The organism is Pseudomonas sp. G11 (assembly GCF_029457515.1).
In the GTDB taxonomy this organism is placed as follows: Bacteria; Pseudomonadota; Gammaproteobacteria; order Pseudomonadales; family Pseudomonadaceae; genus Aquipseudomonas; species Aquipseudomonas gorinensis.
The window spans coordinates 6,584,509-6,698,625 of sequence record NZ_CP120377.1; the positions used below are offsets into that span (position 1 = coordinate 6,584,509).

At 59.7% G+C, this 114,117-nt stretch carries 112 protein-coding genes and 1 tRNA gene (1 of these 113 only partly in view); 47 read left to right on the plus strand and 66 right to left on the minus strand.

Annotated elements, in window-relative coordinates:
• Window positions 1–133: 133 nt before the first annotated feature.
• Window positions 134–418 (minus strand): DUF3509 domain-containing protein, encoded by a 285-nt coding sequence (locus P2T68_RS30330; RefSeq protein WP_041161012.1) that lies wholly within the window; start codon window positions 416–418, stop codon window positions 134–136.
• Window positions 419–728: 310 nt separating this feature from the next.
• On the opposite strand from P2T68_RS30330, the gene P2T68_RS30335 reads away from it, so the two are divergent.
• Entirely contained in the window at window positions 729–950 is a 222-nt protein-coding gene (locus P2T68_RS30335) for a hypothetical protein (RefSeq protein ID WP_024077231.1), read from the plus strand.
• Between the two features lie 81 nt (window positions 951–1,031).
• On the opposite strand, the gene thrC is transcribed toward P2T68_RS30335, so the two are convergent.
• From thrC to ffh, 9 genes are all read right to left on the minus strand, one after another.
• Entirely contained in the window at window positions 1,032–2,441 is a 1,410-nt protein-coding gene (gene thrC / locus P2T68_RS30340) for a threonine synthase (protein ID WP_024077232.1), read from the minus strand.
• A gap of 67 nt (window positions 2,442–2,508) precedes the next feature.
• Window positions 2,509–3,813: a homoserine dehydrogenase gene (locus tag P2T68_RS30345; protein WP_277378684.1), complete on the minus strand. Its 1,305-nt coding sequence runs from the start codon at window positions 3,811–3,813 to the stop codon at window positions 2,509–2,511.
• A gap of 129 nt (window positions 3,814–3,942) precedes the next feature.
• Window positions 3,943–4,674 carry a thioredoxin fold domain-containing protein gene (locus P2T68_RS30350; protein ID WP_024077234.1) on the minus strand — a complete coding sequence of 244 codons (732 nt, stop codon included), beginning with the start codon at window positions 4,672–4,674 and terminating at the stop codon, window positions 3,943–3,945.
• 157 nt (window positions 4,675–4,831) lie between these two features.
• Window positions 4,832–5,728, minus strand: a complete 897-nt coding sequence (gene xerD, locus P2T68_RS30355) for a site-specific tyrosine recombinase XerD (protein WP_017846134.1) — start codon at window positions 5,726–5,728, stop codon at window positions 4,832–4,834.
• Between the two features lie 219 nt (window positions 5,729–5,947).
• Window positions 5,948–6,298, minus strand: coding sequence for a 50S ribosomal protein L19 (gene rplS / locus P2T68_RS30360; RefSeq protein ID WP_003175895.1), 351 nt, complete (start codon window positions 6,296–6,298; stop codon window positions 5,948–5,950).
• 45 nt (window positions 6,299–6,343) lie between these two features.
• Complete coding sequence (gene trmD, locus P2T68_RS30365; RefSeq protein WP_024077235.1) at window positions 6,344–7,117, minus strand: tRNA (guanosine(37)-N1)-methyltransferase TrmD; 774 nt, start codon at window positions 7,115–7,117, stop codon at window positions 6,344–6,346.
• Window positions 7,099–7,635: a ribosome maturation factor RimM gene (gene rimM / locus P2T68_RS30370; protein WP_277378685.1), complete on the minus strand. Its 537-nt coding sequence runs from the start codon at window positions 7,633–7,635 to the stop codon at window positions 7,099–7,101. Before rimM ends, trmD begins: the two co-directional genes overlap by 19 nt.
• 5 nt (window positions 7,636–7,640) lie before the next feature.
• Window positions 7,641–7,892 (minus strand): 30S ribosomal protein S16, encoded by a 252-nt coding sequence (rpsP, locus tag P2T68_RS30375; protein WP_003175899.1) that lies wholly within the window; start codon window positions 7,890–7,892, stop codon window positions 7,641–7,643.
• A 251-nt stretch (window positions 7,893–8,143) separates the two neighbouring features.
• The gene (gene ffh, locus P2T68_RS30380) at window positions 8,144–9,520 is read right to left on the minus strand and encodes a signal recognition particle protein (RefSeq protein WP_024077237.1); all 1,377 of its coding nucleotides are present in this window, start codon (window positions 9,518–9,520) and stop codon (window positions 8,144–8,146) included.
• A 243-nt stretch (window positions 9,521–9,763) separates the two neighbouring features.
• Between ffh and ccsA the strand changes: the two genes are divergently transcribed.
• From ccsA to P2T68_RS30395, 3 genes are all read left to right on the plus strand, one after another.
• Window positions 9,764–10,567 (plus strand): cytochrome c biogenesis protein CcsA, encoded by an 804-nt coding sequence (gene ccsA, locus P2T68_RS30385; protein WP_172831359.1) that lies wholly within the window; start codon window positions 9,764–9,766, stop codon window positions 10,565–10,567.
• 12 nt (window positions 10,568–10,579) lie between these two features.
• Window positions 10,580–11,818 (plus strand): transporter associated domain-containing protein, encoded by a 1,239-nt coding sequence (locus tag P2T68_RS30390; protein WP_102625004.1) that lies wholly within the window; start codon window positions 10,580–10,582, stop codon window positions 11,816–11,818.
• Window positions 11,819–12,115: 297 nt separating this feature from the next.
• The gene (locus tag P2T68_RS30395; RefSeq protein WP_024077240.1) at window positions 12,116–13,426 is read left to right on the plus strand and encodes an MFS transporter; all 1,311 of its coding nucleotides are present in this window, start codon (window positions 12,116–12,118) and stop codon (window positions 13,424–13,426) included.
• Window positions 13,427–13,538: 112 nt separating this feature from the next.
• On the opposite strand, the gene purT is transcribed toward P2T68_RS30395, so the two are convergent.
• The 5 genes from purT to P2T68_RS30420 all read right to left on the minus strand — a co-directional run bounded on the left by purT (window position 13,539) and on the right by P2T68_RS30420 (window position 16,797).
• Entirely contained in the window at window positions 13,539–14,720 is a 1,182-nt protein-coding gene (purT, locus tag P2T68_RS30400) for a formate-dependent phosphoribosylglycinamide formyltransferase (protein ID WP_277378686.1), read from the minus strand.
• Between the two features lie 69 nt (window positions 14,721–14,789).
• Complete coding sequence (locus P2T68_RS30405; protein WP_024077242.1) at window positions 14,790–15,257, minus strand: VUT family protein; 468 nt, start codon at window positions 15,255–15,257, stop codon at window positions 14,790–14,792.
• A gap of 164 nt (window positions 15,258–15,421) precedes the next feature.
• Window positions 15,422–15,637, minus strand: a complete 216-nt coding sequence (locus tag P2T68_RS30410; RefSeq protein WP_024077243.1) for a DUF1289 domain-containing protein — start codon at window positions 15,635–15,637, stop codon at window positions 15,422–15,424.
• Window positions 15,634–16,158, minus strand: a complete 525-nt coding sequence (locus tag P2T68_RS30415) for a gamma carbonic anhydrase family protein (protein WP_024077244.1) — start codon at window positions 16,156–16,158, stop codon at window positions 15,634–15,636. The genes P2T68_RS30410 and P2T68_RS30415 overlap by 4 nt, the downstream gene beginning before the upstream one ends.
• Before the next feature lie 36 nt (window positions 16,159–16,194).
• On the minus strand, window positions 16,195–16,797 hold the full coding sequence (locus P2T68_RS30420) for a CoA pyrophosphatase (protein WP_024077245.1): 603 nt from the start codon (window positions 16,795–16,797) through the stop codon (window positions 16,195–16,197).
• 146 nt (window positions 16,798–16,943) lie between these two features.
• On the opposite strand from P2T68_RS30420, the gene P2T68_RS30425 reads away from it, so the two are divergent.
• From P2T68_RS30425 to nagE, 7 genes are all read left to right on the plus strand, one after another.
• Complete coding sequence (locus P2T68_RS30425) at window positions 16,944–17,492, plus strand: NUDIX hydrolase (protein ID WP_024077246.1); 549 nt, start codon at window positions 16,944–16,946, stop codon at window positions 17,490–17,492.
• A gap of 37 nt (window positions 17,493–17,529) precedes the next feature.
• Complete coding sequence (locus tag P2T68_RS30430) at window positions 17,530–18,033, plus strand: L,D-transpeptidase family protein (protein WP_024077247.1); 504 nt, start codon at window positions 17,530–17,532, stop codon at window positions 18,031–18,033.
• 261 nt (window positions 18,034–18,294) lie between these two features.
• Window positions 18,295–19,026, plus strand: coding sequence for a GntR family transcriptional regulator (locus P2T68_RS30435; RefSeq protein ID WP_069076900.1), 732 nt, complete (start codon window positions 18,295–18,297; stop codon window positions 19,024–19,026).
• 51 nt (window positions 19,027–19,077) lie between these two features.
• On the plus strand, window positions 19,078–20,184 hold the full coding sequence (nagA, locus tag P2T68_RS30440) for an N-acetylglucosamine-6-phosphate deacetylase (RefSeq protein ID WP_069076899.1): 1,107 nt from the start codon (window positions 19,078–19,080) through the stop codon (window positions 20,182–20,184).
• Window positions 20,177–21,187, plus strand: a complete 1,011-nt coding sequence (locus tag P2T68_RS30445) for an SIS domain-containing protein (protein WP_277379781.1) — start codon at window positions 20,177–20,179, stop codon at window positions 21,185–21,187. The genes nagA and P2T68_RS30445 overlap by 8 nt, the downstream gene beginning before the upstream one ends.
• Window positions 21,188–21,223: 36 nt before the next feature.
• The gene (ptsP, locus tag P2T68_RS30450; RefSeq protein ID WP_150055214.1) at window positions 21,224–23,734 is read left to right on the plus strand and encodes a phosphoenolpyruvate--protein phosphotransferase; all 2,511 of its coding nucleotides are present in this window, start codon (window positions 21,224–21,226) and stop codon (window positions 23,732–23,734) included.
• A 26-nt stretch (window positions 23,735–23,760) separates the two neighbouring features.
• A complete protein-coding gene (gene nagE, locus P2T68_RS30455; RefSeq protein WP_277378688.1) occupies window positions 23,761–25,467 on the plus strand; it encodes an N-acetylglucosamine-specific PTS transporter subunit IIBC in 1,707 nt (568 codons plus the stop codon).
• A 412-nt stretch (window positions 25,468–25,879) separates the two neighbouring features.
• Here nagE and P2T68_RS30460 read toward each other — a convergent pair whose 3' ends face one another.
• Both P2T68_RS30460 and purL read right to left on the minus strand, forming a co-directional pair.
• Window positions 25,880–26,191, minus strand: coding sequence for an NGG1p interacting factor NIF3 (locus tag P2T68_RS30460; RefSeq protein WP_277378689.1), 312 nt, complete (start codon window positions 26,189–26,191; stop codon window positions 25,880–25,882).
• A gap of 4 nt (window positions 26,192–26,195) precedes the next feature.
• Entirely contained in the window at window positions 26,196–30,092 is a 3,897-nt protein-coding gene (purL, locus tag P2T68_RS30465; RefSeq protein ID WP_024077254.1) for a phosphoribosylformylglycinamidine synthase, read from the minus strand.
• A gap of 287 nt (window positions 30,093–30,379) precedes the next feature.
• On the opposite strand from purL, the gene mltF reads away from it, so the two are divergent.
• Window positions 30,380–31,840, plus strand: a complete 1,461-nt coding sequence (gene mltF, locus P2T68_RS30470) for a membrane-bound lytic murein transglycosylase MltF (protein WP_069076947.1) — start codon at window positions 30,380–30,382, stop codon at window positions 31,838–31,840.
• Window positions 31,841–31,955: 115 nt separating this feature from the next.
• Here the strand turns inward: mltF and P2T68_RS30475 are convergent, their stop codons facing one another.
• From P2T68_RS30475 to treP, 5 genes are all read right to left on the minus strand, one after another.
• Window positions 31,956–32,243, minus strand: coding sequence for a PTS transporter subunit EIIB (locus P2T68_RS30475; protein ID WP_168232516.1), 288 nt, complete (start codon window positions 32,241–32,243; stop codon window positions 31,956–31,958).
• A 2-nt stretch (window positions 32,244–32,245) separates the two neighbouring features.
• Entirely contained in the window at window positions 32,246–34,762 is a 2,517-nt protein-coding gene (gene ptsP / locus P2T68_RS30480; RefSeq protein ID WP_277378690.1) for a phosphoenolpyruvate--protein phosphotransferase, read from the minus strand.
• A 147-nt stretch (window positions 34,763–34,909) separates the two neighbouring features.
• A complete protein-coding gene (locus tag P2T68_RS30485) occupies window positions 34,910–36,130 on the minus strand; it encodes a carbohydrate porin (protein ID WP_277378691.1) in 1,221 nt (406 codons plus the stop codon).
• 70 nt (window positions 36,131–36,200) lie between these two features.
• Window positions 36,201–37,847: an alpha,alpha-phosphotrehalase gene (gene treC, locus P2T68_RS30490; protein WP_150055376.1), complete on the minus strand. Its 1,647-nt coding sequence runs from the start codon at window positions 37,845–37,847 to the stop codon at window positions 36,201–36,203.
• 107 nt (window positions 37,848–37,954) lie between these two features.
• Window positions 37,955–39,397, minus strand: coding sequence for a PTS system trehalose-specific EIIBC component (treP, locus tag P2T68_RS30495; protein ID WP_024077260.1), 1,443 nt, complete (start codon window positions 39,395–39,397; stop codon window positions 37,955–37,957).
• Between the two features lie 238 nt (window positions 39,398–39,635).
• On the opposite strand from treP, the gene treR reads away from it, so the two are divergent.
• Together treR and P2T68_RS30505 are read left to right on the plus strand one after the other, a co-directional pair.
• On the plus strand, window positions 39,636–40,340 hold the full coding sequence (gene treR, locus P2T68_RS30500; RefSeq protein WP_024077261.1) for a trehalose operon repressor: 705 nt from the start codon (window positions 39,636–39,638) through the stop codon (window positions 40,338–40,340).
• A gap of 446 nt (window positions 40,341–40,786) precedes the next feature.
• The gene (locus tag P2T68_RS30505; protein WP_277378692.1) at window positions 40,787–42,091 is read left to right on the plus strand and encodes a hypothetical protein; all 1,305 of its coding nucleotides are present in this window, start codon (window positions 40,787–40,789) and stop codon (window positions 42,089–42,091) included.
• A 380-nt stretch (window positions 42,092–42,471) separates the two neighbouring features.
• Here the strand turns inward: P2T68_RS30505 and P2T68_RS30510 are convergent, their stop codons facing one another.
• Both P2T68_RS30510 and P2T68_RS30515 read right to left on the minus strand, forming a co-directional pair.
• On the minus strand, window positions 42,472–43,104 hold the full coding sequence (locus P2T68_RS30510) for an NAD(P)H-dependent oxidoreductase (RefSeq protein ID WP_102624580.1): 633 nt from the start codon (window positions 43,102–43,104) through the stop codon (window positions 42,472–42,474).
• A gap of 81 nt (window positions 43,105–43,185) precedes the next feature.
• Window positions 43,186–44,166, minus strand: coding sequence for a sterol desaturase family protein (locus P2T68_RS30515; protein ID WP_024077264.1), 981 nt, complete (start codon window positions 44,164–44,166; stop codon window positions 43,186–43,188).
• A 956-nt stretch (window positions 44,167–45,122) separates the two neighbouring features.
• Between P2T68_RS30515 and P2T68_RS30520 the strand changes: the two genes are divergently transcribed.
• On the plus strand, window positions 45,123–46,721 hold the full coding sequence (locus P2T68_RS30520; protein ID WP_024077265.1) for a VPA1262 family N-terminal domain-containing protein: 1,599 nt from the start codon (window positions 45,123–45,125) through the stop codon (window positions 46,719–46,721).
• Window positions 46,703–47,338: a hypothetical protein gene (locus tag P2T68_RS30525; protein WP_277378693.1), complete on the plus strand. Its 636-nt coding sequence runs from the start codon at window positions 46,703–46,705 to the stop codon at window positions 47,336–47,338. The genes P2T68_RS30520 and P2T68_RS30525 overlap by 19 nt, the downstream gene beginning before the upstream one ends.
• Here P2T68_RS30525 and istB read toward each other — a convergent pair.
• Both istB and istA read right to left on the minus strand, forming a co-directional pair.
• Window positions 47,335–48,090, minus strand: a complete 756-nt coding sequence (gene istB / locus P2T68_RS30530) for an IS21-like element ISPsy14 family helper ATPase IstB (RefSeq protein ID WP_057711072.1) — start codon at window positions 48,088–48,090, stop codon at window positions 47,335–47,337. The genes P2T68_RS30525 and istB overlap by 4 nt on opposite strands.
• A 19-nt stretch (window positions 48,091–48,109) precedes the next feature.
• Window positions 48,110–49,624: an IS21 family transposase gene (gene istA / locus P2T68_RS30535; RefSeq protein ID WP_102617438.1), complete on the minus strand. Its 1,515-nt coding sequence runs from the start codon at window positions 49,622–49,624 to the stop codon at window positions 48,110–48,112.
• Window positions 49,625–49,764: 140 nt separating this feature from the next.
• On the opposite strand from istA, the gene P2T68_RS30540 reads away from it, so the two are divergent.
• The 5 genes from P2T68_RS30540 (at window position 49,765) to P2T68_RS30560 (ending at window position 52,887) form a co-directional block, all read left to right on the plus strand.
• A complete protein-coding gene (locus P2T68_RS30540; protein ID WP_277378694.1) occupies window positions 49,765–50,760 on the plus strand; it encodes a hypothetical protein in 996 nt (331 codons plus the stop codon).
• A gap of 542 nt (window positions 50,761–51,302) precedes the next feature.
• Entirely contained in the window at window positions 51,303–51,614 is a 312-nt protein-coding gene (locus tag P2T68_RS30545) for a hypothetical protein (protein ID WP_024077267.1), read from the plus strand.
• Between the two features lie 40 nt (window positions 51,615–51,654).
• Window positions 51,655–51,966: a hypothetical protein gene (locus tag P2T68_RS30550; RefSeq protein WP_024077268.1), complete on the plus strand. Its 312-nt coding sequence runs from the start codon at window positions 51,655–51,657 to the stop codon at window positions 51,964–51,966.
• A gap of 24 nt (window positions 51,967–51,990) precedes the next feature.
• A complete protein-coding gene (locus P2T68_RS30555) occupies window positions 51,991–52,317 on the plus strand; it encodes a hypothetical protein (RefSeq protein ID WP_024077269.1) in 327 nt (108 codons plus the stop codon).
• Between the two features lie 24 nt (window positions 52,318–52,341).
• Complete coding sequence (locus tag P2T68_RS30560; RefSeq protein WP_024077270.1) at window positions 52,342–52,887, plus strand: hypothetical protein; 546 nt, start codon at window positions 52,342–52,344, stop codon at window positions 52,885–52,887.
• A gap of 93 nt (window positions 52,888–52,980) precedes the next feature.
• On the opposite strand, the gene P2T68_RS30565 is transcribed toward P2T68_RS30560, so the two are convergent.
• The 6 genes from P2T68_RS30565 to P2T68_RS30590 all read right to left on the minus strand — a co-directional run bounded on the left by P2T68_RS30565 (window position 52,981) and on the right by P2T68_RS30590 (window position 60,479).
• Window positions 52,981–53,532, minus strand: a complete 552-nt coding sequence (locus P2T68_RS30565) for a hypothetical protein (RefSeq protein ID WP_041161015.1) — start codon at window positions 53,530–53,532, stop codon at window positions 52,981–52,983.
• A gap of 730 nt (window positions 53,533–54,262) precedes the next feature.
• Window positions 54,263–55,483, minus strand: coding sequence for a site-specific integrase (locus P2T68_RS30570; protein WP_102624578.1), 1,221 nt, complete (start codon window positions 55,481–55,483; stop codon window positions 54,263–54,265).
• 308 nt (window positions 55,484–55,791) lie between these two features.
• Window positions 55,792–57,369: a glutamine-hydrolyzing GMP synthase gene (gene guaA, locus P2T68_RS30575; RefSeq protein WP_024077274.1), complete on the minus strand. Its 1,578-nt coding sequence runs from the start codon at window positions 57,367–57,369 to the stop codon at window positions 55,792–55,794.
• Between the two features lie 82 nt (window positions 57,370–57,451).
• Window positions 57,452–58,921 carry an IMP dehydrogenase gene (gene guaB, locus P2T68_RS30580; RefSeq protein WP_102624577.1) on the minus strand — a complete coding sequence of 490 codons (1,470 nt, stop codon included), beginning with the start codon at window positions 58,919–58,921 and terminating at the stop codon, window positions 57,452–57,454.
• A gap of 104 nt (window positions 58,922–59,025) precedes the next feature.
• The gene (locus P2T68_RS30585; RefSeq protein ID WP_024077275.1) at window positions 59,026–59,574 is read right to left on the minus strand and encodes a hypothetical protein; all 549 of its coding nucleotides are present in this window, start codon (window positions 59,572–59,574) and stop codon (window positions 59,026–59,028) included.
• A gap of 137 nt (window positions 59,575–59,711) precedes the next feature.
• Window positions 59,712–60,479, minus strand: coding sequence for a sulfite exporter TauE/SafE family protein (locus P2T68_RS30590; RefSeq protein ID WP_024077276.1), 768 nt, complete (start codon window positions 60,477–60,479; stop codon window positions 59,712–59,714).
• A 99-nt stretch (window positions 60,480–60,578) separates the two neighbouring features.
• On the opposite strand from P2T68_RS30590, the gene P2T68_RS30595 reads away from it, so the two are divergent.
• From P2T68_RS30595 to leuA, 4 genes are all read left to right on the plus strand, one after another.
• Entirely contained in the window at window positions 60,579–61,469 is an 891-nt protein-coding gene (locus P2T68_RS30595; protein ID WP_277378695.1) for a LysR family transcriptional regulator, read from the plus strand.
• A 10-nt stretch (window positions 61,470–61,479) separates the two neighbouring features.
• Window positions 61,480–62,859, plus strand: a complete 1,380-nt coding sequence (gene xseA / locus P2T68_RS30600; RefSeq protein ID WP_069076966.1) for an exodeoxyribonuclease VII large subunit — start codon at window positions 61,480–61,482, stop codon at window positions 62,857–62,859.
• A 3-nt stretch (window positions 62,860–62,862) separates the two neighbouring features.
• The gene (locus tag P2T68_RS30605; protein WP_277378697.1) at window positions 62,863–63,684 is read left to right on the plus strand and encodes a M23 family metallopeptidase; all 822 of its coding nucleotides are present in this window, start codon (window positions 62,863–62,865) and stop codon (window positions 63,682–63,684) included.
• A gap of 324 nt (window positions 63,685–64,008) precedes the next feature.
• Complete coding sequence (gene leuA, locus P2T68_RS30610; protein WP_024077281.1) at window positions 64,009–65,688, plus strand: 2-isopropylmalate synthase; 1,680 nt, start codon at window positions 64,009–64,011, stop codon at window positions 65,686–65,688.
• Between the two features lie 170 nt (window positions 65,689–65,858).
• Here the strand turns inward: leuA and P2T68_RS30615 are convergent, their stop codons facing one another.
• The 21 genes from P2T68_RS30615 to trmJ all read right to left on the minus strand — a co-directional run bounded on the left by P2T68_RS30615 (window position 65,859) and on the right by trmJ (window position 84,825).
• Entirely contained in the window at window positions 65,859–66,650 is a 792-nt protein-coding gene (locus tag P2T68_RS30615) for an amidohydrolase (protein WP_277378698.1), read from the minus strand.
• On the minus strand, window positions 66,638–67,786 hold the full coding sequence (locus P2T68_RS30620; RefSeq protein WP_024077283.1) for a pyridoxal phosphate-dependent aminotransferase: 1,149 nt from the start codon (window positions 67,784–67,786) through the stop codon (window positions 66,638–66,640). Before P2T68_RS30620 ends, P2T68_RS30615 begins: the two co-directional genes overlap by 13 nt.
• A 115-nt stretch (window positions 67,787–67,901) precedes the next feature.
• Window positions 67,902–69,371 carry a ribosome biogenesis GTPase Der gene (der, locus tag P2T68_RS30625; protein ID WP_041161016.1) on the minus strand — a complete coding sequence of 490 codons (1,470 nt, stop codon included), beginning with the start codon at window positions 69,369–69,371 and terminating at the stop codon, window positions 67,902–67,904.
• Window positions 69,372–69,631: 260 nt separating this feature from the next.
• A complete protein-coding gene (gene bamB, locus P2T68_RS30630) occupies window positions 69,632–70,783 on the minus strand; it encodes an outer membrane protein assembly factor BamB (protein ID WP_168232512.1) in 1,152 nt (383 codons plus the stop codon).
• Window positions 70,776–71,417 carry a tetratricopeptide repeat protein gene (locus P2T68_RS30635; RefSeq protein ID WP_024077287.1) on the minus strand — a complete coding sequence of 214 codons (642 nt, stop codon included), beginning with the start codon at window positions 71,415–71,417 and terminating at the stop codon, window positions 70,776–70,778. The genes bamB and P2T68_RS30635 overlap by 8 nt, the downstream gene beginning before the upstream one ends.
• 41 nt (window positions 71,418–71,458) lie before the next feature.
• Entirely contained in the window at window positions 71,459–72,748 is a 1,290-nt protein-coding gene (gene hisS, locus P2T68_RS30640; protein ID WP_024077288.1) for a histidine--tRNA ligase, read from the minus strand.
• Window positions 72,749–72,771: 23 nt separating this feature from the next.
• Complete coding sequence (ispG, locus tag P2T68_RS30645) at window positions 72,772–73,881, minus strand: flavodoxin-dependent (E)-4-hydroxy-3-methylbut-2-enyl-diphosphate synthase (RefSeq protein ID WP_024077289.1); 1,110 nt, start codon at window positions 73,879–73,881, stop codon at window positions 72,772–72,774.
• A 2-nt stretch (window positions 73,882–73,883) separates the two neighbouring features.
• Complete coding sequence (locus P2T68_RS30650; RefSeq protein WP_024077290.1) at window positions 73,884–74,906, minus strand: RodZ family helix-turn-helix domain-containing protein; 1,023 nt, start codon at window positions 74,904–74,906, stop codon at window positions 73,884–73,886.
• Window positions 74,906–75,664: a type IV pilus biogenesis/stability protein PilW gene (pilW, locus tag P2T68_RS30655; RefSeq protein WP_024077291.1), complete on the minus strand. Its 759-nt coding sequence runs from the start codon at window positions 75,662–75,664 to the stop codon at window positions 74,906–74,908. Before pilW ends, P2T68_RS30650 begins: the two co-directional genes overlap by 1 nt.
• Before the next feature lie 12 nt (window positions 75,665–75,676).
• Window positions 75,677–76,825: a 23S rRNA (adenine(2503)-C(2))-methyltransferase RlmN gene (gene rlmN, locus P2T68_RS30660; RefSeq protein ID WP_102624575.1), complete on the minus strand. Its 1,149-nt coding sequence runs from the start codon at window positions 76,823–76,825 to the stop codon at window positions 75,677–75,679.
• Between the two features lie 28 nt (window positions 76,826–76,853).
• Entirely contained in the window at window positions 76,854–77,279 is a 426-nt protein-coding gene (gene ndk / locus P2T68_RS30665; RefSeq protein WP_017846179.1) for a nucleoside-diphosphate kinase, read from the minus strand.
• A gap of 91 nt (window positions 77,280–77,370) precedes the next feature.
• Entirely contained in the window at window positions 77,371–77,571 is a 201-nt protein-coding gene (gene iscX / locus P2T68_RS30670) for a Fe-S cluster assembly protein IscX (RefSeq protein WP_017846180.1), read from the minus strand.
• A 14-nt stretch (window positions 77,572–77,585) separates the two neighbouring features.
• Window positions 77,586–77,927, minus strand: coding sequence for an ISC system 2Fe-2S type ferredoxin (gene fdx / locus P2T68_RS30675; RefSeq protein ID WP_003175958.1), 342 nt, complete (start codon window positions 77,925–77,927; stop codon window positions 77,586–77,588).
• Between the two features lie 3 nt (window positions 77,928–77,930).
• Window positions 77,931–79,793 carry a Fe-S protein assembly chaperone HscA gene (gene hscA, locus P2T68_RS30680; protein WP_024077293.1) on the minus strand — a complete coding sequence of 621 codons (1,863 nt, stop codon included), beginning with the start codon at window positions 79,791–79,793 and terminating at the stop codon, window positions 77,931–77,933.
• A gap of 51 nt (window positions 79,794–79,844) precedes the next feature.
• Window positions 79,845–80,366, minus strand: coding sequence for a co-chaperone HscB (hscB, locus tag P2T68_RS30685; protein WP_024077294.1), 522 nt, complete (start codon window positions 80,364–80,366; stop codon window positions 79,845–79,847).
• A gap of 8 nt (window positions 80,367–80,374) precedes the next feature.
• The gene (gene iscA, locus P2T68_RS30690) at window positions 80,375–80,698 is read right to left on the minus strand and encodes an iron-sulfur cluster assembly protein IscA (RefSeq protein WP_024077295.1); all 324 of its coding nucleotides are present in this window, start codon (window positions 80,696–80,698) and stop codon (window positions 80,375–80,377) included.
• 28 nt (window positions 80,699–80,726) lie between these two features.
• Window positions 80,727–81,113 carry a Fe-S cluster assembly scaffold IscU gene (gene iscU, locus P2T68_RS30695; protein WP_003209682.1) on the minus strand — a complete coding sequence of 129 codons (387 nt, stop codon included), beginning with the start codon at window positions 81,111–81,113 and terminating at the stop codon, window positions 80,727–80,729.
• Between the two features lie 99 nt (window positions 81,114–81,212).
• A complete protein-coding gene (locus P2T68_RS30700) occupies window positions 81,213–82,427 on the minus strand; it encodes an IscS subfamily cysteine desulfurase (protein ID WP_024077296.1) in 1,215 nt (404 codons plus the stop codon).
• A gap of 50 nt (window positions 82,428–82,477) precedes the next feature.
• Entirely contained in the window at window positions 82,478–82,969 is a 492-nt protein-coding gene (gene iscR / locus P2T68_RS30705) for a Fe-S cluster assembly transcriptional regulator IscR (protein ID WP_003238451.1), read from the minus strand.
• Window positions 82,970–83,269: 300 nt separating this feature from the next.
• Window positions 83,270–84,052: a serine O-acetyltransferase gene (gene cysE, locus P2T68_RS30710; RefSeq protein ID WP_024077298.1), complete on the minus strand. Its 783-nt coding sequence runs from the start codon at window positions 84,050–84,052 to the stop codon at window positions 83,270–83,272.
• A 2-nt stretch (window positions 84,053–84,054) separates the two neighbouring features.
• Window positions 84,055–84,825, minus strand: a complete 771-nt coding sequence (trmJ, locus tag P2T68_RS30715; protein ID WP_069076970.1) for a tRNA (cytosine(32)/uridine(32)-2'-O)-methyltransferase TrmJ — start codon at window positions 84,823–84,825, stop codon at window positions 84,055–84,057.
• Between the two features lie 145 nt (window positions 84,826–84,970).
• On the opposite strand from trmJ, the gene suhB reads away from it, so the two are divergent.
• Window positions 84,971–85,786, plus strand: coding sequence for an inositol-phosphate phosphatase (gene suhB / locus P2T68_RS30720; protein WP_003175971.1), 816 nt, complete (start codon window positions 84,971–84,973; stop codon window positions 85,784–85,786).
• A gap of 128 nt (window positions 85,787–85,914) precedes the next feature.
• Here the strand turns inward: suhB and P2T68_RS30725 are convergent, their stop codons facing one another.
• The 6 genes from P2T68_RS30725 to queA all read right to left on the minus strand — a co-directional run bounded on the left by P2T68_RS30725 (window position 85,915) and on the right by queA (window position 91,989).
• Complete coding sequence (locus tag P2T68_RS30725; RefSeq protein WP_024077300.1) at window positions 85,915–86,457, minus strand: glycine zipper 2TM domain-containing protein; 543 nt, start codon at window positions 86,455–86,457, stop codon at window positions 85,915–85,917.
• 124 nt (window positions 86,458–86,581) lie between these two features.
• A complete protein-coding gene (gene secF / locus P2T68_RS30730; RefSeq protein ID WP_024077301.1) occupies window positions 86,582–87,496 on the minus strand; it encodes a protein translocase subunit SecF in 915 nt (304 codons plus the stop codon).
• 9 nt (window positions 87,497–87,505) lie between these two features.
• Window positions 87,506–89,374, minus strand: a complete 1,869-nt coding sequence (gene secD / locus P2T68_RS30735; RefSeq protein ID WP_041161017.1) for a protein translocase subunit SecD — start codon at window positions 89,372–89,374, stop codon at window positions 87,506–87,508.
• A gap of 62 nt (window positions 89,375–89,436) precedes the next feature.
• Window positions 89,437–89,775 carry a preprotein translocase subunit YajC gene (gene yajC, locus P2T68_RS30740; protein WP_003175975.1) on the minus strand — a complete coding sequence of 113 codons (339 nt, stop codon included), beginning with the start codon at window positions 89,773–89,775 and terminating at the stop codon, window positions 89,437–89,439.
• A gap of 43 nt (window positions 89,776–89,818) precedes the next feature.
• The gene (gene tgt, locus P2T68_RS30745) at window positions 89,819–90,934 is read right to left on the minus strand and encodes a tRNA guanosine(34) transglycosylase Tgt (RefSeq protein WP_003238437.1); all 1,116 of its coding nucleotides are present in this window, start codon (window positions 90,932–90,934) and stop codon (window positions 89,819–89,821) included.
• Between the two features lie 5 nt (window positions 90,935–90,939).
• On the minus strand, window positions 90,940–91,989 hold the full coding sequence (gene queA, locus P2T68_RS30750) for a tRNA preQ1(34) S-adenosylmethionine ribosyltransferase-isomerase QueA (protein ID WP_277378702.1): 1,050 nt from the start codon (window positions 91,987–91,989) through the stop codon (window positions 90,940–90,942).
• A 108-nt stretch (window positions 91,990–92,097) separates the two neighbouring features.
• On the opposite strand from queA, the gene P2T68_RS30755 reads away from it, so the two are divergent.
• The 4 genes from P2T68_RS30755 to P2T68_RS30770 all read left to right on the plus strand — a co-directional run bounded on the left by P2T68_RS30755 (window position 92,098) and on the right by P2T68_RS30770 (window position 94,597).
• Window positions 92,098–92,182, plus strand: a tRNA-Leu gene (locus tag P2T68_RS30755).
• Between the two features lie 250 nt (window positions 92,183–92,432).
• The gene (locus P2T68_RS30760) at window positions 92,433–93,560 is read left to right on the plus strand and encodes an AAA family ATPase (RefSeq protein WP_024077305.1); all 1,128 of its coding nucleotides are present in this window, start codon (window positions 92,433–92,435) and stop codon (window positions 93,558–93,560) included.
• A complete protein-coding gene (locus P2T68_RS30765) occupies window positions 93,557–94,231 on the plus strand; it encodes a DUF4276 family protein (RefSeq protein WP_024077306.1) in 675 nt (224 codons plus the stop codon). Before P2T68_RS30760 ends, P2T68_RS30765 begins: the two co-directional genes overlap by 4 nt.
• A gap of 36 nt (window positions 94,232–94,267) precedes the next feature.
• Window positions 94,268–94,597 (plus strand): hypothetical protein, encoded by a 330-nt coding sequence (locus tag P2T68_RS30770; RefSeq protein ID WP_102624133.1) that lies wholly within the window; start codon window positions 94,268–94,270, stop codon window positions 94,595–94,597.
• An 8-nt stretch (window positions 94,598–94,605) separates the two neighbouring features.
• On the opposite strand, the gene P2T68_RS30775 is transcribed toward P2T68_RS30770, so the two are convergent.
• Window positions 94,606–95,241: a LysE family translocator gene (locus P2T68_RS30775; RefSeq protein WP_277378703.1), complete on the minus strand. Its 636-nt coding sequence runs from the start codon at window positions 95,239–95,241 to the stop codon at window positions 94,606–94,608.
• Between the two features lie 156 nt (window positions 95,242–95,397).
• On the opposite strand from P2T68_RS30775, the gene P2T68_RS30780 reads away from it, so the two are divergent.
• Entirely contained in the window at window positions 95,398–95,769 is a 372-nt protein-coding gene (locus tag P2T68_RS30780; protein ID WP_024077309.1) for a PH domain-containing protein, read from the plus strand.
• Between the two features lie 80 nt (window positions 95,770–95,849).
• Here P2T68_RS30780 and P2T68_RS30785 read toward each other — a convergent pair whose 3' ends face one another.
• The gene (locus P2T68_RS30785; RefSeq protein WP_024077310.1) at window positions 95,850–96,368 is read right to left on the minus strand and encodes a hypothetical protein; all 519 of its coding nucleotides are present in this window, start codon (window positions 96,366–96,368) and stop codon (window positions 95,850–95,852) included.
• 244 nt (window positions 96,369–96,612) lie between these two features.
• Between P2T68_RS30785 and P2T68_RS30790 the strand changes: the two genes are divergently transcribed.
• The 4 genes from P2T68_RS30790 to P2T68_RS30805 are packed head-to-tail and all read left to right on the plus strand — an operon-like array spanning window position 96,613 to window position 97,970.
• On the plus strand, window positions 96,613–96,897 hold the full coding sequence (locus P2T68_RS30790) for a hypothetical protein (protein ID WP_069076973.1): 285 nt from the start codon (window positions 96,613–96,615) through the stop codon (window positions 96,895–96,897).
• Window positions 96,898–96,935: 38 nt separating this feature from the next.
• Window positions 96,936–97,091 carry a colicin E3/pyocin S6 family cytotoxin gene (locus P2T68_RS30795; RefSeq protein ID WP_237141799.1) on the plus strand — a complete coding sequence of 52 codons (156 nt, stop codon included), beginning with the start codon at window positions 96,936–96,938 and terminating at the stop codon, window positions 97,089–97,091.
• Between the two features lie 14 nt (window positions 97,092–97,105).
• Window positions 97,106–97,393, plus strand: coding sequence for a colicin E3-like toxin immunity protein (locus P2T68_RS30800; RefSeq protein ID WP_069076974.1), 288 nt, complete (start codon window positions 97,106–97,108; stop codon window positions 97,391–97,393).
• A 4-nt stretch (window positions 97,394–97,397) separates the two neighbouring features.
• Complete coding sequence (locus P2T68_RS30805; protein WP_346772492.1) at window positions 97,398–97,970, plus strand: hypothetical protein; 573 nt, start codon at window positions 97,398–97,400, stop codon at window positions 97,968–97,970.
• Here the strand turns inward: P2T68_RS30805 and P2T68_RS30810 are convergent.
• The 3 genes from P2T68_RS30810 to P2T68_RS30820 form a co-directional block, all read right to left on the minus strand.
• Entirely contained in the window at window positions 97,909–98,481 is a 573-nt protein-coding gene (locus P2T68_RS30810; RefSeq protein ID WP_024077314.1) for a hypothetical protein, read from the minus strand. The two genes, P2T68_RS30805 and P2T68_RS30810, sit on opposite strands and share 62 nt — an antisense overlap.
• 199 nt (window positions 98,482–98,680) lie before the next feature.
• On the minus strand, window positions 98,681–100,033 hold the full coding sequence (locus P2T68_RS30815; RefSeq protein WP_277378704.1) for a sensor histidine kinase: 1,353 nt from the start codon (window positions 100,031–100,033) through the stop codon (window positions 98,681–98,683).
• The gene (locus tag P2T68_RS30820; protein WP_024077316.1) at window positions 100,030–100,692 is read right to left on the minus strand and encodes a response regulator; all 663 of its coding nucleotides are present in this window, start codon (window positions 100,690–100,692) and stop codon (window positions 100,030–100,032) included. Before P2T68_RS30820 ends, P2T68_RS30815 begins: the two co-directional genes overlap by 4 nt.
• Window positions 100,693–100,839: 147 nt before the next feature.
• On the opposite strand from P2T68_RS30820, the gene P2T68_RS30825 reads away from it, so the two are divergent.
• The 5 genes from P2T68_RS30825 (at window position 100,840) to P2T68_RS30845 (ending at window position 105,642) form a co-directional block, all read left to right on the plus strand.
• Window positions 100,840–101,106 (plus strand): PepSY domain-containing protein, encoded by a 267-nt coding sequence (locus P2T68_RS30825; protein WP_041161018.1) that lies wholly within the window; start codon window positions 100,840–100,842, stop codon window positions 101,104–101,106.
• Window positions 101,106–101,651, plus strand: coding sequence for a cytochrome b/b6 domain-containing protein (locus P2T68_RS30830; RefSeq protein WP_168232508.1), 546 nt, complete (start codon window positions 101,106–101,108; stop codon window positions 101,649–101,651). Before P2T68_RS30825 ends, P2T68_RS30830 begins: the two co-directional genes overlap by 1 nt.
• A 22-nt stretch (window positions 101,652–101,673) precedes the next feature.
• Window positions 101,674–102,942, plus strand: a complete 1,269-nt coding sequence (locus P2T68_RS30835; RefSeq protein WP_277378706.1) for a sialidase family protein — start codon at window positions 101,674–101,676, stop codon at window positions 102,940–102,942.
• Window positions 102,942–103,553 carry a hypothetical protein gene (locus tag P2T68_RS30840; RefSeq protein WP_277378707.1) on the plus strand — a complete coding sequence of 204 codons (612 nt, stop codon included), beginning with the start codon at window positions 102,942–102,944 and terminating at the stop codon, window positions 103,551–103,553. Before P2T68_RS30835 ends, P2T68_RS30840 begins: the two co-directional genes overlap by 1 nt.
• Window positions 103,554–103,620: 67 nt before the next feature.
• Window positions 103,621–105,642, plus strand: a complete 2,022-nt coding sequence (locus tag P2T68_RS30845; RefSeq protein ID WP_277378709.1) for an alkaline phosphatase family protein — start codon at window positions 103,621–103,623, stop codon at window positions 105,640–105,642.
• Here P2T68_RS30845 and P2T68_RS30850 read toward each other — a convergent pair whose 3' ends face one another.
• Complete coding sequence (locus P2T68_RS30850; RefSeq protein ID WP_024077322.1) at window positions 105,643–106,017, minus strand: cytochrome c family protein; 375 nt, start codon at window positions 106,015–106,017, stop codon at window positions 105,643–105,645. It lies immediately after the preceding gene.
• Between the two features lie 43 nt (window positions 106,018–106,060).
• Window positions 106,061–106,603: a demethoxyubiquinone hydroxylase family protein gene (locus P2T68_RS30855; protein ID WP_256581228.1), complete on the minus strand. Its 543-nt coding sequence runs from the start codon at window positions 106,601–106,603 to the stop codon at window positions 106,061–106,063.
• 211 nt (window positions 106,604–106,814) lie between these two features.
• Between P2T68_RS30855 and P2T68_RS30860 the strand changes: the two genes are divergently transcribed.
• The 7 genes from P2T68_RS30860 to P2T68_RS30890 form a co-directional block, all read left to right on the plus strand.
• Window positions 106,815–107,195: a response regulator gene (locus P2T68_RS30860; RefSeq protein ID WP_024077325.1), complete on the plus strand. Its 381-nt coding sequence runs from the start codon at window positions 106,815–106,817 to the stop codon at window positions 107,193–107,195.
• Between the two features lie 195 nt (window positions 107,196–107,390).
• Window positions 107,391–108,005: a biliverdin-producing heme oxygenase gene (locus P2T68_RS30865; RefSeq protein WP_024077326.1), complete on the plus strand. Its 615-nt coding sequence runs from the start codon at window positions 107,391–107,393 to the stop codon at window positions 108,003–108,005.
• Window positions 108,002–110,245, plus strand: coding sequence for an ATP-binding protein (locus P2T68_RS30870; protein ID WP_024077327.1), 2,244 nt, complete (start codon window positions 108,002–108,004; stop codon window positions 110,243–110,245). The genes P2T68_RS30865 and P2T68_RS30870 overlap by 4 nt, the downstream gene beginning before the upstream one ends.
• A gap of 193 nt (window positions 110,246–110,438) precedes the next feature.
• Window positions 110,439–110,642 carry a hypothetical protein gene (locus P2T68_RS30875; protein WP_146015748.1) on the plus strand — a complete coding sequence of 68 codons (204 nt, stop codon included), beginning with the start codon at window positions 110,439–110,441 and terminating at the stop codon, window positions 110,640–110,642.
• Window positions 110,643–110,762: 120 nt separating this feature from the next.
• Window positions 110,763–112,658, plus strand: a complete 1,896-nt coding sequence (locus P2T68_RS30880) for an alkaline phosphatase D family protein (RefSeq protein WP_277378710.1) — start codon at window positions 110,763–110,765, stop codon at window positions 112,656–112,658.
• A 138-nt stretch (window positions 112,659–112,796) separates the two neighbouring features.
• The gene (locus P2T68_RS30885) at window positions 112,797–113,810 is read left to right on the plus strand and encodes a GGDEF domain-containing protein (RefSeq protein WP_277378711.1); all 1,014 of its coding nucleotides are present in this window, start codon (window positions 112,797–112,799) and stop codon (window positions 113,808–113,810) included.
• A 217-nt stretch (window positions 113,811–114,027) separates the two neighbouring features.
• Window positions 114,028–114,117, plus strand: partial view of an aspartate aminotransferase family protein gene (locus tag P2T68_RS30890; protein WP_024077330.1) — the start only. Its footprint extends 1,161 nt past the window's final position; only the first 90 of its 1,251 coding nucleotides appear in the window; it begins with the start codon at window positions 114,028–114,030; the stop codon falls past the right edge of the window.

Genomic DNA, 114,117 nt, shown 5'->3' on the forward strand with positions numbered 1-114,117 from the left:
CAACTCGGGGTTAAACGTGGCCTACAAAAAGACCAGTACAACAAGACACAAACACCGGAGCACAATGTTTGCTCTTACTGTTACGAAATCTGACTCGTCATAGCGTAGGAAGGTTCCGAAGAAAAATAATTCTTCATGCCAACACCCCACTACGGGTCTGGGCGGCGTTACGCAGGGCCGCGATCACCGACGGTTCAAGACGCCCCTCTGCGATTTTGAGATCGCGCAGCAGGCAATCCACCACATCCACCAGAGCGCGCTTGTCAGTCAGTTGCGCACGGTCGACTTCACGTTCGACCACGATGGCGCCAGCAGGATTCTTCACGGTCACCAGGCACTCGCCCTGCGCACCAGAGGCGGTCAGCGTAACCTGATAAGGGCTCAGTGCTTCTTCGAGCAATAGGCTGATACTTTCCATCTCGATCACCACTCAATAGTTCGGGAACAATCGGTTCAACGGGAGCTGCATCTATCCTAAGTGACTGGATGTAACGTAGGAAAGTTCGCTTTTTCGTCGTTATGGGGGTTTCGGGGAGTGACTAGAACCAGCATGCGCTTGCAACATGACAACCAAAAAACGGCGCACATGACTGCTTACGCAATGGGCGGCTGTTTTGGGGTTTCCGACGGCTGTGACCGGAGGTGAATCCTATCTCGGTGAGCGCTGGTCACGCTGTCACGCAGGTAAAGCGCATGTCAAAAGGCCCTTATTCCGAAGGATAAATACGATGGCAGAACAAAATGAACAACAGACAGCGACAGACAGGATGCACGCCGAGGTATCCCGTATTTTTGCTGAGATAGCACGCATGAATGCAGAGCAAAACAAACTCCACGCAGAATCCCTGAAGATAACCTGTGAGACGTTCTGGTACCCGGTGGCTATCGCGACCGGCTTCTATGCCGCTGTCGGCACAGTCATAGTCGTCGCCCAGAAACTATTCTCGTAACACTTGAGCGGGCCGGCCAGAAACGAAAAACGCCGCTGACCCAAGGAAGGGAAAGCGGCGTTTTTGTCTTCGTGATTTGTATTACAAAGGCTTGCCACGATTACCATGCTGGCTGACAAACGCCTGCATCGCCTTCAAATCATTCGGCAGCACTGTGCAACGCTCTTCACGCTCGAACAGGTCGGCCAGATGCTCCGGCAGTTCCAAAGCCTTGCCAACGCCCGCCTTTTCCACCGCTTCCGGGAATTTGACCGGGTGGGCGGTGCCCAGGATCACCATCGGGATATCCAGGCTGCGACGGCATTCACGCGCAGCCTTTACACCGATGGCGGTGTGCGGGTCCAGCAGTTCGCCGGTCTGGGCATAGACTTCAGCGATGGTTTCGCAGGTCTGTGCATCGTCCACCGCAAGGGAGTCGAACAGCTTGCGGGTTTCGGTCCAGCGCTCTTGATCGACGCTGAAACCACCACCGCTCTTGAAGCTGTTCATCAACTCAGCCAGCGCAGCCCCGTTACGGCCGTGCATATCGAACAGCAGGCGTTCGAAGTTCGACGACACCATGATGTCCATCGACGGCGACAGGGTGGCGTGCAGGGTTTCCTTGACGTACTGGTTGCCGCTCATGAAGCGGTGCAGGATGTCGTTGCGGTTGGTGGCGACGATCAACTGGTTGATCGGCAGGCCCATGTTGCGCGCGAGGTAGCCGGCGAAGATATCGCCGAAGTTGCCGGTCGGCACCGAGAACGACACCGAACGCGCCGGGCCACCCAGCTGCAGGGCGGCGTGGAAGTAGTAGACGATCTGGGCCATGATCCGCGCCCAGTTGATCGAGTTCACTGCCACCAGGCGCGTGCCCTTGAGGAAGCTCTGGTCAGCGAAGCTGTTCTTGACCATTTCCTGGCAGTCATCAAAGTTGCCTTCGATGGCGATGTTGTGGATGTTCTCACCGAAGATGGTGGTCATCTGCCGACGCTGCACCTCCGACACACGCTTGTGCGGGTGCAGGATAAAGATATCGACGTTTTCGCAGTGTTTGCAGCCTTCAATGGCCGCCGAACCGGTGTCACCGGAAGTAGCGCCGATGATCACCACGCGCTCGCCGCGCTTTTCCAGCACGTAGTCCAACAGGCGACCCAGCAGTTGCAGGGCAAAGTCCTTGAACGCCAGGGTCGGGCCGTGGAACAGCTCAAGCACCCACTCGTTGCCATTCAGTTGGCGCAGCGGGGCGATGGCGCTGTGGGAAAACACGCCGTATGTCTCTTCCAGGATCTTTTTGAAATCCGCATCCGGGATGCTGCCGGTAACGAACGGGCGCATCACCCGGAATGCCAGTTCGTGGTACGGCAGGCCGGCCCAGGAAGCAATTTCTTCCTGGGTGAAGCGTGGCAGGTTCTCCGGCACGTACAGGCCGCCGTCGGTGGCAAGGCCTGCCAGCAAAACGTCTTCGAAATTCAGGGCCGGTGCCTGGCCGCGGGTGCTGATGTAACGCATGACTGGCTCCTCTAAAACATTCTCGAACAGGGGCCGCCGCACACACGGGGCCCCTGGAACAAATCGGTTAGTTCAAGTGTTCGACGCGAATCCGCACCACCGGGCCCACGACGCCCTGCAAGGCCTCCAGAGCGGTGATGGCATCGTTGATGCGCTGCTCAAGCACGCGGTGGGTCAACAGGATCATAGGCACCTGGCCGTTCTGTTCCTCGACTTCCTTCTGCATGATCGACTCGATGTTGATGCCGCGCTCCGACAGGATGCTGGCGACCTGGGCCAACACGCCCGGATGGTCCTTGGCCTGGATGCGCAGGTAGTAGGCGCTTTCGCATGCCTCGATCGGCAGGATCGGGTGGGCCGACAGCGAATCGGGCTGGAAGGCCAGGTGCGGCACACGGTTTTCCGGATCGCTGGTCATGGCGCGAACCACGTCCACCAGGTCGGCGATCACCGACGAAGCGGTCGGCTCCATGCCGGCGCCGGCGCCGTAGAACAAGGTGGAACCGGCGGCATCACCGTTGACCATCACGGCGTTCATCACACCGTTGACGTTGGCGATCAGGCGATCGGCCGGGATCAGCGTCGGGTGTACACGCAACTCGATACCGGCCGGTGTGCTGCGCGCCACGCCCAGGTGCTTGATACGGTAGCCCAGGGCTTCGGCGTAGTTCACGTCGGCCGTGGTCAGCTGGGTGATGCCTTCGGTGTAGGCCTTGTCGAATTGCAGCGGGACACCAAAGGCGATGGACGCCAGGATGGTCAACTTGTGCGCCGCGTCGATGCCCTCGACGTCGAAGGTCGGGTCGGCTTCGGCGTAGCCCAGGGCCTGGGCTTCAGCCAGCACGTCTTCGAAGGTACGACCCTTCTCGCGCATTTCGGTGAGGATGAAGTTACCGGTGCCGTTGATGATGCCGGCTACCCAGTTGATACGGTTGGCGGACAAGCCTTCACGAATGGCCTTGATCACCGGAATACCGCCGGCCACTGCGGCTTCGAACGCGACAATCACGCCCTTCTCGCGGGCCTTGGCGAAGATCTCGTTGCCGTGCACGGCGATCAGCGCCTTGTTGGCGGTGACCACGTGCTTGCCGTTCTCGATAGCCTTGAGCACCAGCTCGCGGGCCACGGTGTAGCCGCCGACCAGCTCGATGACGATATCGATTTCAGGGTTGGTGGCCACGGCGAAGACATCGTTGGTAATCGCAATACCGGTCGTTTGGAACTGAGGCTTTGGCGAACGCGTGGCAATTTGCGCCACTTCAATCCCACGCCCTGCACGGCGGGAAATTTCTTCAGCATTACGCTGAAGTACGTTGAAGGTACCGCCACCGACGGTCCCTAACCCACAGATGCCTACTTTGACCGGTTTCACTGAAGAACTCCCCATGAAACGGCCGACGCTAGGTCGGCCGTGGAAAACAGCCGCACAACTGCGGCTTTCAATTGATGACCCGCTGATCGTTCAACGGGCCATGATCGTCAAAGGTTCGACGATACTGGTTTACTTGGCACTCAGTGCCAGTTTGGCAACTTGCGGTGCCGGCTGGTAGCCCGGAATCACTTGACCGTCAGCCAAAACGATGGCCGGTGTACCGTTCACGCCAATGGATTGGCCGAGGGCGAATTGCTTGGAAACCGGGTTGGCGCATTTGTCCGCCTTGATTTCCTTGCCATCAACCATCTTGTCCATGGCCGCTTTCTTGTCGGCTGAACACCAGACGGCTTGTAACTGCTCGTCACCCGGCGAACCCAGGCCCTGGCGCGGGAACGCAACGTAGCGCACTTCCACACCCAGCTTGTTCAGCGCAGGCACTTCGGCGTGCAGCTTGTGGCAATAAGGGCAGGTGGTATCGGTAAACACGGTGATGTGGGTCTTGGTCTCGCCGATGGCTGGGTAAACCACGGTTTCAGCCACCGGAATCCCGTTGATCAGCTTGGATACACCCAGGCGCTCGGCTTTCTCGGTCAGGTTGACCGGCTTGCCATCCTTGAGCTGGAACAGGTAGCCCTGGACGATGTACTGGCCATCGGCACTGGCGTACAGCACACGGCTGCCCTTGAGCTTGACTTCGTACAGGCCGGCCATCGGGCTGGCGCTGATGCTTTCGATCGGCGTATCGAGCTGCAAGTTGGCCAGGCTCTTGCGAATGGTCTGCTCGGCAGCGTCATCGGCGACGACAAACGTGGAAACCAACGCAATGGCTGCGGCGGCAATAATCTGGGTCAAGCGCATGGGAACTCCTGAAGGCAGATGCAGGGACGGTGGGCAAGCACACCGATCTAAAAACACGGGCCTGCAAACACAGGTCTGGGCCGTCCCCTTTGCTAACCGGCAAAGCCTACCACAGTTGGGCCGCAGGGCAGCCCGTGGCCTGATAAATTGGCGGTTTTCAACCACGCGGATGGTGCTTGGCGTGCATATCCTGCAAACGTGCCCGCGCCACATGGGTATAGATCTGGGTTGTGGATAAGTCACTGTGCCCGAGCAGCATTTGCACCACGCGCAAATCCGCACCGTGGTTGAGCAAATGGGTGGCGAACGCATGGCGCAAGGTATGTGGCGACAAGGACTTACCGATGCCCGCCACCTTGGCCTGGTGCTTGATGCGGTGCCAGAAGGTCTGGCGGGTCATCTGTTCGCCGCGCTGGCTGGGGAACAGCACATCGCTGGGGCGCCCACCGAGCAGTTCGCCACGGGCATCGCGCATGTAGCGTTCAACCCACACAATTGCCTCCTCCCCCATCGGCACCAACCGTTCCTTGCTGCCCTTGCCCATCACCCGCAGCACGCCCTGGCGCAGGTTGACCTGCTCCAGGGTCAGGCTGATCAGCTCGGTCACCCGCAGGCCGCAGGCGTACAGCACCTCGAGCATGGCGCGGTCGCGCTGGCCGATGGCCTCGCTCAGGTCGGGCGCGGCGAGCAAGGCATCCACGTCGGCTTCAGACAGGGATTTGGGCAAAGGCCTACCGAGTTGTGGCATATCCACCTGCAACGTCGGGTCGAGGGCAATGAGCTTTTCCCGCAGCAAGTAGCGATAAAAACCACGCACACCGGAAAGGAAACGCGCAGTCGAACGGGGCTTGTAGTTCTGCTCCAGACGCCAGGCCAGATGGTCAAGGATCAGCTCGCGGCCAGCATTGATCAGCTCGAGGTTTTTTTCCTGCAACCAGCCGTTGAACAGCGCCAGGTCGCTGCGATAAGCCTGACGGGTGTTGTCCGAAAGGCCTTTCTCCAACCAGAGGGCGTCGAGGAAGCGGTCGATCAAGGGGTGGTCGATGGCAGGCATGGTGACTCAGGCAGGTGAAGGTGATGTCGGGTAGATCCTATCGCGCGCAAGCCCACTCCCACAGTTTTTTGTGTCTTACTCGATTGCGCGAACCGCAGCGATCAACTGTGGGGTCAGGCTTGCTCGCGATAGCCGCCACGTAGTCCCGGATTTTTCAACAAATTCCAGGCACAAAAAAGCAGCCCGTAGGCTGCTTTTTTCTGCATCGGGAAGCTGGACTTAAGCCAGTTTTTCCTTGATGCGAGCTGCTTTACCGGACAGGTCACGCAGGTAGTACAGCTTGGCTTTACGTACGTCACCGCGACGCTTAACGGCCATGCTGTCGATTTGCGGGCTGTAGGTCTGGAAAGTACGCTCTACGCCAACACCGTTGGAGATTTTACGAACAGTGAAAGCACTGTTCACACCACGGTTACGCTTGGCGATTACCACGCCTTCGAACGCTTGCAGACGCGAACGGTCGCCTTCCTTCACTTTCACCTGAACGACAATGGTGTCGCCTGGGGCAAAGGTAGGGATCTCTTTGGTCATCTGCTCTGCTTCGAGTGCAAGGATGATTTTGTTAGTCATGCTGTGCTCCTAAGGTAAGTCGTCGGACCTACCATCGATACGTTGTTAACTATCGTCCCGCGCGAGGATGTATTCCTCGAGCAGCTTCTTCTCTTCTCCAGAAAGCGAGCGGCTTTCCAGAAGATCGGCGCGTCGTTCATAGGTCCGACCAAGGGACTGCTGTAAACGCCAACGCCGGATGTGTGCGTGATTGCCACTTAGCAATACGTCGGGAACACGCTGATCCGCATACACCTCCGGACGGGTGTAGTGCGGGCAATCCAGCAAACCATCCGTGAAGGAATCTTCCTCCGCAGAGTCCGCATGCCCTAAAGCTCCAGGCAGCAGTCGTGTAACCGCATCTATCAGGACCATCGCCGGCAGCTCACCGCCAGACAGGACATAGTCCCCAATCGACCACTCTTCATCGACATGAGCTTCAATAAAACGCTCGTCAATGCCTTCATAGCGACCGGCAATCAGGATCAGTGCTTCCTCATTCGCCAGTTCGCGTACCGCCGCCTGTTTCAGCTGACGGCCTTGAGGGGACAGGTAAATCACCTTCGCCTTCTCCCCGGCGGCGGCCTTGGCCTGAACCAACGCGTCTTCCAGGGGCTTGATCTTCATCACCATGCCCGGGCCACCGCCAAATGGGCGATCGTCCACAGTGTGATGTCGATCCGTCGTGTAGTCTCGCGGGTTCCAACAGGTCAGCTGCAACAGCCCCTGTTTCACCGCCCGACTGGTGATGCCGTACTCGCTGATGGCGGAGAACATCTCGGGAAACAAACTGATCACTTCAATGCGCAAATTAGCCACGCTTAGAAGTCCGCGTCCCATTCCACCTTCATCTCGCCCGCTACCAGGTCGACAGCCAACACGCATTGCTCGGTATAGGGCAACAGGCGTTCGCGATCATCCAGGCTACCAGCGCAAGGCTTGACCACCATTACATCATTAGCGCCGGTTTCCAGAAGATGATCGATTTTCCCGAACAATTGCCCGAGTTGATCGATAACCTTCAGACCTTCCAGCTGGTACCAGTAGTACTCGCCATCGGTCAATTCAGGGAACAGGTTGCGCGGCACGCAGATCTCATAACCAGCCAGAAGACGAGCTTCTTCACGATCATCAAGACCCTTGAGCTTTGCGACCAGGAACTTATCGCTCCCGCGTCCACTGACCAGCTCGACCTGTTTCACACTACCTTCGCGCTTGAGCGTCCAGATCTTGTACTGCAACAGGTTTTCAGTCGGATCAGTAAAGGAATACACCTTCACTTCGCCGCGAACGCCATGAACAGAATAAATCTTGCCGATAACGATCAAATCATCAGCAACAGCTGGCGTCGCGTTCATATTGCTCAGGCTGCGGCCTTAGCCGAGTCCTTCAACAACTTGGCAACACGCTCGGAAGGCTGTGCACCAACGCTCAGCCAGTAGGCTACGCGCTCTTGGTTCACGGACAGACGAACTTCTTGACCACGAGCAACAGGGTTGAAGAAACCAACCTGTTCCTTGTGCGAACCGTCGCGCGGGTTGCGGCTGTCGGTTACGGTCAAGTGGTAAAACGGGCGCTTTTTGGAGCCGCCAAGGGCAAGACGGATTGTTAGCATGTGAACATCGTTCCTGTAGTCGGTGCTGCAAATCTAAATGCACAGCGGGCATAGGTGCCCGAAAGGCCGCATATTCTAAGGAATATCCGGACTTTTGCAAATGTCTTTTTCTGGCGCCTATCAGCGTGCCATTCAGATCTGCTATAGAGCCGTCGGTTAAAACGGCGAGTCAGCGCCCGCCAATCGCGGGTTTGCTGGAGATCCCACGTCCCTGTGGGTCGGAGCAGGAGCTGGGCTCCCGCTCGAAATCTTTACATCTTGGGCATGCCGCCGCCGGGCAACATACCGCCCATGCCGCGCATCATCTTGGCCATTCCGCCCTTGGCGGAGAACTTCTTCATCATCTTCTGCATCTGCTTGTGCTGCTTGATCAAGCGACCGATGTCCTGCACCTGGGTGCCGGAACCCATGGCGATCCGACGCTTGCGCGAACCGCTGATCAGCTCAGGGTCGCGGCGCTCGGCCGGGGTCATGGAGTTGATGATGGCTTCCATCTGCTTGAACTGCTTCTCTGCCGCACCCTGGGCGTTGCCCATTTGCGCCAGGTTCACACCGCCGATATTCGGCAGCTTGTCCATCAAGCCGCCGAGGCCGCCCATGTTCTTCATCTGCTGCAGCTGGTCGCGGAAGTCTTCGAGGTCGAAGCCCTTGCCCTTCTTCAGCTTCTTGGCCAGTTTATCGGCCTTGTCTTTATCGAGGGTCGCTTCGGCCTGTTCAATCAGGCTGAGCACGTCGCCCATGCCGAGGATACGCGAAGCGATCCGCTCAGGGTGAAACGGCTCGAGCGCGTCGCTCTTCTCGCCCATACCGATGAACTTGATCGGCTTGCCGGTGATTGCGCGTACCGACAGCGCGGCACCACCACGGGCATCGCCGTCGACCTTGGTCAGGATCACGCCGGTCAGCGGCAGTGCATCACCAAAGGCCTTGGCGGTGTTGGCCGCATCCTGGCCGGTCATGGCGTCGACCACGAACAGGGTCTCGACCGGGTTGATCGCGGCATGCAGCGCCTTGATCTCGCCCATCATCTCTTCATCGATGTGCAGGCGACCAGCGGTATCGACGATGACCACGTCGATGAATTTCAGTCTTGCTTCTTTAATAGCCGCATTGGCGATGTCGACCGGCTTCTGGCTCAGGTCGGACGGGAAGAACGTCACGCCCACTTCGCCCGCGAGCATTTCCAACTGCTTGATGGCCGCCGGACGATAGACGTCAGCCGACACCACCATCACGGATTTCTTCTTGCGCTCTTTAAGGAAGCGCGCCAGCTTGCCGGCGGTGGTGGTCTTGCCCGCACCTTGCAGACCGGCCATCAACACGACGGCCGGTGGCACGGCGCTGAGGTTCAGGTCTTCATTGGCCGCGCCCATCAGGCTTTCGAGCTCGGCCTGGACGATCTTCACAAAGGCCTGGCCCGGCGTCAGGCTGCGGGACACTTCGGTGCCGACCGCACGCTCCTTGACCGAGTTGACGAAGTCCTTGACCACAGGCAAGGCGACGTCGGCTTCCAGCAACGCCATGCGCACTTCGCGCAGGGTGTCTTTAATATTGTCCTCGGTCAGCTTGGCCTTGCCGGTAACGTGGCGCAGCGTCTGCGAGAGACGGTCAGTCAAGTTTTCAAACATGCGCGATCCTTTCAGGCCCTATTCATCGAAATGCATTGGTAGACCGAGGTAATGACGGCCCAGGCTGTGGTAAATCGCTATTAAAAACAGCGCTCGGCGAGCCTGCGGCGTGGGCAGGTCGCGGATTATAGCGAAGACTGCGCCTGTGCACACCCGCTGTCTGGCCTTGGAGTCTTTCGTGGAACGCAGGGGTATGCCAAACTCAGCGCCTTTCGGGCTTGCCTAACAGGATTTATGCTCCCTTTGTCACCCAGTTTGCTACCCAGTCTCGCCGCCGCCTTCTTATATGCCGCTGCGACCCTCTATCAGGGCACCCGCCTGGCCAAATGCGCCAAGGCCGACAAGCGCCTGTTGTCCGGCCTTGGCGCCCTCGCCTTGGTGGCACACGCCGCGAGCCTGTTCACCCACCTGATGACGCCGGTCGGCCTGGGCCTGGACTTTTTCAGCGCCGCCAGCCTGATTGCCGCTGCCGTGATCGCCTTGACGCTGATCGCCTGCGCACGTATCCCGGTGGAAAACCTGCTGGTGCTGTTGTTCCCCCTGGGCCTGCTGACGGTGTTATTGGCGCAGTTCGCCCCCACCGGCACGGTGCAGGTGATCGATGAAGAGCCAGGGATCCTCGCGCATATCCTGTTGTCGATCCTCGCCTACGGCATGTTCACCATCGCGGTGTTCCAGGCTTTGCTCCTGCTGCTGCAGGACCACCAGCTCAAGCACAAGCACCCCTTGGGGCTGATCAAGAACTTCCCGCCGCTGCAAACCATGGAAAGCCTGCTGTTCGGTTTCCTGTGGGCCGGCTGGACCCTGCTCTCGCTGTCATTGATCTCTGGCTGGCTGTTCGTCGAAAACCTGTTTGCCCAGCACCTGGTACACAAGACCCTGCTGGCTTGCCTGGCCTGGGTAGTGTTCAGCGTGCTGCTGTGGGGCCGCAACCGCCTCGGCTGGCGCGGGCACAAGGCGATCCGTTGGACCCTGGCCGGTTTCTGCCTGCTGATGCTGGCCTATTTCGGCAGCAAGCTGGTCCGCGAATACATCCTGCATATCTGACGGGCAGCGATCATGGACAACTTGCCCCTGGGGCCGATGCTCGCGGTAATCGCCCTGCTGGTGTTATGGGCGGCGCTGTTTACCGCCATTGAAGCCGCACAGCAACACTTGCTGGCCCTGCGCCCCGGCACGCGCCAGGGTGACAAGGCCGCTGCCCGCCTGGGTTTTCCCCGCCACAGCCTGATCCTGTGCAACAGCCTGTGCCGCGCAGCAGTAGTGGTTCTGTGCACGCTGCTGGCGATGTATGCCTGGGCGCAAAACGGTCCCTGGCTCGGCTGGCTGATTTCCTGTGCCGTGCTGCTGATATTGGCCGACTACCTGCCCCGCGCGCTGGCCACCCGCCATCCGCAAGCAGTGCTGGGCTTCGGCAACACACTGCTGGGCGTGCCACTGAAAATCGTCTATCCCTTCGCCTGGCTGCTCAACGGCATCAGCCTGCTATTGCTGCGCCCCTTTGCGCGCAAGCCCGGCATCGTGAAGAAAAGCGACGAACCACTGCCCGACCATGATGACGAACCCGAGGCCGAGACCGAAGGCAACCGCACCCCAGGCCTGCCCGGCATCCACGCGCTGGACAACATCACGGTCAACGACATCCTGGTGCCGCGCAGCGAAGTGGAAGGCATCAACCTGGATGACTCGCTTGAAGCGATCATCGAGCAATTGCGCAACTCCCAACGCACCCGGCTGCCAGTGTTCCACAGCGATATCAACCAGGTCCAAGCCGTGCTCAACACCCGGCTGATCCAGCACCTGCTGCCGGATGCCAGCCTGACCAAGGAAGCCTTGCTTGCCGCCTGCTACGAACCCTACTTCGTCCCGGAAAGCACGCCGCTGCAACTGCAACTGCTGAACTTCCACAAGCAGCAACGGCGCTTGGGCATGGTGGTGGACGAGTACGGCGAAGTGCTGGGCATCGTCACCCTGGAAGATATCCTCGAAGAAATTGTCGGCGAATTCGAAAGCGAACACAGTGTGGACAACCCGCATATCGAAGCGCAGGCGGATGGCCGCTATATCATCGACGGCGCCGCATCGATCCGCGAACTGAACAAGAGCCTGGCTTGGCACCTGCCCAGCGACGGCCCCAAGACCCTCAATGGCCTGGTGACTGAAGCACTGGAAACCATTCCAGATTGTGCCGTATGCCTGAAGATCGGCCGCTATCGCCTGGAAATCCTTGAGACCGAGGATAACCGGGTGAGCAAGGTGCTGATCTGGCACACCAGCCGCGTACCCGTCGCCGCATAGCGTCCTGACTCAAGGCATTCGAATGTGGGAGCCCCCCCTCCCACAATCGATCTGCCGCGATTGGCAGATCGCGCGCCCCCTTGTTGTATCGCCGGCCCCATTCCTATAATCCCTGCGGCTTACCCAAGCCCCGCCCGACCGCGTGCTATCCGCACTGAGCGCGTCCGGCACCGCTGCATCGTGTCTGACCGGTGTTTGCTCCCATCCCGAGCCGCTCCGCGCACTACCCTGATCCAAGGGGGTTCGACCCAATAATAATCCGCGTCCAAACGCGCAACGACCGTCAGGGATACCTCCATGAGCACCACCTATAACGAGGCCGCAACCGCCGCCCCGACCAACTCGACCGCCCGCGTTGCCACCGCCAGCATCGTCGGCACCGCCATCGAGTTCTACGATTTCTATATCTATGCCACCGCGGCGGCACTGGTGATCGGCCCGGTCTTCTTCCCGCAGTCGTCCGGTACCGCGCAGATGCTGGCGTCGTTCCTGACCTTCGGTATCGCGTTTATCGCCCGCCCGCTGGGTTCGGCGCTGTTCGGCCACTTTGGTGACCGTATCGGCCGCAAATCGACCCTGGTGGCCTCGCTGCTGCTGATGGGGGTGTGCACCACGCTGATCGGTTTGCTGCCGGGCTATGACAGCATTGGCGCCTGGGCGCCGATCCTGCTGTGCGTGCTGCGTTTCGGCCAAGGCCTGGGCCTTGGCGGGGAATGGGGTGGCGCCGCATTGCTGGCCACCGAGAACGCGCCCAAGGGCAAGCGCGCCTGGTTCGGCATGTTCCCGCAACTGGGCCCATCGATCGGATTCCTGGCGGCCAACGGCTTATTCCTGATCCTGGCCATGAACCTGAACGACGAGCAGTTCCGCAGCTGGGGCTGGCGTATCCCGTTCATCCTCAGCGCAGCCCTGGTGATGGTCGGCCTGTATGCACGGCTGAAACTGCACGAAACCCCAGTGTTCGCCAATGCCGTGTCCAAGCAGGCGCCGGTGAAGGTGCCGTTGGTGGAGCTGTTCAGCCAGCATTGGCTGCCCGTCCTGCTGGGCGCCGCGTCGATGGTGGTGTGCTATGCACTGTTCTATATCACCACCGCGTTCTCCCTGAGCTATGGCGTTTCGACGCTGGGCTACAGCCGCGAAACGTTCCTTGGGTTGCTGTGCTTCGCGGTGCTGTTCATGGGGCTGGCGACACCGCTGGCGGCGCTGGCCAGTGATCGATTCGGGCGCAAGCCGGTGCTGATCGTCGGCGCGATCCTGGCGATTCTGTCGGGCTTCACCATGGAACCGTTGTTGACCCACGGTTCGACCTGGGCCGTGGCGCTGTTCCTGGCGTTGGAGTTGTTCCTGATGGGGGTGACCTTCGCCCCAATGGGCGCGCTGCTGCCGGAATTGTTCCCGACCCGCGTGCGTTATACCGGGGCTTCGGCAGCGTATAACCTGGGCGGGATCGTCGGCGCATCGGCGGCACCGTTCTTCGCGACCAAGCTGGTGGCGATGGGTGGGCTGAGTTATGTCGGCGGGTATGTGTCGGCGGCAGCGTTGCTCAGCTTGATTGCGGTGCTGTGCCTGAAAGAGACGCGCAATAACGATCTGAATCGCGTCGTCTGATAGATCGCTATCGGGGGCAAGTCGAATCGTCGCACCGCCCCTCCCACATTTTGACCGCATTCCTACAGATTAAACGCGGTTAAGTGTGGGAGGGGCCTTGCCCCCGATGCTTTTAGAGCTCTACAACAACCGCTTGGGAAGCACGGGTCGCCTTGGCCCGAGCCGCTTCAATCGACTCATCCCGCGCCAGCGCCACGCCCATGCGGCGCTGGCCATTCACTTCTGGCTTACCAAACAGACGCAACGCCGTGTCCGGCTCGCTCAAGGCGGCGCCGAGGTTGGCGAATGCGGTCTGGGTCGACTGCCCTTCCACCAGGATCACCGCCGACGCCGAAGGGCCGAACTGGCGAATCAATGGCATCGGCAGGCCCAGGATGGCGCGGGCGTGCAGTGCGAATTGCGACAGGTCCTGGGAAATCAGGGTCACCAGGCCGGTATCGTGCGGGCGCGGCGACACTTCGCTGAACCATACCTGATCACCCTTGATGAACAGCTCCACGCCAAACAGGCCACGGCCACCCAGGGCGTCGGTTACGGCCTTGGCTACGCGCTCGGACTCCGCCAGGGCGATCGGGCTCATGGCCTGAGGCTGCCAGGATTCCTGATAGTCGCCTTTCTCCTGACGGTGGCCGACCGGCGCGCAGAAAGTGGTGCCGCCGATATGACGCACGGTCAGCAGGGTGATTTCGTAGTCGAAGTCGATAAAGCCTTCAATGATCACCCGGCCTTTACCGGCACGCCCGCCTTCCTGGGCGTAGTCCCAGGCTTTCTGCACGTCGTCGCTGCTGCGCAGCAGGCTCTGGCCCTTGCCCGAGGAACTCATCACCGGCTTGACCACGCACGGGAAGCCCAGGTCCTGCACAGCCTTGCTGTAGGCTTCGAAGGTGTCGGCGAAGTGGTACGGCGAGGTCGGCAGGTCCAGCTCTTCGGCGGCCAGGCGACGGATGCCTTCGCGGTTCATGGTCAGCGACGTGGCGCGCGCGGTCGGGATCACGGTGAAGCCTTCGGCCTCCAGCTCCACCAGGGTGGCGGTGGCGATGGCTTCGATTTCCGGCACGATGAAGTGCGGTTTTTCCGCCTCGATCACTGCACGCAGGGCGGCGCCGTCGAGCATGTTGATCACATGGCTACGGTGGGCAACCTGCATGGCCGGCGCGTTGGCGTAGCGATCCACGGCAATCACTTCAACGCCCAGGCGTTGCAGTTCGATTACCACTTCCTTGCCCAGCTCACCGCAGCCACACAGCAAAACGCGGGTCGCGGTTGGCGACAATGGAGTTCCGATTCGGGTCATCTCAGGTCCTCAGGGGAGCGGATCATGGGGAGAAAGGCCGGCATTTTACATGAACTGTAAAAATTGGCCTCAGTTGGCGACGGCGCGCTTGCGCAGACGCCAGGCCATGATCAGCCACACCACGGTGACCCCAGCGAATTTCGACGCCAGGGCGGTGCCCACCACCGCTGGGGTCAGAGCGCCGATCAAGCCGAAAAAGATAAAGGTATCGAGGGGAATGCTCAGCGCCGAGCTGATCCACAGGCGGTCATGGAGCGGGCGCCTGGTGATGCTGAACACCAGCCAGTCGATGCACTCGGACACCGCGAACGCCGTGGCACTGGCCAGGGCGATGGACGGATCGGAGGTGATATAAGACAGCACCAGCGCCGCCAGCATGGCGAGGATCGCGCCATGACCGAAGCGGGTTTGCACCATGTCGCGCAGGATAAACACCAGGCCGCCCCAGGCAGACCAGATCACATCCAGATGCGGCGCGGTGGAGAAGGCAAAGTTGATCAGCACGACGCTGCTGATGTAGGCGATCAGGAAGAGCATGGGGCGAGGGACCTGTGAACAAGGGGCACAGGGTACTTCACATTTTGAAATATGTCGTCTGGGAGGGCCTCATCGGGGGCAAGCCCCCTCCCACATTTTGACCGCATTTCTACAGATTAAACGCGGTTAAGTGTGGGAGGGGGCTTGCCCCCGATGGCGACCCATCAGGCGCCGGATTTACCAGAAGCCATAAACACCAACCCAGCCGCCACCGCCCGCTCATGGCACAACCCCAGCACCACCCGCCGCTCGGCATTGTCCATGCGACTCCAACGCGTAATTTCATCCACCGTGCGCTGGCAACCGGTGCAGAGATCGTCATCGTCCAATGCGCAAATGCTCACGCACGGCGAGGCGACAGGGCGTTCTGCCGGGTTCATTCTGCCTGCTCGACCAGATCCCGCGCATAACGCTGGGCGTTATGCACATAGTGCGCAGCGCTGGCTTCGAGCATCTTCTTCTGAGCCTCGGTCAACTCACGCACCACTTTGCCCGGCGAGCCCATCACCAGCGAGCCATCGGGAATTTCCTTGCCTTCGCCGATCAGCGAGTTGGCGCCAATGATGCAGTGCTTGCCGATCTTCGCGCCGTTGAGGATCACCGCGTTGATGCCGATCAGGCTGTAGTCGTCGACCGTGCAGCCATGCAGCATGGCGTTATGGCCGATGGTCACACCGGTGCCAAGAGTCAGCGGGTAGCCCATGTCGGTGTGCATCACGCTGCCGTCCTGCACGTTGCTGTTCTTACCGATCAGGATCAGCTCGTTGTCGCCGCGCAACACCGCGTTGAACCAGACGTTGGCGCCCTCCTCCAGCCTGACCTTGCCCACCAGCGTGGCATTGGGAGCCACCCAGCTGTGTGGATGCGTCTCGACGCGGGCGTCGCCCAAGCGGTATTTCATGGTTTTTCCTCACGGCTTGCCATTGGAGACGATGGCTTAAGTATTGATGAAGCTCTTGGGTGGGTGATGCAGGCTGATATTGGCATCGTCATAAAGCAGGTTGATCAGCTCGACAATCATAATGGCCGTAAGCCCCCAGATCTTGTATTCGCCAAACCGGTAGCTCGGCACATACCAACTGCGCCCTTGGTAGTCGATGCGGTGCGTATGCTCGCGAGGGTCCTGGCGGAAAAAATCGAGCGGCACACTGAAGACAGCGGCGATTTCGGCGTCGTTGGCCAGGTATTCGACGTAATCGGGGATCACGCCCACATACGGGGTGACGCGAATGCCATGCAGGGAAATCAGTGGGCTCAAGGGGCCGATCACCTCGACCAGGCCAGGCGGCAGGCCGATTTCTTCTTCGGCCTCGCGCAAGGCGGTAAAGATCAGGTCCGGGTCTTCCGGATCGCGGCGCCCGCCAGGAAACGCGACTTCGCCGCCATGGGTCGACAGGCCGCTGGCGCGCAGGGTCAGGATCAGCTCAGGTTCGTCACTGCGAGTAATCGGCACCAGCACGGCGGCCTCGGGGAAACGCCCGTCGGTTTCCAGCGTATGCGGCGTGTGATTGCTTACCCGGCGAAGTAGCTCGTCCAGCATGAGTCATCTCGATCTGTTGGCTACCTTGCATCATGCACCAAAGCTGCCGGGCGCCCAACCCCAAAACCTGAGGGCTGTCGCGAAACGACAACTTGCAGGGCCCTGCCGCCCACGCCAAGATAGACGCACTTTCCAGGAACCCCAGCATGAACTTCTGCAGCCAGTGCGGTAAACCGGTCACCCAACGCATTCCCGAAGGCGACGCACGCCTGCGCTTTGTGTGTGATCACTGTCAGACCATTCACTACCAGAACCCTAATATCGTTGCCGGTACCGTGCCGGTGTGGGGTGAGCAAGTGCTGCTGTGCCGCCGTGCCATCGAGCCACGCCTGGGCTACTGGACCTTGCCTGCGGGCTTCATGGAGAACGGCGAGACCGTGGAACAGGCCGCCATGCGCGAAACCATGGAAGAAGCCTGTGCCCGCGTGCGCAACCTGAGCATCTATACGTTGATCGATGTACCGCACATCAGCCAGGTGCATGTGTTCTATCGCGCCGAGCTGATGGACCTGGACTTTGCCGCCGGCCCCGAGAGCCTGGAAGTCAAACTGTTCAACGAAGCCGATATCCCGTGGTCCGAGCTGGCGTTCCGTACCGTCGGGCGGACCCTGGAGTATTTCTTTGCCGACCGTCGGCAGCAATCATTCCCGGTGCGCAGCGAAGCCATACCGCCGCTGTCCAAGCCCGCCCAATAACAATCCTGCCGATCGTCGCCAAAGGGAAGTCGTTTTAATGCGTTGGTTGTTTGCTTTGCTCTGCCTGTCGTTCGCCACGTTGTCGCCGGCTTCCACCCTGGAAACCCTGGGCGGCAAAACGGTCGAGAAAATCCTGGTCCTCAAGTCCGCCCATCAGTTGCAATTGATCAATGACGGCAAGCCCCTCAAGACCTATCGCATTTCCCTGGGTAAAAACCCCAAGGGGCCCAAGCTGTTCGAGGGCGACCGTCGCACACCGGAAGGCCTCTACTGGATTGACTGGCGCAAGACCAGCGACAGCTACTACCTGTCGATGCACATCTCCTACCCCAATATCAGTGATTCTGCGCGCGCCCGCCGCGAGGGCGTGAAGCCCGGCAGCATGATCATGATCCACGGCACGCCCGACAGCGAAGACTACCCGGAGCAGTTGTTCCACACCCTGGACTGGACCGACGGCTGTATCGGCATGCGTAACGTCGATATGCGTGAAGTCTGGAACCTGGTCAAGGACGGCACCCTGATCGAGATCCGGCCGTAGCCTTCGACCGTTGGTAGATTAATTAAAAAAATTTCCTGCCCTCGGCAGCGCCTGCCGGTGAATACCAGTTCACCCCGCGGGCTGCGCAGCTCTGCGCGTCCAAAAGACCTCTCTAATACCACTTGATACCACGCACCATTAGCATGCCCTGAAACCAGTGCCCGCACTGTTTTGGCAGCATTGACATGGTATTTAAGTGGTATTAATTTCCGGCCATTACCGGGCGACAACACTCCAATAACCGCATCGGAAACCTTAACGATGAACCCCATCCTGACGCTGCGCCCCGACGGCAAACAATCCACGCCGCTGTACCTGCAATTGGCCCGCAACCTGGAAGCGGCGATCCATGCCGGCCAGTGGAAATCCGAACAGGCGCTGCCATCGGAACGCGCCCTCAGCGATCAATTGAGCATTTCCCGGGTCACCGCCCGCAAGGCACTGGAAGTGTTGTTTGCCCAAGGCCTGATCCGCCGCAGCCAGGGCTCTGGCACCTTCATCACGCCTCGCCTGGAGCAACCGCTGTCGCGCCTGTCGGGCTTCAGCGAGATGCTGCGGCTCAAGGGCTTCGTACCCAGTTCGCAGTGGCTGGAACGCGAAATCACCCCGCCGACCCACGAAGAGCTGATCCGCCTGGGCCTGTCACCGACTGACAAAGTGGCGCGGCTCAAGCGCCTGCGTAAGGCTGATGACACGGTAATGGCAATCGAAATGACCGCCATGCCCGCCTCGGTGCTGCCGCACCCACAAGCCATCGGTAACTCGCTGTACGAATACCTCGAAGGCATCGGCAAACCCATCGTGCGCGCCTTGCAGCATATCCAGGCGATCAATGCCTCGGACGAATTCGCCACGCTGGTCGGCATTGCACCAGGCACCGCCATGCTGCTGATGACCCGTGTCGGCTACACCGCCGACAACACGCCGATTGAAATCACCGACACCTACTGCCGCAACGACTACTACGACTTTGTCGCCGAGCTTCGACGTTAGAAAGCCGCGTCGATATGACTTTGCCGCGAATGCGGCCTTAGAGAACTGCCCATGTCCGAAGACAACATCCTGACGCCCCACGGCTGGATTCGCGGCCGCGTGGTCCATGAACACGGCAAGGTCGTCGCCATTGAAGGCGCACCTTGCGACCCGGCCGACAACGACCTGCCCTACCTGCTGCCAGGCTTTATTGACCTGCACGTCCATGGCGGCGGCGGCAAAGACATCATGGAAGGCATTGACGCGTTCGAGACCATCACCGGCACCCATGTGCGCTTTGGCACCACCTCGCTGCTGGCCACCACCATGACCGCGCCGGTCGAGGAAATTTCCCGCGTGCTGGGCGATATCGGTACCTATAGCGAAAACCGTCCAACCGGCACCGCCCGCGTATTGGGTGTGCACCTGGAAGGTCCTTACATCAACCCAGGCAAACTCGGCGCGCAACCCAACTTCGCCCACACCGCGCTGATGGCGGAAGTGGAAGCCTACCTGCGCCTGGCGCCGATCCGCGTGATCACCATCGCCCCGGAAATCGCCGGGCATGACAGTCTGATCCGCGCCCTCAGTGCACGTGGTGTGCGCATGCAGATCGGCCACACCCTGGGCAGCTATGAAGAAGGCGTCGCCGCCCTCGCCGCTGGCGCTACCAGCTTCACCCACCTGTACAACGCCATGAGCCCGCTGCATCACCGCGAGCCTGGCATCGTGGGGGCCGCGCTGGCCCACGCACAGTACGCCGAACTGATCCCGGACTTGCTGCACGTCCACCCTGGCGCCATGCGCGTGGCCCTGCGTTCGATCCCGTGCCTGTATTGCGTCACCGACTCCACCGCCGCCGCCGGCATGCCGGACGGCGAATACAAGCTGGGCAGCCACACCGTGACCAAATGCCTGGGCGGCGTGCGCCTGGCCGACGGCACCCTCGCCGGCAGCACCCTGACCATGGACCAGGCGCTTCGCAACCTGGTGAAAATCGGCCTGCCCATCAGCGAAGCCTCACAACGCCTGTCGCAATTTCCCGCGGACTACCTCGGCCTGGAAGAACGCGGGCGCCTACAACCCGGCAGCTTTGCCGACTGCGTGCGCCTGGACCGTTCCCTGCACCTCACCGACGTCATGGTCGAAGGAGAAGCCATTGTCTTCCAAAATGCTTGAAGAGGCCTTGGCCTCCTGTGACGCCGTCGCGGCGCAGTTGCAACGTCTGAACCCGCGGCTGGAAGAGGTCGCCGGCCGCCTGCGCCGCCAGCCGACGCAAGTGGCGATGACCATCGCCCGTGGCAGTTCGGACCACGCCGCCAGCTACTTCGCCTACCTGGCCATGCAGCACGTGGGCATTCCGGTGGCGTCGTTGCCGATGTCGGTGGTGACCTTGCTGCAAGCGCCCTTGAAGGTCAGCGGCCAGGTGGCTTTCGGCTTTTCCCAGTCCGGCCAGAGCCCGGACCTGGTCGATAGCCTGCGCCTGCTGCGCAAACGCGGCGCCTTGAGCATTTCGCTGGTCAACGCCGAAGACTCGCCGCTGCAAGCCGCTTGCGAATTCCACCTGCCGCTGTGCGCCGGGCCGGAACAAAGCGTGGCCGCGACCAAAAGCTTTATCGCTACCCTCAGCGCCAGCGCGCAGTTGATCGGCCACTGGAACCAGGAAGCGGATTTGTTGCAAGCCTGCCACGCGCTGCCCGATCACCTGCGCGAAGCCGCCAGGCAGGATTGGACGAAAGCCATCGACGCCCTGCGCGGCTGCCAGCAATTGATGGTGATCGGCCGTGGCGCCGGGTTTGCCATCGCCCAGGAAGCCGCGCTCAAGCTCAAGGAAACCTCGGCGATCCAGGCCGAAGCCTTCAGCAGCGCCGAAGTGCGCCACGGGCCGATGGCCTTGATTGACGAAAACTACCCGCTGCTGGTGTTCGCTCCCCGCGGCGCCGAACAACCGGGATTGCTGAGCCTGGCCGCCGACATGCGCCAACGCGGCGCCCGCGTATTGTTGGCCGCGCCGGACGATATCGCCGAACGCGACCTGACCTTGAGCCGCGCCGAACACCCGAGCCTGGACCCGATTCTGGCCATCCAGAGTTTCTATGTGATGGCCGCCGGCCTGGCGGTCGCCCGTGGAATGGACCCCGACCAGCCGCGCCACCTGAGCAAAGTGACCCGCACTCACTGAGTCGATTGCTGCGTTTTCCTGATGAGTACCGTGCCCATGTCCAACAACAATAATCAACTGACCCTCAGCGCCCCGTTAAGCGGGCCGGTGCTGCCCCTGGGCAACGTTCCCGACGAAGTCTTCGCCAGTGGCGCAATGGGCGACGGTATTGCCATCGACCCCCTGAATGACTGCCTGCATGCGCCGTGTGACGGGGTGATCATCCATGTCGCCCGCACCGGCCACGCGCTGACGATTCGCACGGACAACGGCGCCGAGTTGCTGCTGCATGTGGGTATCGACACGGTGGAGCTCAATGGCGAAGGCTTCGCGCTGCTGGTCAAGGAAGGCGCCCGTGTCAGCCAGGGGCAGGCGTTGGTGCAGTTTGACCTGGACCGGATTGCGCGCCAGTGCAAAAGCCTGGTCAGCCTGATCATTCTGACCAATAGCGATCGCTTCGCGCTGACACCGCTGGCACTCAATACAGTCAAGGTCGGTGAACCGCTGCTGCGGGTGAGCCTGCGCTCAACGGCCTCGACGCAGACGGCTGTGGATAACTCGGCCGCAGAAGCCAGCGCCAACGTGCGCATCACCCACCGCGGCGGTTTGCATGCGCGCCCAGCGGCGTTGATTCGCAAGACCGCCCAGGGGTTCAGCAGCCAGGCGCAGTTGCATTTCGCCGGCAAGTCGGCGGCGTGCGACAGCCTGATTGGCTTGATGGGGTTGGGCATAGGCGAAGGCGACGAGGTTCGCGTCAGCTGTCGTGGCAAGGATTGCGAGGCGGCGTTGCAGGCATTGGTCGCCGCACTGTCAGTCGCCATCAGCGCAGAACCTCACGCGCCGGTAACCGCCGCTCCACGTCGTGCGAATACTGAAACCGGTGTACTGCAAGGGGTGTGCGCAGCACCGGGCCTGGTGTGCGGGCCACTGTTCCGGTTGACCGGCATCGAGTTGCCGGCCGATACCGGTAACCACCGCGCCGACGAACAACTGCAACGGCTGGATGCGGCCCTTGAGCACGTGCGCGGTGATATCCGCCAGACCCTGGCCCACGCCCGCCAGCGCAAAAATGCCGAAGAAGAAGACATCTTCGCCGCCCACCTCGCCTTACTGGAGGATCCGGCCCTGCTGGACGCCGCCACCCGCGCGATCGAACACGGCAGCGCCGCCACCCACGCCTGGCGCGATGCAATCCAGGCGCAATGCGCGGTCTTGCTGGCCCTGGGCAAGCCGCTGTTTGCCGAACGCGCCAATGACCTGCGCGACCTGCAACAACGGGTGCTGCGGGCGCTGTTGGGTGAAGCCTGGCATTTCGAATTGCCCCCTGGCGCCATTGTCAGCGCCCATGAACTGACCCCTTCAGACCTGCTGCAATTGAGTGCACAACAGGCGGCGGGCATCTGCATGGCCGAGGGTGGCGCCACCTCCCACGTCGCGATCCTGGCCCGGGGCAAAGGCTTGCCGTGCGTGGTGGCATTGGGCGCCGACGTACTCGATGTGCCACAAGGCCAACGGGTGGTGCTGGACGCGGCCAACGGTCGCCTGGAACTGGCCCCCAGCGAGGCGCGCCATGCCCAGGTGCATCAGCTGCGTGACGCACAGCAACAGCGGCGCCAGCAGCAACAGGCCCAGGCCCGATTGCCAGCACGCACTCGCGATGGGGTGGGCATCGAAGTCGCCGCCAATGTCGCCTCCAGCGCCGAAGCCCAGGTGGCGTTTGAAAACGGCGCCGATGGCGTCGGCCTGTTGCGTACCGAATTCCTCTTCGTCGACCGCCGCACTGCGCCGGACGAACAGGAACAGCGCCAGGCCTACCAGGCCGTGCTGGATGCCATGGGCGACAAGTCGGTGATCATCCGCACTATCGACGTGGGCGGCGACAAGCAGCTCGACTATCTGCCACTGCCGGTGGAGGCCAACCCCGTGCTCGGCCTGCGCGGCATTCGCCTGGCCCAGGTGCGCCCCGAGGTACTCGACCAGCAACTGCGTGCCCTGCTGCAAGTCAGCCCGCTGGCGCGCTGCCGCATCCTGCTGCCAATGGTCAGCGAAGTCGACGAACTGCTGCACATCCGCCAACGCCTGGATGAACTGTGTATGGCACTGGAGCTGACCCAACGCCCGGAACTGGGGGTGATGATCGAAGTGCCCGCCGCCGCGCTGATGGCCGAACAACTGGCCAAGCATGCGGACTTCTTGTCCATCGGCACCAATGACCTGTCCCAGTACACCCTGGCCATGGACCGCGACCACGCAGGTTTAGCTGCGCGGGTGGATGCTCTGCACCCGGCGCTGCTGCGGCTGATCGCGCAGACTTGCGCGGGCGCGGCCCAGCATGGGCGTTGGGTCGGCGTGTGCGGCGCCCTGGCGTCCGACCCCTTGGCGACTCCCGTACTGGTTGGCCTGGGGGTCAGCGAACTGTCCGTGAGCCCGCCGCAAATCGGAGAAATCAAGGACCGCGTCCGTCACTTGGACGCGGCGCAATGCCGGCAACTGAGCCAAGGGCTGCTCGACCTGAGCAGTGCCAAGGCCGTTCGCCAAGCCTGTCAACACCACTGGCCGCTGAGCTGAAAACAACAAGAACAGGGAGACACGCCATGTACCAATACTTTATCGAAGGCCTGCAACGGCTCGGCCGCGCGCTGATGCTGCCGATCGCGATTCTGCCGATCGCCGGCCTCTTGCTGCGCCTGGGTGACACCGACCTGCTCAACATCGCGGTGATGCACGATGCCGGGCAAGCGATCTTCGCCAACCTGGCGCTGATCTTCGCCATCGGTATCGCCGTGGGTTTTGCCCGCGACAATAACGGCACCGCCGGGCTGGCCGGCGCGATTGGTTACCTGGTCATGGTCTCTACCCTCAAGGTGATGGACTCGACCATCAACATGGGCATGCTCGCCGGTATCGCCAGCGGCCTGACGGCGGGCGGGTTGTATAACCGCTTCAAGGACATCAAGCTCCCGGAGTACCTGGCCTTCTTTGGCGGGCGACGCTTTGTGCCGATTGTCACGGGCTTCAGCGCAGTCGGCCTGGGCGTGATCTTCGGCCTGATCTGGCCGCCGATCCAGCACGGTATCAACAGCTTCGGCGTGCTGCTGATGGAAAGCGGTAGCCTGGGCGCGTTCGTGTTCGGCGTATTCAACCGCCTGCTGATCGTCACCGGCCTGCACCACATCCTCAACAACATGGCCTGGTTCGTATTTGGCACCTTTACCGACCCCGTGACCGGCGCGGTTGTCACCGGCGACCTCACGCGCTATTTCGCCGGCGACCCCAAAGGCGGCCAGTTCATGACCGGCATGTTCCCGGTGATGCTGTTCGGCCTTCCGGCTGCGTGCCTGGCGATGTACCGCAATGCGTTGCCGGAGCGGCGCAAGGTGATGGGCGGGATTTTCCTGTCGATGGCGCTGACTTCGTTTCTGACCGGTGTCACCGAGCCGATTGAATTTGCGTTCATGTTCCTCGCACCGTTCCTGTACCTGATTCACGCAGTGCTTACCGGCCTGTCGATGGCCGTGACCAACATGCTGGATATCCACCTGGGCTTTACCTTCTCCGGTGGGTTTATCGACATGGTGCTGGGTTGGGGCAAGTCCACCCATGGCTGGTTGGTGTTCCCGGTTGGGTTGGCCTATGCGGTGATCTACTACAGCGTGTTCAACTACTGCATTCGTCGGTTCAACCTGAAGACGCCAGGGCGTGAAGATATTCAGGTCGTACAAACCGAAGCGATGACAGATAACCAGCGGGCCACCGCTTATATCCAGGCCCTGGGTGGTGCAGAGAATTTGCTAAGCGTCGGCGCCTGCACCACGCGCCTGCGCCTGGATATGGTGGATCGCAACAAGGTCGTGGATGCGCAACTCAAAGCTCTGGGCGCCATGGCTGTGGTTCGGCCCGGAAATGGCGGGAGCTTGCAGGTGGTAGTCGGGCCGATGGCCGATAGCATTGCCGATGAGATTCGCTTGGCGATGCCGGCGTTTGTTGCTGCAAGTCCAGCGAGCGTTGCGCCTGTGGATAAGCCGGCTGCGGTGAATGTGGAGGAAACCGAGAAATGGCTGACAGCCTTGGGTGGCCGAGGGAATGTGCGTCAGCTGGAAGCGGTGGCGATGACCCGGTTGCGGGTGGAACTGGGGGATGATTCGGTATTGTCCGAAACCCAGCTAGTGGCGCTTGGGTGCCAAGGCATTACTCAACTCGACAGTGGTGTTTGGCACTTGCTGATTGGTGACAAAGCCTCGGGTTTGGGTGAGGCGTTGGAGCGGTTGGTCAGCGGTCGGCAGATTGGGGCGGGGGCCTAGTTGATCTTTGCCTGTATGGGCCTCATCGCAGCATGGGTATCTACACAACTTAGGCTCAACGCTGCCCCCCGGCAGACAGGGCTGTTGTGGCGAGCGGGCTTGCCCCGCGTTGGGCTGCGAAGCAGCCCCACTAAGATCACCGCGCTGTTTCAGATAGACCGCGGACTGAGGTTTTAGGGCTGCTGCGCAGCCCAACGCGGGGCAAGCCCGCTCGCCACAGGGAGAGTTCTCAAGGTCTGAAAGTTGCGTAGATACCCATGCTCATCGCAGGCAAGCCAGCTCCCACAGTTTGAATGTATTCGCAGATCAACAATGTGGGAGCCGGGCTTGCCCGCGATAGGGCCTGTTCAGGCAACAAAAAACCCGCTGACCAAACTGGCCCAGCGGGTTTCTTGTTTTTACAGCCGGCGAATCAAAAATCCGCCAACTGCCACACCTCATACGCCGGTGTTTCATACGGATGGCTGAGCTTCAACGCCGCCACAGCAGCCACGATCGACTCATCGGCCACCACCAGCTCAACTTTCCACTCTTCAACCACTTCAACCTGGCCCACCTGCCCGATAAACGGCTGGCTGCCGTCCAACGCACGGAATTGGCCCTGGCCCAGCACTTGCCAGGCGCAGCTGTCGTAGCCGCCGATGCGCCCGCCACCGGCTGCGAAGACGGCGGTCTTCACCGTCTCCACATGGCTGTCGGGCACAAAGAAGCTGAGCTTGTACACCGCCTTAGTTCACCCACACGCGAGCGTTGCGGAACATGCGCATCCAGGCGCCGTCTTCGTTCCACTCTTCCGGGCGCCACGAGTTCTGCACCGCGCGGAATACACGCTCCGGGTGCGGCATCATGATGGTGACGCGGCCGTCGCGGCTGGTGAGGCCGGTGATCCCGCGCGGCGAGCCGTTCGGGTTGGCCGGGTAGTTTTCGGTGACCTTGCCGTGGTTGTCGACGAAACGCATGGCCACGCAACCGGACAGGTCGGCTTCCAGCAGGGCTTCTTCGCTTTCGAACTCGGCATGGCCTTCACCGTGGGCGATGGCGATCGGCATGCGCGAACCAGCCATGCCTTGCAGGAAGATCGAGTTGGACTCCTGCACCTGCACCATGGCAACACGGGCTTCGAACTGCTCGGAACGGTTACGCACAAAGTGCGGCCAGAACTCGCTGCCCGGGATCAGCTCATGCAGGTTGGACATCATCTGGCAACCGTTGCACACACCCAGCGTGAAGCTGTCGTTGCGCTCGAAGAAGCCTTGGAACGCGTCGCGGGCACGGCTGTTGAACAAGGCCGATTTGGCCCAGCCTTCACCGGCACCCAGGACGTCGCCGTAGGAGAAGCCACCGCAGGCCACCAGGCCCTTGAACTCGTTGAGGTCAACGCGACCGGCGAGGATATCGCTCATGTGCACGTCGATCGCGTTGAAGCCGGCGCGGTCGAACGCGGCCGCCATTTCGACCTGGCCGTTGACGCCCTGCTCACGCAGTACGGCGACTTGTGGACGAATGCCTTTCTTGATGTACGGCGCGGCGATGTCCTGGTTGACGTCGAAGCTGAGCTTGGTGCTCAGGCCCGGATTGTCTTCTTCCAGGATGAGGTCGAACTCCTGCTCGGCGCAGTCGGCGTTGTCGCGCAGGCGCTGGATCTGGTAGCTGGTTTCCGCCCACTGGCGTTGCAGCAGACGGCGCTGGCCTTCGAAAACGGTGTCGCCATTGAAGACAATGTCGATCTGGCCGTTGTTGATCGGCTGGCCGATCACTGCCACGCAATCGCCCAGGCCGGCGGCGCTGAACTGTGCAAGTACGTCCGGGGTCGCGTCCTGGCGCACTTGGATCACGGCGCCCAGCTCTTCGTTGAACAGGATGCCGTTGATTTCAGAAGCATCCTCGGCAACGCTGTCGAGCACCAGGTTCAAGCCGCAGTGACCGGCAAACGCCATCTCTACAACGCTGGTCAGCAGGCCACCGTCGGAACGGTCGTGGTAGGCCAGCAGGTGGCCGTCGGCGTTGAGCCCCTGGATCACGGCGAAGAAGGCCTTGAGGTCTTCGGCATCATCGACGTCCGGCGCGTGCTTGCCGAGCTTGCCATGGGTTTGCGCGAGGATCGAGGCGCCCATGCGGTTCTGGCCACGGCCCAGGTCGATCAGGATCAGGTCGGTGGTGCCCTTGTCCATGCGCAGTTGCGGGGTCAGGGTCTGGCGGATGTCGGTGACCGGTGCGAAACCGGTGACGATCAGCGACAGCGGCGAAGTGACGCTCTTGTCGGTGCCGTCTTCGTTCCAACGGGTGGCCATGGACATGGAGTCCTTGCCCACCGGAATGGTGATCCCCAGTTCCGGGCACAGCTCCATGCCGACCGCCTTGACGGTGTCGTACAGGCGCGCGTCTTCACCGGGGTGGCCGGCAGCGGACATCCAGTTGGCCGACAACTTGATGTCGGACAGTTTGCCGATGCGCGACGCCGCGATGTTGGTGAGGGTTTCACCAATGGCCATGCGTCCCGACGCCGGAGCATCCAGCAGGGCCAGCGGCGTGCGCTCGCCCATGGCCATGGCTTCACCGGTGTAGACGTCGAAGCTGGTGGCGGTGACGGCAACGTCAGCCACCGGCACTTGCCATGGGCCGACCATCTGGTCACGGGCCACCAGGCCAGTGATGGTGCGGTCGCCAATGGTGATCAGGAAGCTTTTGCTCGCCACGGCCGGGTGGTGCAGCACGCGCTCGATGCTGTCGGCCAGGTCCAGCGTGCTCGGGTCGAAATCATCGCCCAGCTCGGCTTCACGTACGGCCGAACGGTGCATGCGCGGGGCCTTGCCCAGCAGCACTTCGAGCGGCATGTCCACCGGGCTGTTGCCGAAGTGGCTGTCGGTGACCGTCAGTTGCGGCTCGGCAGTGGCTTCGCCGACCACGGCAAACGGGCAACGCTCGCGTTCGCAGATGGCCTGGAAGCGCGCAAAGTCTTCAGGGCCGACGGCCAGTACGTAGCGCTCCTGGGACTCGTTGCTCCAGATTTCGTGCGGGGCCATGCCCGGCTCGTCGTTTGGAATGTTGCGCAGTTCGAAACGGCCGCCGCGGTCGCCATCGTTGACCAGTTCCGGGAAGGCGTTGGACAAGCCACCGGCGCCGACGTCGTGGATGAAGCTGATCGGGTTCTTGTCACCCAACTGCCAGCAACGGTCGATGACTTCCTGGCAGCGACGCTCCATCTCTGGGTTTTCGCGCTGTACGGAAGCGAAGTCGAGGTCCGCCGAGCTGGTGCCGGTGGCCATGGAGGAGGCAGCACCGCCACCCAGGCCGATCAGCATCGCCGGGCCGCCGAGGACGATCAGCTTGGAACCGACCAGGATCTCGCCTTTCTTGACGTGTTCTTCACGGATGTTGCCCATGCCGCCGGCCAACATGATCGGCTTGTGGTAGCCGCGCACTTCATCGCCACGCGGGGTGGTGATGGATTGCTCGAAGGTCCGGAAGTAGCCGGTCAGTGCCGGGCGCCCGAATTCGTTGTTGAACGCGGCGCCGCCCAGCGGGCCTTCGATCATGATGTCCAGCGCGGTAACGATGCGCTCCGGCTTGCCGTATGGCACTTCCCACGGCTGTTCGAAGCCCGGGATCTGCAGGTTGGACACGGTAAAGCCGGTGAGGCCGGCCTTTGGCTTGGCGCCACGACCGGTGGCGCCTTCGTCGCGGATCTCGCCACCGGAACCGGTGGCTGCGCCCGGGAACGGGGCAATCGCGGTCGGGTGGTTGTGGGTCTCGACTTTCATCAGGATGTGCACCGGCTCCTGCACCGCGCCGTACTGGCGGGTCTCGGGGTCCGGGAAGAAACGGCCGGCGACGCTGCCGACGATGACCGAGGCGTTGTCCTTATAAGCCGACAGAACGCCTTCGCTGTGCATCACGTAGGTGTTCTTGATCATGCCGAACAGGCTTTTTTCCTGGCTTTCGCCGTCGATGTCCCAACTGGCGTTGAAGATCTTGTGACGGCAGTGCTCGGAGTTGGCCTGGGCGAACATCATCAGTTCGATGTCGTGCGGGTTGCGCTTCAAGCCGTTGAAAGCGTTGACCAGATAGTCGATCTCGTCTTCGGCCAGGGCCAGGCCCAGTTCGGTGTTGGCCTTCTCGAGGGCGGCGCGACCGCCGCCAAGCACGTCAATCGCGGTCAGCGGCTTGGGCTCGGCGTGGCTGAACAGGCCGGCAGCCTGTTCCAGCTGGCTGACGATGATCTGGGTCATGCGGTCGTGCAGGCTGCTGGCGATAAGCTCGGCTTCGGTCTCGCTGAACTGCCCGGCGACATAGAAGGCAATCCCGCGTTCCAGGCGCTGGATGCTCGTAAGGCCGCAGTTGCGGGCGATATCACTGGCCTTGCTCGACCAGGGCGAGATGGTGCCGAACCGTGGCAGAACCAGGAACAAGCGGCCGGTCGGCTCTTGAACGGGAACGCTTGGGCCGTACTTCAGAAGGCGTGCCAGCACCTGCTGTTCGTCGGCGGTCAAGACGCCGGTAACGTCGGCGAAGTGAGCAAATTCAGCATACAGGCCTGTAACAGCTGGAACCTTCTGGCTCAGTTGCTCAAGGAGTTTGCTGTGGCGAAAGGCAGAAAGGGCAGGAGCGCCGCGCAGGATCAACATCTTCGGGACAGCCTCGGGAAGGGGGTGTGCTTTGAGGCCGTGCATTCTAGCGTAAACCGCCGCCAACGGCACCCGAAACGCTACTGGTGGCTGCTGCCGAACGTCAGTTGGCACCGATTGCACGCTATCCGCGCGCTATCCGTGGCATTCCGCGCAGTTATTTTAACCGTCACAATCACTCGCCAAGCCACGTTTCTGCGGGTTGCAGCACAGTTTTGCCGGCGCTAGCAGACAAGTCCCACGCTGTCGAGATATGGCGCCGTGGGCCGTTTGCGTATACTGCGCAGATGTTCTCCCCTACTGCTTTGCGCCCGCGGTGCGCCAAATGGCTCATCGCAACCGGACTCTTCCTGATGCTCAGCGCCTGTGTTGATAAACCCAGCACGCTCGAGCGAATCAAGGAGGATGGCGTATTGCGGGTGATTACCCGAAACAGCCCGGCCACGTATTTCCAGGACCGCAACGGTGAAACCGGTTTCGAATACGAACTGGTCAAGCGTTTTGCCGACGACCTGGGGGTGAAGCTGGAAATCGAAACCGCTGACAACCTCGACGACCTGTTCGGCCAGCTGGGTAAACCCAACGGCCCGGTCCTGGCTGCCGCCGGCCTGGTCAGCAGCGAGCAGCGCCTGAAGCAGGTACGCTTTTCCCACCCGTACCTGGAAGTGACCCCGCAGATCATCTATCGCAACGGCCAATCGCGCCCCACCAACGCGGCGGACCTGGTGGGCAAGAAGATCATGGTGCTCAAGGGCAGCACCCACGCCGAACAACTGGCGGAGCTGAAAAAACAGAATCCTGCCATCGAATACGAAGAGTCCGACGCCGTTGAAGTAGTCGACCTGTTGCGCATGGTCGACGAAGGCCAGATCGACCTGACCCTGGTGGACTCCAACGAAGTGGCGATGAACCAGGTGTACTTCCCCAACGTGCGCGTGGCGTTCGACCTCGGCGATGCCAGCCACCAGAGCTGGGCCGTGGCCGCCGGCGAAGACAACAGCCTGCTCAACGAGGTCAACAGCTACCTGGACAAGGTCGGCAAGAACGGCACCTTGCAGCGCCTCAAAGATCGCTACTACGGGCACGTCGATGTGCTCGGCTACATGGGCGCCTATACGTTTGCCCAGCACTTGCAGCAGCGCTTGCCCAAGTACGAGAAACACTTCAAGGCCTACGCCAAGGAAGAAAAGGTCGACTGGCGCCTGTTGGCGGCCATCGGCTATCAGGAGTCACTCTGGCAACCGGCGGTCACCTCCAAGACCGGCGTGCGCGGGCTGATGATGCTGACCCAGAACACCGCCCAGGCCATGGGCGTGTCCAACCGCCTGGACGCCAAGCAAAGCATCATGGGCGGCGCCAAGTACCTGGCCAAGATCAAGGATGAGCTTGACGATGATATCGCCGAGCCGGACCGTACCTGGTTTGCCCTGGCCGCTTACAACGTGGGCACCGGGCATCTGGACGACGCGCGCAAGCTGGCGCAGAAGGACGGCCTGAACCCGAACAAGTGGCTGGACGTGAAGAAGATGCTGCCGCGCCTGTCGCAGAAGCAGTGGTACAGCAAGACCCGCTACGGCTATGCCCGTGGCGGCGAGCCGGTGCACTTCGTGGCGAACATCCGGCGCTACTACGACATCCTCACCTGGGTAACTCAGCCACAGCTGGAAGGTAATCAGGTGGTCGAAGGCAACCTGCATGTACCTGGGGTGAACAAGACCAAGCCGCCGGAAGAGAACCCGCAGCTGTAAACCCGACCATCCAGCCCCCCAACCCCATGTGGGAGGGAGCTTGCTCCCGATGAGGCTGGATCAGCCACAGACAAACTGACCGCCCCCTGCTACCGGCACTCCCACCGCTCGTTCGCTACTGGCCCTGGAGGCCGGTGAGCAGATGCACCGTGCCTCCTGCCAACACCATCACGCCAGGCACTCCAGCCGCCTTTAACGCCGCCACATCCACCCGCGCCGCGTCCTGCAGTTGCACGCGCACCCGCGTCAACGCCACGCGCTGTTGCGACTTGAGATTATCCGCACCACCGAGCGCATCCAGCACATCGGCCGACAGCAGACTCGGTGTCGACGGCGCTGCCGTCTCGACAATCAAATCCGGGGTCAGGGCTTTCCAGAACGCCCGCTGCAATTTCTCGAACATGCTCAGTGCTCCACGACAGGTGAGGTTTCAACGGTGGCCGCGTGATACAGGCGCAAGGCCTCGCGCACTTGGGCGGCTTCTTCCAGGCCCAGTACCTGGCGGGCGATGATCTGGCAGTCCGCCAGGTCCAGCTCGCGTACGGTGGCCTTGATGGTCGGGATCAGCGGCACGCTGACAGACAACTCATCCACCCCCAGCCCGATCAATACCGGCACGGCCAAGGCTTCGGACGCCAACGCCCCGCACACGCCCACCCATTTGCCGTGGGCATGGGCGGCCTTGACGGTGGTCGCGATCAGGCGCAGCACCGCCGGGTGAAAGCTGTCGGCCTGGCCGGCCAGCCGCGGGTGGTCGCGGTCCATGGCCAGGGTGTATTGGGTCAGGTCATTGGTGCCGATCGAAAAGAAATCCACATGGGGCGCAAACACATCCGCCATCAACGCCGCAGACGGCACCTCGATCATGATGCCCAGCTTCGGTAGCTCGGTGAGCCCCAGGGCCAGCGCTTCTTCTTCGAGCATCTTGCGCGCCAGGTGCAACTCGGAGAGCAGGCTGACCATCGGCAGCATGATATGCAGGCGTGCAAAACCGGCACTGGCGAGGATCGCACGGAACTGTTCGCGCAGCAGCTCGGGACGCTCCAGGCACAGGCGAATACCGCGCAACCCGAGGAACGGGTTGGTTTCGGCGTCCATCGGCACATAAGCCAAGGGTTTGTCGCCACCGACGTCCAAGGTGCGCACCACCAGGTTGCGCTCGGCGCCCAGGGCACGGGCGATGGCCGTGTAGGTGGCTGCTTGTTCGTCAGGGCCCGGCGCACGGTTGCGGTCCAGGTAGAGGAACTCCGAACGCAACAGGCCGACGCCTTCGCCGCCAAGGGTCAGGGATTGCTCCACTTCCTGCAACGAGGCCACGTTGGCGGTGACTTCGACGTGATGACCGTCTCGGGTGGTGGCGGGCAAAGACGCCTGCGCCACATCGCGTTGATGGCGAAGCACCTGCTGCTTGCGGGCGGCTTCCAATTGTTCGATTTCGGCCAGGTCCGGGTCCAAGTGCAGTTCGCCTTTGTCGGCGTCGAGCAACACCTGCTTGCCGTTGGCCAACCCCAGTACCTGGGCCGAAACACCGCAAATGGCCGGCAGGCCAAGGGCGCGGGCGAGGATCGCGACGTGGCTGGTCGCGCCTCCGCCGACGGTGACAAAACCCAGCACTTTGCGTGTATCCAGGCTGGCAGTCTGCGAAGGGGTCAATTGCTCAGCGATCAGGATTGCGCGCTCCGGCAAGTCCCAGGCGTTGTCCTGAATGCCCAGGATCAGTTTCAGCACGCGCTGGCCAACATCCGCCAGATCTGCCGCACGCTCGGCGATCAGCGCATTGCCCAGCCCCTGAAATAGCTTGACGGTCGCCAGCGTGGCACTGTTCCAGGCAAAGGCGGCGCTTTTGCCTTCAGCCAGCAGGCTGTGGGCTTGCTCCAGCAAGGTCGGGTCTTCGAGCAGTTCCTGATGGGCGCGGAAAATCTCTGCCTGGGCGCTGCCGGCGGCCTTATCCCGAAAAGCCTGCAATGCCTCGGTGGCAGCCAGCAGGCCACGCGCCAAAGCGGCACGTTCAGTGGCTTCACCCATACCTTGTTCAGGGATGCTCAGCTCAGGCTCAGTCACTTGAACGACCTGACCAAACGCCGAACCCGGCGATGCGCACACGCCTCGCAGCAAGGTCGCCGAGGGTGGCGTAACGACCGCTTCAGCCACGCTCGCCACCCCCTCGCCACAGCCTTCAGACAACAAGGCCACCAGCGCAGTGATCGCCACTTCGGCATCCTCACCCGCCGCACTCACCTGCAAGGTGTCGCCGTGCACGGTTTGCAACGCCATGATCGCCACCAGCGATTTGGCGTTGGCGCTCTGGGTTTGCTTGTGCAGATAGATGCTTGCGTTGAAACCTTTCGCCGCCTGGGCGAACACCGCCGCCGGGCGGGCGTGCAAACCATTGGCATTGGGCAAGGTCAACGGCTTGGAGAACAGCGCATCGCCCTCCTCTTCGTCCACTGCGTCAACGGCTTCACCTGGGGATAACTGCAACAGCGGTCGGCCGACCTCCACAAGATCGGTTGCCAACACGCTAAACGGCTCGCCACTGACCACCAGCATCAAGGTCAGCAGGCTACGGGCGTTGAGCGCCACGTAGTCGGCATCGAATTCGATCAGCGGTTGCCCGGCCTCCACCCGCTGGCCTTCCTCGACCAATCGGGTAAATCCCTTGCCTGCCAGGTTCACGGTGTCCAGGCCGATGTGCATCAGCACCTGCACGCCATTGTCATCGGTGATGCTGACCGCATGCCCACTGTCCTGGATATTGCTGATCACCCCGGCCAGTGGCGCGCAGAGGGTCTGCGAGGTGGGGTCGATACACAGGCCGTCGCCAATCAGGCGGCTGGAGAATACAGGGTCGGGCACCTTATCCAGCGCCAGCAGCACACCCGACACGGGCGCCAGCAATTCCAGGGGTTGAGTTGCGGTCATGACTTCACCTGCTGTTTTGTTCTGTAGATATCCGTGTGGGCGGGGGCTTGTTCCCGATGACGGTGTACCAGCCAATAAATGCCTATCTGAAACACCGCTATCGGGGGCAAGCCCCCTCCCACATTTAGTCCCTGTGCACCCGAAGGCTCATTTCCACCAGTATTCGACTTGCACGCCGACGTTCGAGCCATGCCGCGCAGTGCCGTAGGCGCCGGTGTCGGACAACGCCGAACCCGCCGCCAGCTCATTCGCCGCACGCTTGGCCGCTTCGTTCCAACTGGCATAGGTGTAATACAAACGCACCTCCGGCCGCGCCCAAAAATCCGGGCCTTTGGGCGACCAGGTCGGGGCGAAGGTGAACTTGCTCAGCTTGCGCGTGCCACCACTGGCATCGACCTGATCATGACCGAGTTCGGTGACCAGCTTGAACTGCTCGCTGATCGCATAGGCCGGGCGCACGCCGACGGACATCCAGGTCTGGTCCTGGCTGCCGGGGCGGATATCTTTCTGGTACACCGCCTCGATCTGCCCGCCGAAACGCGGGGTCACCTGCCAGTCGAAAAACTCGACGGCGCGATAGCTTTTGCTGCTGTTGTCCAAGCGGGTATTGCCGGTGTAGCCCAGGCCGGTGCCAGGACCTTCGCCGTACTGCAGGGCGAATTTGTTCTTGCCGCCCAGGAAAGCCTTTTGTACGTGCTGCGCCGTGATCGCCCAACCGCTGTTGGTATCGCGCCCGCCGGCCTTTTCGATGTAGCTCAAGCCCAGCTCCAGCTCGCCACCGGGGTTGGTCTTGAAGCCCGCAATGTTGAAATCGTGACGGGTGGCGTATTCCTTCTGGTACAGGTTGTCCTTGCGCGAAAGGGCGTAGCTGTATTTCAAGTCGCCAATCAGCACGTCCTCGATACCGCCGCCCGTGGCGCTCTGGTTCCAGTAGTAGAAGTCGGAGATATGGATGTCATTACGTTTGTAGTAACGCCGCCCGGCCCACAGCGACCCGCCGTTGAGACTGGGCAGGTTCGACAATTGCGCATACATCTGCGGCATGCGCGCCGAGCCGTTGTTTTCACCCTGGAATTTAAGGGCGCGGTCGTATTGGTTGTACAGGGAGGCCATGGCGTCGACGCTGAGCACCGAACCATCGTCGAGGGTCAGCAGGTCCTGGCGCAATTCCAGTTCGGCGTACTGCTCGCATTCGTTGCCCAAGCGGTATTTGGTTTGCGCGCCCGGCAGTTGGAAACACTGCTGCTTGCCACTGCCGGTTGAAGTGCCCACGCCACTGCGCAGGTAACCGGCAAATTCCAGGGCCTGCGCGCCGAATGGCAGGCTCAGGCACGATGCTACTAGGCCCAGCTTTATTGTTGTTTTCATGAAGCGCTCCGATATTTTTATTATGTTTTTAACGCGTCCCCGCGCTCCCACACGGGGTTTACAACGGGTCTCAGTCCTTGAGGTGCAGCACAAAGGATTCGTAGGGGCGCAGCACGACTGTGCGGGTACGCATCGGGCAATCGGGGTAGTTGCTGATCAGCAGGCGTTGCTCGGTGCCCCCACTGATCACGTTGCCGGGCAGTTGGATCTCGCACGGCTGGCCGTAGAAGTTGTTCAGCACCAGCAACCGCTCGCCATGACCTTCGCGCAGGTATGCCCAGACCTGAAGGTGGTCTTGCAGCAACGGGCGGTAAACGCCCTCCTGAATCAGCGGTTCATGGCGACGCAAGGCGATCAGCGCGCGGTAGTGATGCAGCACCGAGTCCGGGTCATCCAGTTGCTGCTCGACATTGATCTGCGCCGCATTGGCCGGGATACCGATCCACGGCTCGCCCGTGCTGAAACCGGCATTCGCCTGGTTGTTCCACTGCATGGGCGTGCGCCCGTTATCGCGGGACTTCTGCATGATCGCCGCCATGCTCGACGCCTCGGACTCCCCCGCATCGCGCTTGAGGCGGAAGATGTTCAGGGTCTCGACGTCACGGTATTGCTCGATCTTGTCGAACCCCGGGTTGGTCATGCCCAGCTCTTCGCCCTGGTACACAAAGGGCGTGCCCTGGAGGAAGTGCAACGCCGTGGCGAGCATCTTGGCCGAGACCACCCGGTGTTCGCCGTCATCGCCAAATCGCGAGACCACTCGAGGCTGGTCGTGGTTACACCAGAACAGTGCGTTCCAGCCGCCACCCGCCTGCATGCCGAGTTGCCAATCAGAGAGGATCTGCTTGAGCTGCAGGAAATCAAAGTCGGCGCGCACCCACTTCTGCAAGTTCGGGTAATCGACTTTCAGGTGATGAAAGTTGAAGGTCATCGACAGCTCTTTGGACTCCGGCCGCGAATAGCGGATGCAGTGTTCCAGGCTGGTGGACGACATCTCGCCGACGTTGATCAGGTCATGGCCCTCGAAGACTTCGCGGTGCATTTCCTGCAGGTATGCATGCACGTTCGGGCCGTCGGTGTAGAAGCGACGGCCATCGCTGTTGTCTTCGGGGAAATCGGCGGGCTTGGAGATCAGGTTGATCACGTCCAGGCGGAAACCGCCCACACCCTTGTCGCGCCAGAAGCGCATCAGCTTGAATACCTCGGCGCGCACCTTGGGGTTGTCCCAGTTGAGGTCGGCCTGGGTGTGATCGAACAGGTGCAGGAAGTACTGGCCGGTTTGCGCTTCGTATTCCCAGGCTGAGCCACCGAACTTGGATTCCCAGTTGTTCGGCTGGTCGCGCCAGATATAGAAGTCACGGTACGGGTTGTCGAGGCTGCTGCGTGCCTGCTGGAACCACTCATGCTCGATGGAGGTGTGATTGACCACGATGTCGAGCATCAGCTTGATGCCGCGCTGGGCCGCTTCGCTGATCAACAGGTCGCAGTCGGCCATGGTCCCGTAGCTGGGATCGATGGCGTAGTAGTCGCTGATGTCGTAGCCGTTGTCGCGCTGCGGTGAACGCAGGAACGGGGTGATCCACAGGCAGTCGACCCCCAGCCACTTGAGGTAATCGAGTTTATCCACGATACCCAGCAGGTCACCGGTGGCGTTACCCGCGTGGCTGTGGAAGCTTTTGGGGTAGATCTGGTAGATCACCGAGTGTTGCCAGTCTTGCATGGTGGGTTCCTTCAGTAGAGTTTTTTGCAGGCCTCTCGGGCCTCATCGGGGGGCAAGCCCGCTCCCACATTCAAAATGTGGAGGGGCTTGCCCCCGATAGCGGTAGATCAGGCAACCCTGTATCCAGGCCGCACGATCTTCATGCTCAACGCGCAGGTCAAAACAAACGGCACGACCATCGCGATGACCATCCCGATCACAAACATCGGAATGGCGCTCGGCACGATCGAGATAAACCCAGGCAGGCCGCCGACCCCAATGGCCGAGGCCTGGACCTTGTTCAACGACAGGAAGATGCTGCCCAGCGCCGAACCCAGCAGCGCGGCATAAAACGGGAATTTGAAGCGCAGGTTCACGCCGAACATCGCGGGCTCTGTAATGCCGAAGTAGGCGGAAACCGCTGAGGTCGAGGCCATGCTTTTGTCCCGCGCATTACGGGTCATGTAGAACACCGCGAGCGCGGCGCTGCCCTGGGCCAGGTTGGACATGACGATCATCGGCCAGATAAAGGTGCCGCCCTGGGTGGAGATCAATTGCAGGTCCACGGCGAGGAACATATGGTGCATGCCGGTGATCACCAGCGGTGCATACAGCAGGCCGAAAATCGCCCCGCCCAGCATCGGCGCCAGGTCAAAGAGGGTGACCACGCCTTCGGTAATCAGAATGCCCAGGTGACGGGTGACCGGGCCAATGATTGCCAGGGCCAGCACACCAGTAACGACGATGGTGGTGATCGGTACGACGAGCAGTTGAATCGCATTCGGCACCCGCGCCCGCAGCCATTTCTCGATGACGCTCATCACATAGGCCGCCATCAGGATAGGCAGGATCTGCCCCTGGTAACCCACTTTCTCGATCTTGAACCAACCGAAAATATCGAAGTACGGCAGGCTCTGGCCATCCAGCCCGGCGACCGCCTTGCCGTAGTTCCAGGCGTTGAGCAGGTCCGGGTGCACCAGCATCAGGCCGAGCACGATGCCGAGGATTTCACTGCCGCCAAAGCGCTTGGCCGCCGACCAGCCCACCAGCGCCGGCAAGAACACGAACGAGGTGTTGGCCATCAGGTTGATCAGGCTCCACAGGCCATCCAGGTTCGGATAGGCCTCCAGCAGCGTCTTGCCCTCGATGAACATGCCCTTGGCGCCCATCAGGTTGTTCACGCCCATCAACAGGCCGGCAATGATCAGCGCAGGCAGGATCGGCATGAACACATCGGAGAACACCCGCACCAGGCGCTGCATGGCATTGGTCTTGTCGGCGCCCTTTTTCTTGACGTCGGCGATGGTGGCGGCGGCGAGGCCGGTCTGTTCCCGCAGCGCGGCGTAGACTTTTTCCACTTCGCCGGGGCCGATCACCACCTGGAACAGGCCCCCGGTGAAAAACGAGCCCTTGACGAGGTCAACCTGGTTCAAGGCGCTGCTCTTGACCCGGCTCGGGTCCTTGAGCGCCAGGCGCAGGCGAGTCACGCAGTGGGCAGCTTGCTCAAGGTTGTCGCTGCCCCCGAGGTTCTCGAGAATCTCGCGGGCAATGTTCGAATAGTCGTGGCTCATGCTTGGTTTCCACTTTGATTTTTTTATTTGGGGGCAGTCATTGGCAGCACGCCGAGAGCAAACGTACTCGTACAGACGAGTTAAAGCAACAACTCGTCTGTACGAGTTACATTTTGTTTGTTTTTTTATGGGCTCTACACCGTCACGCGCCACAGATATCCAAGGGCCCAATGGACAAACACCCCCCTTGCCACTAAGGTTCCTGCCTTGAACGCAAACCCGGCACAGAGCCATCCCCATGAGCAAATACAACCAGATCTATACCGATCTGCTTGCCAACATCACCACTGAACGCCTGCAACGTGGCACCCGTCTTCCCTCCGAAACCGAATTGATGGATGCCTACCAGGCCAGCCGTGGCACCGTGCGTCGGGCCATCGAGCAGTTGCAGGAGCGTGGGTTCGCGCAAAAAATCCACGGCAAGGGCACTTTCGTGTTGTCGCCCAACCCCATCGAGTTCCAATTGGGTGGCATCGTCAGCTTCCACGAAACCCACGCCGACCTGGGCGACGACGTACGCACCGAAGTGGTCGAGTTCACCCAGTTCCCACTGGAAGGCTCATTGCAACAACACATCGAAGCCGAACCCGGCACCCTGATCACGCGGATCAAGCGCGTCCGGCGCATCGGCGGCAAACGGGTGATCCTCGACATCAACCACTTTGTCGCCGACCTGATTCCCGGCCTGGACCGCGACATCGCCGAGCAGTCGATCTACGCGTTCATCGAGCAGACGCTGCAGCTGCAGATCAGCTATGCGCAACGCACCATCGAAGCCCTGCCCCGCAGCAAAGACGACCAGGCGCACCTCGACCTCGACGGCCAGAGCCATGTGATCGTGGTGAGTAACCAGACGTTTTTGCAGGATGGGCGCCAGTTCGAGTACACCGAATCGCGGCATACGCTGGATAAGTTTTACTTTTCGGATATTGCCCGACGGTAAACAAATACCAGAAACACAAAACCCCGGACATGGCCGGGGTTTTGTTATTCAGCGCTCACCTGCTGCCGCAGCGTCACTTCCACTCCAATTATGAACTATGAAATAAAATATATAAAAATCATATAGTTATATGATCAAGTACGAATGACGCCTTGAAAAGTGCCATTTCTATCAGGAAGGCCGCTGCAAGCCACCCCACCGTTGATATGATCCTTGACAAGTCCTGAGGTGTGCCGTTGCAGATTACCCGTCGACGACAAATCGGTATGGACAGCAGGGCCTCTGGATCGGCCAAGTCGTTTCCCGAGGCTCGTGGCTACGTGCCAATTTGGGATACGGATGCGGACGACCTGCCGCCTATGCTTAAGTCGAACTCATCGCCCCTGAGGACGACCATAGAGCACTCGCCTTGTCTTCAATGGCGACGAGCGCAGTAAGGATGTGAAATGGATAAGTCGCAGGAAGTTGACGAGGTAACCCGGCTCACAGCGCACGCGCACAGAGTCTTACAGAGTGGTGCGCTCGGTAAATCGCAACAGATCATTCGTCTTTTCGAGTTTCTCTTCGAACGATCACTGACGGCGACCGCAACGAAAGAAATCGAGATTGCACTAGTCGTGTTTGGTAGACCCGCCAGCGTGGATCTCGCGGCTGATGCAACGGTTCGAGTGCATATTCATCGGCTGCGAAAAAAACTCGATGCGGCGCCAGCCGATGAGCGTGGCGAGCGGCTTATCCTTCCGCGTGGCGAATATCGTCTGGTCGTCGCTGTTCCCGATGAGCAAGACAAATACTCCGGCCATGTGCACCGACGTTTCCTTGATTGGCGGTATTTTGCCGTCGCGGCGCTTTTCCTCACGCTCAACGCAATATGCTGGCTCTGGTTGGCAGGGAAATCACCCAGTGATACGCGTATCGAGAGCATTCTCTGGAGTGGTATCACGAAGAATCTGGCTCCGCTATTAATCGTTTCCGGTGATTTTTATGTATTCGGTGAACAGGGCGCTGACGGTTCTATCCTTCGTATGGTCGCTGATTCCACCATCGCTTCCAGCGAGGATCTGAATAACTACAAACAACAGATGCCTGTGCCCGGCCAAAGGTATATCGATATGAATGCCCATCACTTGCCGAGTGGGCTCGCATCAGCCCTGGTTTCGGTGATGCCAATCATGGTCGCAACCAGGCCTGGAAATTCAAGCCTGATCAAGGATGTGACCACATCACGTTTCACCAATGAAATGCTGAGCGATCACGATATTGTCTATGTTGGTTTACTCGACACGCTCGGCGATCTGCAGGAGCCGTTTTTTGATCTTTCCGGGTTTTCGCTGTCGGCCAGCGGCGATACCCTTGTGGATCGAGCGAGCGGGGATAAATTTCAATCTGATTGGGCCGAACCGTCCACTGAAAGAATCATGCGTCGTGACTATGCGTACCTTGCTCGCTTTCCGGGACCAGCAGGAAATCACATCGTCGTCGTTGCCGGCATCATGGATCCCGCACTGATTGAAGCAGCGAAAATTGCATCGGACAGTGCCGAGCTGAGTCGCTTGAAGACCGTGCTAGGGAATAGCGACGCCTTCGAAGCGATGTATGAGGTGCGCACATTTGGTCCGTCGAGTGTATCGGCAGAGTTGCTGATCGCACGCCCACTTGACGTCGGTCAGATGTGGCGTACGAGGCAGGCGTCGCCTCCCAGTGGCAAGGCCATGCCAAGCCCTGGCAAGCCAGACGAGGCAGCTCAATAGAAGCTGAGCGCCAGACTCTTTTACGAACCTGTCCCTATCCCGGACAGGGCTGCCAACCGCACGCGGTTAGCTCCTTCTGGAGCGAAGAGCCAGGCTAAAGGTTCCTGAGATGGGGCAAGGCAATATCGCCCGTCGTCTCGTAGCGAAGCCATTGCTCGTTCCGAGACGGGCTGGGCACCGTGCCATACGTGCGTGGCCTGACGTGGGCATCCGCTTCGCCTGGTGCCGACGTCTCCCATCAGGGTGTGCGGGAATGCTTTGCGCAAAAAGCACATGGCCTGCATGGGGTCTCGGCAACGGCGCCTGAACCGGCATGCAGGCACATTTAATCTGCCCTGTTGATTACAACCTGTGTCGCTGGAAATTTCTCAGGGGTAGACCTACGCAATCTCCACGAACATATGCGCCTTGTCGCGCCGGACCTTTTCGAGTTTCACCAGCCAATCGCTTTCAGTATCCCGGTAGCCCAGGGCCAAAAGAACGGAACTGTTCAACCCCTGTTCGGGAAGCTTCAGAAGCGCATTCACTGCCTGGTTGTCGAATCCTTCCATGGGCGTGGCATCTACGCCCAGTTCAGCTGCCGCTACCAACGCGAATCCCAAGGCGATGTAGCACTGTTTGGACGCGTGGAAATACTGCTGCTCCTTGCTCATGCTGCCGAAAGAATCGAGCAGCGATAGCCGGTAATCATCGGTGACACTGGCAGGCAGGTGACGTATTTTGTTGCTGTATTCAAAAAACCCATTGATCCGCTCAGGTGTGTATTCATCCCAGGCAGCAAAAATCAACAAGTGGGACGCTGTGGAAATTTGCTGTTGGTTGGCGCAGATCGGCTGCAATTGCGCCTTCAACTCGCGGTTAGTGATGATTAACACCTTGAAAGGCTGCAGGCCCGAACTGCTGGGGGCCAGGCGTATGGCTTCCAGGATCGGATCAATTTTTTCTTGCGCGACCTTGTCGCCGTTGTAGCTTTTGGTTGCATAGCGCCAATGAAGCGTGTCTTTCAATGCCATGATGATTCCCTTGACGGAATTGAGCCAGCGATTGCCTGGCGTGCTTTACGCTCTAGATACTTGCCCAGTGCTCCGTACCCCTCACGGATTCGGGCTCTGCCCGTCCTTCAAGTGACGCCAGAGGGTTTTGAAAGGATCGATATAGAACCCCCTCAGGGTGTTGTGCGGATTGTTGGCACCATATTCTTCGTCGTTGCATCCCCAACGCCAGCTCTCGCCCTTCTTGGGCAAGTAGAGTGTTCCGAACATCCAGTCCCAGAGCGTCAGTACGACTGCGTTGTTCTTGTCCCAGTGATGGGGCTCCATACTGTGGTGAAGGTTGTGCATGACAGGGGCCAAAACGATCCGGTTCATCCACCCGTAGGAGATCGGCAAATGGACGTGAGAAAACACATCGATAACGAAGAAGCAGATGTAGGCCGTTGTGGTGACGGCAACCACCATGCCTGGGTGGATTTGACTCCCCGTTGCATAAAGCACCACCCCCGTAAAGGCCCCGCCGACCACCGCCGGGATAATATTGAGGCCAAAGAACTCGATGGGGTGCTGGCGGAATAGCGTCCAGGGCGTCAGTGTCTCAGCGGTATGGTGAGGCTTGTGCAGATGCCACATCAGTGCATTGGTATGGCACCAACGATGTATCCAATACCCCACGAAGTCGACACTGAGGAAATAAGTCAGGAACTGAACGGAGACGATCAGCCAGGTTGACGTCATCAAGGGGGCGCGGACGCCGAATTCAGCGGTGAAATAAGCGCCTACATTGTCAGCAATGGCGATGCCATTGACGGCGAAGACGCCGACCAGGGGAAAACCGAGCATCAGCAGGATGATACCGTTCCACATATCCACGCGAGATGAGGGGTTGTCATATTGCTCTTTGGGAAAGGCTGCATTGGTTAGAGAACGGAGGGTCAGGGGGCTCTGCCACTTTTGCGAGATGATGAACATCACCGCGAGGACTGAGACAAACAGAGGAAGGCCCCAGGCCCACAGACTTATTATTTCCAGTGTCGGTTCATAGAACGCGACAATTGAGTCCCAGATCTCATACATCGTCATCGTAAGTACCTCGCCATTTATTCTTTTGTTTTTGTTTTGAGGCCATGGATAGCCTCGCGCTGTCTTTCCGTGCAGGCCCGGTCGGGAGTCTTATTTCAACGGGCTATATGGATACTGCCCATGACAGACTGCCCAAGATAAGTTGGGTAACGGTTAATTAACGGTACGTAACAGGTTATTTTCAGAGAGGTTTTCTCTAAAAACATCATTTGAATCAGACAGATAGTCTTAGGGGCATGCTGACGGAGCCGTTCCCTATTCGCCGAGCGTGTCAGCCGCCCGAGGTCCGTCCAGGCACCCTCTGGTTCGAGGGGCAAGGATTGGGGGCGCCGCCTGATGGATAGAGCGGAGGCTTTCCTATTTCAACACCACCAGAACATATGACTGGAAACCACTGAAGCACACCGCGCGAGTGGTTTTTATCAAAGCCTCGGCTGGTAGCCCGTGGAGAATCTACCGGAAGGTGATATTCGCTTTGGAAAGTACCGGAATAATCATTAAAAGAAGTATCGACCGGACACTTACGCTTATTCGGCGTCAGCTTAATCACGCAAGATGCGTTCGGCGGGCAAGAGACTACAGAATCCGGCAAATGCAACAATCAAGTATTGCCACTTGAAGCGGACGCTATAAAAAGAACATTCGGAGATTAACAGTGTGATCGAGCGGATATTGAAATCCCGCGCCAAGGCGCGGGATTTCGGGGAACGGCATCATCAAGAGCGCGTGGGGATCACTCCCACTCTATTATCGATAATAAATAAATACCCTTATAAATCAATCGTTAATCGCTACGATTAAAATCTATGCCACATTTAATACCATGCCAAGAAAACCTGATTTTATAAGTTCTGTTTAGGGCGTAACTGGGCCAAAACCCTACTCGTCATAAAGCAAGGCGCCTGATACTCGAATTGGACATAATTAGAATTTGTGAGCCACCGGGAGCTACCTTCATGAACCGATATGAGCCAGCCGAGCCTCGCTCCCCGCTGCCAGAGCTGACCCAGCTTCTCACGCCCGGCACATTGGGGTTTTATACTCATGTCGAATGTACAGAGCTGTTCGCCAGCCGGCCCGATCATGAGGACATCATCAATATCTTCACGCTCCTGATTGCCGAGGAGCAACCTGATCTCGAGCCAGCGGCTGCCTACTTTCTGACGCCGAAACCCATTCGAATCAAATCGCTCAATGGCTGGAGTTTTGGCCTCCGCCGTTACACTGCACTGATCGACACCCTCATTCCGGCTCTCACAGCTTTGGAGGCGGGGGAGGGATGGAGACTCTCGGGCGATGAACTCGGATTTGGCGAGCTTTTGCCGATGCCCGCACAGTTTGTGCCGCCAGATAATGGTGCGCAGGTCCCATGGAACAAACTCCTCAAAAACAACTTCTGGACTGGTTCGCATCTGCTTGAATGGGCCGATCATGGCAAAGAAGCACTGAAGCCGTTCTTCGCAGATCCTCGCCGCTTGCAAGAGCTATCAGTGCAGGTCGAAAAACACATCCCACTCCAACTGGCCACAATGTCAGATCGGCTCGGCAACCTGACAGTCCAACTTCCGGTCACTGTGCTAATGGCGAAATTTCAGCAGCTCCAAGACGGGAATTTTCAGGTCGAACACGCCTGGCATCCTAAAGCCACTCCACGCTCCTTGATAGCTGTCTGCGAATTGGAGCATGACGAAATCCTCACAGGCTTTGCTTCAGCAAGGCTACAGGAAAGGGTAACCCCACTTCCTATGCGTGCTGGCAGAGGACTATATCGGGGCTTCATCTGGGCCGAACAGAGCAGCACGCTCCTCGTCGCCTCCGGACCAGGTTCTTTTATCTCAACCATCTCATTCAATATGCGCTCTCTCGATCCGGAGCCACGCACTTTTTCGGTCAAAAATCCGGATGGCAGTAGTGACCTTCGGCGAGTAGGTATGACTTCGTTCTCCACTCATAGCCTCATCGGTGATCCTCAGCCAGACGACAACGGGGGATGGACAGCGAAGCGAATGTACACCGAGCAAGCCAACAAGCTCGCTGCCGAGCGCCGTTTTGTTCAGTATCGACCAACCCAAGACGATGGAACCGCAGTCCGCCGAAAGGCACTGGATGACATTCGAGCACTGATCGTTGCTTACAGCGAAAAAGGTGCCTGGCTATGGGATCCATATCTGTCAGCCAAAGACCTACTCGAAACGCTATTTTACTGCCCCTACCATGGAGTGGACCTCCGCGGTCTGACAACTGCCAAAGCTGGCTCCACCGACGAAATCCGCCAAACACTGAATGAATGTCAAAGCAACTGGCGGGGCCTGAAACTTGAACTTCGAGTACAGAAGGGCATGACAGGATGGGACTTCCACGATAGGTTCCTGATCTTTCCATCTGGCCCAGATGGGGCAATGGCTTGGTCGCTCGGCACCTCGGTAAACTCCGTGGGCTCGGCGCACCACATCCTTCAGAAGGTCGACAATGCTCAGCTTGTGGTGGATGCCTTCACCGACCTTTGGGAGCTACTCGGCGGACAGGATCACCTTGTATGGAAAAGGCCGCAATGAAGCTTTCGGATGTTATTGTCGCGGCGATGGCGAAAGCCACGCAATTTGGGCCGATTGAAGTCCCAGATGCGCTTGTTACGGTAATCGAAGCGCAATCCGATCCTCTTCAAGCTATTTCCGAGTGGGACGCCAGTAACGACATATTTGAAGCGATCCGGTCTCAATTTGCTTTCGTAGATTTGCTCCGACGTGGCGCACCCGCCAGCGGTGAGGATTTCGACAGGCTCACCGGGCTGTTCCGATGGATTATTCAAGCAGGCGCCGATTGGAGCATCAGCGCTGATCCGCGCCGTACCCGACTAGTCGCCCTATTCGTCGTAGGACAATTCACAACGATGGGGGCAAGTTTCTGGGCTATCGTGCCAAATGATTTCAGGCCTAACGATGAATTGCTCTCTGCGCTCGAAAGCATGATCGCAGGTATAACAATGAGTTTCACGACTCGTGGTTTATCCGCGCCTATCTGGGAGTCAGAGGCCGTAGAACGGTTTGAAAAGGCTGATGCTGAATGCGCATTCCACGCCATCCGGCCACCCAGCCCACCAACATCCGGCCACCTATTCCACGCTCATCCGGCCGGGCAGTCGGAGCGCAGCGACGCAGGTTTGCATTGTTAGTCTGAAGTCTCTGTCGCCGTCAATTTCGTTGCGCGCCTGCGCATCGATTCGCCCTTCAGTTCGATCCGATAAGCGTTATGTACCAGCCGGTCGAGGATCGCATCGCCCAAGGTCGGATCGCCGATCAGTGCGTGCCATTTGTCCACCGGCATCTGGCTAGTCACCAGCGTCGAGCGGTTGCCGTAGCGGTCGTCCAGCAGTTCAAGCATGTCGCGCCGCTGAGCAGCGGTAAACGGCGCCAAGCCCCAGTCATCCAGGATCAGCAGGTCGGTCTTGGCGTAGCCGGCCATTAGCTTGGCGAAGCGGCCGTCGCCGTGTGCCAGGCCCAGTTCTTCCATCAAGCGCGGCAGGCGCAGATAGCGCACGCTGTAACCGTCGCGGCAAGCTTTATGAGCCAGCGCGCAGGCGAGCCAGGTTTTGCCTACGCCCGTCGGCCCGCCGATGATCAGGTTCAGGCCATCGCGCAGCCACTGACCGCTACCCAGTTGCAGGATCAGCGCCTTGTCCAGGCCACGAGGGCTGCGGTAATCGATGTCTTCCAGGCAGGCGTTATGGCGCAGTCGTGCGGCTTTGAGGCGAGTCGTCAGGCGGGCGTCTTCGCGCTCGGTCAGCTCGCGGTCGACCATCAGGCCGAGGCGTTCGTCGAAGCTGAGATCGTTGATGTCGGGCGTTGCGTGTTGTTCGCCAAGCGCCTTGATCATGCCGTGCAGGCGTAGGATTTGCAGCTTGTCGAGGGTCGGGTTAGGCAGCATGTTCGTGCTCCTTTTTCAGTCAGTGGTAGTAGCCAGGGCCGCGCAGATTGATATGTTCATCGGGCAGTAACGGCAGGTTTTGCTGGGCAAGAGGTAGCCGTTCCAGGCCTTGGCGCAGGATCGATTCGAGGCTCTTGTAACTGCATGCGCCTAGGGCCAGCGCACGTTGGCAAGCGGCTTCCAGCCGCTCTTCGCCGTGCTGTTTGCTCAAGCGCAGGATGCCCAGGCAGGCGCGGAAGCCATGCTGCGGATGGATTCGGCGTTCGAGGATGTAGGCGATGACACCGGCCGTATTCGGGCCCGTCTGCTCAGCCCAGCGGATCAGCCGCTGGGGCGTCCACTCGGCGTGTTCGCGGTGACTTTTGGGCATGTGCTCGGTGTGGGTAGTGTGGCGGCCTTTGTGCGGCGAGCGCAGATGGCTGGCCACGCGCTGGTTGGCGTGGAAGCACTCGACGGTCTGCGCGGTCAGGCGTACTTCGAGTTGGTGTTTCACCAGTTGGTACGGCACGGAGTAAAAATGGCCGTCGACTTCGACGTGGTAGTCGATGTGGACTCGCACCTTTTTCCATTCGGCGTAGACATATGGATGTTCTGGTAGCGGTTGCAGCGCGGGTTGGTCGATGGTCTCGAAGGCCGAGCGGCGTGAGCCGGGCAGTTTCTTGAAGGGCTTCTGATTGAGGCGATCCAGCAGCAACGCGATGGCTGTGTTGAGTTCGCCCAAGGAGAAGAACTGGCGGTTGCGCAGCACCGCCAGTATCCACCGCTCGACGACCTGTACGCCGACTTCAACCTTGGCTTTGTCCCTGGGTTTACGCGAGCGCGCGGGCAGCACGGCTACGCCGTAATGCTCGGCGAGATCGCGGTAACTGGGGTTGATATCCGGCTCGTAGCGATGCGCCTTGGTCACGCCACTGCGCAGATTGTCGGGCACCAGGATCTGTGCGGTGCCGCCGAAAAAAGCAAAACAGCGGGCGTGCGAGCCCAGCCAGTCGGGCAGTTTCTGCGACCAGGTCGCCTCGGCGAAGGTGTAGCTGGAGGCGCCGAGGACGGCGACGAATATCTGGGCCTGGCGGATCTCTCCGGTTCGCCGGTCGATGATCGGCACGGTCTGACCCGCGTAATCGACGAACAGCTTTTCGCCGGCGCGATGTTCCTGGCGCATGACCACGTCGACCTTGGCGGCCCAGAGCCGGTAGTGCTCGCAGAACCAGCTGTACTGGAAGCCTTGCGGGTGCGCCAGTCGATATTCTTGCCAAAGCAGGGCCAGGGTTACGCCGGGGCGGCGCAACTCTGCGTGGACATGAGTCCAGTCCGGCATCGGACGTTGATCGCTGGGGACGTCGGGTGGTGGCGGAAAAAGACGCTGCTGCAACTGCGCCTCGCTCGCCGCACACGGCCAAGTCAGCCCGCTGGCAGCAAAGCGATTGAGGTACTCACCGATAGTTGCGCGACCCACCTGCAAGCTGACAGCGATCTGGCGAGCAGATAGGCCGACCTCAAACTTGAGACGTAGCACTTCCTTAATTTTACGCATGGATAACCGCTCCACGACGACCTCTCTGCTTCGATAAAAGAGGTCGATGGTAGTGAATTAATCCTGCGTTGCTGCCTGCCTTGTGGGTGGCCGGATGGCCGTGGAATGGGTGGCCGGATCATCGTGGAATCAGTGGCCGGATGTTCATGGAATGGGTGGCCGGATGCCCGTGGAATCCGCATGCTGAAAGCGATTGGATCGGAATCGAACTAGGCTGGCGCATGATAGAAGGCGGATTTTTTCCGGGCACTGCCATAGTTCAAGCTGCCCAATGTCTCGACAGATTTGCCCCCCAGCGTTTGATCGTGGCCGTCTCGGGGCTAAGGCAGACGGCATCTATCATGAGTGTCGTGCTATCGCTCAACGCCAACGCGGCACTACGTCTCGGCTCTGGATCGTCCAGCCCTCATGTCCAGTTCGCGACAACTTATATATCTGTGTCAAACATGGCTAACAGGGAGCCACTTGGTGAAACTTGCGAGAAATTTTTGATCCAGATACTGGAACGTGTGTCGAAAGATGCGCCGCGTTGGGCTGCCTGGATGCGCGTGTTCAACTTGTTCCCTTCGCGATTTCCAGAATTACAGACTTGTCTCGGATGCGTTCTTGCTGGTGCGAACGACACTGCCCTTGAAGCCTATGTTGATGCGGTAAGCCTGCACTGGTCTGGTCAACAAACTCGATTTTCAGTTGCGAATTGTCTCCGAGCATTCAGGGACATGGCCGAAGTCAAGAAGCGGAAGACTATGTGGAATTTCGCTTATCAGCGTTGGACGTCTTGGGGGTTCGGTCTGCACGGGAGTACTGAGAACCTTATTAAGATTTCTCGCTGTGAGTTGGATTACGCTTTAGTAGGTTATGCCGTCGAATGCCTCGACGATGCCCAGCGACAGCACATGTTAGCCTCACTGACCACGAAACTTCAGACCGTGGAAAACAATTGGCACCCCGGGATCATAGACTGTCTCTCTGAGTGGTACGCAGTGCTATCGGAGATGCAGCCTCTTTTCTTGGCAATGAGTGTCGCAGGTACAGAAGCCGATTGGATCGATAAAGAACCCACAATGCGATTACCATTTGATCCAGATAAAGAAGCCTATGTAACCCTCAAGTACGGCAGACCTCAAATCGCCTAAGCCGCACTGATGAATGACTCAGAGCTTACGAAATTGTTAGCACAAACCAAGACCCAAAACCCCCGGCACATGGCCGGGGTTTTGTTATTCAGCACTCACCTGCTAACGCAGGCTCACTCGAACATAAACAATCATAAAAAACCAATATAAATCATAGTTTTATTTTGATCGTTTCTGCTGATACCACGAAAAACACCATAAACGAAAACCTGTTTTCACAAGCATTGCATCATTCATGCGATGTCATGATCGGCTGGGGAATTGACCCGCCTGCCAATACCGCACTGATCCTATATTGACTCAAGATCCAATACCGGAAAGTACTCGCAGACCAGGAGTTACGGTCAGCGAAATGTTGGTAAATGGACCAATACTTCATAAGCTGAAACACGCTCGCCTATGGGAATGACTGAACGTGCTGGACGGCAATCAAACATTGCATAACCGCTATGAGGATGCCGGGGCCGCTTGCAAACCCTTCTAGAGCGACTCACCCTACGGCGTCTCACACTTATCCGAGTCAACCCATAAGGAAGAACGCCATGTTCACGAGGAGCCTGTTGCTGAGTTTTTGCGCTGTGTTACTGGTTGGCTGCACGGGAAGGGGCTTTCAACCGCCGGCTCCGGATTACACAAAATGGTACAAGGAGGGCGTATCGCAGACCGGGATCGTTGCTGCGATGCGTGCGTGCGGATATACCAATGTTGATGGCGCAGGAGACAGGTCGCCAATCGATGTGAGGTTAATGAATTTCTATTGCATGAAAGACGCAGGCTACAAACGCAAAGATAACGTGGACATGTGCAAGCTCGGTCGTATTGGTGAGTCTGCGGTGTGTGACGGGCGCCGGTAATCGGGCACAGTCCGGGGCGCTCATGGACATGGAGAATGTGATGTTGCTGACTCGAAATCAGTGGTTGGGCCTGAGCCTTCTGGTAGTAGTTGGGGGCTGTACCCCTTTTCAACCGCCGCCAGGGGACTACACCCAATGGAAAAAGAAGGGCGTCTCCCAGCAGGGCGTCGATGACGCAATGCGGGCTTGCGGGTATACCAATCTTGATGGCGTTGGCGACAAGTCGCCGATTGATGTGGTGCTGACGCGCTTCTACTGCATGAAGGATGCGGGTTTTATCCGCACGGACGATCTGGACCTGTGCAAGCTAGGCCGCATTGGCGAATCGCCGGTGTGCGACGGCCGCCGTTAACCCATCACCAAAAGGACACAGGGAATGAACAATCTACGCAACGGACTGTATGGTGCCGCATTGGCCCTGGCGGCAACAGCGCTGGGCGGTTGCGCCTCCTCGGCCGCGATCACCGGCGAGCCTGGGGTAAACATGGGCGACAGCTATCAGAAGGTGCTCGAGGTGGTCAGCCGCAACAATACCGTGACCAAACAGGTCGATGGCCAAGGCTTCCGGGCGGAGGGTTACTCAGCGATGTTCAAGGATTGTCGCGTCAAATACTTCCTGTTCCAGGACGCCGATGGTTTGCAGCGCGTGAGCTATGAGCCGGCGCCACATCTGTCGGTCAACCAGAACTGCCGCCAGCCTTAACTTCCCCCTACGAGTCGATGCCTGATGAGACTGTTGCCTGTAATCCCCGCCGTGCTGCTGCTAGCGCTGGGCGGCTGCGGCCAAGTGGCGAACGTGCGTTCGCTGTCCACCGGCTACGTGCCCCCGCAGGGCGGCGAGACCGCGCGTATCCGCCTGCTCACCGACGGCCTGGTGCGCGCCGTGCCGGGGCGTGATTGCCTCGACTGGAACGTGCCCGGCGCGGGGGTGATGGCGTCGGCGAAACCCGGCTTCCCCGACCATAACGGCGAAAACCTCGGCATTCCCGGACCGATCTTTTCGTGGGCCGGTGCGGTCTCGTCGGAGCTGGTGGTGCCGGCGAACAAGCCGATCGCGTTCCATTACCTGGGGCGCCTGCAATATTCCCGGCAGTGTGCCAAGACCATGACCTTCGTGCCTCGGCCTGGCGTGGACTACATGGTGCAGGCCACCATGTCGGCGGACTGTTCGTTCCAGCTGGATGAATTGGAGGCGGGCGGCAAGCAGTGGGCAATGGTCCAACCGCAGCCAGCGGGGAAGGTGTCGATGTGCAACGCGATTGATAACTTCTAGCCGAAATCTACGCGGGTTAGCTTCACCAGATCCACCAGTTCCTGGAGCTGTGCCTGCATTTCTTCGTAGATGGCCATCGTCTTTTCAGTGGATTCAGTCGTGTTCTTTAGACCTGATCAAGGCTGCCAAATTTGGCATGACATTGGCATCAAGGTGGTCCTGCATTCGCTGGCTCAGATGGTGCTCGTTGGGAAGATCAATGTCCTCTTGACTCGCCCATTTCCGCAAAACGCCCAGCAATACCATGCTGACGGTATGACCATCTTCCATGTACTGGAGCAGGAAGGCCTTTAGCCTCCCCCGTCCTTCATCGGTATGCAGGTCAAAACCGCCGGGCACATCATGTAGCCGATGTGCGATCACGTTGCGATACTGGAGGAAGCGATCCAACTTGTCGTCGAAGGTGGGATGCAGATCAACCCGCTTCCGCAGTGCTTTAAGCAGTTGTCCCAGAGTGGCTTTTGAATGTCGCTCAAGCAGGATCTGAAGCTGTTCCACTGTTTGCAGTGGCTCGCCGTGCAAAGGAAACGTTAGGCAATTGCACAATAGGTGCTCAACACTCTGCCCCGCGATCACCGCAAGGCCCAATGTCTTCAACACATCGTCCTGTACAGGATTGTAGCCAGTTTGCGCTTTATCTTTCATGAACATGTCATTCCTTGATGTGCTGGAGGCGAAAAGTGGAATCGTTCTACAGCCAAAACCCGCGTTGTTTATATTTCATGGTCATCAGTTCCTAGATCAAATCATCATCGGCTGAGAGGGAAACTCCACCAAGGCATCCATCGCGTGGAAAAGACATGCTCCATAGATGAAATGGAGTAGCCCAGACTCCTGTCCAGCTCTAATGACTACACCGACAAACAGGTGAGGGTCTCCAGATACGAAGACGGGAGATCCGCTCAATCCATCGATATCACGTCGAGCGTCGAATGCTCGTTTCTACCTGGGCGTGCCAGGGCGAGTTGATGTGGCCTTCGGCTTTACCGAGCCATCCCGAAGGCGCATCGAGACCGAGCAAACTTTACTGTGAGGCTCACAACCCACGGCGTAGCGATGAAGCTCGGCGCGCTTATCAGCGCGACCGGAGGTATGCACTGGAGTATGAGGATTTAATCGCAAAAATCTGGTCCCAAGGAGCTGCTGTTTTCCCGAGGTGGGATATAGAGACATGGGCTGAGGTCAGGAAAACGGCCTATAGCCAGCTCCAGATACTCAAGTCACCAACAAGCTCGGTGGATGAGTTGCTGAATCAAGGCATTACCAACCAGGCTGAAATTGCCCGCCAACTTGGCGTATCACGCCAAGCAGTATCTGCGGCCATCAGACGACGAGCTCGAAAGCAGTAATCATCATAAGATCGAAAATGTTAACTTCACTCTTTGCCGACGTTGCTTCGACGTGGCCGACTAAGTGTCCACTCGTCAATCATATCCGCCCAATCCTGCAACATCGCCCGACGCTGATCGCGGTATTCAGCCTTGTTGTAAACGGCCCTTACGCCCTTCTGCTCATGCGCAAGGCACTTCTCAATCCAATCTGAGTTGTAACCAGCCTCATGCAGCAGCGTGCTCGCTGTGCGCCTCAAATCATGCGGTCCGAACTTGCTCAGCGACTGCCCTTCTTTTTGCGCAAGCCGGTAAGTCAGCGTCAACACCTGATTGATCGTCGCGGTGCTCATTGGCAAATCAGAATCGTACCGGGAGGGAAAGACGTAGTCTGAACCGCCAGCAAACGTCTTCAATGCAATGAAGAAATCCAAAGCCTGCTGAGATAAGAACACCAAATGAGGATTGCGGCGCTTCATCCGCTCTTTCGGAATGGTCCACAGGGCTTCGCTGAAATTGATCTCGTTCCAGGTAGCGTTGGTCAACTCACTTTTGCGGACCATGGTCAGCAACAACAGCTTAGCGGCCACCCTCACGGAGGAGGCGGTACCGATGCGGTCCAGGTACTGATACATCAACGCGATTTCGTCAGGTCCTAAAGCGCGGTCACGTGGCTCGAATTTAGCGATGCTTGCAGGACGTACCAGATCAGCCGGATTCTCGACCTTCTGACCGCGTTCAATCGCCCATCGGAACACCTGCATCACAATCTCGCGGGAGTGCACGGCCGTGGCTGGAGCTCCTCGCTCCACGATTGCATCAGTCAGCGCTCGCAGATCCTCATGATTGATTTCCACCAGTTTCTGATTACCGAAGTGCGGCTTTAGCTCGCGCTCGTAAACAGATCGGCGCATGTCACGGGTCGAGTCAGCCATCTGATACCCACGCAGCCATTTCTCAGCCCACGCATCAAACGTCTCTGCCCCTTTGGTGCGTGCCTTGGCACGGGCTTTCTCTTTGGCAGGTGACTTACCCGCCGAAACCATCTTTTTAGCCTCTCCCAGGCGCTCTCTGGCTTCAGCAAGTGTGATGCCACCCACACCATAGCGACCGAAAGTGATGGTCTCCTGACGGCCGTTGATGGAGTAGTTGTAGCGAAATGAGATGGAACCGGCAGCAGTGACGGCCACGTACAGTCCGTCGCGGTCGTTCACTTTGTAAAGTTTTTCTTTCGGTTTGAGGTTACGCAGCTTGGTATCGGTCAACATGGCAGTTATGGATTCCATGGAAAAAATACCATGCTCAGAAAATCACTCATGCACCACGTTAAAACCCAATGAAACCGGGCGAATGATGAGATTTGATACCATGCCCTTCCCTAACAAGGCGACATGGTATCGTGCGCTAAGCATGGCATTTGGCTCAGTCAATGCCCCGTACCATGCCACATAAACACGGTGCTTGGCGATGCACAGAGCTGCCAGAATTTTCCAGACCCAAAAAGCCAAAAGCCCGCAATTACGCGGGCTCTAGGGCATTTCTTGCTAGTGGATGCCCGGCAATGCCGGACGTCCCATCATTCCCACTCAATCGTCGCCGGCGGCTTGCTCGACACGTCATACGTCACGCGCGAGATGCCTTCGATCTCATTGATGATACGGCCGCTGACAGTTTCCAGCAGTTCGTACGGCAGGTGTGCCCAACGGGCGGTCATGAAGTCGATGGTTTCCACGGCACGCAGGGCCACGACCCATGCGTAACGACGGCCGTCGCCGACCACGCCAACCGATTTCACCGGCTGGAACACCACGAACGCCTGGCTGACCTTGTGGTACCAGTCGGCCTTGCGCAGTTCTTCGATGAAGATGTGGTCGGCGCGACGCAGCAGGTCGGCGTATTCCTTCTTCACTTCACCGAGGATCCGCACGCCCAGGCCCGGGCCTGGGAATGGGTGGCGGTAGACCATGTCGTACGGCAGGCCCAGTTCCAGGCCGAGGCGGCGGACTTCGTCCTTGAACAGTTCACGCAGCGGTTCTACCAGCTTGAGGTTCATTTCCTCAGGCAGGCCACCCACGTTGTGGTGGGACTTGATCACGTGGGCCTTGCCGCTCTTGGCGCCGGCCGATTCGATCACGTCGGGGTAGATGGTGCCCTGGGCGAGGTACTTGATGTTGTCCAGTTTGTTGGACTGGGCATCGAATACGTCGATGAAGGTGCGACCGATGATCTTGCGCTTCTTCTCCGGGTCGGACTCGCCGGCCAGGTTGTTCAAGAATTGATCTTCAGCGTTGGCGCGGATCACCTTGACGCCCATGTTCTCAGCGAACATGGCCATCACTTGCTCACCTTCGTGCAGGCGCAGCAGGCCGTTGTCGACAAACACGCAGGTCAGTTGGTCACCGATGGCCTTGTGCAGCAACGCGGCAACCACGGAAGAGTCAACGCCGCCGGACAAGCCCAGCAGGACGTTGTCGGTGCCGACCTGGGCGCGCACCTGGGCGATGGCGTCTTCAGCGATTTTCGACGGTGTCCACAGGGCTTCACACTCGCAGATGTCGAGGATGAAGCGCGACAGGATGCGGCCGCCTTGCTTGGTGTGGGTCACTTCCGGGTGGAACTGCACGCCGTAGTAACGACGCTCGTCACTGAACATGCCAGCGATCGGGCAACTTGGGGTGCTCGCCAGGATGTGGAAGTCCTGCGGCATCTTGGTGACCTTGTCACCGTGGCTCATCCATACGTCGAGGCCGAACAGGCCGTCGGCGTCGATGTGGTCTTCAATGCCGTCCAGCAGTCGGCTCTTGCCGACCACGTCGACACGGGCGTAACCGAACTCACGCAACTCGGAACCTTCAACCTTGCCACCCAGTTGCTCGGCCATGGTCTGCATGCCATAGCAGATACCGAACACGGGCACGCCCAGGTCGAATACGGCTTGTGGGCAGCGCGGGCTGTTGGCTTCGTGCACGGACTCGGGGCCACCGGCGAGGATGACGCCTTTCGGTGCGAATTCGCGAATCGCTTCGTCATCCATGTCGAACGGATGCAGCTCACAGTACACACCGATTTCACGCACGCGGCGGGCGATCAGTTGGGTGTACTGGGAACCGAAATCGAGGATCAGGATACGGTGGGCGTGAATGTCGAGGGCCATGAGATCAGTCTCGTCTAATGAATCAGAAACAACTCGGGGCTGAATAAGACAGCCCCGGTTACTTAACTATTTGCTGGAAGCATCAACCTACGCGGTAGTTTGGCGCTTCCTTGGTGATCTGCACGTCGTGGACGTGGGATTCGGCCATGCCGGCACCGGTGATCCGCACGAACTCAGGCTTGGTGCGCATTTCTTCGATGTTGGCGCTACCGGTGTAGCCCATCGAGGAGCGCAGGCCGCCCATCAGTTGATGGATGATGGCGCTCAGGGTGCCCTTGTAGGGAACACGGCCTTCGATGCCTTCCGGTACAAGCTTCTCGGCGCCTGCCGAGGAATCCTGGAAGTAACGATCGGAAGAACCTTGCGCCTGGGACATGGCGCCCAGCGAACCCATGCCACGGTAAGCCTTGTACGAACGGCCCTGGAACAGTTCGATCTCACCTGGCGCTTCTTCGGTACCGGCGAACATCGAGCCCATCATCACGCAGGAAGCACCGGCAACGATGGCCTTGGACAGGTCACCGGAGAAACGGATGCCGCCGTCGGCGATCAATGGAACGCCAGTACCTTCAAGGGCTGCAGCGACGTTGGCGATGGCGCTGATTTGCGGCACGCCCACACCGGCGACGATACGCGTGGTGCAGATCGAACCAGGGCCGATACCGACCTTGACGGCATCCGCGCCCGCTTCGGCCAAGGCCTTGGCGGCAGCGCCGGTGGCGATGTTGCCGCCGATCACCTGCACTTCAGGGAAGTTCTGCTTGACCCAACGAACGCGGTCGATCACGCCTTTGGAGTGACCGTGGGCAGTGTCGACCACCACCACGTCAACACCGGCCGCAACCAGGGCCGCTACACGGTCGCCGGTGTCTTTACCGGTACCGACCGCAGCGCCAACGCGCAGGCGACCTTGGTCGTCCTTGCTGGCCAGCGGGTAAGCCTTGGCTTTTTCGATGTCGTTGACGGTCATCATGCCTTTGAGGGCGAATTTGTCGTCGACAATCAGCACGCGCTCGATGCGGTGCTTGTGCAGCAGTTCGCGCACATCGTTCTTGTCGGCGCCTTCCTTGACCGTGACCAGGCGCTCTTTGGGCGTCATCACTTCGCGGACGGTGACTTCAAGACGGTTCTCGAAACGCACGTCACGGGAGGTGACGATGCCGACCAGGTCGCCATCATGCAGCACCGGAACGCCGGAGATGTTGTGCAGGCGGGTCAGTTCGAACAGGTCGCGCACGGTGGCGTCGGCTTCGATGGTGATTGGATCTTTCACCACACCGGCTTCGTAACGCTTGACCTTGCGCACTTCGGCAGCTTGCTGCTCGATGGTCATGTTCTTGTGGATGATGCCGATGCCGCCTTCCTGAGCCATGGCAATGGCCAGACGGGCTTCGGTGACGGTGTCCATGGCAGCGGAAACCAGGGGAATATTCAGCTCGATGCCACGGGTTAGGCGGGTCTTGAGACTGACTTCGTTAGGAAGTACCTCGGAATAACCGGGCACTAGGAGAATGTCGTCGAATGTCAGAGCTTCTTGGCTGATACGCAGCATCGCGGGGGCTCCCGAGCGGGAAAATGGAAGCGCGCCATTATACTCAGACACCCCCCAGGTCTCAATGTAAAACTCTGACATATTTGGGAATAGTGATAGAAGGGCTATAACTCGACTTTGACCCAACTCATCTTCTGATCCAACCAGTCGGCGAACTCATCGATAAAGCTCTGCTTGAACCCCGCCTCCGCCCAGTTGTTGAAGATGAACCCGAGGTTGGAAAACCCACATTCCTGGAGGAATAAAAAGCCATTGATGTCATCTTCATGCCCACACAACGGACAGGTGAAGTTGTCGGTGTGGCCAGGCATCCAGTCTTCCAGGCTTTCGAAGAGCGCCTCGCCGACTTCCTTGAGGCATTCCGGGCAGCCGGCCTCTTCGAGAAAACCCTTGGCGGGGGTATAGATGCAGCGCTTATAGATGATTTCCAACCCATTGACCGGCTCGTTGAACGGCAGCGCCTCGGGATGCAACACCACCGCGCGGGCGCCGTCGGCCAAGGCATAGGCCATGCGGTTGCCGGTGCGCCCGCAAGTGGTCAGCTCTTCCTTGACGATGTTCTTGCGCACCAGCCAGCGCACGATCGCCCGTGCGCGCGGTTCGTGGACCGGCAAGGTGGAGATTTTCGGGACAAGGATGCTTTGGGAGTTCATGAGAGTCCTGCGGTGTGGCTTCTGGCCTCATCGCGGGCAAGCCCGGCTCCCACATTGGAATGCACTCAACTGTGGGAGCCGGGCTTGCCCGCGATGACGCCCGGGAGGACGGCAGCTTAATCCCTGAAGAAATCAGGTCAAGTACTCAAATACCGTCCGATCAAAGCAATCCCACTGGCCAGCACCAGCCAGGTCACCAACCGCACAAACGCCTCGCGCGACATACGCATCGTCAGCCGACGCCCGCACCACAGCCCCAGGACCATCGCCGGCAGCAGGCACAACGCCAACATCAACAGCGGCAAGTCGGCGTACACCCCAGCAATCAGGAACAGGCTCAGGCGCACCACCGTGCTGCAACTGATCAGCGCACTCTGAGTGGCACGGGCCGCGTCCTTGGGTAAACGACTGTTCAGGTAGATCGCATATAAAAAGCCGCCACTGCCGAACAGCGCGCCAAACAGACCGCCGACCGTGCCCATGGGTATCGACCACCCCGCCGCCAGCTGCGCCGGCCGGGCTTTCACCGCCAAGCTGTAGATTGCGTAGGCGCTGATAAACAGCCCCATCAACAGCAACAACAGATCGGAATGCAGGTTGAGCAAAAACACCACGCCCAGGGTGCAGCCAATCGCCATGCACGGCAGCAGTCGCAATAACTCCGGCTTGTTCACCTCACGTCGCGATTGCAGGAGGTTGCCGAACGCCGCGACAAAATCCAGTAGCACCAGCAACGGAATGATCTTCGACAGTGGCATAAACACAATCAGGATCGGCCCCGCCACCAGTGCCGTACCGAAGCCGGCAATGCCAAACACGATATAGGCCACCGCGGTACCCAGGCCGATCACCAGCCAATCAACGCCGCCAAACGACCACTGACTCATCAGCTCAATCGGGCCCATGGGTTATTCCTTGAAAGAGATGGCTATCACTTTAGCCATCCGCGAGGGTTGCGACTAATATCTTCAAAGCCACTCACCCATCTCGAAAAGGCATGACATGTGATTTCCACTCGCCAACTGCGCTACTTCGTCGAGATCGCCGACAGCGGCAGTTTCAGCGCCGCCGCCGAGCGCCTGTTCATCGCGCAATCGGCCCTGAGCAGGCAGATCAAGGCACTGGAAACCCAGCTGCAAACCCCACTGTTCGAACGCACTGCGCGCCAGCCCAAGCTGACGGCCGCAGGCGAAGCCTTTTACCCACGGGCACGCAACCTGCTGGGCGAACTGCACAAGGCCAGTAACCTGGCGACCCAGGTCGGTAACGGCCAGCTCGGCACCCTGCGCCTGAGCCATTCGAGCACCGTGCCGATGAACGGTGCGCTGTTGCAAGGCATCAGCACCTGGCTGGAACGCTGCCCTGGCGTGTCGATGGATATCGCCAAACTGTCCTCCGAAGCGCAGCTGGAGGACATCGCCGACGGTCGCCTGGACGTCGGCCTGTTGCGCTTGCCGGTATTGCGCCAACGTGAAGGGGTGCGCGTCGTGCCTTTATATACCGAGCGATTGCTCCTGGCGGTACCGCCGAATCACCCATTGGCGCGCAATGACGAGGCTGTCAACCTGGCCCAGCTCAAGGATGAGGCGTTTATCTCGATCCCCCACCCCCAGCGCGGCGGCCTGAGTTATCTGTCCGCCGAGCTGTGCATGCGCGCCGGATTTTTCCCCAAGGCCGCGCGGGTGATGTCGCGCAAAACCACGCAGTTGCAGTTGATCCAGGCCGGCTTCGGGATTGCCCTGCTACCAGAGTCCATGCAAGACATCGCCCCGGCCAGTCTGCACTTTTTACCCATGGCCGACCCGGACTGCCTGAGTACCGTGGCGCTGGCCTGCCCCCAGGCGCCGAGCGCGCTGGTGGAGCAATTCTGTCAAACCTTGCACGAATGCCTATAAACTGCCGCCCATGATTAAAGATCCCTTTGCCCGTCTGGGCCTGGACCGCGAAGTCCTGACTGTCAGCCAACTCAACGGCCGCGCGCGGGTGTTGCTGGAAGACGTGTTCACCAATATCTGGGTCGAAGGCGAAATCTCCAACCTCGCCCGTCCGGCCTCCGGCCATGTGTATTTCACCCTCAAGGACAGCGGCGCCCAGGTGCGTTGCGCATTGTTTCGCAACAATGCCGCACGGGTGCGCCAGGCGTTAAAAGACGGCTTGGCGGTCAAGGTGCGCGGCAAGGTCTCGTTGTTCGAGGGCCGTGGCGATTACCAGCTGATCCTCGACACGGTGGAGCCGGCGGGTGACGGCGCGCTGCGCCTGGCCTTCGATGCCTTGAAGGAGAAACTCAGCGCCGAAGGTCTGTTCAGTGCCGAGCGCAAGGTGCCGCTGCCGGCCCATCCACGGCGCATCGGCATTATCAGCTCGCCCACCGGCGCGGTGATCCGCGACATCATCAGCGTGTTCCGCCGCCGTGCACCGCAGGTGCAATTGACGCTGATCCCCACGGCCGTGCAGGGCCGTGAAGCCATCCCGCAAATTGTGCGGGCATTGAAGCTGGCTGACGCGCGCGGCTTCGACGCGCTGATCCTGGCCCGTGGGGGTGGTTCGCTGGAAGACCTCTGGTGCTTCAACGAAGAGGCCGTGGCGCGGGCGGTTGATGCCTGCGTGACGCCGATCGTCAGCGCCGTCGGCCACGAGACCGACGTCTCCATCAGTGACTTCGTGGCTGACGTCCGCGCGCCCACGCCTTCCGCCGCAGCCGAACTGCTCGCGCCTGACGCCAGCAACCTGGTCCGCCAGGTCGAAAGCCTGCATCGTCGCCTGGTGATGCTGATGCGCAACCGGCTGACCCACGACCGCCTGCGCCTGGAAGGCATGGCCCGTCGCCTGCGCCACCCCGGCGAGCGTCTACGCCAGCAGGCACAGCGCCTGGATGACCTGGACATGCGCCTGCGCCGCGCCTTCGAACGCAGCCTCAATACCCGTCGCGAACGTTTGATCCGCCTGGAAACCCGTCTCGCCGGCCAACACCCTGGCCGCCAATTGGCCCTGCTGCGCCAGCGCCTGGACAGCCTCGCCGAACGCCTGCCCCGCGCCATGCGCGAGGGGCTCAAGGCGCGCCGCCTGCAACTGCAAAGCCAGGTGCAGACGCTGCATGTGGTCAGCCCCCTGGCGACCCTGGGCCGTGGCTACAGCATCCTGCTGGACGAGCGCGGCCAGGCCATCCGCAACGCGGCACAAACCCAAACAGGCCAGCGCCTGACCGCACGCCTCGGTGAAGGCCAATTGCAAGTGCGGGTGGAAGACAACCACCTGACGCCCGTTACCCTTTCGCTTCTGGATTGATCGATGCCACGTCTATTTAGCCTGTTGATGCTGCTGTGCCTCACCGTTAACGCCCAAGCCGACAGCTATATCACCCGAACCCTGAACAAACCGGTGCCGGGCGGGGTTGCCGTGGTCGAGCTCGGCCCTTCAGCCACCGTGCCGAAAGCCACGTACCAGGGCAAACCGGTACTGGTCGTGAAGGAGCAGGACAACTGGCTGGCGATTGTCGGCATTCCGCTGACGGTCAAGCCGGGCAATGAACGCATCAGCAGTGGCGGGCGCAACCTGCCGTTTATCGTCGGCTACAAGCAGTACCCGGAACAGCGCATTACCTTGAAGAACAAAAGCCAGGTCAACCCCGACCCGGTGCAGCTCAAGCGCATCGAAGCCGAACTCGCCGTGCAACTCAAGGCCTACCGCAGTTTCAGCCCGACCCTGCCGAGCAACCTGGTGCTGGACAAACCGGTGAACGGCCCGCTGTCGAGTAAATTCGGGGTGCGCCGCTTCTTCAATGGTGAAGAGCGCAATCCCCATTCCGGCCTGGACTTTGCCGTACCGGCCGGCACGCCAATCAAGACACCGGCGAACGGCAAGGTGATTCTGGTCGGCAACTACTTCTTCAACGGCAACACCGTGTTCGTCGACCACGGCCAGGGCTTTATCAGCATGTTCTGCCATATGTCGAAGATCGACGTGAAGGTGGGCCAGCAACTGCTACGCGGCGCAGTGGTGGGCAAGGTGGGCTCGACGGGCCGTGCGACCGGGCCGCATATGCATTGGAATGTCAGCCTCAACGATGCCAGGGTCGATCCGGCGATCTTTATCGGCGCCTTCCAGCCCTGAATGGCTCAATTGCGCGCCCGATAATCGGCGCGCAATTAAAAATAGGCCAAGGACAGATTCCAACCATAAAATCTCGTTTCACCCGCCAATAGAAGAACTTCTCTCAATTTTTATCGACTGCTTGCCATCTTTCACCCCTGAGGTTAGGGTTGGGCTTATGAAAACCTCTCACACCCTCATTCAGCTCCGCCAGCACCGCAGCCTGTGCCTCGTCAGCGCACGACTGCCAGGCTGAATCGATCTGCCTCGTCTTTTAGCTTTATCCCCAAAAACAGTTCTACGGCAGGCCGCCTTTTCTCGGCCCCTACAACAAAGGATTTCCCGATGAGCATGCTCAAAGACCCGTCTTCGAAGTACCGCGCGTTTCCGACCATCGATATTCCGGACCGCACCTGGCCATCGAAAACCATCACCACCGCGCCGATCTGGTGCAGTTCCGACCTGCGCGATGGCAACCAGTCGCTGATCGAACCGATGGACGCGGTGAAGAAGCTGCGCTTCTGGAAGACCCTGGTCGCTGTCGGCGTGAAGGAAATCGAAGCCTCGTTCCCGGCCGCATCGCAAACCGACTTCGACTTCGTGCGCACCCTGATCGAAGACAACCACATCCCCGAGGACACCACCATCCAGGTGCTGACCCAGGGCCGTGAAGACTTGATCGCACGCACCTTCGAATCCCTGCGCGGCGCCAAGAAAGCCATCGTGCACTTGTACAACGCCACGTCGCCGTCGTTCCGCCGCATCGTGTTCAACCAGGACAAGGACGGCATCAAGGCCATCGCCGTCAACGCAGCCAAGCTGTTCGTCAAATACGCCGCCCAGCAGCCGGAAACCCAGTGGACCTTCGAATACTCCCCGGAGACCTTCAGCGCCACTGAGCTGGAGTTCGCCAAGGAAGTCTGCGATGCCGTGATCGAGGTGTGGAACCCAACGCCCGAGCACAAGATGATCCTCAACCTGCCAGCCACTGTGGAATGCGCCACGCCGAACATCTATGCCGACCAGATCGAGTGGTTCGGTCGCCATATCAACCGTCGTGACAGCGTGATCATCAGCCTGCACACCCACAACGACCGTGGTACCGGCGTCGCCGCCACCGAGCTGGGCCTGATGGCCGGCGCCGACCGCGTCGAAGGCTGCCTGTTTGGCAACGGCGAACGTACCGGTAACGTCGACCTGGTTACCGTGGCACTGAACCTGTACACCCAGGGCGTCAATCCTGAGCTGGACTTCTCCGACATCGACGGCGTGCGCAAAGTCGTCGAAGAGTGCAACCAGATCCAGGTACACCCACGTCACCCGTATGTGGGCGACCTGGTGCATACCGCGTTCTCCGGCTCTCACCAGGATGCAATCCGCAAGGGCTTCGCCCAGCAGAAACCCGACGCATTGTGGGAAGTGCCGTACTTGCCGATCGACCCGGCCGACATCGGCCGCAGCTACGAGGCAGTGATCCGGGTGAACAGCCAGTCGGGCAAAGGCGGCATCGCCTACCTGCTGGAGCAGGAATACGACATCAGCCTGCCACGTCGCATGCAGATCGAATTCAGCCAGGTGGTACAGGCCGAAACCGACCGCGTGGGCCTGGAAATGACCGCACCGCAGATCTACGCCTTGCTGCAGCGCGAATACCTGCAAGCCAACACCCCGTATGCGCTGGTCAGCCATCGCCTGCAGGAAGAGAACGGCAACAGCACCGTGGAAGTGGAAGTCTCGGGCAAAGGCCAGGGCGAAACCAACCTGCGTTGGCAGGGCAAGGGCTACGGCACCCTGGAAGCACTGGTCGCCGCCCTGCCGATCAAGGTGGAGATCATGGACTACAACGAACACGCGATCGGTGCAGGCACCAATGCCAAGGCAGCGGCCTACATTGAATTGCGCGTGAACGGTGAGCGTCCAGTGCATGGCGTGGGCATTGATGAAAACATCACCACCGCCAGCTTCAAGGCCGTGTTCAGCGCGCTGAACCGCTCGTTGAGCCAGCTGGAAGCGAAAGCGGCGTAAACCTTAGCGCCGTAATGAAGAAGGCCCCTGGGTGAGAATCCAGGGGCCTTTTTATTGAGTTTCAGATTGGGGTGGCCTGTCAGGGACTCATCGGGGGCAAGCCCCCTCCCACATTTTGAATGTATTCACAAATCAAAGTGTGGGAGTGGGCTTGCCCCGATAGCGGTCTATCAGACCAACTCAAAGGTATCGGCATCCAGGTTCGCCGGAAACCGCGTGCGGTAAGCCGCCAGTTCAGCTGCATCGAGGCGCACCTGGAACACCCCGTCCGCCTCCCCTGCGCTCAGCAAGGTCTCACCCTGGAAGTCCAGCACCTGGCTGTCGCCGGTATAAGCGAAACCCTTTCCATCCGTACCCACCCGATTCACCGCCGCCACGTAACACAGGTTCTCGATCGCCCGCGCCGGCAACAACCGGTTCCAGTGCAGACGCCGCGCTCCCGGCCAGTTGGCGGTGTACAGCAACAGGTCGGTGTCCTGGGCATCGCGGCTCCATACCGGGAAGCGCAGGTCGTAGCAAATCAACGGACGAACCCGCCACCCCTTCAGCTCGAACTGCACCTGGCGCTCGCCGGGCGTGTAGTGATGGTGTTCGCCGGCCATGCGGAACAAGTGGCGCTTGTCGTAGTGCAACACCTCGCCATCCGGCCGCGCCCATAACAGGCGGTTGCGGTGGCTGCCATCGGCGGACTGGATGATCACGCTGCCAGTGATCACCGCACTGTATTTTGCCGCCTGGGCCTGCATCCAGTGATGGGTGGGGCCGTTTTCCGGCTCGGCGAGGGTTTGTGAGTCCATGGAGAAACCGGTGGTGAACATCTCCGGCAGCACTATCAGGTCGGCGCCCCGTGCCTGTTCCAGCAGCAGATCAAAATGCTCAAGGTTCGCCTGGCGGTCGTGCCAGGCCAGGGTGGTCTGGACCAGGGCGATATTCAGGTTCGGTAATACAGTCAGATCACGCATAGTTTTTCGGCTGCTTGCCGCAGCGTCTCCTCGCGTTTGGCAAAGCACAGGCGCACCAGGCGCTGGCCTTGGGGTGGGTTCTGGTAGAACACCGAGACAGGGATGGTTGCCACGCCGTGTTCGCGGGTCATCCACAGGGACATGGCGACGTCATCCAGGTCAGGACGAATACGGGAGTAATCCACCAGCTGGAAGTAGGTACCGGTGACGCGGGTAAAGCTGAATCGGGACGCTGCCAGCAGGTCGCAGAACAGATCGCGCTTGGCCTGGTAGAACGCTGGCAGTTCGTCGACGTGCTCCGGGTGTTCAGCCATGAAGTCGGCCAGCGCGTATTGCAACGGGGTGACGCCACAAAAATTGACGTATTGATGCACCTTGCGCAGTTCGGCCGTCAGGGCCGGGGGGGCGACCACATAGCCGGTTTTCCAGCCGGTGACGTGGTAGGTCTTGCCAAAGGAGCTGACCACGAAAGCACGCGAGTACAGCTCTTCGTGGGCCAGCACACTGATGTGGGGCACGCCATCGAACACCAGGTGCTCGTAGACCTCATCGCTGACCAGGTAGATATCGCGGTCGCGGATCAGTGCCGCCAACAGGTCCAGCTCGGCACGGCTGATCAGCGCACCAGTGGGGTTGTGCGGTGTGTTAAGGATGATCATGCGCGTGCGGGGCGACAGCGCAGCCTGGATCTTTTCAAAGTCGAGGGTGAAGTCTTTCAGGTTCAGTTGCACATGCACGCAGCGACCACCGGCCAGCTCGACCGAAGGTTCATAGCTGTCGTAGCACGGGTCGAACACGATGACTTCGTCGCCGCTGCGAATCACCGCCTGGATCGCGCAGAAGATGGCCGCCGTGGCGCCTGGGGTGATGGTCACTTCACTGTCGGCGTTGACCGTGGCGCCATAACTGCGGGCGATTTTGGCCGCCACTTGCTGACGCAGGCCCGGCAGGCCGGTCATGGGTGCGTATTGGTTATGGCCACTGGCAACGTGTTTGCCCACGGCATCAAGCAAAGCCTGGGGGCCATTGAAATCGGGAAAGCCCTGGGACAGGTTGAGCGCGCCAGTTTCGGCAGCGAGTTGCGACATGGTGGTGAAAATGGTCGTGCCGACATTTGGCAGCTTGCTGTTGATCATCGGAGGCCCCTGCAGGTGAGCCTCAAGTTTTAAGCTGCCAGCCTCATGGGGTCAAGGCTCAAACCTGCGCGCACAAAAAAGGGCTCGTCGAGAGCCCTTTTTTTCGACGACGAAATCAGCGCTTGTCGCGGCGCTTCTTGTCGGCCTTCTTGTGGTGAGTCATCAAACGACGCTTCTTGTTCACCTGACGGTCGGTCAGTGTGTTCTTGTTGCCTTCGTATGGGTTCTCGCCACCCTTGAACTCGATGCGGATCGGCGTACCGACCAGCTTCAAGACACGGCGGTAGGTGTTTTCCAGGTAACGCACGTAGGACTTCGGCACCTTCTCGATCTGGTTACCGTGGATCACGATAATCGGCGGGTTGGCACCACCCAAGTGGGCGTAACGCAATTTGATCCGGCGGTTGTTGACCATCGGCGGCGCGTGCTCGCCAACAGCATCTTCCAGGATCTGGGTCAGGCGGTTGGTTGGCCAACGGGTGACCGCGGACTTGAACGAGTTCTGTACCGAGGCGTAGAGGTTACCCACGCCTGTGCCGTGCAGGGCCGAGATAAAGTGGATATCGGCGAACTCCACGAAGAACAGCCGACGTTGCAGCTCGATCTTGACGAAATCGCGCTCGCTCGGCGTCATGCCGTCCCACTTGTTGATCGCGATCACCAGTGCCCGACCGGCTTCCAGGGCGAAGCCCAGCAGGTTGAGATCGTGATCCACCACGCCTTCGCGGGCATCCATCACGAAGATCACCACGTTGGCGTCTTTGATCGCCTGCAGGGTCTTCACCACCGAGAACTTTTCGACTTCCTCGTGGATCTTGCCGCGCTTGCGCACACCCGCGGTGTCGATCAGGGTGTACTTCTCGTCATTACGCTCGAACGGGATGTAGATACTGTCGCGGGTGGTACCGGGCTGGTCGTAGACGATAACCCGGTCTTCACCGAGCATGCGGTTGACCAGGGTCGACTTGCCGACGTTCGGGCGGCCGATGATGGCGATCTTGATACCGTCTTTTTCACTCGGGCCAGGAATGCGCTTGGCTTCCTCACCTTCGGCGACGATCTCTTCTTCGCCCTCTTCTTCCTCGGCGTCATCCTTAGGAAAATCGCGCAGGGCGATTTCCAGCATCTGGGTGATACCGCGACCGTGGGCACCCGCGATCGGGATCGCGTCGCCCAGGCCCATTGGGCTGAATTCGGCGCGGGCCATTTCAGGATCGATGTTGTCGATCTTGTTGGCGACCACGTAGGAACGCTTGTTGCGCTTGCGCAGGTGCTCGCCAATCATCTGGTCGGCAGCGGTGTAGCCCGCACGGGCATCCACCAGGAACAGCACCACATCGGCTTCTTCAATGGCCAGCAGCGACTGCTCGGCCATCTTTTCGTCCATGCCATGCTCGTCACCGGAGATACCACCGGTGTCGACAATAATGTAGGAGCGCCCTTGCCACTTTGCCTCACCGTATTGGCGATCACGGGTCAGACCAGACAAGTCGCCGACGATGGCGTCGCGAGTCCTGGTCAGGCGGTTGAACAAGGTGGACTTGCCGACGTTAGGTCGGCCCACCAGGGCGATTACGGGAACCATGCGGCTCTCCACTTCGTTATTTCAGAAAATACAAAAGCCGCTGCAAGGCAGCGGCTGGTGCTCGGGGCGGCATTTGAAATGCCACATACCCTGCCCGACACCGATTCCTGTAGGAGCGAGCTTGCTCGCGAAAAACCTGAGGACGCCGCGTTTATCCGGAAAAACCGCGTCAGCGTTGACGTCCTTCGCGAGCAAGCTCGCTCCTACAGTAAGCAATGAAGCAGGGCCGCCTGGGGGTAACCCCAAGCATAGTCAAACCTTTACTTGATGGTCAGGGCTTCCAGCTTGCCGCTGTTGCCAAACACATAAAGCATGTTACCCACGACCAGCGGACGGGCACGCAGGCCATCGCTGTCGATACGCTCACGACCTACAAAGCGACCGTCCACCTGGCTCAGCAGGTGCAGGTAACCTTCGAAATCGCCTACCGCTACATAGCTGGAGAACACTTCCGGTGCCGACAGTTGACGGCGAGCCAGGGAGTCATTGCTCCACAGCGCAGTGGTGGAACGCTCGTCGACACTTTCAACAGTACCGGACGCCAGGCTTACGTAGACGCTGCCAAACCCTTGGGCGACACCCGCGTAGCTGGAAGCATCACGCTGCCAGTTGATGCGACCGCTCTGAAGGTCCAGCGCGGCAACGCGGCCCTGGTAAGTGGCGACGTAGATGGTTTCACCCGACAGCAGCAAGCCGCCGTCGATGTCCACGACGCGATCCAGCTCGGAACGACCTTGCGGGATAGCCACGCGGGTTTCCCACGCAGGTACGCCATTCTGGGTGTCCAGGGCGACCACTTTACCGGTCGACAGGCCTGCAACGGCCAGATTGTTGGTCACAACCGGACCACTGGTACCGCGCAGGGTCAACACCGCAGGGGTGCTGTCATACAACCAGCGCTGTGCGCCGGTGCTGGCGTCGAGGCCAATCACACGGTCGTCCTGGGTTTGCACCACGACGATATCGCCGTTGGTAGCAGGCGGTGCGAGGACTTCACTGGTCACGCGAGCGCGCCATTTCTCTTCACCGGTGCTGGAGTCCAGCGCCACGACTTCGCCCTTGAGCGTGCCGAGCATCACCAGGCCGTAACCCACGCCTACGGCGCCGGACACAGGCAGTTCCAGGTCTTTCTTCCATTTCACGTCGCCGTTCATGCGATCCATGGAGATCACCACGCCGGTCACGTCAGCCGCCACAATGTTGTCACCGTCGATTGCCGGTACCAACATGTTGTAGGTTTCGCCCTGGCCGTCACCGATGGAGCGGCTCCATTGCTTTTGCAGGACGACTTCTTCCTTGAAGCTGGTCAGCTCGGCCGGAGGCAGTTCTTTTTTACTGTTGCTGCTGCAACCCGCGGCCAGAACGGCCAGAGCCAGCAATGCTGCATGTTTCCAACGGATCACGTCACGCATCCCCTTTGGCCAAGTCGTCGAGCTTGATTTGTAAGCCACCGACCGCCGCTTCATCAGACAGCGCCGCCTTGGCTTTTTGGTACGCAGCATTGGCTTCGTCGGTACGACCCAATTGGACCAACAGGTCCCCCTTGAGCTCTTCGCGAGTGGCTACAAATGCCTTGTCAGCATCGCCGTCGAGCAGTTTGAGTGCTTCGTCGGCCTTGTTCTGTGCCGCCAATACCTGGGCCAGGCGCTGACGTGCGATTTCACCCAGGGTCGGGTTGGTCGGCTTGTCGGCGACGGCCTTCAGTTCAGCGGCTGCATCGTCCAGCTTGCCGGTATCGACCGCGACTTTCGCGACGAACAGGCTGCCGTATTGGGCGTAGGTACTGCCGCCAAATTCGTTCTTCAGCTTGCTTGCCAGGTCAGCCACCTGTGCAGGATCGGGCTTGCCGTCCGGCGTAAGGGTGGTTTCCAGCAATTGCTGATAGAGGATCGAGGCGCCTTGGGATTGGTTGGCCTGATACTTGTGCCAGGCTTGCCAGCCGAACACCACCACTAAAGCCAGCAGGCCACCGGTAACCAGGGGCTTGCCGTTACGCTGCCACCAGTCCTTGAACTCGGCCAACTGCTCATCATCAGTACTCGACACCCCAATACTCCTTAATCGCTAAATTCGGCTGTTCGACAGCTTCAACCCTGCACGACGCAGGTGGCCAAGTGCGCGGCGAGCGCATCGAAGGCAATGTTCTGTTGCTCACCCTGGCCACGCAGGGGTTTGAAACCTATCACTTGCTGGGCCAATTCGTCATCGCCGAGGATCAGTGCATACAGCGCACCGCTCTTGTCAGCCTTCTTGAACTGGCTCTTGAAGCTGCCCGCGCCGGCATTGACCTGCAGGCGCAGGTTCGGCAGCTGGTCGCGCACTTTTTCGCTCAGGGCCAGGGCAGCCAGTTCGGCGGCCTCGCCGAAGGCGCACAGGTACACGTCCACCTGACGGGAGATTTCTTCCGGGACCTGTTCCAGGGTTTCGAGCAACAGGATCAGGCGCTCGATGCCCATGGCAAACCCCACGCCCGTGGTCGGCTTGCCGCCCATCTGCTCGACCAGGCCGTCGTAACGGCCACCGGCGCACACGGTGCCCTGGGCGCCGAGCTTGTCAGTGACCCACTCGAATACGGTCTTGCTGTAGTAATCGAGGCCGCGTACGAGTTTCGGGTTGATCACGTAGGGGATACCCACCGCGTCCAGGCGAGCCTTGAGGCCCTCGAAGTGCGTACGGGACTCGTCGTCCAGGTAGTCGGCCATTTTTGGCGCGTCGACCAGTACGGCTTGCGTGTCGGCATTCTTGGTATCGAGGACGCGCAGCGGATTGGTCTTCAGGCGGCGCTGGCTGTCTTCGTCAAGTTTGTCCAGGTGGGCGGACAGGTACTCGACCAAGGCAACCCGGTAGCGGCCGCGAGATTCGCTGGTGCCCAGGCTGTTGAGTTCAAGCTTGACCGCGTCGCGGATACCCAGCAGGCCCCAGAGGCGCCAGGTCAGCACGATCAGCTCGGCGTCGATGTCCGGACCGTCGAGGTTGAACACCTCCAGGCCGATCTGGTGGAACTGGCGATAGCGGCCTTTCTGTGGGCGCTCGTGACGGAACATCGGGCCGATGTACCACAGTTTCTGCGGCTGGCCACCGCCGGTAAGGCCATGCTCAAGCACGGCGCGCACGCAGGCGGCGGTCCCTTCCGGACGCAGGGTCAGGGAGTCGCCATTGCGGTCTTCGAAGGTGTACATCTCTTTTTCGACGATGTCGGTCACTTCACCGATAGAGCGCTTGAACAGCTCGGTGAATTCGACGATCGGCATGCGGATCTGCTTGTAACCGTAGTTATCCAGCAGGCGCGCGACAGTGCCTTCGAAATAGCGCCACAGCGGCGTCTGCTCCGGCAGGATGTCGTTCATGCCACGTATGGCTTGCAGAGACTTGCTCACATCAAATCCTTAAATTCGTTCAATCAGCCGCGCGCGATCAGCGCTGCGTCAGCCGCGACCTTTTCGGCCGCTTTCTGGCGGATCAGTCTTTCGAGCTCATCCACCAGATTGTCATTCGTCAACTTCTGCGACGGCTTACCGTCGATATAGATCAGGTTCGGCGTGCCGCCGGTCAAGCCGATATGGGCTTCCTTGGCTTCACCCGGGCCGTTGACCACGCAACCGATTACCGCAACATCCAACGGTACCAGCAGGTCCTCGAGGCGCCCTTCCAGTTCGTTCATGGTTTTCACCACGTCGAAGTTCTGCCGTGAGCAGCTCGGGCAGGCAATGAAGTTGATGCCACGGGAACGCAAATGCAGAGATTTGAGAATGTCGTAACCGACCTTCACTTCCTCTACCGGGTCTGCCGCCAGGGAGATGCGGATAGTATCCCCAATCCCTTCGGCGAGCAGCATACCGAGACCCACCGCAGATTTCACTGTGCCTGAGCGTAAACCGCCGGCTTCGGTGATCCCCAGGTGCAGCGGCTGCACGATTTCCTTGGCCAGCAGGCGGTAGGCTTCTACTGCCATGAAGACGTCGGACGCCTTTACGCTGACCTTGAAGTCCTGGAAATTCAGGCGCTCAAGGTGCTCAACGTGGCGCAGTGCCGACTCAACCAACGCGGCAGGAGTGGGTTCGCCGTATTTCTTTTGCAGGTCTTTTTCGAGGGAACCGGCGTTGACGCCGATACGGATCGGAATCCCGCGGTCACGGGCAGCATCCACCACGGCACGCACGCGGTCTTCACGACCGATGTTGCCCGGGTTGATGCGCAGGCAATCGACGCCGAGTTCGGCCACGCGTAGCGCGATCCTGTAGTCGAAGTGGATGTCGGCAACCAACGGCACCTTGACCAATTGCTTGATACGGCCAAAGGCTTCGGCAGCGTCCATGTCCGGCACGGAAACCCGCACGATGTCGACGCCAGCCGCTTCCAGACGATTGATCTGGGCGACGGTAGCTGCGACATCATTGGTGTCGCTGTTGGTCATGCTTTGTACTGCGATGGGGGCATCGCCACCCACCGGCACCGAGCCGACCCAGATCTTGCGCGATACGCGACGTTTGATTGGAGATTCGCCGTGCATGACTATTGTCCCAACTTCAGGCGAGCGGTCTCGCCACTGGTGAACGGCGCCACGTCCACAGGCTGGCCGTTGTAGGCCACTTGCGCGCCACGGGCAAAGCCCAGACGCAGCGTCAAAGGTGGTTTGCCGCCCTGGTCGAGCGTGTCGCCCTTACGCTTCAGACCGCTGAACAGCACTTTGCCATTGCCATCGGTGAGCTGCGTCCAGCAATCAGCAACAAAGGTGATTTGTACGTGCCCGTCACCCGCGATCAACGCAGGTGTGGTGGGCGGCGAAATCGCTGGCGCCGCCGGGGCAGCTGGGGCGGTAGTCGCAGGAGCCTGGGCGGGAACAGCCGGTGCATGGGCCTGGGCAGCAGGCGCTACAGGAGTATGAGCAGGTACGGCCGGGGTACTTGGAACGGCCGGTGTAGCCGGAGCAGGTACTACGGCGGTTGCAGTGCCTGCATCCGGTATCGGTTGCTCGGTGGCGGGCGGCACCTGGGGCGCAGCCTGGCCTTCGACAACAGCCTGGTCTTCCGGCTCGTCGAGCGGGTGAATCTGGGTGGTGCCGTCGGCGCTCTCGACTTCGACGTGCTCCATGCTGTTACTGGCCAGGTCCTTGCCGCGCTGGGAAGTCTGGTCCTGCCACCAGAGGAAGCCACCACCGATGACGGCGATCAACAGTAACAGGCTGACAATACGCAAGATCGTGTGGGAAACCCGCACCGGCTCTTCGATGCGACCCAGGCCATGGACATTGCTGCCCTGGGAGTCGGTACCGGTGAACTGGTCGAACTCCTGGACCAGGACGGCCTGGTCGATGCCCAGCAATTTGGCGTAGGCGCGGATATAGCCGCGGGCAAAGGTATGCCCAGGCAGCTTGTCGAACGCGCCGGCTTCCAGGTTGCCCAGGGACGTGGTGGTCAAATTGAGCTTGAGGGCCACTTCTGCCAGCGACCAACCATTGCTTTCGCGGGCCTGACGCAAGGTCTCGCCTGGGTTTACGCGATTAGCTGCTACAACTTCCGGGTGCGCCGCTTTCATCATTGCTCCGACAGGTATTGCTGATATTCCGGGGTACCGGGATAGAGTCGTTCGAGTTGCTGGCCAAAACGTGCGGCCGTGTCGCGTTCTTCATGAACCGTCGCCAGGCGCACGCCGAGCAATAGACTACGTGCATTTTGCCCGCTGAGCAGGCTAAAACGCTCGTAATAGTCACGTGCCGGCACATAATGCCTGTCTTCGTAGGACAACTCAGCCATTTCGAGCAAGGCTCGTGGCTGGCGACTGTTCAGGTGCAGGGCTTTTTCCAACTGCTGGCGCGCGCTGTCGCGCAGACCGAGGCGCTTGGAGGTCACTCCCAGGTTCTCGAAAACGCGCGAGCGCTCAGGATAGAGGGTATCGGCGCTGGCTTGCTGGAAATAACGAGAAGCCTGGTCATAGCGCTTCTGCTCGAACAGAAAGCTGCCGTAGTTGTTCAGCAGCCGTGGGTCGGCAGGACGGGAGGCCAGGGCCTTGTTGAAATACTGGTCGGCCAGTTCAGGCTCGGCCTGGGCCTGGAACACCAAGGCCAGTGCAGCATTGGCGTCGGCATCGTCGCGGTCCAGCTCTATGGCCTTTCTCAACGGCACCTTGGCTTGCTCGCTCATGCCTTGGCGCAGGTAACCCAGGCCCAACTGAACATAGGCCGCTCGCGCCTCTTCACGGCCCTTGCCGGTTTGCAAAGGGCTGTCATGGCCCGATGAAACACAACCGGCCGCAAGACCGGTAACCAGCAGGAGCAGCGCAAGGCGCAAGGGCATAGAGATCCTCTCTCAGGTTCGATTCGCAGCGCTTTGCGGCATATCGTCGGCGGCACTCAGTTCGCGCACCGCGATATAACGTTCGCTGCGACGGGTGCGATCCAGCACCTGTCCTACCAATTGGCCACAAGCGGCGTCGATGTCTTCACCACGGGTGGTACGTACGGTGACATTGAAGCCCGCCTGGTGCAGTTGATCCTGGAAACGGCGGATGGCGTTGTTGCTCGGCCGCTCGTAGCCAGAATGGGGAAACGGGTTGAACGGAATCAGGTTGATCTTGCACGGGATGTTCTTGAGCAACTCGATCATCTCGACCGCGTGTTCGACCTTGTCGTTGATGTCCTTGAGCAAGGTGTACTCGATGGTCAGCACGCGCTTTTCGCCCAGGGACGACATATAGCGCTGGCAAGATTCGAGCAGCATCTTAAGCGGATACTTCTTGTTGATCGGCACCAATTGGTTACGCAATGCGTCATTCGGTGCGTGCAGCGACAACGCCAGGGAGACGTCGATGTGCTTGGACAGCTCATCGATCATCGGCACCACGCCGGAAGTCGACAGGGTCACACGGCGCTTGGAGATGCCGTAGCCCAGGTCGTCCATCATCAGGTGCATGGCCGCAACCACGTTGTCGAAGTTCAGCAGCGGCTCACCCATGCCCATCATCACCACGTTGGTGATGGCACGGTCGACGGTCGCCGGGACGCTGCCAAAGGATTTGTTGGCAATCCACACCTGGCCAATGACTTCGGCGGCGGTGAGGTTGCTATTGAAGCCTTGCTTGCCGGTGGAGCAGAAACTGCAATCCAGGGCACAGCCTGCCTGGGACGAAACGCACAAAGTGCCGCGTTTGCCCTGGGGAATGTATACGGTCTCGACGCAGCTGCCGGACGCCACGCGCACCACCCATTTACGGGTGCCGTCGCTGGAGATGTCCTCGCTGACAACTTCCGGACCACGGACCTCGGCAATGGCCTTGAGCTTGTCACGCAGGGCCTTGCTGACGTTCGTCATGGCATCGAAATCGTCGACGCCAAAGTGGTGAATCCACTTCATTACCTGACCGGCACGGAAACGCTTCTCCCCGATTGAGTCGAAGAATTTTTCCATTTCCTGTTGAGTCAGACCCAGCAGGTTGGTTTTTACAGTCGATGTAGTCATGGATTCACCTTCACTCTTAAGCCAATGCTTAGCGAGTGGTTACTTCAGTAGCTGCGAAGAAGTACGAGATTTCGCGAGCAGCAGCGGCTTCGGAGTCCGAACCGTGTACAGCGTTGGCGTCGATGGAGTCAGCGAAATCAGCACGGATGGTGCCGGCAGCTGCTTCTTTAGGGTTGGTAGCACCCATCAGTTCGCGGTTCAGAGCGATAGCGTTTTCGCCTTCCAGAACCTGAACAACGACAGGACCGGAGATCATGAAGGCAACCAGGTCGCCGAAGAAGCCACGAGCGCTGTGCTCAGCGTAGAAACCTTCAGCTTCAGCCTTGGACAGTTGCTTGAGTTTCGAAGCTACAACCTTCAGGCCGGCTTTTTCGAAACGAGTGGTGATCTCGCCGATGACGTTTTTTGCAACAGCGTCAGGCTTGATGATGGAGAAAGTACGTTGAACAGCCATGGTGTAACTCCAGAAACGGTAATTTACGAAAAATTAAACCCGCGAATTATACGCGGGTTCTTGGGTATTGCCTAACTGCGTAAGGGAGGCGTCAGTCCTGTTCTTCTTTCCAGGCTGTCTGAATAGCTTCCAAAACCTTTTCGCCACCGCGATCACGCTCATCGTCAAAACCTGGCAAGGCCATGACCATGTCACGCAAAGCAACAAAGTTCAGCGAATAGGGATCCATATCCGGGTTGCCGTCGGCCAACAGGATAGCGATTTCTTGCACATCAACCCATTTAAGACTCATGACACTTCCTTGAATCAGTGCGGCGCTTCGGCCGCATGGTTGAGGGAATATTTCGGGATTTCGACGGTGATGTCTTCCGTTCCGACCTTTGCCTGACAGCTTAGGCGAGAAGTCGCTTCCAGGCCCCAGGCCCGGTCAAGAAAGTCCTCTTCCAACTCGTCCGCTTCTTCCAGAGAGTTGAACCCCTCACGAATGATGCAGTGGCAGGTGGTGCAAGCGCACACTCCACCACAGGCACTTTCGATCTCGATGTGGTTGTCATGGGCAACTTCGAGGATGGACTTGCCGGTCTCAGCCTCAACAACCATACCGTCCGGGCAGTGCTCGGCGTGTGGCAGAAAAATGACCTGCGGCATTGATTATTCCTCGATTTCATTCAGGTTGCGCCCGGCCAGTGCGGCTTTCACCGTCTGATCCATGCGGCGGGCGGCAAAGGCGTCAGTCACCTGCGACAAGCGCTTGGTCTGTTGCTCGATGGCGTAACCATCGTTGCCTTTCATCAGTTCGGCCAGTTCCTGCATCTGCAGGTCGATGACCATGCGCTCTTCGGCATCCAGCAGGCGCTCGCCGTCGGCGTCAAGGGCGCCCTGCACCGCTTCGAGCAGGCGCTGGGCATCCACTTGTTGCTCACGCAGTACGCGCGCGACCTTATCGTCACCGGCGTACTGGAACGAGTCCTTGAGCATCTTGGCGATTTCGCCGTCAGTCAGGCCGTAGGACGGCTTGACCTGGATGCTCGCTTCGACGCCTGACGCCAACTCACGCGCAGCCACGCTGAGCAGGCCGTCGGCGTCGACCTGGAAGGTCACGCGAATCTTCGCGGCACCGGCAACCATGGCCGGGATACCGCGCAATTCGAAGCGCGCCAGCGAGCGACAGTCGCTGATCAGCTCGCGCTCACCTTGCAGCACATGAATCATCATGGCCGTCTGGCCATCTTTATAGGTCGTGAAATCCTGGGCGCGGGCAACAGGGATGGTGGTGTTGCGCGGAATCACCTTCTCCATCAAGCCGCCCATGGTTTCCAGCCCCAGGGACAACGGAATCACGTCGAGCAGCAACAGCTCGCCACCATCGCGCTTATTGCCGGCCAGGGTATCGGCCTGGATCGCCGCACCGATGGCGACCACTTGATCCGGATCGATTTCGGTCAGCGGCTGGCGGCCAAAGGCTTCGGCCACGGCTTCGCGAACACGTGGTACGCGGGTCGAACCGCCGACCATGACCACGGCGACTACGTCTTCCAGCTCGACGCCGGAATCACGCACGGCGCGCCGGCAGGCTTTCAGGCTGCGGGCGACCATCGGCTCGATCAAAGCATCGAAGGCTTCACGGGTCAGTTGGGCCGACCAGCTACCATAGGACACTTCAACCGATGCAGCATCAGTCAGCGCTTCTTTAGCAGCGCAGGCGGTTTGCAGCAGGTTGCGCTGCGCGCCCGGGTCCAGATCGGCGGACAAGCCGGCACTGGTGATGATCCAGCCCGCGATGGCGTGATCGAAGTCATCGCCGCCCAGGGCTGTATCGCCACCCGTGGCCAGTACTTCGAAGACACCGCCAGTCAGGCGCAGGATCGAAATATCAAAGGTGCCGCCGCCCAGGTCGTAAATGGCGACCAGGCCTTCGGCATGCTGGTCCAGGCCATACGCCACAGCGGCTGCCGTCGGCTCGTTGAGCAGGCGCAGCACGTTCAGGCCGGCAAGCTTCGCCGCGTCCTTGGTGGCCTGGCGCTGAGCATCATCGAAATAGGCCGGAACCGTGATCACCGCCCCGACCAGCTCGCCGCCCAAGGTGGTTTCTGCACGCTGGCGCAGCACCTTGAGGATATCGGCCGACACTTCCACCGGGCTCTTCGGGCCCTGGACGGTGTCGATGAACGGCATGTGGGACTCGCCACCGACAAAGCGGTACGGCAGTTGGTCGCCCAGTTGCTTGACGTCGGACAGACCACGACCCATCAAGCGCTTGACCGACAGTACGGTATTCAGGGGGTCGGTAGACGCCGCCAGCTTGGCCGACTCGCCCACTTCGGTGCGATCGGCGTGATAACGCACAGCGGACGGCAGGATCACCTGGCCATCGGCGTCGGGCAGCGGCTCGGACAGGCCGCTGCGCAAGGCAGCGACCAGGGAATTGGTGGTGCCCAGGTCAATCCCCACCGCCAGGCGACGCTGGTGCGGTTGAGGGCTTTGGCCGGGTTCGGCGATTTGCAGTAGAGCCATGGTAATCAGGTCTTATCTGTCTATCAGGCGTGCATCACGGGCAGCACTGGGTTAATCGTCGAGGCGCTCTTCTAGCTGGCGCACTTCGTAGGAGAGCTTGTCGAGGAACTGCATGCGCCGCATCAGGCGTTCGGCCTGTTCACGTTGCGCCGCATCATTCCAACAGGCTGCGAAGCTTTCGTTGAGCTCATCCTGGGCGGTTTTCAAACGACGCTTGAAGACCGCGACACCCGCCAGATCGGCTTCGTCCTGCAAGTCTTCGAGCTCTTCGCGCCACTGCATCTGCTGCATCAGGAAGTCCGGGTCGTGCACCGTGACTTCCAACGGCAACTCGCCACCATTCATCGCGAGCAGGTAACGCGCGCGCTTGGGGGGACTTTTGAGCGTCTGATAGGCTTCGTTGAGGCTGGCCGATTGCTCCAGCGCCAGGCGTTGCTCACGCTCGGAAGCGTCAGCGAAGCGGTCCGGATGCACCCCACGCGCCAATTCACGGTAGCGCGTGGCAAGCTGCTCGAGGTCCAGCCGAAAGCTCGGCTGCAGCTCGAATAAAGCGAAATGACAAGGAGTGCCCACAAATAGCCTCAGATGTTGAAGCTTTCGCCGCAGCCACATTCACCGCGTACGTTGGGGTTGTTGAACTTGAAGCCTTCGTTCAACCCTTCCTTGACGAAATCGAGTTCGGTGCCGTCCAGATAGGTGAGGCTTTTAGGGTCGATAATCACTTTCTCGCCGTGACTTTCGAACACCTGGTCCTCATCAACCACCTCGTCGACAAACTCCAGCACATAGGCAAGGCCGGAACAGCCCGTGGTGCGCACACCCAGACGAATCCCCTCACCTTTACCGCGCCCATCCAGGGAGCGTCGCACGTGCCGTGCAGCCGCTTCTGTCATGCTGATAGCCATCGTTGACTCCTTACTCGTCGCCAAATGCTTAGATCAAGCCTTTCTTCTGCTTGTAGTCGCGAACGGCCGCCTTAATGGCGTCTTCTGCGAGTACGGAGCAGTGGATTTTCACTGGCGGCAGGGCCAGTTCTTCGGCCAGTTGGGTGTTGCTGATCGTCACAGCCTCATCCAGGGTCTTGCCTTTCATCCATTCGGTCGCCAGGGAGCTGGAGGCGATGGCCGAACCGCAGCCGTAGGTCTTGAACTTGGCGTCTTCGATAACGCCCGCCTCGTTGACCTTGATCTGCAGGCGCATCACATCGCCGCACGCCGGAGCGCCGACCATGCCGGTGCCGACATCTGGGTCTTCCGCGTTCATCTTGCCGACGTTACGCGGGTTTTCGTAGTGGTCGATGACCTTTTCGCTGTAAGCCATGGTACTGAATCCTCACTCATCAGGGCCGCTCTGTAACCCTGTAGAAACGCCTGCGTTTTCCGCCACGTTCCTACAGAGCTGGGGTGGCGGCTTCTATAGTTAGTGTGCCGCCCACTCGATCTTGGAAATGTCGACACCGTCTTTGTACATGTCCCACAGCGGCGACAAAGTGCGCAGCTTATTGACGGCTTCGCAGACTTTCTGCGCCGCGTAGTCGACTTGTTCTTCGGTGGTGAAGCGGCCAAACGTAAAGCGGATCGAGCTGTGCGCCAGTTCGTCGTTGCGGCCCAGGGCACGCAGCACGTAGGACGGCTCAAGGGAGGCCGAGGTGCAGGCCGAACCGGACGAAACCGCCAGATCCTTGAGCGCCATGATCAGCGACTCGCCTTCGACGTAGTTGAAGCTCAAGTTCAGGTTGTGCGGTACACGGGCGGTCATGCTGCCGTTGATGTACAGCTCTTCAAGGTTTTCGACCTGCTTGTAGAAGCGCTCGCTCAGGGCCTTGATGCGCAGGTTCTCGGCAGCCATATCTTCCTTGGCCACACGGAAAGCTTCGCCCATACCAACGATCTGGTGGGTCGCCAGGGTGCCCGAACGCATGCCGCGCTCGTGACCGCCGCCGTGCATGGTGGCTTCGATACGTACGCGGGGCTTACGGCTCACGTAGAGCGCGCCGATGCCTTTAGGGCCGTAGGTCTTGTGGGCCGAGAACGACATCAGGTCGACTTTCAGTTTCGACAGGTCGATGTCGACCTTGCCGGTGGACTGAGCAGCGTCGACGTGCAGCAGGACGCCTTTGGAGCGCGTCAGCTCGCCGATGGCCGCGATGTCGTTGATGGTCCCGATTTCGTTGTTCACGTGGATCACGGAAACCAGGATGGTGTCTTCACGCAGCGCGGCTTCGATCATGGCCGGGGTGACGATACCGTCGGTGGTTGGCTCGAGGTAAGTGACCTCGAAACCTTCACGCTCCAGTTGGCGCATGGTGTCGAGGACAGCCTTGTGCTCAATCTTGGTGGTGATCAGGTGCTTGCCTTTGGTCGCGTAGAAATGCGCCGCGCCCTTGATTGCCAGGTTGTCGGATTCGGTGGCGCCGGAAGTCCAGACGATTTCGCGCGGGTCTGCACCGACCAGGTCAGCGACCTGGCGACGAGCGTTCTCCACCGCTTCCTCGGCTTTCCAGCCGAAAACGTGGGAGCGGGAGGCCGGGTTGCCGAAGTTTCCGTCGACCAGCAGGCATTCGCTCATCTTTTGTGCGACACGCGGATCAACCGGCGTGGTCGCTGAGTAATCAAGGTAAATCGGCAATTTCATGGACTTTCTCCTAAATCAGGCTGGCTGGCGTGCCGTTAGCTCTTCGGCTGTCACTCGACGGCGGACGCTTCAATCTTGTCCAGACGCGGCGCCTTGGTGTTGCAACGGCGCTGGTCCTGACGCTGGGCTACTTCTTGCACCTCACGGCGAGTCACAAGATCAGCCAAGCTGATACCACTCAAAAACTCATGGATCTGCAGGCTCAAGTCACACCACAAGTGATGCGTCAGGCAAGTGTCGCCGGCGTGGCAGTCACCCAGGCCCTGGCATTTGGTCGCATCGACGGATTCGTTGACCGCGTCGATGACCTGGGCCACCTGGATGCCCTGCATCTCGCGGGACAGTTGATAGCCGCCACCTGGCCCACGCACACTGGAAACCAGATTGCTGCGGCGCAATTTGGCGAACAGTTGCTCAAGGTAGGACAGGGAAATGCCTTGGCGCTCGGAGATATCGGCCAGGGACACCGGCCCAGTTTGCGCGTGCAAGGCCAAGTCAAGCATGGCGGTTACCGCGTATCGGCCTTTTGTAGTCAGTCTCATGGACAAGTACCAAGGTGTTTCAGAATGGGAGCAAGTATGCGATTCCCGAGTATTTAAGTCAACTATAAGACCTAGTACTTTAGTCAGGATTACCCGTAAAAAGGGCGCGCGAATCATAGCAGGATGGGGTGGGGACGAACAGCGGGAACAGGACCGGATGGGAATTGCTGGATCAACGGAGATCAAATGTGGGAGGGGCTTGCCCCGATAGCGGTCTGACAGCTGACGAATGCGTCGACTGACCCACCGTCATCGGGGTGTAGCCCCCTCCCACAGGGGTTTTGTGGTGACGATGAGACTTCAGCCGGCCTTGCTTGCAGCTTCGTCCTTGATCTCGGCGAAGTCCTCTTCGCGCAGCTCAGGCAAGTCTTTCGCACAGTAGCTGCTGCCCAGTTCCTTCAGCGCGCCACACATGCCGTCCAACTTGCCGTCCACCGCTTGCAGGTGGTCAAGCAACTGGCCGATGGCGCGCGCCACCGGGTCGGGCATGTCTTCGCTGACACCGTAGGCATCGAAGCCGATCTTCTCGGCCATGGCCTTGCGCTTGGCTTCCTGCTCATCGCCCACTTCCGGCTTGACGATGATCCGCCCGGGAATACCCACCACGGTGGCGCCGGCCGGCACGGCCTTGGTCACCACGGCGTTGGAACCGACCTTGGCACCAGCCCCTACCGTGAACGGGCCAAGCACCTTGGCGCCCGCGCCCACCACCACGCCGTTCCCCAGCGTCGGGTGGCGCTTACCCTTGTTCCAACTGGTGCCGCCCAAGGTCACGCCCTGGTACAGGGTCACGTCATCACCAATCTCGGCAGTCTCGCCAATCACGATGCCCATACCGTGATCGATAAAGAAGCGACGCCCCACCTTGGCACCCGGATGGATCTCGATCCCGGTCAACCAGCGACCGAAGTTCGACACCAGTCGCGCCAGCCATTTCCAGCCCATATTCCACAACGCACCGGACAGGCGGTGGATCCAGATAGCGTGCATTCCCGGATAGCAGGTCAGCACTTCAAAGGCATTGCGCGCTGCCGGGTCACGATGGAAAACACTCTGGATATCTTCTCGCAAACGCTCGAACATTTTTAATCCTTCCGCTTAAGAAGCTCGCCACGGGCCGCTTTCTGGGTTTCCGTGAGGATGCCACGCAATATATTCATTTCCGCTCGACTGACCGAGCTGCGCCCGTACAACCGACGCAGGCGCGCCATCAAGTGCCGTGGTTTTTCCGGATCGAGAAATTCGATGGCCACCAGGGTTTGCTCCAGGTGTTCATAGAACCGCTCCAGCTCGTCCATGGTGGCCAGTTCGCCACTTTTGGTCGACGCAACTTCATCCTTCTCGACCTTGCTCGGCTGGCCTTCAGCAGCCAGCCAGGCCATGCGCACCTCGTAACTCAGCACCTGCACCGCTGCCCCGAGGTTCAGCGAGCTGAACTCAGGGTCTGATGGGATGTGCACGTGATAATGACATCGCTGCAGCTCTTCATTGGTCAGGCCGGAGTCTTCGCGACCGAAGACCAGGGCGATTTCAGCGCCACCGGCCGCCTCTTCCACCACTTTGGTCCCGCATTCACGCGGATCCAGCAGTGGCCACGGAATGCGCCGGTCGCGGGCGCTGGTGCCGAGCACCAGATTGCAGCCGACCAGGGCGTCTTCCAAGGTGGCGACGATCTGGGCACTTTCAAGGATGTCATTGGCGCCAGATGCACGAGCATCGGCCTCGTGGTGCGGGAACACGCGTGGTTCGACCAGCACCAGGCGCGTCAGCCCCATGTTTTTCATGGCTCGCGCCACCCCGCCGATATTGCCGGGATGACTGGTATTGACCAGGACGACACGAATGTTTTGCAGCAAGGGAGGCGCTCTCGGACACAGGAAAGGGGAGCAAATCTTACAGAACAGCCTAAGGTTATGCCATGAAAGCTCACGTCGTCCTTCACCTGAAGAAAGTTTCTGCTAGAATGCTCGGCTTTCTTTAACAACCTTAGGTGACACATCCATGCAGCCCATGCTGAATATCGCGCTGCGCGCCGCCCGCAGCGCCAGTGAATTGATCTTCCGCTCCATCGAGCGCCTGGATACCATCAAGGTCGACGAAAAAGACGCCAAGGATTATGTATCCGAGGTGGATCGCGCCGCCGAACAGAAAATCATCGACGCCCTGCGCAAGGCCTACCCGACCCACGGCATCCTCGGTGAAGAAACCGGCCTGCACAAAGGTAGCGGCGAAGGCGAAGACTACCTGTGGATCATCGATCCACTGGATGGCACCACCAACTTCCTGCGCGGCATCCCGCACTTTGCCGTAAGCATCGCGTGCAAATACCGCGGCCGCCTGGAACACGCCGTTGTCCTCGACCCGGTTCGCCAGGAAGAATTCACCGCCAGCCGTGGCCGTGGCGCCCAGCTCAATGGCCGCCGCCTGCGCGTCAGCGGTCGCACCAGCCTGGACGGCGCCCTGCTGGGCACCGGCTTCCCGTTCCGCGATGACCAGATGGACAACCTGGAAAACTACCTGGGCATGTTCCGCGCCCTGGTTGGCCAGACCGCCGGCATCCGCCGCGCCGGTGCAGCCAGCCTGGACCTGGCCTACGTGGCTGCCGGCCGTTTCGATGCGTTCTGGGAATCAGGCCTGTCCGAGTGGGACATGGCTGCAGGCGCCCTGCTGATTCAGGAAGCAGGCGGCCTGGTGAGCGACTTCACCGGCGGCCATGACTTCCTTGAAAAAGGCCACGTCGTTGCCGGCAACACCAAATGCTTCAAGGCGGTCCTGACGGCGATCCAGCCGCACCTGCCAGCCTCGCTGAAGCGCTAAGCGAGCGAGCACAAAAAAGCACCCCTCGGGGTGCTTTTTTTATGCCTGGGATTTGAAGACCACTAGCAACACACAACAAATATGGGAGGGGGCCCCTCCCATACCTTGAACTGAACCAGGCTTTGGGATTACTGCTGGTTCTGGCCCAGGACGAGACGCCCTTCCTTGTCGACCGGAATTTGGCCGCCTGGATCACGGTCCATACGTACCGAGCCTTCCTTGCCATCCAAGGTGTAACGCACGTCGTACCCGACTACCTTGTCACTGATGTCGTTAACGGTGTTACAGCGCGTTTGCGTGGTGGTGTAGGTATCGCGGTTCTGCATGCCTTCCTGAACCTTGTTACCGGCGTAACCACCACCGACAGCACCGGCCACGGTGGCCAGTTTCTTACCATTACCGCCGCCGATCTGGTTACCCAACAAGCCACCAGCCAGCGCACCGACCACCGTACCGACGATCTGGTGTTGATCCTGCACCGGCTTCTGCCGGGTCACTGCGACGTCCTTGCAGACCTCGCGAGGCGTTTTAATCTGGGTTTTCACCGGCTGCACTGCCAGCACTTGCGCATACTCAGGGCCGCTTTTTACCAGGCTGTAGGTGGCAACAGCACCCCCGGCAGTTACACCGACAGCACCCAATACCGCACCAACCAGTAACGACTTGTTCACGTTGAACCTCCTGACCATCACAAACGGACCGAAAGATCCGCGCTATACCCAGCCTTGGAGCAAAAAAAAAGGCACGAGTTCAATACTCGTGCCTTTTTTGTAACAGCTGATCAACAAACGCCCATCAAGGACGGTCGTCGACCTCCTTGCCGGTGCTGGCCGGAGGGATCAGGTCTTCGCTGTTGAGGTTCAGCCAGATCAGTACCACGTTGGCGATGTAGATCGACGAGTAGGTACCCGCCAGGACGCCAATAAACAACGCCAGGGAGAAGCCCCACAGGTTGTCGCCACCAAAGATCATCAGGGCCGCGATCGCCAGCAAGGTGGAGATCGACGTCGCCATGGTCCGTAGCAGGGTCTGGGTGGTGGAGATGTTGATGTTCTCGATCAGCGTCGCCTTGCGCAGCACCCGGAAGTTCTCACGAACCCGGTCGAATACCACGATGGTGTCGTTGAGCGAGTAACCAATGATCGCCAGCACCGCGGCCAGCACGGTCAGGTCGAAGGTGATCTGGAAGTACGCCAGGATACCCACGGTCACGACCACGTCGTGGATCAGCGACACAATGGCGCCGACGCCGAACTTCCACTGAAAGCGAAAGGCCAGGTAGATCATGATGCCGACCAGCGCCATCAGCATGCCGAGACCGCCCTGGTCGCGAAGCTCTTCACCCACTTGAGGGCCGACGAACTCGACGCGCTTGACCGACGCCGGGTTATCGCCGCCGACCTTCTGCAAGGCTTCGGCGACCTGATGACCCAATTGTGGGTCTTCGCCAGGCATACGCACCAGCAGGTCAGTGGTTGCACCAAAGCTCTGCACGATGGCTTCGTGATAGCCGGCCTTGACCAGCTCACTGCGCACCAGGGTAACGTCGGCCGGCTTCTCGTAGGTCAGCTCGATGAGCGTACCGCCGGTGAAGTCCAGACCGTAGTTCAGGCCCTTATGGAACCAGCTGAACAACGCCAGAACGGTAAGGAGCACGGTGACGCCGAACGCAATATTGCGAACGCCCATGAAGTTGATTGTACGTAACATGGCAGCCCCTTAAATCCACAACTTCTTGAAGTCACGCCCGCCAAAGATCAGGTTGACCATTGCGCGGGTCACCATGATGGCCGTGAACATCGAGGTAAAGATACCGAGGGACATGGTTACCGCAAAACCTTTGACGGGGCCGGTGCCCATGGCAAAGAGAATCCCGCCGACCAGCAATGTGGTCAGGTTGGAGTCGAGAATCGCGGTAAATGCCCGGCCGAAGCCTTCGTTGATTGCACGCTGAACGGTCATGCCGGCGGCGATCTCTTCACGAATCCGCGAGAAGATCAGCACGTTGGCGTCCACCGCCATACCCATGGTGAGTACGATACCGGCGATACCTGGCAGGGTCAGCGTAGCGCCCAGCAGCGACATCAGGGCCAGCAGCATCACCATGTTGCCCGCCAGGGCCACGGTGGCGATGATGCCGAAGAAGCGGTAGATGGCGATGATGAACAGCGACACGAACAGCATGCCCCACAAGGCTGCGTCGACGCCCTTGGTGATGTTGTCGGCGCCCAGGCTCGGGCCAATGGTGCGTTCTTCAGCGAAGTACATCGGTGCAGCCAAGCCACCGGCACGCAGCAGCAGGGCCAGCTCCGAGGATTCGCCCTGGCCGTTCAGGCCAGTGATGCGGAATTGAGCACCCAGCGGCGACTGGATGGTCGCCAGGCTGATGATCTTCTTCTCTTCCTTGAAGGTCTGTACCGGCACGTCTTTCTCGACGCCGTTGACCATTTGCTTGGTGTAGGTAGTGATCGGACGTTGCTCGATGAAGATCACCGCCATACTGCGACCGACGTTACTGCGCGTGGCGCGGCTCATCAGTTCGCCGCCGTGGCCATCCAGGCGGATGTTCACTTCAGGGGTACCGTGCTCGCCGAAACCGGCCTTCGCGTCGGTGACCTGGTCACCGGTAATGATCAAGCCACGCTCGATCTGCGCCGGAGGGCGGTTGCCTTCACGGAACTCGAAAGTCTCGGAAGTGGCCTTGGAAGCACCCGGCTCGGCGGCCAGGCGGAATTCCAGGTTGGCGGTTTTACCCAGGATACGCTTGGCTTCTGCGGTGTCCTGCACGCCCGGCAGCTCAACCACAATGCGGTTGGCGCCCTGACGCTGAACGATCGGCTCGGCCACACCCAGCTCGTTGACGCGGTTACGTACCGTGGTCAAGTTCTGCTTGATCGAGTATTCGCGGATTTCCGCCAGCTTGGCCGGGGTCATCGCCAGACGCAGCACCGGTTGACCATTGAGGTCGGCCGGTACGATGTCGAAATCGTTGAAGTTCTTGCGGATCAGCGCACGGGCCTGTTCGCGGGACGCTTCGTCAGAGAAGCCCAGCTGGATGGCACCGTTGAGCTGCGGGAGGCTGCGATAACGCAACTTCTCTTTACGCAGCAGGCTCTTCACGTCGCCTTCGTAGACTTTGAGGCGTGCGTCGAGGGCCTTGTCCATGTCCACTTCCAGCAGGAAGTGCACACCACCGGACAAGTCCAGACCCAGCTTCATCGGGTGCGCGCCAATGCTGCGCAGCCATTTTGGCGTGGTCTGTGCCAGGTTGAGCGCGACAACGTAGTCGTCGCCCATGGCCTTGCGCACAACATCCTTGGCCGGCAATTGGTCTTCTTGCTTGGTCAGGCGCAACAAGCCGCCTTTCGCATCAGCTGCCAACGTTGCCGCCTTGACCTGGATGCCCGCATCGGTGAGCGCCTTGCTCGCGCGTTCCAGGTCAGCCTGATTGACCTTCAGCGAAGTGCTGGCGCCAGATATCTGGATCGCAGGGTCATCAGGATAGAGATTGGGAGCGGAATAAATAAAACCGATCGCCAGCACCGCCAGGATCAGTACGTATTTCCACAGAGGGTATTTGTTCAGCATCACGCCGCCCGCTTATAACGCGGGGCGCCTTGCGCGCCCCGTCGATTGGTAAAGGTTGTTGCTTAGATCGCTTTGAGCGTGCCTTTAGGCAGCGTGGCGGCGATAGCGCCCTTCTGGAACTTCATTTCTACGGTGTCGGAGACTTCCAGGACCACGAAAGCGTCGGAAACCTTGGTGATCTTGCCGGCGATACCGCCAGTGGTCACGACTTCGTCACCTTTCTGCAAGCTGCCCAGCAGGTTTTTCTGCTCTTTGGCGCGCTTGGCCTGTGGACGCCAGATCATCAGGTAGAAGATGACCAGGAAACCGACCAGGAAAATCCACTCGAAACCACCGCCCATAGGGCCGGCAGCAGCAGGCGCAGCGGCGTCAGCCATGGCGTTAGAGATAAAAAAGCTCATTTAGCACTCCAGTTGCAAATAGTGAATCTTAGGGTCGGAAAACTCAGTCCAAGGGCGGCACAGGGAGCCCGCGCTTGGCATAGAAGGCATCGACGAAGGCGGCCAATGTACCCTGTTGAATAGCCTCGCGCAAACCAGCCATCAGGACTTGGTAGTGACGCAAATTGTGGATGGTATTCAACATGCTACCCAGCATTTCCCCGCACTTGTCCAGATGGTGCAGATAAGCACGGGAGAAGTTCTGGCAGGTGTAGCAGTCACAGGTGGGATCCAGCGGCGATTCATCATGGCGATGGAACGCGTTACGGATCTTCAGCACGCCTGTATCGATGAACAGATGCCCATTGCGGGCATTACGGGTTGGCATCACGCAATCGAACATGTCCACACCGCGGCGCACACCCTCTACGAGATCCTCCGGTTTGCCAACGCCCATAAGGTAACGAGGTTTTTCAGCGGGCATCAGGCCCGGCAGATAATCCAGCACCTTGATCATTTCGTGCTTGGGTTCGCCCACGGACAGGCCGCCAATGGCAAGACCGTCAAAGCCGATCTTGTCGAGGCCTTCCAGTGAGCGCTTGCGCAGACTTTCATGCATGCCGCCCTGGACGATACCGAACAGCGCCGCGGTATTGTCACCGTGGGCGTTTTTCGAGCGCTGGGCCCAACGCAGCGACAGCTCCATGGAAATCCGCGCGACGTCTTCGTCAGCCGGGTACGGCGTGCATTCGTCAAAAATCATCACGATGTCGGAGCCCAGGTCGCGCTGGACCTGCATCGACTCTTCCGGCCCCATGAACACTTTGGCACCGTCCACCGGCGAGGCGAAGGTCACGCCCTCCTCCTTGATCTTGCGCATGGCCCCCAGGCTGAACACTTGGAAACCACCGGAGTCGGTGAGGATCGGGCCTTGCCACTTCATGAAGTCATGCAGGTCGCCGTGCTTCTTGATCACTTCCGTGCCCGGACGCAGCCACAGGTGAAAGGTGTTGCCCAGGATAATCTCGGCGCCGGTGGCGACGATGTCGCGCGGCAGCATGCCTTTGACGGTGCCGTAGGTGCCCACGGGCATGAAGGCCGGGGTCTCTACCGTACCGCGCGGGAAAGTCAGGCGACCGCGACGGGCTTTGCCGTCGGTGGCGAGCAATTCAAACGACATACGACTCATAGTTGTTCCTCTGGGCCGCGCGGCGCCGGATTACGGGTGATAAACATCGCATCACCGTAGCTGAAAAAACGGTACCCATAGTCGATGGCGGCTTGATAAGCGGCCATGGTCTGCGGATAACCGGCAAATGCCGACACCAGCATCAACAGCGTGGATTCCGGCAAATGGAAGTTGGTCACCAGGGCGTCGACCACGTGAAACGGCCGGCCTGGGTAAATAAAGATATCGGTGTCGCCACTGAACGGCTTGAGTACGCCATCGCGCGCCGCGCTCTCCAGGGAACGCACACTGGTAGTGCCCACTGCAACGACGCGCCCGCCACGCGCCTTGCACGCATTCACCGCGTCCACGACGTCCTGGCTGACCTCCAGCCATTCGCTGTGCATATGGTGGTCTTCGATCTTATCCACACGCACCGGCTGAAACGTGCCGGCCCCCACGTGCAGGGTCACATAGGCGCTCTCGACGCCCTTGGCGGCGATTGCATCCAGCAGCGGCTGGTCGAAATGCAGCCCGGCAGTCGGCGCGGCAACCGCCCCCAGGCGTTGCGAGTACACCGTTTGATAGCGCTCGCGGTCCGAGTCTTCGTCGGGGCGATCTATATAAGGAGGCAACGGCATATGGCCGACGCGCTCCAGCAGCGGCAACACTTCCTCGGCAAACTTGAGTTCGAACAGCGCATCATGGCGCGCAACCATCTCGGCTTCGCCACCGCCATCGATCAAGATCGTCGAACCCGGTTTGGGCGATTTGCTGGAACGCACATGGGCCAGCACGCGATGGTTGTCCAGCACCCGTTCCACCAGAATTTCCAGCTTGCCGCCGGAGGCTTTCTGGCCAAACAGCCGCGCCGGAATCACCCGGGTATTGTTGAACACCATCAGATCGCCTGGGCGCAAATGCTCAAGCAAATCAGTGAATTGACGGTGTGCGAGGGCACCGCTCACCCCGTCCAGGGTCAGCAGTCGACTGGCGCGACGCTCGGCCAAAGGGTGGCGAGCGATCAGCGAATCAGGGAGCTCAAAAGTAAAGTCAGCAACGCGCATGATGGGGTTCGTCTAGCAGGGCCGGGAAGTCTAGCGGAAATAGTCAAAATTGACCATGAAACGTGATTGACCAACGGTAATCTCATCTCTATACTTCGCCGCCATTGAGCCCTGATGGCGGAATTGGTAGACGCGGCGGATTCAAAATCCGTTTTCGAAAGGAGTGGGAGTTCGAGTCTCCCTCGGGGCACCATCTTAAAAAAAGACCTTGAAATTCAAGGTCTTTTTTTTCGCCTGAAGAAAAGTGGTTGCTGGCTTGCCTCAGCTGTCTTAGCCGCAATGACCACCACTCAAAGCGTTGGTATTAGGTAGAAAAGATTAGCGTTAGGATGAAGCTATCAAGTGACGAGCCAGTCTCTAAAATCAATGGCAAACTCCGCGACAGCTATCAATGACAGCAGCCTGGTCTCGACGAATAGCGGCGCTAAAGGAATCAAGCAGCAATGAGCACAAAGAACCCCATCAGTCGGCTGACGATCAAGGGATTTAAGTCAATCAAGAACCTTGAAGACTTCCGCCTGGAAAGCTTGAACGTACTGCTGGGTGCCAATGGCGCAGGCAAGAGCAGCTTCGTTGCTTACTTTCGTATGCTCAGCGAAATGATGGAGTCGCGCCTACAGACATGGACCACCCAACAAGGCAAGGCAGATCGAATTGTCAGCTTCGGGGTGAAGGAAACGACGAGGATCTTCTCCTACGTTCACTTTGGCCTTAACGGTTATGAGTTCGAGCTGGAGTCGACCGTTGATGGAGGGTTTGTTTTTGCCAATGAACGACTTTTTTTTGAAGGCCCCATGTATGGGTCTGAATGGATTCCCCTCGGCTCAGGACACCAAGAGGCCAAACTCAAAAAAGCGTTCGACGTAAAACAATTCCAAGCCCCTTACAAAAATAACGTCGTAGCGTACTGCTATGAATCGATTTCCAGCTGGAAGGTTTTTCACTTCCATGACACCAGCGAAACAGCAAGTGTCAAACGCTACGGCCCTGTTCACATCAACGACTACCTAAGGCCCGACGCCTCGAACCTGGCGGCTTATCTGCATCGCCTATCCACTGAGACGCCTGAAGTCTACGACCAGATCCGCAAGACCATCCAACTGGCGATCCCGTTCTTCGACGATTTTGTACTCCGTCCGGTGCGCTTAGACACACAAGAAGAACTGATCAATTTGCAATGGCGACAAAAGGACAGCGATTACACCTTCTGGCCCAGTCAACTCTCGGACGGCTCGATTCGTTTCATGTGCCTGGTAACCGCCCTCCTTCAGCCCGACCCACCATCGACGATCATCATCGATGAGCCGGAGTTAGGCCTGCACCCTTATGCAATCACTTTGCTGGGTTCGCTGTTACGGTCTGCCTCTACGCGAATGCAGGTGATTGTTTCAACGCAATCAGTCCCACTGGTAAACGAGTTCTCTATCGATGACTTGATCATCGTTGAGCGGGAAAAGGGAGCAACTGTCTTCAAGCGTCTGGACGAAAAAGCTTTCGAAACGTGGTTAGACGACTACTCAGTAGGCGAGTTGTGGGAGAAAAACATCTTGGGCGGGAGGCCGCGTAAATGATTCGAGTGCACGTCATTTGCGAGGGCCAGACAGAGGAGATGTTCATCAACGAAGTGTTGGCTCAAGCCTTTCACCACTTGGGTATTTACCTGATGCCAGCGCTGATCGGTAAACCAGGCCACAAAGGCGGCAACTTTCGCTTTGAGCGCCTGCTCAGCGATGTTGAAAAACGCCTGCTCGGCGACCGCCAAGCCTATTGCACCACGTTCTTTGATTTTTATGGTCTGCCCGAAGAGTTTCCTGGAAAAGCGAATGCCGCCGGCAAAAACTCCATGGATGAAAAAGCCGATTGCCTGCTAGAAGCCATGGTGGAAAGGCTAGCGATCGAATTAGGTGATGACGCCATGCGCCGATTCATTCCCTATGTGCAGATGTACGAATTCGAAGGTTTGCTTTTCAGTTGTCCACGGCGACTTGCCACGGGCATCAACCAGCCCAACCTTGAAGATCGGTTTATGCACATACGGAATGAGTTTGAAACGCCGGAAACCATCAATAACAGCCCGATGACGGCGCCGAGCAAAAGGCTTAAGACGCTTTATGCGGGTTACGACAAGCCGCTGCACGGCTCGTTGGCGGCCATTGAAATCGGCCTGCCAGCGATACGCGAACAGTGCAGTCGCTTCGATACCTGGCTAAGTGAAATGGAAGCTTTGCAGCCGGTTGCCTGAGGCGCCTGCTGGCGACACATTAAGGTAAACAGCACCATGGAATTGCAACTGGAAGCAGTCGCCTTGTTCTCGCACAAACTGGCCTATGAAACAGAAGGTGAGAGTCCGATACTGCGTGATGACCCGATCATGAGCGAATACGAGCGCGAGGTATTCGGGCTGTTGGTCCGCAACGGCGAGATCAATATCATCCAGCAAAAACTGGACGAATGCCTGGCAGTGGCACTCAGCTCCTTGGGCGGCGTGAATACCGTGATGGGTCGCGAGCTGCAACGGCTGACGTTGGATGTGCGCCAAGCATCGACACTGCACGAACTCAATGCCCCACTCAACGCACTCAAGGATTACCTGAAGGCGATCCTGTAACGTCCGGTTCAGCGACGCCCTTCCACCGCCATCCGCACCGCCAGCCCCATCAGCACCGACCCCATCAGCCAGCGCTGCACCACCTGCCAACCCGGTCGGGTGACGAAAAACACCGCGATGGAGCCGGCCATGGTGGCAATCACTGCGTTGACGCTCACGCTGATGAAAATCTGCGTAAACCCCAGCACCAGAGATTGGGTCAGCACACTGCCATGACCGTTCGGGTCGATGAACTGGGGCAGTAACGACAAATACATCACCGCCACCTTGGGGTTCAGCAGGTTCGTCACCAGGCCCATGGTGAACAGTTTGCGTGGGCTGTCCTTGGGCAAATCCCGCACCTGGAACGGCGATCGCCCACCCGGCCGAATTGCCTGCCAGGCCATATAGGCCAGGTACAACGCACCGCCGAAGCGCAGTGCGTCATAGGCAAATGGCACCGCCATGACCAAAGCCGTGATCCCCAAGGCCGCGCACACCATGTAAACCAGAAAACCCAACGCCACGCCGCCCAGGGAAATCAACCCGGCCTTGCGGCCCTGGCAGATCGAGCGGGAGATGAGGTAAATCATGTTCGGGCCGGGCGTGAGCACCATGCCGAGTGAAATAAGCGCATAGGCCAGCCAGCTGGACAGTTCGGGCATTGTTGGGCTCCTGGGGTGTTATTTTGTCGACGTGAAACATTTGGCCAAGGTTATAGGCTTGGACCCAATGGTAGGGCGTTCAAAATGCGCGCGTTAGATACAGATCCGCGAGCAAAACGGCATACACCACCGCACCACTCACCCAAGGCCAGGCCCATGATCGACTTCAACAACAAAGGCTTTTTCAAACTCAAACAGAACAACGAATACGCCGAACGCGTATCGGCCCTGCTGCTGGACGGCGAAGAAGTGATCGACGCCTACAAAGCCATGCGCGACGGCGTGGTCTTCACCACCAAACGCATCATCGCGGTGAATGTGCAGGGGATTACCGGCAGCAAGAAGGACTTCACCTCACTGCCGTATAAAAACATCGTGGCGTATTCGGTGGAGACGTCCGGGACGTTTGACCTGGATTCGGAGTTGGAGATTTACTTCTCGTCGCTGGGGAAAGTGAAATTCGAGTTCACCGGCAAGACCTCGATCGTTGAAATCTCCCGGCTGATTTCCAAACACCTGTTGACTTGATCACTACACAAAAAAAGACCTTGGCCCCCAAGGTCTATCGCTGCCGAGACGCTATGAGTGACGCGGGCGGCGCTCAAACATCACGCCACTTCCCAGACCTTGATGACCACTTCTCCATTACCGCCATCATCCAGGATGAGCGTTTCGCTCTTATCCCCCCAGAAGCTAATCCGCTGGTACCAATCCAGCCAGTTGCTCTCCAGGTCTTTCTGCTCACTGGAGCAAGAGATGACGACCTGGATTTTCAGCGTTTTTTCAGCCTTGGGTACCCACTTCGCCAACTTCAGCCGGTCATTGAGGATCTTGTTTCTCCATTTACTTTGGGTCCACGCATGCGCTGTCGCAACCTCAAGGAATACCTGCGTCCCCTCGTTTCCGCAGACGCGCAGATCCCCGAGAAACTTTGATGTGTTGTCCGCAAAAGACTGCTTGTAAGCAGGCTTGGGAAAGGCTTCGTAACCCCGGTCAACAAAAGCAGTAAAAATCTCCCAATTGACCCACTCTTCAAATGAGTAGCCGGTATGTGCAAAGCGGGTGACTTGTTTGGCTTTCGGGGCGAAGTGATCAGAGAGAATCTGGCAAAAGTCCTGCAGGGTCATAAGGTCTTCCTTGGGAGTAGTGATAGAGGGTGCCTCAACAACTGATTTACGCGGCTACCCCACGCATTGCTTTATCGTCATGAGGCTGGAAAACATGAAGAGTCGCCTCAAAGGTAGAAAAATACTCGTCAAGACTCGTCGCGTTTCAGCTGACTTTTCTCACGTACTTCATCGAACATTGCGAGTGTCAGGTTTCCGTTATCGTTAATAGGCTCACTCCCTCGCACAAGGAAGTGAGCCCGTCATGTCAGAACGCGCGTATCCCATCACCGAAGAAGAACAACTCAAGCGGCGCATCCTGAGCCGACAGCCGACGCCAGCACCCTATTTTCCGGCAATCGACATATTCGCCCCTCCCCCAGCGCCAACCTCGGCACCCGCCAAGCCAGCCGGTTGCGTTTTCACCAAACCCTGCAAGCTGCCCGACGGCGTCATTCGCTATGCAAACCCCACCGGCTACGTCCCGCTTGAGCTGATCAAGGACTACGGCCATTTCAGCCTGTTGGGCGGATTCCCCAAAAACCGGTAACACCAAGAAAAAGCGGGGCTGGCTTACGTGAGCGTTGGATAGATGCAAAAAGGAGAAAGCTATTTGAATGGGATTCCAAGAAAGGAGAGCTGGAGGTCTATCGAAACAGTGATTTGGAACACCTCGGCGCATTTGATCCTTATACGGCCGAGCGTCGAGGACCGGCGGACCCGAAACGTCGAATTTACAGATAAAGAGGAACTCGGAAATGGTGATGAAAATCAGATTGCGATGGTACGAAAAGCACAGCAATGACTTGAAGGCAGATGAGTATTCAGCGGATATCGCAGATCCAGACAGTGTTTTTGAAGCATTGGGTTTAGGCGAAGAAACCGCGATATATGCCGACGTATTCAATGTGCTGCCGAGCTGGATAACGATCATTCAGCCGTACTTCCAGCACATCATTGAACCCGACCGCCTCGACTACCAAATTTCCTTCCGCTACCAAGGCGCCTGGCCACCACCACCAACACAACCCAAGAAGGAACCTTGATGCAATGAGACCTACACTGCAAAAGCCCCTCCTCTACCGCTCAGTCAACACCCGAACCCATGGCGTGCGCCACGGAAGTTGCCTTGCCTACCGGTATGAGCGGCACACCAAAAGAGAAAAAAACAAACGATCAAACCGCAGTTCGATGCACAGCCATCAACGACACGGTTTTGATTACACCCCGCTATTCCGCTTTCTCCTATCCAAAGTCGGTCACCCATGGGATCAGGTTTTCAGCGAAGCCAACGCCCGCCTGGATCGTCCGGAGCCGGTGTTCTGGATGGTTGCGCTACACGAAAGTGACAAGCAGGAGTACGTGAGAACGGATGAAAACAGCTACTACAGCGGCTTGTGGGTCGACGAAGATGGCCTACTGCAAAAGGTCAATCCTCAGCTGACGCCCGAGCAAATGACACCATTTAGCGACGGCTACACCCACACCTTCAACGGTGTGGTATTCGCCCAGACTTCACCACGCAAACGGCGGGCAACGCCCACCGTTCAATCAACTCCGCTTACCCCTCTTTCGCCTCACTCCCCTCCCCCCCAATCAACACCCGATTCGCCGGATCCGTAATATCAAACACCTGCTGCGCACACCCAGAACGGTCAAACTTGAACTGGAACTCCACCAGATACACCTTGGCCTTCTCCGGGCTGAACGTGCTCATCACCGGCCCGCAGCTGTAGTAAGCCCCAGTGCCCTGGCTGCGCGCCGAGCTGGACACGGTAAGTTTCTTGCCAGGATCCGCCTGGATCTCCAACTGTGGAAAACGCTTGAACCCGGCGCTGGCGACAGTCTGGTTGAGCTTGGCGATCCAGTTGAAGACCTTGCCTTCGCCGGTGTCCATCACGGTGCCAAGCGTTTCCGGGCGTTGGTCGGGGTCGCCTTCGCGGCGGATGGCGAATTCGACGGGGTTGGTGCCGCCGCTGGCCTTCATGATGACTTTGGCGTGGTCCGCGTCGACGGCCACGGTTTTCTGACGGAACTGGATACCGTCCTTGAGCAGGCTGGGCGATGAGTCACGTTGGTTCGATTGGCAGGCGCACAGGGCCAGGGCGAGGGAGAGCAGCGCGATTCGCTTCACGGGAGGATGTCCTTATCAGGGTGAAAGACGATGATAACTGGACCGGTGATTAAACAGAATGTTCCGCAGTGGAAAGTCCGCGATGCAGGGCTGCGGCCTGACAGGCTTACCGAGGTGATCCCATCGCGGCCTCGCCGGGGCTCGACAGCTCCCACATTTGATCTTCGTCGCGACTGACATTGCGTTCACACATTTCGCGTCAGCTCTCGTCAAACACCAACCGCGCGCACAACCCGCCTCGCTCACGATTATGCAGCGCCAACCGACAGCCGATCTTGCCGACGATCATCTGCACAATCGCCAGTCCCAGCCCTGCGCCATTGGCGTTGCCCTGGCTGTAAAAGCGCTCGAACAAGCGCCCGATTTGCGCCTCATCAATCCCCGGGCCCTGGTCTTCCACGCTCAAGCAATGGACGCCAATCACCACTTTCACCTCGCCCCCCAGCGGGGAGAAGTTGAGGGCGTTGGTCACCAGGTTCTGCAACGCAATGGCCAGCGCCACGGGGTCGGTCTCGACCCAGCACTCCTCGTTCCCTTCCAGCACCAATTCCACGTCTTTTTCCATGGCCAGCGGGGTCAACTCGGCGAGCTCTTCGCGCACCAACTCGGTCAAGTGCACACGGCTGCGCGTAGGGTTGTTCAGTTGCGGTTCGATGCGCGCCATCGTCAGTAACTGACTGCCAATGCGCGTCGCACGATCGACCCCATTGACCAGAAAATCCAACGCCTCACGCCGTTGTTCTTCAGTGCCGGCGATTTGGGCGTTTTGCGCATGGATCCGCAGGATCGCCAGCGGTGTGCGCAGCTCATGGGCTGCGTCAGCGATAAAACGGCGTTCGCGTTCGAGCAGCTCGTCAACTTGGACCAACAACCGATTGAGCGCGGTTTGCATGGGCTCCAAGTCGCTGGGCAAGGGCTTGAGGTGCAGCGGCTGCAAGGTGTCGGTGTTGCGCCCGCGAATCTTGCGGGCCATGGCCCGCAAGGGCTTGAGGCCCCAGCCGATCACCAGCCAGATCAACAGCGCCAGCAGCGGCACGCCGATCAGGGTCGGCCAGAGGGTGTGGCGCACGATGCGCTGGATCAGGTCCTGGCGAATGTCGTCGCGCTCGCCCACCCAGATCAGCAGGCCCTGTTGCGGGTCGGCGAGGAGGAACGCGCACCAGTCGTTGCCGTTGTCCACAATGTCATGGGCACCGAGGGTAGCCGGTGGGGCCGCCAGCACGGGCGCCTCGGTGGAACGCACCAGCAACTCACCATCGGTGCGCCACACCTGGAAGGTCAGGCGGGTTTCATAGGGATGGGCAACGCCCTCCTCACCCACGCGGCTCATGGCCTGGTCAAACGCCTCATACAAGCGGTTCCAGTCCGCTTCGCCGGGCTCGCGTTGGCGCAGGACGCCTTGCAACAGGCGTGCGCTCTGGGCGAGTTGCGCGTCGTAGACTTCTTCGATTTCGTGGTGACTGTCGCGCAGCACCAACCAGCTGATCAGGGCGTCGCCAAGCAGGATCAGTACCAGGACGGGAACGAGGATGCGCGCGCGAACGGAAGTCATGGTTTGAGCACCAGCACATAACCCACGCCGCGCACGGTGCGAATCAGCTCGGTGGATAACTTCTTGCGCAGGTTATGGATCAATACTTCCAGGGTGTTGCTCTCGACACGGTCCTGCCAGCCATACAACGCGCGCGACAGCCGCTCGCGGGTCACGACTTTGCCGGGGCGCACCATCAGTTGGTGCAGCAGTTGGTATTCCATGGGGGTGACGATGATGTCCTCATCCTGATAGCGCACTTGCTGGGTGGCCGGGTCGAGGCTGATGCCAGCGTGTTCCAGCATCGGTTGCGCACGGCCCTGGCTGCGGCGCAACAAGGCGCGCACACGGGCCTTGAGCTCCTCCACGTCGAACGGCTTGACCAGGTAATCATCGGCACCGGCGTCCAAACCGGCGATGCGCTCGGCGGTGCCGTCGCGGGCAGTGAGGATCAGCACCGGCAGGTCGTGCTGCTCGGCGCGCAGTTGCTGCAACAGATCCAGGCCATCGAGGCGCGGCAGGCCGAGGTCGAGCAGCAACAGATCGAAGCTTTCCGTGCGCAGGGCATGCAAGGCCGCGACGCCATCCTGCAGCCAGTCGAGGGTGTAGCCCTCAGCGCCCAAGGCCACCCGAATCCCTTGGCCGAGGGCACGGTCATCTTCGACAAGCAGCAGGCGCATAACAAATTCTCTGTAGGAAACGGCGGCATCATGCCGGGTTCTGAGCGGGGCTATTTCGGGAAAGATGTTACGACTCGTTGCCAACTAAGCTTGCACTAAGGTTGGTTTTGCACTGTGAAATCTCCCACAACTGCTGAGAGCTTTTCCATGCGCAAAATTCTCCTGCTGTCCCTGGTCATCGCCAGCCCCCTGGCCCTCGCCGGCCCGCAGTGCACCACCGCCGAGCGTTCGCAATGGCAAGACGAAAAGGTCTTCCAGGACAAGCTCAAGGCCGAAGGCTACGAGATCAGCAAGTTCAAGGTTACCGACGGCAACTGCTATGAGATCTATGGCTTCGACAAAGACAAGCGCAAGGTCGAGATCTACCACGACCCGGTCACCGGCAAAGCCGTGAAGACTGAGATCAAGGGCTGATGCCAGGCGAATCCCTGCGCCTGTGGGACCCGCTGGTGAGGCTGTTTCATCTGTCCATCGCCGGGGTCTTCGTTGCCAATTACTTCTTTAACGAAGCAGGCGACGACTGGCATGCCTGGCTGGGCTACTACGCCATGGCCTGGCTGCTGGTTCGAACAGTGTGGGGATTCATCGGGCCGCGCAGTGCGCGTTGGGCGGATTTCTGGCCGACGCCAAAGCGGCTCAATGCCCATGTACGCTCGCTGCTCAATGGCCGGCCGCACCACCGCCTGGGCCATTCGCCGCTGGGTGCGCTGGTGATGCTGCTGATGTTGCTGGCCCTGCTGACCATCGGCATCAGCGGTTTCCTGATGCAGGAAGTCGACGCCTTGTGGGGCGCCGACTGGCCGCAGCAGATCCACGAGACCGCAGCCAATCTACTGCTGGGCTTGGTGAGCGTGCATGTGCTGGCGGCGGTATTCGAAAGCATCCAGGTACGGGACAACCTGCCGTTATCCATGCTCACCGGTCGCAGGAAGCGCCTGCCGGATGAGCGTGCGCAGTAATCCTTTTCCCGACAGGTGCTCTATGCGCTCCGCTCTATTGATTTGCAGCCTGCTCGCGGTGTTTTTCGCCGCCTGGCAGAGCCATCCGCCCCATGTATTGGCACCGTTTGCCGAGGCCAGCCCGAACACCGCCAAAGTTGCGGCGCCCGCGCAGTACAGCAGCCGGTTCGTGTCCTCCCAGTTCACCGACTTTGTGCATTCCTCTTCCGTCACTGCCCTGCCTGGCGGCGACCTGATGGCCGTGTGGTTCGCCGGCTCGCGCGAAGGCGCCGCCGATGTGCAGGTGCGCACCGCACGCTTCGATGCACGCACCGGGGAATGGGGCGCCGAGCAGGTGCTGGCGACCCGGGAAAGCACCCGCGACGGCACCCAGCGTTATATCCGCAAACTGGGCAACCCGGTGATCGCCATGGCGCCGGACAAACGCCTGTGGATGTTTTATGTGTCGGTGTCGGTCGGCGGCTGGGCCACCAGTGCGATCAACGTGATGGTGTCGGACGACCTCGGTGCGAACTGGTCGGCACCGAGGCAACTGGTGACCTCGCCGTTCTTTAACATCAGCACCCTGGTGCGCGCCGCGCCGGTGTTCCACGCTGACGGCTCCATCGGCCTGCCGGTGTACCACGAGTTCATGGGCAAGTTTGCCGAGTACCTGTACTTGAGCGCCGATGGCGCAGTGATCGATAAATTCCGCATCAGCCGCGGCAAGAACTCCCTGCAACCGACCATCGTGCCGCTGGACGGCAAGCGCGCCATCGCAATGCTGCGCTACGCCGGCGACACCCATCACCGCGTCCTGGCCAGCCGCACCGAAGATGCCGGGCAGACCTGGAGCGAGCCCTATCCGCTGGAGCCGGCCAACCCCAACTCGTCGCTGGCGGCAGTCGGCACGGTGGACGATGGTTTGCTGGTGGCCCTCAATGACCTGCAAGACGGCCGCTTCAAGCTCAGCCTCTACGGCACCGACGCCCAGCTCAGCCAATGGCGCACGGTGGCACAGTTGGACCAGTCCCCGGACCCGCTCGGCCAACCGTTCTCTCCCGAAGCTTACAAAGCGATCATTGGCGAAGGCTTCCGCGCCTCCAGCGGCGCCAAGCGCCTGCCCTTGGAAGAGCGCTTTCTCAGCAGCCTGGATTACCGCGTATGCAAACCCCGTGGCTGCGATTTCGAGTACGAGTACCCCTATTTCAGCCGCAGCCCGGACGGCATGTACCACCTGGTGTACTCATGGAATAACACCTTCATCAAACATGTCAGCTTCAACGAAGCCTGGCTGGAGGAGCGTCTCTGATGGTTTCTCTGTGGCAAGCCCACTTGAGTTTTGTGCTGCTGGGGTTTGTGGCGCTGTGCGCCCTGCGCGTCACCGCACCTTGGCGACCGTGGTTGCTGCCGGTGCTGGTGGCGGTGAGTTTTATCCCAGTCAACGAGCTGCCACTGGCAGCGTATGTACGCAGTTTTACCGATGACCTGGCGATCAGCACGTTGGTGTTGCTGGCGTGGGTGGGGCTGTGTCGATTGGGGGTAGTGCAGCCGCTCAGGCGCCCCCATCAGATGCAGATGTTGCTGCTGTTTGGCCTGCTGAGCCTGGTGCTGTATCCGGCCACGTTGGGCCTGACCTATGTCGACCCGTACCGTTGGGGCTTCAATCCGCGGCCGATGATCGTACTGGTGGCGGCCACCGCCCTGTTGATGCTGTGGCTGCGTAATACGCTGGCGGTGTGGATGTTGGCGATGGGCACGTTGGCTTTTGCGTTACGGCTCAAGGCGTCGGAAAACTATTGGGATTATCTGGTCGACCCGCTCTTGGCGGGCTACTGCGTGGTCGCTGGACTCATGCAACTAAAACTGTGGGAGGGCGCTTGCTGCCGATGGCGGCGTGTCAGTCAGTACATCCGGCACTGAACGCCCCCCATCGGGAGCAAGCCGCTCCCACATTGGACTTGTGTTGTTTTAAACAGTGGGAAAATAGATGAGTGCGTTGCAATCACGCCGCCTGCGCTATGGCGTGGGCGCGATCGGGTTGATGTTTGTGTTGCTGGCGGCATTGCGGCTGGTGTTTGTGCTGGGTTTTTCCGGCCTGGATTTGAACACCCCGGCGCTGTTGGAAACCCTGGGTATCGGCCTGCGTTTCGACCTGCGCCTGGCGGTATTGATCCTGCTGCCGCTGGCCGTGCTGGCGTGGTTGCCGCGCTGGAACCTCACCACCCTGCCGGCCCTGCGCTGGCTGGCGCGCGGTTATCTGGCCGTCGCACTGGCGGTGGTGGGGCTGGTCTACATCATCGATTTCGGCCACTACGCCTACCTTGGCGTGCGTATCAATGCGACGGTGCTGCGTTACCTGCAAGACGCGCAAATTTCCCAGCAGATGGTGTGGGAAACCTACCCGGTGCTATGGATAACCGCCTGCTGGCTCGCGGCGGTGGCGCTTTGGGTCTGGGCGTTGGTCCGCCTGGAGCGGTTGACCCTGGATCGAGCGCCCACCGCCATCGGCAAGCCGGCACTGGCGGTGGTGAGTGTGATGGGTGTCGTCGCGGTGCTGCTCGCCCTGCTCGGGCGTGTCGCCCATCTCAACCTGGAAAACCCGGTCCCCCTGCGCTGGAGCGATGCATTCTTTTCCGGCAACAGCCAACTGGCCGCCGTGGGCCTGAACCCGGTGCTGTTTTTGTACGACACACTCAAGGTCGGCCAATCGCAGTTCGATGAAGCCCAGGTCCGCGAGTATTACCCGCAAGTCGCCCAGTATCTGGGCGTGGCCCAGCCCGATGCCCAGTCCCTGAGCTTCATCCGCGAACAAGGCGTGCAACCCTATCGGCTGGGCGGCGAGCAACCGCCCAACGTTATCTTCGTGATGCTCGAATCCCTCGGCACCAGCGCCGTGGGCGCCTACGGCAACCCGCTCAACCCCACGCCGAACCTGGACCAGCTGGCCACACAAAGCTGGTTTTTCAAACACTTCTACGTCCCCGTCACCGGCACTGCCAAAACCGTGTGGGCCAGCATCACCGGTGTGCCGGATGTCACCCGCCAGGAGACGGCCACGCGTAACCCGCTGATCACCCGGCAACACACGCTGATCAATGCGTTCGAGGGTTACCAGAAGTTCTACATGATCGGTGGCAATGCCGGCTGGGCGAACATCAATGCACTGATCCGCCAGAGCATCGACGGCGTGCAGCTGTTTGAAGAAAGCCACTGGCGCTCGCCCCGGGTCGACGTATGGGGCATATCCGACCTGGACCTGTTCAAGGAAGGTGACGCGCTGTTACGTGCCGTGCCCAAGGGCCAACCGTTCTTCGCCTACCTGCAAACCTCGGGTAACCATCGGCCCTTTACGATCCCCAAGCTCAACGACGGCTTCGAGGTCAAACACCTGTCGCTGGAGCAAGTCCAGGCCGCCGGCTCGCGCAGTGTCGAGCAGTACAACGCCGTGCGCCTGCTGGACTACAACATCGGGCGGCTGATGGAGATGGCCAAGGCGGGCGGCTATTACGACAACAGCATTTTTGTGTTCTTCGGCGACCACAACACCCGCATCAGCCAGATCCCGCATATGGCGCCGGCTTTCGAGCAGTTAGGCTTGGAAAGCAATAACGTGCCGCTGCTGATCCACGCGCCCGGCCTGTCACCACGGGTCATCGAAGAGGCCGTCGGCCTGGCGGATCTGCTGCCCACGGTGGCCGGCATGGCGGGCATTCCTTTTCGCAACGGCACACTGGGCAGGGATATCCAGCAACCCGCACCGGAGGGCGAGCGCATGGTGCCGTTGGTGTTGCGCGAAGGCACATTCCCGATCATCGGTGGCGTAACCCAGGACTTCCTGTTGCAGATGCAGCACGACGGCAGTTCCCCCACCCTGCATGACCTGGCATCAGCGACGCCCCGCGACGACGTCGCCAACCAGCACCCCGAGGCCTTTCAACGCCTGCAGGCGCTGACCCGGGGGCTGCATGAGAGTGCGCGGTTGATGCTGTTCAGGAATGTGCGGGAATGATCACTGGGGTTGGAATGTCTCGAGGTAGGCCAGGATATTGTCGATCTTTTCCGGGTCACTGATGCCCCAGAAAATCATGCGCGTGCCGCTCACCACCTTCTTCGGCGCCTCGATATAGGCCGCAAGCTTGTCTCGGGTCCAGACCACGCCGGAGTTCTTCATCGCGTCTGAATACTGGTAGTCGGTGGTGGTGCCGGCGGGGCGGCCGATGATGCCGTTGAGTTCGGGGCCAAACCCACCGCGGGCCCCTTCGCCGATGCTGTGGCAACCGCCGCAGGTCTTGGCGAACAGCTTGCCGCCCGCCTCGGCATCACCGGCGGCATACGCCGAGCCCGTACTGAGGACCAGGGCGAGGGAAAGGAAGGCGTACTTCATGAGTGACTCCACATCGGACGGTACCGGTCATTATGCCTGCTTGTCAGGAACGCATGCCCATCCAGATCACCGCTTCGGTCCAGGCGGTGACCACGGGCGTCAACAGCCTGAACCATGGGTCACTCACGTCAATCTGCGCCGCCGATTGGTCATGGTGGTGCTGCTCTTCAGCCACGATGGACGCAATGGCACTGACCGCCTGCGGGTCGATGTCACGTAGGGTGTGCAACTGATGAGCCAGGTGCTTGAGCACGACGCTTTCGACCGCGACGGTGGTGGTCATGATGGCTTTGCGGCCGCACAGGCCGGTGATCAGCCCCAGCACCAGGCCACCAAGCCCGCACAGCCAATAGCTGCGGCAACGCGGATAGCCGCGGCGCTGTAGTTCAGCCTTGAATACCGCCCGGTGGCGGCGTTCGTCGTCGAGAAACTGCGTGAGTTCGGCCACCAGGGCCGGGTTGAACAACCGCGCCATGAACCGTTGACCACTATAGATGCAGATCGCACCGTGCTCACCCGCGTGGTCGACCTTGATCATGCGGTTGCCGAGGGTGTTGTCCAGTAAGGGCGGGGCGGGGGCATTCACGGTTGACGACCTTGTTCAAATGGCTCGGATATCGGGCCTGTCCCTGATTTTCGCGCAGGGTATCCTGGCGCAGGCACTCTGCGCCAGGCAAACGAGCGAACCTGGCCTGCCGGGCTTCGATTGACCATCCATCGCATATAAAACTTCCAATCGAACCTATTCGACCAGCGTCCACTCCACCCTACTGAACCCTGATGGTGGAGTAAGGATCATGGCTCAGCCATCGATTTTGGTATTGGAAGACGACGAGATCATTCGATCGTTGATGGTGGATGTACTGGAGGAATTCGGGGCGCTCGTGACCTCGTTTCCTTCGGCGGATGAAGGCATGATTTTCCTGGAGCGGGCCGATGACCGGGTGGACCTGATTGTCAGCGATATCCAGATGCCTGGCCTGTTGAACGGCTATGACTTGAGCCGCGTGGTGGCGCACCGTTGGCCATCCGTCCCGGTGGTATTGACCTCAGGCAACCGGGCCATGGCTTCGCAATTGGGCGCCAGCGTGAGGTTTTTGCCCAAGCCGTGGAGCACGGAGCACCTGCTCGAATGCGTGCAAACGGCCTTGACCCAACAGGAATCTTCCATGCACTAATAGCGTCGCGACATCACGTGTGCCGAACTTCGGCACCGGCATCGGGGTCATTAATGAGGCAGGGAGCGACTTTTCTGATCCGCTGGTCAGCACATTCGCCTTTCTCGTTCAGTTGACGGCCATCGGTTGTGTAGAATCGCCGCCCATTTCCACGCGTCATTCATGGTCGCAAGACCCACAGTCCGAGCTCACCGAATGCACTCACAGGCCCATGACGTAGATGCGCCCTCCTTACTCGAAGCGCTGCGGGCGGGCACTGCCCTGCTGCATGTCGTCCTCGAAAAGCGTCTGCCATTTTTCTCCGAGCGCCTGGATGCCCACTGGTACGAGCGCCTGCTCCGGGCGTACTACGGGTTTTATCGCCCGATGGAAGCCGCGTTGTACGACAGTGACTTGATCCCCGACGGATTCGACCAGGCCATGCGTGTGAAAACGCCCACCCTGGTCAGCGATCTTCACGCCCTGGGCTTGAGTGACGCTACCATTCATACCCTGCCGCCTTGTACAGACCTGCCCCGCCTCGACACTCCCGCTGCCTGCCTCGGTGCCCTGTATGTACTGGAAGGCGCGACCCTGGGCGGCCAGGTGCTGCGCCGGGAAATGGCTCAGCGCCTGGGCCTGGACGCGGATAACGGCGCTGCGTTTCTCGATGTGTACGGCGCCGAGACCGGTCGGCGCTGGACGGATTTTCTCGACTTTCTAGGCCGCCAGCCATTGGACACGCCCGCCAGACAGCGCGCGGTAGACGCGGCCCGTTCAACATTCAGCTGCTTTGAGCAATGGCTCGACAGCCAGGAGGTACTGCTATGAAACCCGAAGATTTTGAAAAGCTGCTTACCAACTGTGCCAACGAGCCGATCCGTTTTCCGGGGGCGATTCAACCTCACGGCGTGCTACTGACGCTGTCAGAACCTGAGCTGAATATCATCCAGGTCAGCGCCAACGTGGGCACCTTGTTCGGCCACGCACCCGAGACACTGCTGGGCCAACCCTTGCATATGCTGATCGGTGCCGAGCACGGCCAAGCCGTACAGGCCATGGCTGAGCACAACAGCTTTTTCGACGCGCCGCCGCTGCTCGTCAGCCTGAACGGCGCAGCGTTCGAAGGCCTGCTGCACCGTCACCAGGGTGTGCTGGTACTGGAGTTCGAACCGCACCTCAAGGATTTCCACCCACGGGCGCTGAATGGCCGCACCAGTGACTTGGGCAAGATGCTGCAACGCCTGCAATCAGCGAAAACCCTGCAAGCGCTGTACGAAATCAGCGTGACTGAAATCCAGGCCATGACCGGCTATGACCGCGTGTTGATCTATCGCTTCGAAGAAGAAGGCCATGGCCAGGTGATCGCCGAAGCATCGGCACCGTCCATGGAACGGTTCAACGGGCTGTTCTTCCCCGCGTCCGATATCCCGGAGCAGGCCCGCGAGCTGTACCGCACCAACTGGCTACGCATCATCCCGAACGCCGCCTACGAGCCGGTGCCACTGCTGCCCAAACTGCGCCCGGACAACGGCGAGCCCCTGGACCTGAGCTTCGCCACTCTGCGCAGCGTGTCGCCGATTCACTGCCAGTACATGCAGAACATGGGCGTGCTGTCGTCCATGAGCATCTCGTTGATGAAGGGTGACACACTCTGGGGCCTGATCAGTTGCGGCAATCGCGAACCGCTGCTGGTGCCCAATGAATTGCGCATCGCCTGCCAGACCATCGGCCAGGTGCTGTCGCTGCAGATCAGTGCCATGGAGGCCCTCGACCTGAGCCGTCAACGCGAAGAAAAAGTCGAAACGCTGGCGCTGCTCGATGCCGCCATGAAAGCCTCTGAGAACACCGTGTTCGATGGCCTGGCCCAGCACGGCCAATGGCTCATGGACCTGACCCTGTCCGGCGGCGTGGCGATCATCGAAGACAAACAACTGCACCGCTACGGTAACTGCCCGGAGCCGGCGCAGATCCGTGCGCTGCATCAGTGGTTGCAGGAAAGCGGCGAGCCGGTATTCGCCAGCCATCACCTGGCCTCGGTCTACCCACCGGCGGCGGCGTTTCAAAAGGTCGCCAGCGGGGTATTGGCCATGAGCCTGCCTAAGCCGGTGGACAACGGTGTGCTGTGGTTCCGCCCGGAAGTGAAAGAAAACATCAACTGGAGCGGCGACCCGAGCAAACCGCTGGACCTGGAAAACTCCGACGCCGGCCTGCGCCTGCGCCCACGCACCTCGTTTGAAATCTGGAAAGTGGAAATGGCCGGCATCTCCACCAAGTGGAGCCATGGCGACCGCTTTGCGGCCAACGACCTGCGCCGCTCCGCACTGGAAAATGACCTGGCGCGACAGGTACTGCGCGAGCAACAGGCGGTGCGGGCCCGTGATGAACTGGTGGCGGTGGTCTCCCACGATCTGCGCAACCCGATGACGGTCATCTCGATGCTCTGCGGCATGATGCAAAAGACGTTCAGCTCCGAAGGCCCCCACACCTCGCGACGAATTTCCTCGGCGATCGACACCATGCAGCAAGCCGCCGCGCGCATGAATGTGCTGCTGGAAGACTTGCTCGACACCTCGAAAATCGAGGCGGGACGCTACGTGGTCAAGCCGGTGGCGCTGGACGTTGGCCAGATGTTCGAGGAGGCCTACTCCCTTCTCGCGCCGCTGGCGCTGGAAAAAGGCATCGACCTGTCCTTCAACGCCGAGCCCGGCCTGCAGATCAATGGCGACCCGGAGCGTCTGTTCCAGGTGCTGTCGAACCTGATCGGCAACGCCATCAAGTTCACCCCGCGCCAGGGCAATATCGGCATCAGCGCCATGAGCAACGGTGAAGAAATTGTGGTCTCGGTACGCGACTCCGGTGATGGCATTGCACCGGAGCAGTTGCCCTATGTGTTCGACCGCTACTGGACCCAGACCGAAAACAATCCCACCGGCAGCGGGCTGGGGCTGTATATCACGCAGGGCATTGTCCAGGCCCACGGAGGAAAAATCGTTGCCGAAAGTGAGGTGGGGCGTGGCAGTGAGTTCCGTTTTACCGTGCCCAAGGTGATTGAAGGCACTCACACCTGATGCTTGAAGATCGGGGCCCGGACGGATGTTCGAACCTGCATGACCGAGCCATTGCGCTGCATGGCCATGGCTCGATAACGATCACCGGGTCATGTCTTGACGCAAGGCGTTTATAGGCCAGCCCTTTCCCTCTCTGTAGGTTCGATGTGCGTTGATCACGCTGATTCAACGCCCCGACAGAGCAGAGGTTTTCATGATCGATATCTTTTTTGGCTCTACCGCTAACTACTTCAACCCCCACCGGCAAGTCGAAGCCGCGCCTGAACCACAAAGCCGACCGACGCAGCAGCAAACGCCGGAGCAGGAATCGACCACTGATACCCACAACCAGGGCACGCCCCGGCGAAACACTCGCTCTGGCAACCTGGAGAGCCTGGGTAACGGTAACGTGCTTTAAGCAGTAAAGAGAGGGGCCACTTTTACCGGCCCCTTTCCTTTGCTCGACATCCCGCCTTGACAAAAAAGCGACATCCGCTGGTTTACCCTTGAGGCCCTTTACCACCGAGCCGCTATTCCTATGCTTCAAGCTGGCACCCTGCCCGCCGTCCTCGCCGGCCCTATGCTGCGACGTCTCGAGCCCCAGCGCCTGGTGATGTGGCTGATGGGCAGCCGTGAACTGGCATTGACCCTCAAGCTGCAGGTTGCCGGGCAGACACTGGCGTTCCCACTGGCTCAAGCGCAATGCCAAGTCGTGCCCGTAGGGCGCCATGCGTTTATCCATTTGATCGACCTCCCACTGGCCGATGCCCTGCCCCAGGATGTGATGATCGGCTACGACCTGCTGGTCGATGGCACCGGCATTGCCGAGTGGGCGCCACACTTGCTGTATGGCAACGCCGACACCCCGGGTTTTGTCCTGCATAGCCGCATTCGCCAATTGGTGCACGGCTCCTGCCGCAAACCGCACCACCCTGCCGACGAAGGCTTGCTCTGCGTCGATCGCCTGCTGGCCAGCGCGCCCACGCCGGCGGAGCGCCCCGCGCTGTTGATGATGAGCGGCGACCAGGTGTACGCCGACGATGTGGCCGGGCCGATGCTGCGGGCGATTCACGCCTTGATCACATGCCTGGGCCTGTTCGATGAATACCTGGAAGGCGCGGTGGTGGACGACAGCGCCAGCCTCTATGGGCATCGCGCGAGCTATTACCACCGAGCGGACCTTTTGCCCGCCCTGGACAGCAACGAGACCCTGCGCGAACGCTTTTTTGGCGGCGTGAAGAAACCGATCTTCACCAGCAGCACTGCCGACAACCACCTGGTGACCTTCGCCGAAGTGATGGCGATGTATTTGCTGGCCTGGTCGCCCACGCCCTGGCGCCTGATTACACCGCAGCCACCGCAACTGAGTGCCGATGAACAGCACCGGTATGCCCGAGAGCAGGTGCAACTCGATCGATTTCGCGATGGCCTGCCGGGTGTGGCACGGGTATTTGCCCATCTGTCCACATTGATGATCTTTGACGATCACGACATCACCGACGACTGGAACCTCAGCGCCCAGTGGGAAGAAACCGCCTATGGCCACCCCTTCTCCAAACGCATCATCGGCAATGCCCTGCTCGCTTACCTGCTGTGCCAGGGCTGGGGTAACCAGCCCGAGGTGTTTGGCGCGCTGGTAGCGCAAACCCAGACGTTGGCCGCCCAGGCGCGCGGCAACCACCTGGACGCCGCCGCCCAGGATGCGCTACTCGAAGCCCTGCTGAAATTCCAGCAATGGCATTACAGGCTGCCCACCACTCCCGCCCTGGTGGTGCTCGACACCCGCACCCGTCGCTGGCGCAGCGAATTCAACCTCAAACAACCCTCCGGCCTGCTGGACTGGGAGGCCTTGAGCGAACTGCAACAGCAACTGCTGGACCACCCCTCGGCCATCATCGTCTCGCCCGCGCCGATTTTTGGCGTCAAGCTGATCGAGACCGTGCAGAAGGTGTTCAGTTGGTGCGGCCACCCGCTGCTGGTGGATGCCGAAAACTGGATGGCCCATCGCGGCGCCGCCCAAGTCATTCTCAATATTTTCCGTCACTCCCGTACGCCGGGTAACTACGTGATCCTCTCGGGCGACGTGCATTACTCGTTCGTGTACGAAGTGCTGATCCGCCACCGCAACGCCGGCCCGAACATCTGGCAGATCACCAGCAGCGGCATCAAGAACGAATTCCCGCCACGCTTGCTGGAATGGTTCGACCGCCTTAACCGCTGGCTCTACTCCCCTCGTTCCCCCCTCAACGGGTTCACCCGCCGTCGCACCATGCAAGTGGAGCCGCATATCCCGGAACATGCCCAGGCCGGCGAACGTTTATGGAACTCAGCAGGCATCGGCCAGGTGTTTTTCAACGAACAAGGCCAGCCTGAAGCGATCTACCAGCACAACGCCGACGGGAAGCCTCGGACGAGGATGGTGGCGCCCAAATAATGGCCCATAGCCACACCCTGGAGCCGTGCATCCGCCCTATTCAAAGCGTGCAAGGCCCGTTGTACAGTAGCGTCAGCCACGGAGTATCGGTGTCAATATCGCTGGTCCCAAGTGCCAGCCAACGCAGGGAGCGCACAGATGGACGATACACCTGGCAGCAATTCGTTGAGGAATGACTTTTCTGACCTCAACGCCGATATGTTGCATGCCGTCATGGAACTGGTCAGCGATGGCATTTGGGACTGGAACGCCAATACGGGGTTCGTCTACCGCAACCCGGGTTGGTATGAAATGCTCGGCTACCCCCCCCACTCCCTGGAGAACAGCGTGTTCACCTGGGAGAACATTATCCACCCGGACGATTACCCTCGCGTCATGGCAGTGTTTGATGACTACCTCCAGCGTCGGTCCCCCCATTACCAAATCGAGTACCGTTGCCGCAAAAAAGACGGCACTTACCTGTGGATCGAAGACCGTGGCTACATCATTGCGCGCAACCTCGATGACTCAGTAGCGCGGATGGTGGGCTCCCACCGCAATATCCAAACGCGCAAAAGCTCCATCGAGCAGCTCGAACGGCGCAATCAATCCCTTGAGGCCCTGGTGGCCGAGCGCACCCGCGAGCTGTCACGGGTCAATCAGCAACTGCAATTGCAATTGGAGGAAAACCGCTCCCTGGCCGAGCGTGACGCCCTGACCCGCGTCGCAAACCGTTATCGCCTGGAGAAAGTGCTGCTGGAGGAATGCGACCGGGCAGAACGCTTTCGTTTGCCGCTGGCCTTGGTCGCCATGGACATCGATGACTTCAAGCTGATCAATGATCGACATGGCCATGGCGTGGGCGACCAGACCCTCGTGCGGGTGGTGGAAGGGTTGGAAACCTGCATGCGCCAGGGCGATTTGCTGGCGCGCTGGGGCGGCGACGAATTTATCGTGGTACTGCCCAAAAGCCCCCTGGAGGTGGCGAAAGCGTTGGCCGAGCGCATCCGCCAAAGGATCGCGCAACTGCCCGCCGTGGGCGATTTCAACGTCACCCTGAGCCTCGGCGTGGTGGAGCGGCGCACCGGGGAACCGCCGGCCGCCCTGATGGCTCGCGCCGACCAGGCGCTGTACCGATCCAAGGCGGCAGGCAAGGATATCGTGTCGGAATAACGCCCGAGGGCAACGAACCGGCTGCTCGGTGCTGAGCACATCGCACCGATCTCTATGTTGCCCGGCAGTACCAAGGGCTTTGCGGCGTTGCCACAAACGACCTTTTGGCAACAGCTCCTTCCGATTTGGAATGACCCGGCGACTTTATTTCGTTTGCCCCAGGGCCGGGCTCACGGCTTAGATAAAAACACGCCCAACATTGCCGAGTCCGAGATTCATGAGCCGCGAAACCATCAGCCAATCGATTTCCGTCGTCCACCCCATCAGCCTCAGCCACGGCAGGAACGCCGAGGTCTGGGACACCACG

Bases quoted from the DNA above. Each gene is read 5' to 3' on its own strand.
- P2T68_RS30330 (WP_041161012.1), bottom strand. From the start codon at position 418: ATGGAAAGTATCAGCCTATTGCTCGAAGAAGCACTGAGCCCTTATCAG.
- P2T68_RS30335 (WP_024077231.1), top strand. From the start codon at position 729: ATGGCAGAACAAAATGAACAACAGACAGCGACAGACAGGATGCACGCC.
- thrC (WP_024077232.1), bottom strand. From the start codon at position 2,441: ATGCGTTACATCAGCACCCGCGGCCAGGCACCGGCCCTGAATTTCGAA.
- P2T68_RS30350 (WP_024077234.1), bottom strand. From the start codon at position 4,674: ATGCGCTTGACCCAGATTATTGCCGCCGCAGCCATTGCGTTGGTTTCC.
- xerD (WP_017846134.1), bottom strand. From the start codon at position 5,728: ATGCCTGCCATCGACCACCCCTTGATCGACCGCTTCCTCGACGCCCTC.
- rplS (WP_003175895.1), bottom strand. From the start codon at position 6,298: ATGACTAACAAAATCATCCTTGCACTCGAAGCAGAGCAGATGACCAAA.
- trmD (WP_024077235.1), bottom strand. From the start codon at position 7,117: ATGGGACGCGGACTTCTAAGCGTGGCTAATTTGCGCATTGAAGTGATC.
- rimM (WP_277378685.1), bottom strand. From the start codon at position 7,635: ATGAACGCGACGCCAGCTGTTGCTGATGATTTGATCGTTATCGGCAAG.
- rpsP (WP_003175899.1), bottom strand. From the start codon at position 7,892: ATGCTAACAATCCGTCTTGCCCTTGGCGGCTCCAAAAAGCGCCCGTTT.
- ffh (WP_024077237.1), bottom strand. From the start codon at position 9,520: ATGTTTGAAAACTTGACTGACCGTCTCTCGCAGACGCTGCGCCACGTT.
- P2T68_RS30390 (WP_102625004.1), top strand. From the start codon at position 10,580: ATGGACAACTTGCCCCTGGGGCCGATGCTCGCGGTAATCGCCCTGCTG.
- P2T68_RS30395 (WP_024077240.1), top strand. From the start codon at position 12,116: ATGAGCACCACCTATAACGAGGCCGCAACCGCCGCCCCGACCAACTCG.
- purT (WP_277378686.1), bottom strand. From the start codon at position 14,720: ATGACCCGAATCGGAACTCCATTGTCGCCAACCGCGACCCGCGTTTTG.
- P2T68_RS30405 (WP_024077242.1), bottom strand. From the start codon at position 15,257: ATGCTCTTCCTGATCGCCTACATCAGCAGCGTCGTGCTGATCAACTTT.
- P2T68_RS30410 (WP_024077243.1), bottom strand. From the start codon at position 15,637: ATGAACCCGGCAGAACGCCCTGTCGCCTCGCCGTGCGTGAGCATTTGC.
- P2T68_RS30415 (WP_024077244.1), bottom strand. From the start codon at position 16,158: ATGAAATACCGCTTGGGCGACGCCCGCGTCGAGACGCATCCACACAGC.
- P2T68_RS30420 (WP_024077245.1), bottom strand. From the start codon at position 16,797: ATGCTGGACGAGCTACTTCGCCGGGTAAGCAATCACACGCCGCATACG.
- P2T68_RS30425 (WP_024077246.1), top strand. From the start codon at position 16,944: ATGAACTTCTGCAGCCAGTGCGGTAAACCGGTCACCCAACGCATTCCC.
- P2T68_RS30430 (WP_024077247.1), top strand. From the start codon at position 17,530: ATGCGTTGGTTGTTTGCTTTGCTCTGCCTGTCGTTCGCCACGTTGTCG.
- P2T68_RS30435 (WP_069076900.1), top strand. From the start codon at position 18,295: ATGAACCCCATCCTGACGCTGCGCCCCGACGGCAAACAATCCACGCCG.
- nagA (WP_069076899.1), top strand. From the start codon at position 19,078: ATGTCCGAAGACAACATCCTGACGCCCCACGGCTGGATTCGCGGCCGC.
- P2T68_RS30445 (WP_277379781.1), top strand. From the start codon at position 20,177: ATGCTTGAAGAGGCCTTGGCCTCCTGTGACGCCGTCGCGGCGCAGTTG.
- ptsP (WP_150055214.1), top strand. From the start codon at position 21,224: ATGTCCAACAACAATAATCAACTGACCCTCAGCGCCCCGTTAAGCGGG.
- nagE (WP_277378688.1), top strand. From the start codon at position 23,761: ATGTACCAATACTTTATCGAAGGCCTGCAACGGCTCGGCCGCGCGCTG.
- purL (WP_024077254.1), bottom strand. From the start codon at position 30,092: ATGTTGATCCTGCGCGGCGCTCCTGCCCTTTCTGCCTTTCGCCACAGC.
- mltF (WP_069076947.1), top strand. From the start codon at position 30,380: ATGTTCTCCCCTACTGCTTTGCGCCCGCGGTGCGCCAAATGGCTCATC.
- P2T68_RS30475 (WP_168232516.1), bottom strand. From the start codon at position 32,243: ATGTTCGAGAAATTGCAGCGGGCGTTCTGGAAAGCCCTGACCCCGGAT.
- ptsP (WP_277378690.1), bottom strand. From the start codon at position 34,762: ATGACCGCAACTCAACCCCTGGAATTGCTGGCGCCCGTGTCGGGTGTG.
- P2T68_RS30485 (WP_277378691.1), bottom strand. From the start codon at position 36,130: ATGAAAACAACAATAAAGCTGGGCCTAGTAGCATCGTGCCTGAGCCTG.
- treC (WP_150055376.1), bottom strand. From the start codon at position 37,847: ATGCAAGACTGGCAACACTCGGTGATCTACCAGATCTACCCCAAAAGC.
- treP (WP_024077260.1), bottom strand. From the start codon at position 39,397: ATGAGCCACGACTATTCGAACATTGCCCGCGAGATTCTCGAGAACCTC.
- treR (WP_024077261.1), top strand. From the start codon at position 39,636: ATGAGCAAATACAACCAGATCTATACCGATCTGCTTGCCAACATCACC.
- P2T68_RS30505 (WP_277378692.1), top strand. From the start codon at position 40,787: ATGGATAAGTCGCAGGAAGTTGACGAGGTAACCCGGCTCACAGCGCAC.
- P2T68_RS30510 (WP_102624580.1), bottom strand. From the start codon at position 43,104: ATGGCATTGAAAGACACGCTTCATTGGCGCTATGCAACCAAAAGCTAC.
- P2T68_RS30515 (WP_024077264.1), bottom strand. From the start codon at position 44,166: ATGACGATGTATGAGATCTGGGACTCAATTGTCGCGTTCTATGAACCG.
- P2T68_RS30520 (WP_024077265.1), top strand. From the start codon at position 45,123: ATGAACCGATATGAGCCAGCCGAGCCTCGCTCCCCGCTGCCAGAGCTG.
- P2T68_RS30525 (WP_277378693.1), top strand. From the start codon at position 46,703: ATGGAAAAGGCCGCAATGAAGCTTTCGGATGTTATTGTCGCGGCGATG.
- istB (WP_057711072.1), bottom strand. From the start codon at position 48,090: ATGCTGCCTAACCCGACCCTCGACAAGCTGCAAATCCTACGCCTGCAC.
- istA (WP_102617438.1), bottom strand. From the start codon at position 49,624: ATGCGTAAAATTAAGGAAGTGCTACGTCTCAAGTTTGAGGTCGGCCTA.
- P2T68_RS30540 (WP_277378694.1), top strand. From the start codon at position 49,765: ATGTTCATGGAATGGGTGGCCGGATGCCCGTGGAATCCGCATGCTGAA.
- P2T68_RS30545 (WP_024077267.1), top strand. From the start codon at position 51,303: ATGTTCACGAGGAGCCTGTTGCTGAGTTTTTGCGCTGTGTTACTGGTT.
- P2T68_RS30550 (WP_024077268.1), top strand. From the start codon at position 51,655: ATGTTGCTGACTCGAAATCAGTGGTTGGGCCTGAGCCTTCTGGTAGTA.
- P2T68_RS30555 (WP_024077269.1), top strand. From the start codon at position 51,991: ATGAACAATCTACGCAACGGACTGTATGGTGCCGCATTGGCCCTGGCG.
- P2T68_RS30560 (WP_024077270.1), top strand. From the start codon at position 52,342: ATGAGACTGTTGCCTGTAATCCCCGCCGTGCTGCTGCTAGCGCTGGGC.
- P2T68_RS30565 (WP_041161015.1), bottom strand. From the start codon at position 53,532: ATGAAAGATAAAGCGCAAACTGGCTACAATCCTGTACAGGACGATGTG.
- P2T68_RS30570 (WP_102624578.1), bottom strand. From the start codon at position 55,483: ATGTTGACCGATACCAAGCTGCGTAACCTCAAACCGAAAGAAAAACTT.
- guaA (WP_024077274.1), bottom strand. From the start codon at position 57,369: ATGGCCCTCGACATTCACGCCCACCGTATCCTGATCCTCGATTTCGGT.
- guaB (WP_102624577.1), bottom strand. From the start codon at position 58,921: ATGCTGCGTATCAGCCAAGAAGCTCTGACATTCGACGACATTCTCCTA.
- P2T68_RS30585 (WP_024077275.1), bottom strand. From the start codon at position 59,574: ATGAACTCCCAAAGCATCCTTGTCCCGAAAATCTCCACCTTGCCGGTC.
- P2T68_RS30590 (WP_024077276.1), bottom strand. From the start codon at position 60,479: ATGGGCCCGATTGAGCTGATGAGTCAGTGGTCGTTTGGCGGCGTTGAT.
- xseA (WP_069076966.1), top strand. From the start codon at position 61,480: ATGATTAAAGATCCCTTTGCCCGTCTGGGCCTGGACCGCGAAGTCCTG.
- P2T68_RS30605 (WP_277378697.1), top strand. From the start codon at position 62,863: ATGCCACGTCTATTTAGCCTGTTGATGCTGCTGTGCCTCACCGTTAAC.
- leuA (WP_024077281.1), top strand. From the start codon at position 64,009: ATGAGCATGCTCAAAGACCCGTCTTCGAAGTACCGCGCGTTTCCGACC.
- P2T68_RS30615 (WP_277378698.1), bottom strand. From the start codon at position 66,650: ATGCGTGATCTGACTGTATTACCGAACCTGAATATCGCCCTGGTCCAG.
- P2T68_RS30620 (WP_024077283.1), bottom strand. From the start codon at position 67,786: ATGATCAACAGCAAGCTGCCAAATGTCGGCACGACCATTTTCACCACC.
- der (WP_041161016.1), bottom strand. From the start codon at position 69,371: ATGGTTCCCGTAATCGCCCTGGTGGGCCGACCTAACGTCGGCAAGTCC.
- bamB (WP_168232512.1), bottom strand. From the start codon at position 70,783: ATGCGTGACGTGATCCGTTGGAAACATGCAGCATTGCTGGCTCTGGCC.
- ispG (WP_024077289.1), bottom strand. From the start codon at position 73,881: ATGCACGGCGAATCTCCAATCAAACGTCGCGTATCGCGCAAGATCTGG.
- P2T68_RS30650 (WP_024077290.1), bottom strand. From the start codon at position 74,906: ATGAAAGCGGCGCACCCGGAAGTTGTAGCAGCTAATCGCGTAAACCCA.
- pilW (WP_024077291.1), bottom strand. From the start codon at position 75,664: ATGCCCTTGCGCCTTGCGCTGCTCCTGCTGGTTACCGGTCTTGCGGCC.
- rlmN (WP_102624575.1), bottom strand. From the start codon at position 76,825: ATGACTACATCGACTGTAAAAACCAACCTGCTGGGTCTGACTCAACAG.
- ndk (WP_017846179.1), bottom strand. From the start codon at position 77,279: ATGGCTGTTCAACGTACTTTCTCCATCATCAAGCCTGACGCTGTTGCA.
- iscX (WP_017846180.1), bottom strand. From the start codon at position 77,571: ATGAGTCTTAAATGGGTTGATGTGCAAGAAATCGCTATCCTGTTGGCC.
- fdx (WP_003175958.1), bottom strand. From the start codon at position 77,927: ATGCCGCAGGTCATTTTTCTGCCACACGCCGAGCACTGCCCGGACGGT.
- hscA (WP_024077293.1), bottom strand. From the start codon at position 79,793: ATGGCTCTACTGCAAATCGCCGAACCCGGCCAAAGCCCTCAACCGCAC.
- iscA (WP_024077295.1), bottom strand. From the start codon at position 80,698: ATGGCTATCAGCATGACAGAAGCGGCTGCACGGCACGTGCGACGCTCC.
- iscU (WP_003209682.1), bottom strand. From the start codon at position 81,113: ATGGCTTACAGCGAAAAGGTCATCGACCACTACGAAAACCCGCGTAAC.
- P2T68_RS30700 (WP_024077296.1), bottom strand. From the start codon at position 82,427: ATGAAATTGCCGATTTACCTTGATTACTCAGCGACCACGCCGGTTGAT.
- iscR (WP_003238451.1), bottom strand. From the start codon at position 82,969: ATGAGACTGACTACAAAAGGCCGATACGCGGTAACCGCCATGCTTGAC.
- cysE (WP_024077298.1), bottom strand. From the start codon at position 84,052: ATGTTCGAGCGTTTGCGAGAAGATATCCAGAGTGTTTTCCATCGTGAC.
- suhB (WP_003175971.1), top strand. From the start codon at position 84,971: ATGCAGCCCATGCTGAATATCGCGCTGCGCGCCGCCCGCAGCGCCAGT.
- secF (WP_024077301.1), bottom strand. From the start codon at position 87,496: ATGTTACGTACAATCAACTTCATGGGCGTTCGCAATATTGCGTTCGGC.
- secD (WP_041161017.1), bottom strand. From the start codon at position 89,374: ATGCTGAACAAATACCCTCTGTGGAAATACGTACTGATCCTGGCGGTG.
- yajC (WP_003175975.1), bottom strand. From the start codon at position 89,775: ATGAGCTTTTTTATCTCTAACGCCATGGCTGACGCCGCTGCGCCTGCT.
- tgt (WP_003238437.1), bottom strand. From the start codon at position 90,934: ATGTCGTTTGAATTGCTCGCCACCGACGGCAAAGCCCGTCGCGGTCGC.
- queA (WP_277378702.1), bottom strand. From the start codon at position 91,989: ATGCGCGTTGCTGACTTTACTTTTGAGCTCCCTGATTCGCTGATCGCT.
- P2T68_RS30760 (WP_024077305.1), top strand. From the start codon at position 92,433: ATGAGCACAAAGAACCCCATCAGTCGGCTGACGATCAAGGGATTTAAG.
- P2T68_RS30765 (WP_024077306.1), top strand. From the start codon at position 93,557: ATGATTCGAGTGCACGTCATTTGCGAGGGCCAGACAGAGGAGATGTTC.
- P2T68_RS30770 (WP_102624133.1), top strand. From the start codon at position 94,268: ATGGAATTGCAACTGGAAGCAGTCGCCTTGTTCTCGCACAAACTGGCC.
- P2T68_RS30775 (WP_277378703.1), bottom strand. From the start codon at position 95,241: ATGCCCGAACTGTCCAGCTGGCTGGCCTATGCGCTTATTTCACTCGGC.
- P2T68_RS30780 (WP_024077309.1), top strand. From the start codon at position 95,398: ATGATCGACTTCAACAACAAAGGCTTTTTCAAACTCAAACAGAACAAC.
- P2T68_RS30785 (WP_024077310.1), bottom strand. From the start codon at position 96,368: ATGACCCTGCAGGACTTTTGCCAGATTCTCTCTGATCACTTCGCCCCG.
- P2T68_RS30790 (WP_069076973.1), top strand. From the start codon at position 96,613: ATGTCAGAACGCGCGTATCCCATCACCGAAGAAGAACAACTCAAGCGG.
- P2T68_RS30800 (WP_069076974.1), top strand. From the start codon at position 97,106: ATGGTGATGAAAATCAGATTGCGATGGTACGAAAAGCACAGCAATGAC.
- P2T68_RS30805 (WP_346772492.1), top strand. From the start codon at position 97,398: ATGAGACCTACACTGCAAAAGCCCCTCCTCTACCGCTCAGTCAACACC.
- P2T68_RS30815 (WP_277378704.1), bottom strand. From the start codon at position 100,033: ATGACTTCCGTTCGCGCGCGCATCCTCGTTCCCGTCCTGGTACTGATC.
- P2T68_RS30820 (WP_024077316.1), bottom strand. From the start codon at position 100,692: ATGCGCCTGCTGCTTGTCGAAGATGACCGTGCCCTCGGCCAAGGGATT.
- P2T68_RS30825 (WP_041161018.1), top strand. From the start codon at position 100,840: ATGCGCAAAATTCTCCTGCTGTCCCTGGTCATCGCCAGCCCCCTGGCC.
- P2T68_RS30830 (WP_168232508.1), top strand. From the start codon at position 101,106: ATGCCAGGCGAATCCCTGCGCCTGTGGGACCCGCTGGTGAGGCTGTTT.
- P2T68_RS30835 (WP_277378706.1), top strand. From the start codon at position 101,674: ATGCGCTCCGCTCTATTGATTTGCAGCCTGCTCGCGGTGTTTTTCGCC.
- P2T68_RS30840 (WP_277378707.1), top strand. From the start codon at position 102,942: ATGGTTTCTCTGTGGCAAGCCCACTTGAGTTTTGTGCTGCTGGGGTTT.
- P2T68_RS30845 (WP_277378709.1), top strand. From the start codon at position 103,621: ATGAGTGCGTTGCAATCACGCCGCCTGCGCTATGGCGTGGGCGCGATC.
- P2T68_RS30850 (WP_024077322.1), bottom strand. From the start codon at position 106,017: ATGAAGTACGCCTTCCTTTCCCTCGCCCTGGTCCTCAGTACGGGCTCG.
- P2T68_RS30860 (WP_024077325.1), top strand. From the start codon at position 106,815: ATGGCTCAGCCATCGATTTTGGTATTGGAAGACGACGAGATCATTCGA.
- P2T68_RS30865 (WP_024077326.1), top strand. From the start codon at position 107,391: ATGCACTCACAGGCCCATGACGTAGATGCGCCCTCCTTACTCGAAGCG.
- P2T68_RS30870 (WP_024077327.1), top strand. From the start codon at position 108,002: ATGAAACCCGAAGATTTTGAAAAGCTGCTTACCAACTGTGCCAACGAG.
- P2T68_RS30875 (WP_146015748.1), top strand. From the start codon at position 110,439: ATGATCGATATCTTTTTTGGCTCTACCGCTAACTACTTCAACCCCCAC.
- P2T68_RS30880 (WP_277378710.1), top strand. From the start codon at position 110,763: ATGCTTCAAGCTGGCACCCTGCCCGCCGTCCTCGCCGGCCCTATGCTG.
- P2T68_RS30885 (WP_277378711.1), top strand. From the start codon at position 112,797: ATGGACGATACACCTGGCAGCAATTCGTTGAGGAATGACTTTTCTGAC.